71 protein-coding genes, 2 tRNA genes, 3 rRNA genes and 2 pseudogenes are annotated in these 96,895 nt (G+C 45.1%); 42 read left to right on the top strand and 36 right to left on the bottom strand.

What is annotated here, in order from left to right:
• Positions 1 to 187 precede the first annotated feature (187 nt).
• From E0E16_RS11150 to E0E16_RS11110, 9 genes and pseudogenes are all read left to right on the top strand, one after another.
• Positions 188 to 1,141 carry an IS30 family transposase gene (locus tag E0E16_RS11150; protein ID WP_130828553.1) on the top strand — a complete coding sequence of 318 codons (954 nt, stop codon included), beginning with the start codon at positions 188 to 190 and terminating at the stop codon, positions 1,139 to 1,141.
• Between the two features lie 114 nt (positions 1,142 to 1,255).
• The gene (locus E0E16_RS11145) at positions 1,256 to 2,791 is read left to right on the top strand and encodes a GH3 auxin-responsive promoter family protein (protein ID WP_130830353.1); all 1,536 of its coding nucleotides are present in this window, start codon (positions 1,256 to 1,258) and stop codon (positions 2,789 to 2,791) included.
• 170 nt (positions 2,792 to 2,961) lie between these two features.
• A complete protein-coding gene (locus tag E0E16_RS11140) occupies positions 2,962 to 4,881 on the top strand; it encodes an Ig-like domain-containing domain (RefSeq protein ID WP_130830647.1) in 1,920 nt (639 codons plus the stop codon).
• Positions 4,882 to 4,960: 79 nt separating this feature from the next.
• Positions 4,961 to 5,124, top strand: a pseudogene (locus E0E16_RS15035) (IS1380 family transposase); the annotation flags it as partial.
• Between the two features lie 552 nt (positions 5,125 to 5,676).
• A complete protein-coding gene (locus tag E0E16_RS11130) occupies positions 5,677 to 6,618 on the top strand; it encodes a GIN domain-containing protein (RefSeq protein ID WP_130830352.1) in 942 nt (313 codons plus the stop codon).
• Positions 6,619 to 7,122, top strand: coding sequence for a GFO_1088 family ECF-type sigma factor (locus E0E16_RS11125; protein ID WP_255418177.1), 504 nt, complete (start codon positions 6,619 to 6,621; stop codon positions 7,120 to 7,122).
• Positions 7,085 to 7,621, top strand: coding sequence for a PG0215 family putative anti-sigma factor (locus E0E16_RS11120; protein WP_130830351.1), 537 nt, complete (start codon positions 7,085 to 7,087; stop codon positions 7,619 to 7,621). Before E0E16_RS11125 ends, E0E16_RS11120 begins: the two co-directional genes overlap by 38 nt.
• A gap of 56 nt (positions 7,622 to 7,677) precedes the next feature.
• Positions 7,678 to 8,064 (top strand): DUF5024 domain-containing protein, encoded by a 387-nt coding sequence (locus E0E16_RS11115; RefSeq protein ID WP_130830350.1) that lies wholly within the window; start codon positions 7,678 to 7,680, stop codon positions 8,062 to 8,064.
• A gap of 271 nt (positions 8,065 to 8,335) precedes the next feature.
• Positions 8,336 to 10,627, top strand: a complete 2,292-nt coding sequence (locus E0E16_RS11110; RefSeq protein WP_309253789.1) for a TonB-dependent receptor domain-containing protein — start codon at positions 8,336 to 8,338, stop codon at positions 10,625 to 10,627.
• 464 nt (positions 10,628 to 11,091) lie between these two features.
• Here the strand turns inward: E0E16_RS11110 and rsxA are convergent, their stop codons facing one another.
• The 7 genes from rsxA to E0E16_RS11075 are packed head-to-tail and all read right to left on the bottom strand — an operon-like array spanning position 11,092 to position 16,615.
• A complete protein-coding gene (gene rsxA / locus E0E16_RS11105) occupies positions 11,092 to 11,694 on the bottom strand; it encodes an electron transport complex subunit RsxA (RefSeq protein ID WP_130830349.1) in 603 nt (200 codons plus the stop codon).
• Between the two features lie 6 nt (positions 11,695 to 11,700).
• Positions 11,701 to 12,285 (bottom strand): electron transport complex subunit RsxE, encoded by a 585-nt coding sequence (gene rsxE / locus E0E16_RS11100; RefSeq protein WP_130830348.1) that lies wholly within the window; start codon positions 12,283 to 12,285, stop codon positions 11,701 to 11,703.
• Positions 12,286 to 12,301: 16 nt separating this feature from the next.
• The gene (locus E0E16_RS11095) at positions 12,302 to 12,880 is read right to left on the bottom strand and encodes an RnfABCDGE type electron transport complex subunit G (protein ID WP_130830347.1); all 579 of its coding nucleotides are present in this window, start codon (positions 12,878 to 12,880) and stop codon (positions 12,302 to 12,304) included.
• Positions 12,877 to 13,872: an RnfABCDGE type electron transport complex subunit D gene (locus tag E0E16_RS11090; protein WP_130830346.1), complete on the bottom strand. Its 996-nt coding sequence runs from the start codon at positions 13,870 to 13,872 to the stop codon at positions 12,877 to 12,879. The genes E0E16_RS11095 and E0E16_RS11090 overlap by 4 nt, the downstream gene beginning before the upstream one ends.
• An 8-nt stretch (positions 13,873 to 13,880) precedes the next feature.
• A complete protein-coding gene (rsxC, locus tag E0E16_RS11085; protein ID WP_130830345.1) occupies positions 13,881 to 15,242 on the bottom strand; it encodes an electron transport complex subunit RsxC in 1,362 nt (453 codons plus the stop codon).
• Positions 15,239 to 16,147 carry a Fe-S cluster domain-containing protein gene (locus E0E16_RS11080; RefSeq protein WP_130830344.1) on the bottom strand — a complete coding sequence of 303 codons (909 nt, stop codon included), beginning with the start codon at positions 16,145 to 16,147 and terminating at the stop codon, positions 15,239 to 15,241. Before E0E16_RS11080 ends, rsxC begins: the two co-directional genes overlap by 4 nt.
• A gap of 27 nt (positions 16,148 to 16,174) precedes the next feature.
• Complete coding sequence (locus E0E16_RS11075; protein WP_130830343.1) at positions 16,175 to 16,615, bottom strand: SoxR reducing system RseC family protein; 441 nt, start codon at positions 16,613 to 16,615, stop codon at positions 16,175 to 16,177.
• Positions 16,616 to 17,518: 903 nt separating this feature from the next.
• Here E0E16_RS11075 and mutS point away from each other — a divergent pair.
• Positions 17,519 to 20,182: a DNA mismatch repair protein MutS gene (gene mutS, locus E0E16_RS11070; RefSeq protein WP_130830342.1), complete on the top strand. Its 2,664-nt coding sequence runs from the start codon at positions 17,519 to 17,521 to the stop codon at positions 20,180 to 20,182.
• Between the two features lie 402 nt (positions 20,183 to 20,584).
• Here the strand turns inward: mutS and lgt are convergent, their stop codons facing one another.
• Entirely contained in the window at positions 20,585 to 21,433 is an 849-nt protein-coding gene (lgt, locus tag E0E16_RS11065; protein WP_130830341.1) for a prolipoprotein diacylglyceryl transferase, read from the bottom strand.
• A gap of 20 nt (positions 21,434 to 21,453) precedes the next feature.
• A complete protein-coding gene (gene ychF, locus E0E16_RS11060; RefSeq protein WP_130830340.1) occupies positions 21,454 to 22,557 on the bottom strand; it encodes a redox-regulated ATPase YchF in 1,104 nt (367 codons plus the stop codon).
• Positions 22,558 to 22,766: 209 nt separating this feature from the next.
• Between ychF and E0E16_RS11055 the strand changes: the two genes are divergently transcribed.
• Positions 22,767 to 23,729, top strand: coding sequence for an acyltransferase family protein (locus tag E0E16_RS11055; RefSeq protein WP_130830339.1), 963 nt, complete (start codon positions 22,767 to 22,769; stop codon positions 23,727 to 23,729).
• Between the two features lie 25 nt (positions 23,730 to 23,754).
• Here the strand turns inward: E0E16_RS11055 and polA are convergent, their stop codons facing one another.
• The gene (gene polA, locus E0E16_RS11050; RefSeq protein ID WP_130830338.1) at positions 23,755 to 26,517 is read right to left on the bottom strand and encodes a DNA polymerase I; all 2,763 of its coding nucleotides are present in this window, start codon (positions 26,515 to 26,517) and stop codon (positions 23,755 to 23,757) included.
• An 86-nt stretch (positions 26,518 to 26,603) separates the two neighbouring features.
• Between polA and E0E16_RS11045 the strand changes: the two genes are divergently transcribed.
• On the top strand, positions 26,604 to 27,581 hold the full coding sequence (locus tag E0E16_RS11045; protein ID WP_130830337.1) for a polyprenyl synthetase family protein: 978 nt from the start codon (positions 26,604 to 26,606) through the stop codon (positions 27,579 to 27,581).
• A 201-nt stretch (positions 27,582 to 27,782) separates the two neighbouring features.
• Here the strand turns inward: E0E16_RS11045 and E0E16_RS11040 are convergent, their stop codons facing one another.
• The 8 genes from E0E16_RS11040 to mnmG form a co-directional block, all read right to left on the bottom strand.
• Positions 27,783 to 29,147 (bottom strand): WG repeat-containing protein, encoded by a 1,365-nt coding sequence (locus tag E0E16_RS11040; protein ID WP_165444227.1) that lies wholly within the window; start codon positions 29,145 to 29,147, stop codon positions 27,783 to 27,785.
• 96 nt (positions 29,148 to 29,243) lie between these two features.
• Positions 29,244 to 30,155, bottom strand: a complete 912-nt coding sequence (gene deoC, locus E0E16_RS11035; RefSeq protein WP_130830335.1) for a deoxyribose-phosphate aldolase — start codon at positions 30,153 to 30,155, stop codon at positions 29,244 to 29,246.
• 28 nt (positions 30,156 to 30,183) lie between these two features.
• Entirely contained in the window at positions 30,184 to 30,534 is a 351-nt protein-coding gene (locus E0E16_RS11030; protein ID WP_130830334.1) for a nucleotide pyrophosphohydrolase, read from the bottom strand.
• A gap of 28 nt (positions 30,535 to 30,562) precedes the next feature.
• Positions 30,563 to 30,802 carry a hypothetical protein gene (locus E0E16_RS11025; protein WP_130830333.1) on the bottom strand — a complete coding sequence of 80 codons (240 nt, stop codon included), beginning with the start codon at positions 30,800 to 30,802 and terminating at the stop codon, positions 30,563 to 30,565.
• Positions 30,803 to 30,932: 130 nt separating this feature from the next.
• Positions 30,933 to 31,385 (bottom strand): D-aminoacyl-tRNA deacylase, encoded by a 453-nt coding sequence (gene dtd / locus E0E16_RS11020; protein WP_130830332.1) that lies wholly within the window; start codon positions 31,383 to 31,385, stop codon positions 30,933 to 30,935.
• Positions 31,386 to 31,418: 33 nt separating this feature from the next.
• Entirely contained in the window at positions 31,419 to 33,272 is a 1,854-nt protein-coding gene (gene uvrC, locus E0E16_RS11015) for an excinuclease ABC subunit UvrC (RefSeq protein WP_130830331.1), read from the bottom strand.
• Between the two features lie 287 nt (positions 33,273 to 33,559).
• The gene (locus E0E16_RS11010) at positions 33,560 to 34,090 is read right to left on the bottom strand and encodes an adenine phosphoribosyltransferase (RefSeq protein WP_130830330.1); all 531 of its coding nucleotides are present in this window, start codon (positions 34,088 to 34,090) and stop codon (positions 33,560 to 33,562) included.
• Positions 34,091 to 34,148: 58 nt separating this feature from the next.
• On the bottom strand, positions 34,149 to 36,020 hold the full coding sequence (gene mnmG / locus E0E16_RS11005; protein WP_130830329.1) for a tRNA uridine-5-carboxymethylaminomethyl(34) synthesis enzyme MnmG: 1,872 nt from the start codon (positions 36,018 to 36,020) through the stop codon (positions 34,149 to 34,151).
• 778 nt (positions 36,021 to 36,798) lie between these two features.
• On the opposite strand from mnmG, the gene E0E16_RS11000 reads away from it, so the two are divergent.
• Genes E0E16_RS11000 through E0E16_RS10990 form a run of 3 tightly spaced genes read left to right on the top strand, consistent with a single transcriptional unit; the run spans position 36,799 to position 40,292 of the window.
• Positions 36,799 to 37,479 carry a succinate dehydrogenase/fumarate reductase cytochrome b subunit gene (locus E0E16_RS11000; RefSeq protein WP_130830328.1) on the top strand — a complete coding sequence of 227 codons (681 nt, stop codon included), beginning with the start codon at positions 36,799 to 36,801 and terminating at the stop codon, positions 37,477 to 37,479.
• A 28-nt stretch (positions 37,480 to 37,507) separates the two neighbouring features.
• The gene (locus E0E16_RS10995; protein ID WP_130830327.1) at positions 37,508 to 39,490 is read left to right on the top strand and encodes a fumarate reductase/succinate dehydrogenase flavoprotein subunit; all 1,983 of its coding nucleotides are present in this window, start codon (positions 37,508 to 37,510) and stop codon (positions 39,488 to 39,490) included.
• Between the two features lie 46 nt (positions 39,491 to 39,536).
• On the top strand, positions 39,537 to 40,292 hold the full coding sequence (locus tag E0E16_RS10990; RefSeq protein ID WP_130830326.1) for a succinate dehydrogenase/fumarate reductase iron-sulfur subunit: 756 nt from the start codon (positions 39,537 to 39,539) through the stop codon (positions 40,290 to 40,292).
• 478 nt (positions 40,293 to 40,770) lie between these two features.
• Here E0E16_RS10990 and E0E16_RS14470 read toward each other — a convergent pair whose 3' ends face one another.
• Entirely contained in the window at positions 40,771 to 40,902 is a 132-nt protein-coding gene (locus E0E16_RS14470) for a hypothetical protein (protein ID WP_255418176.1), read from the bottom strand.
• A 73-nt stretch (positions 40,903 to 40,975) separates the two neighbouring features.
• On the opposite strand from E0E16_RS14470, the gene ruvB reads away from it, so the two are divergent.
• From ruvB to ybeY, 8 genes are all read left to right on the top strand, one after another.
• A complete protein-coding gene (ruvB, locus tag E0E16_RS10985) occupies positions 40,976 to 42,010 on the top strand; it encodes a Holliday junction branch migration DNA helicase RuvB (protein ID WP_130830325.1) in 1,035 nt (344 codons plus the stop codon).
• A gap of 151 nt (positions 42,011 to 42,161) precedes the next feature.
• Positions 42,162 to 42,629, top strand: a complete 468-nt coding sequence (locus tag E0E16_RS10980) for a DUF4252 domain-containing protein (RefSeq protein WP_130830324.1) — start codon at positions 42,162 to 42,164, stop codon at positions 42,627 to 42,629.
• Between the two features lie 12 nt (positions 42,630 to 42,641).
• Complete coding sequence (locus tag E0E16_RS10975) at positions 42,642 to 43,148, top strand: DUF4252 domain-containing protein (RefSeq protein WP_130830323.1); 507 nt, start codon at positions 42,642 to 42,644, stop codon at positions 43,146 to 43,148.
• Between the two features lie 11 nt (positions 43,149 to 43,159).
• Positions 43,160 to 43,660 carry a GFO_1088 family ECF-type sigma factor gene (locus E0E16_RS10970; RefSeq protein WP_130830322.1) on the top strand — a complete coding sequence of 167 codons (501 nt, stop codon included), beginning with the start codon at positions 43,160 to 43,162 and terminating at the stop codon, positions 43,658 to 43,660.
• A complete protein-coding gene (locus E0E16_RS10965; protein ID WP_130830321.1) occupies positions 43,657 to 44,148 on the top strand; it encodes a PG0215 family putative anti-sigma factor in 492 nt (163 codons plus the stop codon). Before E0E16_RS10970 ends, E0E16_RS10965 begins: the two co-directional genes overlap by 4 nt.
• Positions 44,149 to 44,154: 6 nt before the next feature.
• The gene (locus tag E0E16_RS10960; protein ID WP_130830320.1) at positions 44,155 to 44,610 is read left to right on the top strand and encodes a DUF4252 domain-containing protein; all 456 of its coding nucleotides are present in this window, start codon (positions 44,155 to 44,157) and stop codon (positions 44,608 to 44,610) included.
• A gap of 94 nt (positions 44,611 to 44,704) precedes the next feature.
• Complete coding sequence (coaD, locus tag E0E16_RS10955; RefSeq protein ID WP_130830319.1) at positions 44,705 to 45,157, top strand: pantetheine-phosphate adenylyltransferase; 453 nt, start codon at positions 44,705 to 44,707, stop codon at positions 45,155 to 45,157.
• Between the two features lie 52 nt (positions 45,158 to 45,209).
• Positions 45,210 to 45,653, top strand: coding sequence for an rRNA maturation RNase YbeY (gene ybeY / locus E0E16_RS10950; RefSeq protein ID WP_130830318.1), 444 nt, complete (start codon positions 45,210 to 45,212; stop codon positions 45,651 to 45,653).
• An 894-nt stretch (positions 45,654 to 46,547) separates the two neighbouring features.
• Here ybeY and E0E16_RS10945 read toward each other — a convergent pair.
• The 6 genes from E0E16_RS10945 to E0E16_RS10920 all read right to left on the bottom strand — a co-directional run bounded on the left by E0E16_RS10945 (position 46,548) and on the right by E0E16_RS10920 (position 54,168).
• Entirely contained in the window at positions 46,548 to 48,134 is a 1,587-nt protein-coding gene (locus E0E16_RS10945; protein ID WP_130830317.1) for a S41 family peptidase, read from the bottom strand.
• 92 nt (positions 48,135 to 48,226) lie between these two features.
• Positions 48,227 to 50,191, bottom strand: a complete 1,965-nt coding sequence (locus tag E0E16_RS10940) for a DNA topoisomerase IV subunit B (protein ID WP_130830316.1) — start codon at positions 50,189 to 50,191, stop codon at positions 48,227 to 48,229.
• Between the two features lie 9 nt (positions 50,192 to 50,200).
• On the bottom strand, positions 50,201 to 51,388 hold the full coding sequence (locus E0E16_RS10935) for a GNAT family N-acetyltransferase (RefSeq protein WP_130830315.1): 1,188 nt from the start codon (positions 51,386 to 51,388) through the stop codon (positions 50,201 to 50,203).
• 124 nt (positions 51,389 to 51,512) lie between these two features.
• On the bottom strand, positions 51,513 to 52,808 hold the full coding sequence (locus E0E16_RS10930) for a THUMP-like domain-containing protein (RefSeq protein WP_255418175.1): 1,296 nt from the start codon (positions 52,806 to 52,808) through the stop codon (positions 51,513 to 51,515).
• 219 nt (positions 52,809 to 53,027) lie between these two features.
• On the bottom strand, positions 53,028 to 53,315 hold the full coding sequence (locus tag E0E16_RS10925) for a hypothetical protein (RefSeq protein ID WP_130830314.1): 288 nt from the start codon (positions 53,313 to 53,315) through the stop codon (positions 53,028 to 53,030).
• A 28-nt stretch (positions 53,316 to 53,343) separates the two neighbouring features.
• Positions 53,344 to 54,168 (bottom strand): alpha/beta hydrolase, encoded by an 825-nt coding sequence (locus tag E0E16_RS10920; RefSeq protein ID WP_130830313.1) that lies wholly within the window; start codon positions 54,166 to 54,168, stop codon positions 53,344 to 53,346.
• 589 nt (positions 54,169 to 54,757) lie between these two features.
• Between E0E16_RS10920 and E0E16_RS10915 the strand changes: the two genes are divergently transcribed.
• The 7 genes from E0E16_RS10915 (at position 54,758) to E0E16_RS10885 (ending at position 62,655) form a co-directional block, all read left to right on the top strand.
• Complete coding sequence (locus E0E16_RS10915) at positions 54,758 to 55,285, top strand: NUDIX hydrolase (protein WP_130830312.1); 528 nt, start codon at positions 54,758 to 54,760, stop codon at positions 55,283 to 55,285.
• Between the two features lie 85 nt (positions 55,286 to 55,370).
• On the top strand, positions 55,371 to 57,719 hold the full coding sequence (gene topA, locus E0E16_RS10910) for a type I DNA topoisomerase (protein ID WP_130830311.1): 2,349 nt from the start codon (positions 55,371 to 55,373) through the stop codon (positions 57,717 to 57,719).
• 71 nt (positions 57,720 to 57,790) lie between these two features.
• The gene (locus E0E16_RS10905; protein WP_130830643.1) at positions 57,791 to 58,318 is read left to right on the top strand and encodes a shikimate kinase; all 528 of its coding nucleotides are present in this window, start codon (positions 57,791 to 57,793) and stop codon (positions 58,316 to 58,318) included.
• Between the two features lie 240 nt (positions 58,319 to 58,558).
• Complete coding sequence (speA, locus tag E0E16_RS10900; protein ID WP_130830310.1) at positions 58,559 to 60,451, top strand: biosynthetic arginine decarboxylase; 1,893 nt, start codon at positions 58,559 to 58,561, stop codon at positions 60,449 to 60,451.
• 154 nt (positions 60,452 to 60,605) lie between these two features.
• Complete coding sequence (locus E0E16_RS10895) at positions 60,606 to 61,118, top strand: GFO_1088 family ECF-type sigma factor (protein ID WP_130830309.1); 513 nt, start codon at positions 60,606 to 60,608, stop codon at positions 61,116 to 61,118.
• On the top strand, positions 61,108 to 61,590 hold the full coding sequence (locus E0E16_RS10890) for a PG0215 family putative anti-sigma factor (RefSeq protein ID WP_130830308.1): 483 nt from the start codon (positions 61,108 to 61,110) through the stop codon (positions 61,588 to 61,590). The genes E0E16_RS10895 and E0E16_RS10890 overlap by 11 nt, the downstream gene beginning before the upstream one ends.
• 477 nt (positions 61,591 to 62,067) lie before the next feature.
• Positions 62,068 to 62,655 (top strand): hypothetical protein, encoded by a 588-nt coding sequence (locus E0E16_RS10885; RefSeq protein WP_240048137.1) that lies wholly within the window; start codon positions 62,068 to 62,070, stop codon positions 62,653 to 62,655.
• 113 nt (positions 62,656 to 62,768) lie between these two features.
• On the opposite strand, the gene E0E16_RS10880 is transcribed toward E0E16_RS10885, so the two are convergent.
• Together E0E16_RS10880 and E0E16_RS10875 are read right to left on the bottom strand one after the other, a co-directional pair.
• Positions 62,769 to 63,920, bottom strand: coding sequence for a TlpA disulfide reductase family protein (locus tag E0E16_RS10880; protein WP_130830307.1), 1,152 nt, complete (start codon positions 63,918 to 63,920; stop codon positions 62,769 to 62,771).
• A 139-nt stretch (positions 63,921 to 64,059) separates the two neighbouring features.
• Positions 64,060 to 65,001, bottom strand: coding sequence for an IS30 family transposase (locus tag E0E16_RS10875; protein WP_130828374.1), 942 nt, complete (start codon positions 64,999 to 65,001; stop codon positions 64,060 to 64,062).
• Positions 65,002 to 65,780: 779 nt separating this feature from the next.
• On the opposite strand from E0E16_RS10875, the gene phoB reads away from it, so the two are divergent.
• On the top strand, positions 65,781 to 66,479 hold the full coding sequence (phoB, locus tag E0E16_RS10870; RefSeq protein WP_130830306.1) for a two-component system response regulator PhoB: 699 nt from the start codon (positions 65,781 to 65,783) through the stop codon (positions 66,477 to 66,479).
• A gap of 88 nt (positions 66,480 to 66,567) precedes the next feature.
• Entirely contained in the window at positions 66,568 to 67,983 is a 1,416-nt protein-coding gene (locus E0E16_RS10865; protein ID WP_130830305.1) for a sensor histidine kinase, read from the top strand.
• Positions 67,984 to 68,266: 283 nt separating this feature from the next.
• On the opposite strand, the gene E0E16_RS10860 is transcribed toward E0E16_RS10865, so the two are convergent.
• Positions 68,267 to 70,513 (bottom strand): inorganic phosphate transporter, encoded by a 2,247-nt coding sequence (locus E0E16_RS10860; protein ID WP_130830304.1) that lies wholly within the window; start codon positions 70,511 to 70,513, stop codon positions 68,267 to 68,269.
• A gap of 375 nt (positions 70,514 to 70,888) precedes the next feature.
• Between E0E16_RS10860 and E0E16_RS10855 the strand changes: the two genes are divergently transcribed.
• Positions 70,889 to 71,518: an AlbA family DNA-binding domain-containing protein gene (locus tag E0E16_RS10855; protein ID WP_130830303.1), complete on the top strand. Its 630-nt coding sequence runs from the start codon at positions 70,889 to 70,891 to the stop codon at positions 71,516 to 71,518.
• A gap of 64 nt (positions 71,519 to 71,582) precedes the next feature.
• Here E0E16_RS10855 and E0E16_RS10850 read toward each other — a convergent pair whose 3' ends face one another.
• From E0E16_RS10850 to pnp, 3 genes are all read right to left on the bottom strand, one after another.
• Positions 71,583 to 72,443 (bottom strand): OmpA/MotB family protein, encoded by an 861-nt coding sequence (locus E0E16_RS10850; RefSeq protein WP_130830302.1) that lies wholly within the window; start codon positions 72,441 to 72,443, stop codon positions 71,583 to 71,585.
• Between the two features lie 146 nt (positions 72,444 to 72,589).
• A complete protein-coding gene (locus E0E16_RS10845) occupies positions 72,590 to 72,898 on the bottom strand; it encodes a hypothetical protein (protein ID WP_130830301.1) in 309 nt (102 codons plus the stop codon).
• Complete coding sequence (pnp, locus tag E0E16_RS10840; protein WP_130830300.1) at positions 72,873 to 75,110, bottom strand: polyribonucleotide nucleotidyltransferase; 2,238 nt, start codon at positions 75,108 to 75,110, stop codon at positions 72,873 to 72,875. Before pnp ends, E0E16_RS10845 begins: the two co-directional genes overlap by 26 nt.
• A 1,271-nt stretch (positions 75,111 to 76,381) precedes the next feature.
• On the opposite strand from pnp, the gene E0E16_RS10830 reads away from it, so the two are divergent.
• The 6 genes and pseudogenes from E0E16_RS10830 to E0E16_RS14465 all read left to right on the top strand — a co-directional run.
• Positions 76,382 to 77,912, top strand: a 16S ribosomal RNA gene (locus E0E16_RS10830).
• Between the two features lie 200 nt (positions 77,913 to 78,112).
• A tRNA-Ile gene (locus tag E0E16_RS10825) sits at positions 78,113 to 78,186 on the top strand.
• 133 nt (positions 78,187 to 78,319) lie between these two features.
• Positions 78,320 to 78,393: transfer RNA gene (locus E0E16_RS10820), tRNA-Ala, on the top strand.
• 252 nt (positions 78,394 to 78,645) lie between these two features.
• A 23S ribosomal RNA gene (locus E0E16_RS10815) occupies positions 78,646 to 81,552 on the top strand.
• Between the two features lie 97 nt (positions 81,553 to 81,649).
• Positions 81,650 to 81,762, top strand: a 5S ribosomal RNA gene (gene rrf, locus E0E16_RS10810).
• The 16S, 23S and 5S rRNA genes sit together here with 2 tRNA genes alongside, the layout of an rRNA operon.
• A 272-nt stretch (positions 81,763 to 82,034) precedes the next feature.
• Positions 82,035 to 82,211 (top strand): annotated as a pseudogene (locus tag E0E16_RS14465) (IS982 family transposase); the annotation flags it as partial.
• A gap of 255 nt (positions 82,212 to 82,466) precedes the next feature.
• Here E0E16_RS14465 and E0E16_RS10795 read toward each other — a convergent pair.
• Both E0E16_RS10795 and E0E16_RS10790 read right to left on the bottom strand, forming a co-directional pair.
• Positions 82,467 to 85,010 carry an InlB B-repeat-containing protein gene (locus E0E16_RS10795; protein WP_130830297.1) on the bottom strand — a complete coding sequence of 848 codons (2,544 nt, stop codon included), beginning with the start codon at positions 85,008 to 85,010 and terminating at the stop codon, positions 82,467 to 82,469.
• 14 nt (positions 85,011 to 85,024) lie between these two features.
• On the bottom strand, positions 85,025 to 87,847 hold the full coding sequence (locus E0E16_RS10790; RefSeq protein WP_130830296.1) for a leucine-rich repeat domain-containing protein: 2,823 nt from the start codon (positions 87,845 to 87,847) through the stop codon (positions 85,025 to 85,027).
• Positions 87,848 to 88,694: 847 nt separating this feature from the next.
• On the opposite strand from E0E16_RS10790, the gene E0E16_RS10785 reads away from it, so the two are divergent.
• Positions 88,695 to 89,810: a helix-turn-helix transcriptional regulator gene (locus E0E16_RS10785; protein WP_130830295.1), complete on the top strand. Its 1,116-nt coding sequence runs from the start codon at positions 88,695 to 88,697 to the stop codon at positions 89,808 to 89,810.
• Between the two features lie 100 nt (positions 89,811 to 89,910).
• Here E0E16_RS10785 and E0E16_RS10780 read toward each other — a convergent pair whose 3' ends face one another.
• On the bottom strand, positions 89,911 to 91,224 hold the full coding sequence (locus E0E16_RS10780; RefSeq protein ID WP_130830294.1) for a M64 family metallopeptidase: 1,314 nt from the start codon (positions 91,222 to 91,224) through the stop codon (positions 89,911 to 89,913).
• A 530-nt stretch (positions 91,225 to 91,754) separates the two neighbouring features.
• On the opposite strand from E0E16_RS10780, the gene nrdD reads away from it, so the two are divergent.
• Positions 91,755 to 93,896, top strand: coding sequence for an anaerobic ribonucleoside-triphosphate reductase (nrdD, locus tag E0E16_RS10775; RefSeq protein WP_130830641.1), 2,142 nt, complete (start codon positions 91,755 to 91,757; stop codon positions 93,894 to 93,896).
• Positions 93,880 to 94,362 carry an anaerobic ribonucleoside-triphosphate reductase activating protein gene (gene nrdG, locus E0E16_RS10770; protein WP_130830293.1) on the top strand — a complete coding sequence of 161 codons (483 nt, stop codon included), beginning with the start codon at positions 93,880 to 93,882 and terminating at the stop codon, positions 94,360 to 94,362. The genes nrdD and nrdG overlap by 17 nt, the downstream gene beginning before the upstream one ends.
• Positions 94,363 to 94,876: 514 nt before the next feature.
• Here nrdG and E0E16_RS10760 read toward each other — a convergent pair.
• Both E0E16_RS10760 and E0E16_RS10755 read right to left on the bottom strand, forming a co-directional pair.
• Positions 94,877 to 95,755, bottom strand: coding sequence for a DUF8758 domain-containing protein (locus E0E16_RS10760; RefSeq protein WP_231556652.1), 879 nt, complete (start codon positions 95,753 to 95,755; stop codon positions 94,877 to 94,879).
• Positions 95,756 to 95,757: 2 nt separating this feature from the next.
• On the bottom strand, positions 95,758 to 96,681 hold the full coding sequence (locus E0E16_RS10755) for a DUF488 domain-containing protein (RefSeq protein WP_130830292.1): 924 nt from the start codon (positions 96,679 to 96,681) through the stop codon (positions 95,758 to 95,760).
• Positions 96,682 to 96,895: the final 214 nt, after the last annotated feature.

Raw genomic sequence — 96,895 nt, 5'->3', positions numbered from 1 at the left:
TATGCTAATTCCAAATAGAAGTGCAAAATCTCTGTGGGTGCAATAACTATGAAAAACACCGCGGAGGTTTGCCTTGCGGCTGGGGGCGCGAAGCCCCCAAAGAGCATTGACGGATAACTTAAGCAATACAAAAAAAAGGAGAAAGACTTTCGTCCCTCTCCCTGAGATTAACTAATTTTGTATTGCAATGTATAAACAATTAACCTCGGAGCAAAGATACACAATAAGTGTGTTACTCCAAAAGAAATTCTCACTTAGTTTTATAGCCGAGACAATTGGCGTGTCTGTAAGTACCGTCTCTCGCGAAATTAATCGTAATTCAAATGAGAAGGGTATCTACAGCTGTCATTTGGCAATACTCAGAGCTCGCCGTCGCAAGTCGAACAACCCTGGCAACCGTTCTGTCAAGCCTTATGTCTGCAGCCGTGTGTTTGAACTTATCCGCCATGAGCAATGGTCCCCCGAGGAAGTTTCCGGCTGGCTTAGGAGAGAGGAAGGCATGAAGGTCTCCAAGTCTACTATCTATAATTGGATAGCAGCCAGTTCCCCGCACCATAAGGATAATATCCGGAAACACCTTCGCCATGGCGGGCACAAGGGCAGGACATCTAATATGTCGGGCAGCGCACTGATATCTAACAGAGTTTCGATTGACGAACGACCCGTCGAGGCAGACGGTCGTTCCATAGGCGATTGGGAAATGGACACCATCGTGGGAAAGAATGGAAAAGGTGCCATCGTAACGTTGGTGGACAGGAAGAGCTGTTATATGCTCATGGAGAAACTTGAAACGGGAAAACAGGCCGTACCTTTGGCGCATGCCGTGGTGCGGCTGCTTAGAGAGTCCCAATTGCCAGTCAGGACTATTACCACGGACAACGGAAGTGAGTTTGCAGCACATGAGATTATAGCAAGGAAACTAGGTACAACTGTTTATTTTGCGCATCCATACTCCTCATGGGAAAAGGGGGCAATTGAAAACATGAATGGACTCATCAGGCAATATATACCTAAGAAGACCAATTTCAAAGGTATATCCAAGGGAATGATAAAACATATAATAGAGAAATTAAACAACAGACCAAGAAAAAAGAATCAATTTCAAAAGCCAAAAGATATGATTAAACAAAGAATTGTGTAATTTTGCACTTGCTTATGGAATCCGCCTTTCTGCGTTCCTTTATTAAAATAAGTGAAAAAAAACTATATTCAGTAATTTTACATTACTTTTGTAGTTCAATCAACTGGACATTAAATGAATCTTACACGCATAGCAGATAAGCTGTATTTTCGCCCTCGTTGTCGCGAATTGGACAAATACGTGCATGAGGGTGAAGCCCTTCAAGCCGAAGTATTGAGCTATTTGTTGGAACAAGGCAAGGAAACCGAATATGGGCGAAATCATCTTTTCTCTACTATCAAGTCATACGAAGACTTTGCTCAAAGCGTTCCGGTAAATACCTATGAGGAACTTAAGACCGACATCGACCGTATGCGCCACGGTGAGCACGATGTGTTGTGGCCCGGGCTGGTAAGATGGTACGCGAAATCATCGGGAACGACCAACGACAAGAGTAAGTTCATTCCCATTTCTTCCGAAGGCTTGCAATCCATTCATTACCAAGGTGGAAAGGACGTTGTGGCATTATACTTGTCGAACCATCCCGAAAGTCGTGTCTTCGATGGTAAAAACCTCATCTTGGGTGGCAGTCATTCTCCCAATTACAATCTGCCCAATTCATTGGTGGGCGACCTCAGTGCCATTCTCATCGAGAATATCAATCCGCTTGCCAATCTTCGTCGCGTGCCTTCCAAGCAAGTGGCTCTCTTGAGCGACTTTGAGGTGAAGCGAAACCTCATAGCGGAGCAGACGATGAACAAGGATGTGCGCAGCATTTCGGGAGTGCCTTCGTGGATGCTCTCTGTTCTTGTGCGCGTTATGGAACTTACCGGCAAGAAACATCTGGAAGAGGTGTGGCCAAATCTTGAGGTGTTCTTTCACGGTGGCATAGCCTTCACCCCTTATCGAGAGCAATTCAAGCAGTTGATAACGAAGTCGGACATGAATTACATGGAGACTTACAATGCTTCAGAAGGCTTTTTCGGAATCCAGAGCGACCTCACCGATTGCAGTATGCTTCTTATGCTCGATTACGGTGTGTTCTATGAATTTCTGCCCATGGACGAGTTTGACAGCGAAAAGCCCAACATCGTTCCCTTGAGTGGCGTGGAAACAGGCAGAAACTATGCCATGCTCATTAGTACCGTTTGCGGATTATGGCGTTATGCGATTGGCGATACCGTGCAGTTCACGTCGGTCAATCCCTATAAGTTCATCATCACCGGCAGAACGAAATACTTCATCAATGCCTTTGGTGAGGAACTCATCATGGACAATGCCGAAAAGGGACTTGAAGCTGCTTGCAAACAAACGGGTGCACAAATCTCCGAATATACCGCTGCTCCCATTTACATGGATGCCCAAGCCAAATGCCGCCATCAGTGGCTCATAGAGTTTGCAAAAGCTCCAGAGAACATGGAGCAGTTTGCCGATATTCTTGATTCTAAGTTGCAGGAAATAAATTCCGACTATGAAGCCAAGCGTTCGCACGACATCACACTTCAGCGATTGGAAATCATCTCCGCACGCCACGACCTCTTTAACGACTGGTTGAAATCGAAGGGAAAACTCGGCGGTCAGCACAAGATACCGCGACTTTCCAACAGCAGAAAGAACATAGAAGAAATGTTGGCACTGAACAACACTCCCGAAGAGCAACAGCAAAGCTGACAGAACGCTTTTTATCAGTCGATGAACAATTCTTTCACGTAACAAAAAAATCAATGTTTTCAAGATTATTCCAAAACATAAAGGAACTTACCGAACGCCTGTCTGAAACGAAAGGTGCTTCGGGCGGTTTTACCTTTTTCCGAAATGGCTCTTTCAATGCAGCACTACCGATGGGTCTCTTGTCTTTTTTCCTTTTGGTTTCTTGCGCGAGAATGGGACAACCCGACGGCGGATGGTTTGACGAGACACCTCCAAAGATAGTGAGAACATTTCCGGCAGACCGCTCCACAGCAGTGAAAAGCAAGAAAATATCCATCGTCTTCGATGAGTTCATCAAGCTCGACAATCCTTCCGAAAAGGTGGTGGTATCGCCTCCACAGTTGGAAATTCCGGAGATTACCGCTTCCGGCAAACATATCTTGGTGCAACTGCAAGACTCCCTGAAAGCCAATACCACTTACACGATAGATTTCTCGGATGCCATCTCCGACAATAACGAGGGAAATCCGCTTGGAAACTATACCTATACTTTCTCCACCGGAGAGGATATCGACACAATGGAAGTGGCAGGCTATGTGCTCGAAGCAGAGAACTTGGAACCCATCAAGGGCATTCTCGTGGGACTATATGCCAACCAAGCCGACACGGCTTTTTTGCGCGAACCAATGCTTCGCGTATCTCGCACCAACGACCGCGGCTATTTTGTCATCAAGGGGGTGGCAAAACGCGATTACAGAATTTACGCCTTGCAGGACGCTGATGGAAACTATTTCTTCAATCAGCCTGCCGAGAAGATAGCTTTCACGCCGGAAGTCATCATGCCCTCTGCGATTTCGGATGTGCGTCAAGACACCATTTGGCAGGATTCGCTCCGCATCTCCGACATTAAACGTGACTCCTACACACATTTCTTGCCCGACGATGTGGTGCTGAAGGCGTTCACCGAATTGCAGACCAATCGCTACTTCATGAAGGCGGAACGACAGAATGCCGACCATTTCACGCTCTTCTTCAGTTACGGACATAAGAATCTGCCAAAACTCAGAGGACTGAATTTCAACGCCAACGACGCTTTCGAGGTGGAATCATCGGTCAATCAGGACACGATAACCTATTGGTTGCGCGACACACTCTTGATAAATCAAGACACGCTCAGGATGGAAATGCAATACGAGGGAAGCGATTCACTCAACAACCTTGTCTTGCAAACCGACACCTTGGAAGTATTGGCGAAAACTCCCTATGCCAAACGTGAGAAAAAACGGCAAGAAGAATACGACAAATGGCTGAAACAGCAAAACAAAAACAAGGAGCGGGGAAAGGATTACCAAAGCGAATTTCCGGCAGACCCTTACGGTGTGAAATATAACGTCGGTTCACTCATGGCTCCGGATGAGAACATCTCTTTCGATTTCCAATCGCCTCTCGCCGAGTTGGACACAACGAAGATACATCTCTATGAGAAAATAGACACCCTTTGGTACAGGACAAAATATCAATTGGGTGCCGATCCGAACGTCCCTCGTCGCTATAAGCTTGTGGGAGCGTGGAATGGCGGACACGAATACAGTCTGGAAATCGACTCAACGGCTTTCACCGATATCTACGGAAAGACATCCAATAAATACAAACAGGGCTTCAAGGTGAAAGCACTATCTGAGTTTGCCACGCTCATCATCACCGTAGAGGGAATGAAAGGCAAGAATTGCGTAGTGCAGTTGCTCAATGAGAGCGACAAACCGGTGAAGGAAGTGCCATTGAAAGAGAACGTAGCCACCTTCTACTATGTTAATCCGGGCACGTATTACATGAGGTTGTGGGTGGACGACAATGACAACGGACAGTGGGACACCGGACTTTACAGTGCGCAGCGACAAGCAGAGGCAGTTTATTATTATCCTCGCGAAATAGAATGTAAGGCAAATTGGGACGTGCGGGAGACATGGAATCCGAAAAACACGCCACTCTATTTGCAAAAACCAGGTAAGATAACACAGCAGAAATCGGAAAATCGCAAAAAAGTGAAAAGCAGAAATATTGAGCGAGCAAAGAGTTTGGGACTGGAGTATAATCCAAAGGTGGGTGTCTGACGCCTCTTGCTACCTTTGCGATTTACTCTTTGTCGGCTTCTTTTTGTTCCGTAAACATTCAGTTCATGGGCTTTTGCGAGGAAACTTTATAGTCATGTCGTATAACTTCATGTCGCTGTTTCGTCATGCACTAATCAACTCCAAGAAAAAGCAGTTTCTAAAAACCATACGCCATGAACTCATATCAACATCTGCACCTGTCCGGACAAGACAAAAGACAAGCCTATTCTTTATTTTTTTTGAGCATTGAAAACGTGAAAATCCTTCCCTGACGATATGGGAAAAGTTCAATAATGTCCTGAATTTTCTTCATTCATCTATCAAAAGCTTACCTTTCGCTTTCCAAAAGGTAAGCTTTTGCAATGCAAAAGGTCATGAATCGGAGTGCAAAAGCTAAGCTTTTAAATCTCAATTAATATCGTCCTGATTATCAATAGATTACGCAGAGTGTATCGAACACGGTTTTTGTAATATAATTTCATGGTGATTAGAATACCGTTGAGAAAAGATAAAGAATTTCTCACTGCCATACAACATCGAGAAATCCTAATGACCGATTTGAGATAAACGCTCTCTTTGCCGTCAGCAAATATACATACAACCGGAATTTTATTGCTGAAGAGGTGCGAAGAAAAATAAACGGAAGATAGATTGAGAAAGTAAGGAAATAGTATTATTTTTGTATATTAAACAATCCTGCAATCAAAAAAACTACAAACAAGTTGTCACAAAACCGGACTTCTTGCGTACTATTTGCAGAAACCCAAGATAAAAAATCAATAATAATAACAGCTTATGAAACGAATCCTCCTTTTAAGTTTCACCTTTCTTACCATTCTCGCTTCCGGCTGCAAAGGTAATTGCCAGATGATCGACACCTCTGTGAATGGTAGAATGTTGAATGAAAAACTGTCGAAAAAGTCTTTCAACCTGAAAAACTTCCATGGTGTGAGCATGAGCACAGTGGCAGACGTTGAGTATGTTCAAAGTACTAAATACAGCATTGTGGTAACGGCTTCTGAACGTTTCATGAAAGGTCTCGGAATAAAAGTAAACAATGGGATTTTAAAAATCTACGAGACAAGAAGATGGGGTGAAACCACTCACAAATCAAGCGAAAGAAAACCACGCATAAAGATTTGTTCTCCGTGTATGGACGATGTCGATTTGTCGGGTGTAGGCACTTTCCAATCGAACCGGATAAAGGCGGGAACGATGAAAATAAAAGTCAGTGGCGTATCGAAGCTGTCAATAGGTCAGATTAATTGCGATGACTTTCAATTGGAGTCGAGTGGTGTGGGCACTTACAGAATGAATATCCGCACACGGAAAGCCAAGTTGAATAATAACGGAAACTGTAAAGTGTTCGGAAATTTGGTTGCCGATGATTTCCGGATTACTAATAGCGGCTCGGCAACGTTCAACATGACGATAAACGGAAGTAACGGGCGAATAGACAACTTGGGAACGGGAAAGATGTCGCTCAAATTCTCTAACGTTGATTTGCTGAGAATTAAAAATCAGGGCGTGGGAAATATGAATATAGATTTTAGCGGAAAGAAACTCAATATACAAAATCAAGGCAATGGAAAAATAATGGCAAGACTGGATTGCGATAACATTTCCGCCTGCAATCCCGGAGTGGGGAAAATGGTTCTCTCGGGGAAGGCAGACAACGTGAACATACAATCCTCCGGTATTTCCAACATCGATACTTCCAAGCTGAATAATTATTAAGTGAAAGATGGCATGACCGACGCGGAGTTCCAACAAGAAGCCACACAATTGCGGGCGCGATTGATTTCCGTTGCCGTGCGCTACTTGAAAAGTGAAGAGCCGGCAGAAGACATTGTGCAAGACACGATGTTGCGTCTCTGGCAACTTCGCTTGGAGCTCCATCAGCCACTCATGCCCCTTGCATCGGTGCTGACACGCAATTTGTCGATCGACTATTTGCGAAGGCAACGTCCGTGCCAATCCTTGGCAGATGTGCAACTCGCGAGCGAGGAAGAGAAAGGGAGCGTAGAACGATACAATCGAATGATGTCGATTTTGGATAACTTGCCGGGACTTCAACAAACACTTCTTCGTCTGCGCCATATTGAGGGAATGGAATACGGCGATATTGCCCGGATTATGGGCAGTTCGGAAGTGGCAGTTCGACAAGCAATCAGCAGAGCTCGCCGGAAAATACTAAAGAAATATGAAGATGAAAATGGAAGAAATAAAAATATTGATTGAAAAGTTTCTTGATGGGGAGACAACACTTGCCGAGGAGACAACACTCTATCGTTTCTTCCAAAGCGGACAAGTGCCTTCAGAATTGCGACCTTACCGAATGATGTTCAACGACTATGCCGAACTTCCATCATGTAATACGAATCGGGATGTGAAACGCGAGCCAAGGCGCATTGACTATCGGCATCGAAACCATTGGCTGCGAATAGTCGTGGCAGCTTCACTGCTGTTGCTCATGGGAACTTTTGTGGGGTTCTATCTGCATCGCGAGCAAATGGTGGCGCAAACCTATGCCGGCAGCTACATGATTGTGGACGGAAAGCGGATTGACAACTGGCAAAAAATAAAGCCCAAGGTGAAGGCAACATTGAAAGAAGCTGACAAAATAGAGCGCAAGGTGGAGAGCGAGTACGTTATTAATGAAGCTGAGGGCGAGGTATTGGAAAACATTACCGACCCTCAGCAGCGTGCAGAGCTGGAAAATCTACTGAAAGGCGTGTAGAGGTGGTTGGCTTCATCGAGTGTATGGAATAAGGTTGATATAAAATAGAGGTTGTTATGAGAAGATATGTGATATTTATAATCGTCTGCCTGCTGACAACTGTCGGAGCACAGGCACAAAACAGCATTGATAAATTGGTGGAAAAATATTCCATTACGGGAGGTTCCGTCTTCATCACCGTGGTAAAGCGCAATCCGAGAACTCGCAAGGTGGAGAAGGTGGTCAAGACATTGGAAGTGGAATATGGACACGGAGCGCAATTCTATCGAGCATTCAAGGCGGAATCCGCTACTGGAACTTGGTCGGAAATGCTGAAAGACAACACGCGAACCACCCTACTTGTCATCGACAAGTCTGACCAAGTGCGCATCTATATGCTGAAAAAGAAGGAAAAAAAATATCCCGACAAATCGAAAGTAACCATCATTATCCAAACAAAATAATGATGAAAAGCTTACAACCCAAGAAATAATGAAGAACCATTCCGGAAGACTTATCCGAAGTCGATGATAAAAAAAAATCGGATGGAACGTAAAAAACAGTAAAACAGTAAAATATTTTCATGGATAATGAGTATCTTTGCATCATGGGGAGTTTCGGTTTGTTACCGTTTCATGCAGCATGGCGGTAACTAATCCCCCACCCTTCCTGTTTTTTAGATATTCGTCTGAAAATAAATTGCTTATAAGAGATAATTAAAAATGTTGGAACTGCGTGAGAATAAACAATGACATAGCGACACTTAAACTTATCGCCCCCATTCCGATGGGAAAGTTATTGTTTCTTCATGCCTTTACACAAAACAACCAATACAGAGAAAACATGAGAAAATCATCAAGAATCCTTTCCGTGATAGTGGGTTGCATCATTGCGATGGGCGCACAAGCACAAACACCGGCTGACTCTGATACCATTCGGGTGCAGCAAATCGACGAAGTGGTGGTTACCCATCAACGACAATTGGTGAAGAACGAAATCGACAAGCTCACCTACGACGTGCAACACGATGAGAGCGCGAAGAGCAAGACGATACTGGAAATTCTGAAGAAAGTGCCGTTGGTAACAGTGGACGGTCAGGACAACATCAAGGTACAAGGTTCTTCCTCGTTCAAAATCTATCGCAACGGGCATCCCGATCCAAGTCTTGCGGGTTCCAACGCCAAGGACATTCTGAAGTCTATTCCCGCTTCGAGCATCAAGAAGATAGAAGTCATCACCGATCCGGGAGCGAAATATGATGCAGAAGGCACCACTTCTATCCTCAACATCGTAACCCTTTCCGACAGTAGGTTGCAGGGAGTGGCAGGCTCGCTTCAAGCCAATGCCAATTCGCGTGGTTCCGTGGGTACGGGAGGTTTCATCACCACGCAAGTGGGAAAGCTCATTCTCACCGCGAACTACAACTATAGGTATCAGGCTGCGAAAGAAGTGGATGCCGAGACCGAAGTTTACAAAAAGTATTTGCAATCGGGAGAGTACTCCTATTCACGTGGGAAGAACAAACAACCCGCAAATATCCATTACGGAAATATAGACGGAAGTTACGACATTGATTCTCTCAACCTGCTCAGTTTCTCGTTCGGGGGGATGTATTACACGGTAAACCTCAACGGAATATCCTCTGAAGAGCGTTACGATGCCCACGACAACCTACTTTACAAGTACAAAGAGCTATTCACCATGCCGGGCTATTCGTTTTACAATCTAAACGGAAGAGCCGACTATCAGCACAAAACCAAGCGAGAGGGAGAGGTGTTCACGCTGTCCTATATGTTGGCAACTACGCGACGCCACGACACCACCCGGAGCGATTTTGCCGAGACACAGAACTTCCCCATCGATTACAAAGGCTACGAAAAGCAAAACCGTGAACGATTCGTGGAGCATACCCTGCAATTAGATTATGTCCGTCCGCTTGCCAAACTTCACACCATGGAGATGGGCTTGAAGTACATCAACCGCAGCAACAAAAGCGATTCGCGAATGGATTATTTTGGTAAGGAACAGAACATGATCAGCTTGTTCAATCACGACACGCAGGTTGCGGCAACCTATCTCTCTTATTTGTTCCACAGCGAGCGATGGTCGGCACGTGCCGGACTCCGCTATGAATACAGCTATCTGAAGGCATCCTATCCCAATGGCAGCGCGGAAGGCTTCCATCGGAATCTCAATGACTGGGTGCCCTCTGCGAGCGTGCAATATAAAATCACCGATTCGCAGTCGTTAAAACTAAGCTACGGCATGCAAATTCGACGTCCGGGCATCACCTATCTCAATCCCGCCGTATTCAAGACGCCTACCAGCATTTCCTATGGTAATGTTCACTTGAACAGTAGTAAAAGCCACAGCATATCGCTTACCTATAGTTTCATGAGTCCGAAAGTTACCTTCTCGTTCTATCCTTCTTATACTTTCGCCAACAACTGGATAACCACTTCGCGGTTTGTCAATGACGGAATCGTTACGTACACCTATGCCAACGATATGAAATACCGTGCCTTTAAGATTTCGGGCTATGTACAGTGGCAACCCTTTGCCGGAACGAATGTCAATCTGAATGGAAACATCACGAGCGAGAAGAAGTCCATCCCCGCCCCCAATCTCAGCCTGAGCGGATGGGGAGGTCAGGCTTTTCTTAGCTTGCAGCAGCAGTTGCCTTGGAAACTCACGATGGATGTCGATGGGGGTGGCGAGTTCGGGCGTAACATTGATAATGTTTATGGATACGGAGGTCGATGGTATTACTATTCTTTCTCGCTTACACGCTCTTTCCTGAAAGATAAGTTGAACGTTTCGGTCTTCACCTCGATGCCGTTTACGAACCATGACCACATGAAGAGTAGCATCGTGCAAGGCGATTACATCGGTTATGACAACTGGGAACAGAAGTCGCGTAACTTTGGAATCCGACTATCATGGAGGTTTGGAAAGCTAAAAGCTTCCGTGAAGAAAGCCGACAAGACGATACAGAACAATGATGTCGTGGGAGGCATCGGCAAATGACATACTGAAAGGAGAGAACGGAGCGGCAACCACAGCTGCTCCGTTTTTTTATGGTTATTGTGAAGCGTTATTCTTTCTTGTTGAATGATTGAAAACTCCTAATGGTTTTCTTTCTGCTTCACACCATGAAATTATATTACAAAAACTTTGTTGGGGCATGTTTTGTAATCTGTTGATAATCAGTATAATATTAATTGCGATTTAAAAGCTTAGCTTTTGCATTCCGATTCATGACCTTTTGCACTGCAAAAGGTAAGCTTTTGGAAAGTGAAAGCTAAGCTTTTGGTGGATGAATGAAGAAAATTTAGGACATTATTGTGCTTATTCTGCAAAAATGAGCCATACGCCACATTTTTGCAGAATAAGCTAAAATAATTTGAGGAGTGAAACTTAGGCTGATAAAATTCAAGAAGCACCCTGTCATGCTTCTTGAATTTCTGTTGGAAAAGTTGGGATGCGGAGGCTTAATTTAGTCCGAACAAGGCTTTCAATCCTCCGTCCACGCCCGAGAAACCCATGAAAGCAAGCGAAAGCAAACCAGCCGTTACAAGCACAATCGCCATGCCTTGCATGCCTTTTGGAACGCGTGTGTAAGCAAGTTGCTCGCGAATGCCTGCAAAGATGGTCAGAGCAAGTGCGAAACCCAATGCCGTGGAGAAGGCATATACCACGCTCTGCAACAGCGAGAAGTCTTTTTGTATGACGAGGATGGCAACTCCCAATACGGCGCAGTTGGTGGTGATGAGTGGCAGGAAGATGCCCAACGCCTGATACAAGGCGGGGGAAACCTTTTTGAGGATAATCTCAACCATCTGCACCAGCGCGGCTATCACGAGGATGAACGCCAAAGTTTGGAGATATTGTAGCCCGAAAGGATTGAGCACGTAGATTTGTACCAAATAGGTAACGATGGTTGCCAAGGTGAGCACGAACGCCACCGCCGCCCCCATTCCCAAGGCAGTATCTACCTTTCTGGAAACGCCGAGGAATGGGCAGATGCCAAGGAATTGTGAAAGAACGATGTTGTTGACAAAAATCGCCGAAATAAATATCAAGATATATTCCATAATGCTTTATCCTTTCTTAAATTTATTGACAATCGCGATGAGATAGCCGAGCGTGATAAATGCTCCCGGTGGTAATACGAAGAGTAGTGTGTTCGTTACTTCAGGCAGGAGTACGAAACCAAAGAGCGAACCGGCGCCGAGCAGTTCTCTTACCGCTCCCAACAAAGTAAGAGCAAACGTAAAACCAAGTCCTATGCCCAATCCGTCGAAGATGCTTGCCAGTGGTGTGTTCTTGCAGGCAAACGCCTCAGCGCGACCTAAAATGATACAATTGACCACAATCAGTGGAATGAAGATGCCCAACGATTTGTCCACGGCAGGCGCATAGGCTTTGATGAGCATTTGAAGAATGGTTACGAAAGAGGCTATCACTACCACGAAGACAGGGATGCGCACCTTGTCGGGGGTAACGCTCTTGATGCACGATATGGCAAGGTTGGAGCAGATGAGCACGAACAACGTTGCCAATCCCATAGACATGCCATTGAGGGCACTTGTCGTGGTGGCAAGTGTGGGACACATACCGAGGAGCAACACGAACGTAGGGTTCTCCTTGATTAGTCCATTGGTTAATATTTTCAGATGATTCATAGTTTTTCTTCCTTTCTTATTTCTTCATGTAAGCTTCGTAAGCGTGGTTGATGGCACTTAAAAAAGCTCTCGAGGTGATGGTGCTCGCGGTGATGGCATCAATCTCTCCACCGTCTTTGCGCACCGTCAGCGGCTTTTTGCTTGGATTCTTCCCTATTACGCAGCCTTTCCCATCCTTCTGGAACCATTTGTCGGCTTTCGCCCCAAGTCCCGGTGTTTCAGTGGAGGTAAGGACGGTGTAGCCCAAAATATTGCCTTCTGGGTCGAAACCCACCAGCACTTTCAAGTCGCCACCGAAGCCTTGCGTGATACTTTCCACGGCGGCACCCAACGATTTACCGGCATTGGCGACATGATGCACAACAAAGGCAGTCTCTTTGCCTTTTATCGTTTGTTTGACGGTGTCGGTCGATGTTACGTTGAGTTGTCCACCGCCCATCACCAAGGTAATTCCGTCAGTCAGGTTCTTCTCGGCTTGTGCCGCGATGGTATCTTTTGTCAGCTCGTTGATGTAGGCAAGCACGCCTCCCATTAGCAGGGCTGCGGCAACGAGCACAACCACCATGTTAGTTAAAGAGGACTCTAATTTCTTCATTTCTTTATTACCTCCCCGAATCTTTTAGGTTTGATGTATGCGTTGATAAGTGGTGTGAACGCGTTCATGATGAGAATGGCGAACGACATGCCCTCCGGATAGCTTCCCCAGTTGCGAAGAACAACCGTAAGCAGACCAATCGATATGCCATAGATGAGTTGTCCTTTCGGTGTCATGGGCGATGTAACATAATCTGTTGCCATGAAGATGGCTCCCAGCATCAGTCCTCCGCTGAACAAGACGGTAAGCGGGTCGGCGTAGATGGGATTTGCGAGATGCAAAAGTCCCGAGAATACGAAAACGGTAACAAGGATTGAAATGGGAATGTGCCACGTAATAATCTTCCGCCATAACATATATATCAATCCGCCGATGAGTGCTAAGGCACACACCTCGCCTATGGTGCCCATACCTCCGGAAGCATTGTTACCCAACAGCAGATGGAGCGAGTTGGGAAGATTGTCCAAGACGGAAGCATCGCCCATTCTGATGGCTCTCTTCATCATGCTTAACGGTGTCGCTCCGGTTGATGCATCGAGATATTTGCTCAACTGTCCCAATACCGGCCAGGAAGTCATTTGCGCCGGAAAGCTGACCAGCAGAAAGCATCTGCCTACCAAAGCCGGATTGAATGGGTTGCAACCCATTCCGCCGAAAGTCATCTTCCCTATGCCGATGGCTACCAAAGCTCCTATCAGCGTAATCCACATTGGTAGGTTGCTCGGCAGGTTAAAGGCCAACAACAGTCCGGTAACAATGGCTGAACCATCCATGAGCGTAGGCTCTTGCTTCAACATGTATTTCGTGATTGCCCACTCGAAAAACATACAGCCGGCAATACTTGTCAGACAAACAATCACCGAGCCGATGCCAAAGTACAGGAATGACACAATCAGAGCCGGAATAAGGGCGATGATGACACCGTACATATTCTTCTCCACCGTTTCCTTGCCATGTGCATGCGGTGATAACGAAACTATTAATTTTTGCATCTTACTCTTTATTTTTTAGCCGTTTGGCTGTTTCTACCACGAATAATCTTCATTACAGTTTGCTTCCCGTTGCGAATATTGTCAAGCAGTGGGCGATGGGAAGGACATGTGAACTGGCAGGAGCCGCACTCTATGCACGATGTTATGCACTCGTGCTCACATCGTTCCCAATCCTTGAAGTTGGAAGCGGTGGCAATGAAGTAAGGCTCCAGTCCCATCGGACACACGCTCACGCATTTCGCGCAGCGAATACAGGGCTGAACTTTTTTTCTGCGTGCATCGGAATCGGTGAGAATGGTAACACTATTTGTTCCTTTGCAGATGGGAACCTCTGTGCTTATCAAGGCTTTTCCCATCATCGGACCACCTGCCAATATCTTGTTGTCGCCTTCAGGCATTCCGCCACAAGCTTCTATCAAGTCGATCATGGGCGTTCCCATGCGAACAAGGAAGTTGCCGGGATGCGCCAGTTTCTTTCCCGTTACGGTCGTATAGCGTTCAAAGAGCGGTTTGTGCTTCATTACCGCCTGATACACTGCGTATGCGGTGCCTACATTCTGAACAATCGCCCCCACATGTACCGGAATGGCAGGAGGTGCCGGAACTTGCCGACCAATAACGGCATCCACCAATTGTTTCTCACCTCCTTGTGGATATTTTTGCGCCAAAGGAACAATGGTTATCTTCTGTTTGTTGGCGGCTTTCTTCGTAAGCAGTTCTATGGCTTCGGGCTTGTTTTCCTCAATTCCGATATAACCTTTCTCCACTTTGGCAGCCTTCATCAGCAGTTCCAAACCTATGAGTATTTCGTCGGCATGCTCCATCATCAACCGGAAGTCGGAAGTGATGTAAGGCTCACATTCAACGCCATTGATAATCACGCATTCTGCTTTTGTTCCCGGCGGTGGTGTTAGTTTGATGAAAGTGGGGAAACTTGCGCCTCCCATACCGGTTATACCCGCCTCCTTGATGCGTTGTGTTATTTCTTCCGGTGTCAGTTCCGGATGTTGGGCAAGTCTGACGATAGCGTCCGACCGGTCGATGCTTTCTTCCCATTCATCGCCTTCCACGTCGATGATGATTGCCGGAACGCGATAGCCGGTGGCATCGATGACATTATCAATCTTGAGCACCTTGCCGGAAACGGCAGAGAAAATCGGAGCCGAAACAAATCCTCCTGCTTCGGCAATCATTGTACCTACCTTCACGCTATCGCCTTTTTTCACCACTGCTTTCGCCGGTGCTCCAATGTGTTGTTGAAGCGGATAGATGGCACGTTTGGGCAAGGCGGCAACTTTTGTTTTAACGTTGCTTGTCAGTTTGTTTTCCTCCGGGTGCACGCCACCCTTTCTGAACGTATGTAGTCTCATTGTTTTTCCTCCTCTTTCTTCGAATCCTTGTTTTGTCGGCCGCTTTCTACTTTCTCGTTTGTCGCCGGAGCAGCTTTTCTTATTGGGAAATTAAGCGCGACAATGGCATGTGTCGGACAGGCGTCCACGCACTTGCGACACATCTTGCACTTGTTGTAATCAATGTATGAGAGGTTGTTATCAATGGTAATGGCATCAAACGCGCAAGCTTTCAGACATTTTCCACAACCAATGCAGGCAACTTTGCAGGCTTTCAACGCCACTGCGCCTTTGTCTTTGTTTACACATCGTACATAGATGCGGCGGTTCTTCGAACCTTTCTTCCTCAATTCAATAATATTTCTCGGACATGCTTTCACGCAGGCTCCGCAGGCGGTGCACTTGTCGTCATCTACTTCCGGTAAACCGGTATCCGGATTCATGTGAATGGCATCGAAACCGCATGCCTCCACGCAGTCGCCACATCCCAGACATCCGAAACCGCATGCTGTTTCACCGGCTCCGGTGGAGTGTATGGCGGCACAAGTGCGCATACCATTGTACTCGGCAACGCGCGGACGATTTTCGCACGTTCCGTGGCAACGAACCACAGCCACCATGGGGTCGGTCTTCGCAACCGCCATTCCTAAGATATCAGCAACTTGTTCCATTACTTCTTGTCCGCCTACAGGACAGAACAAGCCTTCGATTGAACCGGCATCAGCACCTTTCACCAAGGCATCCGCCATCCCTCCGCAGCCCGGGAAGCCGCATCCTCCGCAGTTGGCACCGGGCAATGCCTCGGTAACGGTTTCCAATCGCGGATCTTCATCAACAGCAAACTTCTTGGAGATGATGTACAGCACCACTGCCGCCACAAGTGCTATTGCTCCCAGTACTATTACTGCAATTAAAATAAAGTTCATATATGTTTTTGTATTATAAGTAGCAGATTATTTTTGTTCGCTCTTTCTCGTCGGATGCTCTATGCTGAAGTTGAGCGTGTTACGCAGTTTGTTCCTGAAGAGATACAAAATTGCGTAATAGGGAATCAGCGAAGCGAGACTTGCCAATGCCGCCACAGGTTCGTTGTCGGTTAGTAGAGCGCATAAAAACAATATCAAGATGACGAGCACGAAGGGAATTCCGAACCCTAACAGCACCGCTTTCATTCCCGTGGCGTGCGATTCTACGAGCATCACGCCGTCTCCCACCTTATATTTACTTTGTTCGGCATCGTTGTAAACATCGATTATCTTCTCTTTGCTTTCCGAAGCACTACAATGTCTGGATGCCCTGCAAGACTCACAAGCTGATGTTTGCGCAATCAGAACCCGAATGCGATTGGGTTCTATTGCCCGGATAACCCCAAAATGTCTTATCTTGCCTTTCATTTGTTTTCATTAAACGCTCATTTTGCAATGTAGAGTTTACAATTGCAAAATTAACATTATATTTTTATATAGCAAATAATTCCTTATGTTTTTTTCAAAATATTCAAAATCTAAATAAAAAATAAGGGAGTGTTTGGAATGTCATGGCGAAAGAACCTATTACAAGTGTCCTTCTTTCCGTCTTATCATTCCATTTGCAAAAATACAATAATAAAAAATCGATTGCAAGGAAACTTACATGTTTTTTCATCAGAATGAATAATTGGTTTTCTTTCAATGATATTGTTCTGCTTCATTGCAATAACGTCCTAAAATTTCTTCATTCGTTTATCCAAAGCTTAGCTTTCGCGTTCCAAAAGGTAAGCTTTTGCAATGCAAAAGGTCATGAATTGAAGTGCAAAAGCTAAGCTTTTAAATCGCAATTATTATCATTCTGATTATCAATGGATTACGAAGTGCGTATCGGATGCAGTTTTTGTAATATAATTTCGTAGTGCCGGTCGGGTCGAATGTTCACTGTCAAATGCCTGTTTACCATTACCTGAATACGATTTGGAGTCATGAGGAGGTATGTGTTATTCAACATTGGAACAAAATACATCAAGTCTCATGATTTGATGAAACTTTGCGTGGGGGCACAAAATTATTTAGGACACCATTGGCTTCATTGTGATTTTTTTCGGAATTATTTATAAATCTCAGATAAAATTTCGGTAAAAAAGGTGGAAAACCATTTTGTTTGACATTCAGTAATTCTTACTTTTATTGGGAACGACAATGAAAACGTGGCAGAAAGTCTGCTGCAAAGCTAAAGTTTCGACCATCGTTTGGGAAATCCGACTATTTTTTTGTATTTTTGCAACTCACACAATACGAATGATAAAAGAAAAAGGATACCGGTTTATGGCTAAAAACGACAAGGGACTTACTCCGATGATGCGACAGTTCTTCTCCATGAAAGCAAAACATCCGGACGCGCTGATGCTCTTTCGCTGTGGAGACTTCTACGAGACTTACTGCGATGATGCCATCGAAGCCGCGAAGATACTCGGCATTACGCTCACAAGACGCAACAATGGAGCATCGGTGGGCGACGAGATGGCCGGTTTTCCGCATCATGCCCTCGATACTTTTCTTCCGAAACTCATTCGTGCCGGGAAGCGTGTTGCCATCTGCGACCAATTGGAAGACCCGAAGAAAAAACGTGAGCAACTGAAAGGCAAGAAAGGACTCAGTGCAGAGGACAAAATGGTGAAACGAGGCATTACCGAACTTGTTACACCCGGTGTGGCAATGGGCGACAATGTGCTGAATTACAAGGAGAACAACTTCCTCGCCGCCGTGCATTTCGGTAAGAGTTCGTGTGGTGTCAGTTTCCTTGACATCTCCACCGGAGAATTCCTCACCGGCGAAGGGACATACGATTACGTGGAGAAACTGTTGGGAAACTTTTCCTCAAAGGAGGTTCTTTATGACCGGACACGGAAGAATGACTTTGAAAAGCACTTCGGAACGCGCCTCTGTACCTTTGCAATGGACGACTGGGTGTTTACGGAATCTACCGCTCGACAAAAACTACTGAAACATTTCGGAACGAAAAATCTCAAGGGCTTCGGTGTGGAGCATCTTCGCGATGGCGTGGTGGCTGCCGGTTCCATCATGCAGTACTTGGAACTTACGCAGCACACGAACATCAATCACATCACATCGTTGGCTCGTATCGAGGAAGAGAAATATGTGCGCCTCGACCGTTTCACCATTCGCTCGCTCGAGTTGATATCGCCGATGCAGGAAGACGGCTCATCGTTGCTCAACGTCATCGACCGTACCATCACGCCGATGGGCGGACGAATGTTGCGTCGCTGGCTCGTTTTTCCACTCAAGGAGGTGAAGCCCATCAACGAGCGATTGGACGTGGTGGAATATTACTTCCGTCATCCTGATTTCCGTCAATGTGCGGACGACCAGATGCATCGCATAGGCGACTTGGAACGTATCATCTCAAAGGTGGCTGTGGGACGCGTGTCGCCACGCGAGGTGGTGCAGCTGAAAAACGCGCTTAATGCCATCAAACCCCTGAAAACGGCTTGTTCCACTGCCGATGATGAGGGACTGAAACGCATCGGCGACCAATTGAACTTGTGTGAGTCGATTCGCGACAGGATAGAACGCGAGATAAAGAACGACCCTCCGCAGCTGTTGAACAAGGGTGGGGTAATCGTTTCGGGCTTTCATGCCGAGCTGGACGAGTTGCGCTCCATACGGGACAACGGAAAACAGTATCTTCTTGAAATTCAGGAGAAGGAGGCTGAACAGACGGGAATTAACTCATTGAAGATTGGTTTCAACAATGTTTTCGGCTATTATCTTGAGGTTCGCAACACATTCAAGGACAGAGTGCCAGAAGATTGGATAAGAAAGCAGACGCTGGCGCAGGCAGAACGTTACATCACGCCCGAGCTGAAGGAATATGAAGCAAAGATTTTGGGAGCCGACGAGAAAATCATCATGCTCGAAACGAAACTATTTTCCGAGCTGGTGCAGGACATGCAGGAGTATATTCCGCAAATACAGATTGATGCCAACCTCGTGGCGCATTTGGATTGTTTGCACGCTTTGGCAGAAGTCTCCGAGCAACAAAAGTACGTGCGCCCGATGGTGGACGATTCGCAGGTAATCGACATCAAGCAGGGGCGGCATCCGGTGATTGAAACGCAACTGCCCATCGGTGAGGAATACGTGCCCAACGATGTACTACTCGACAACGAGCGACAGCAAATCATGATGATAACCGGTCCGAATATGGCAGGTAAATCGGCTCTCTTGCGCCAAACTGCCCTAATCGTATTGCTGGCACAGGTGGGCTGTTTCGTGCCTGCGGAAGGTGCGAGAATAGGTCTGGTGGACAAGATATTCACTCGTGTGGGAGCTTCCGACAATATCTCGCTCGGCGAATCCACGTTTATGGTGGAGATGACGGAGGCGGCGAACATCCTCAACAACGTTACGCCACGTTCGTTGGTACTCTTCGATGAGTTGGGACGCGGAACGAGCACCTACGATGGCATCAGCATCGCGTGGGCAATCGTGGAGTATCTGCACGAACACCCGAAAGCAGCAGCTCGCACACTCTTTGCCACGCACTATCACGAGTTGAACGAGATGGAAAAGAACTTCAAGCGCATCAAGAATTACAACGTATCGGTGCAGGAGACCGATGGGCGGGTTATCTTCCTGCGCAAGTTGAAACGAGGTGGCAGCGAACACTCGTTTGGTATTCATGTGGCAGACATTGCCGGGATGCCACGCTCCATCGTGAAGCGTGCCGGAATTATCCTGAAGCAGTTGGAGACCGACAATGCGCAAGTGGGTGGAAAAGGAAAGCTCTCGGCAGAGAAATTGGAGCAGAGTAGGGAAGGGATGCAGCTGAGTTTCTTCCAATTGGATGACCCCGTGCTGACACAAATCCGTGATGAGATATTGGGCTTGGACATCAATAATCTCACCCCGATGGAAGCCTTGAACAAGCTCAACGATATCAAGAAAATCGTAAGTCCGAATGGGTAGTTTTCGAAAATGGCTCAGAACTTACACGCGATAAAAAGTTTTTTTAGTGAAGTAGGTGTTCAGAATTAAACGTACACATTTTTTCTTCGTTTTTTTTATTTTACTTCCTACAATCTTTCTGTCTTTTTTTCGTCATTTTTCCGTCTTCCATCGGTCGAGTAGCCCTCGACACTCCCTTTTCAATCCAAACGACTGACTGAAAAACAAACGAAAATATTGTGGCAATTAATTAGAATACCTACTTATCGTGACTCTTTATTCTCTATGAAATAAAAAAATTACCATGCAGTGGTAAACTGTTTACCACTACTTGGTAATTTTTTTACCGCTACTTGGTAATCTCTTTACCACTACTTGGTAATCCCTTTACCACTACTTGGTAATTTTATATCATCTTGTTGTTTATTTCTCTTCCGTGTATTCTTTGCCTCTTGATCGTAAGGCAGCCCATGCGCCCAAAACGATGAACGGCACGCTGAGCATCTGTCCCATGTTGAACGGCAGACCGGCTTCGAAATCCACTTGCATTTCCTTTGTGTATTCGATGAAGAAGCGGAAAGTGAAGATAAGTGCCAGACAAAGTCCGAAATAAAGTCCCGTGCCCACTTTCTTGGGGTGTTTGCGATAGATGGCAAGCAACAAGAAGAAGAAGCAGAGGTAAGCCAAGGCTTCGTAGAGCTGTCCGGGATGGCGCGGACTGGTATCCACGTTGTAGAAGATGAATGCCCATGGCACATCGGTTACTTTTCCGATAATCTCGGAGTTCATGAGGTTTCCCAATCGGATGAATGCGGAGGTGATACCCGAACAAAGTCCGAAGAAGTCGAGCACCACCCATGTATTCATCTTCGTTCGCTTGATATAGAGATAGAGTCCGATGAGCAATCCGATTACGCCACCATGCGAAGCGAGTCCCTGAAAGCCCACGTACTTCCACGAGCCATCGGGAAGATGTCGCATGGGCACGAAGATTTCGATGATGTGATCGGGCGCACTGAGAAAGTAATCCGGCTCATAGAAGAGGCAATGCCCTAATCGCGCGCCCACCAACACACCGATAAACACATAGAAGAAGAGGGGTTCGAACTTCTCGTTGGCGTACTTGTGGCGTTTGTAAAGCCATTGCATCATGAAATATCCGAGTGCCAACCCCATGACCCAGCACAGCCCATACCAGCGAATGCCTGTGGAACCGATACGCATCAGGTATTCGTCGGGTTGCCATGGGATGTAAAGTAATAAATTATTCATAAAATTTCTTTTGTTTTATTCTATACGTTGAATCGGAAGTGCATGATGTCGCCGTCCTGCACGACATAGTCTTTGCCTTCGATACCGAGTTTTCCGGCTTCTCGGATGGCAGCTTCCGAACCGTATTTCAGGTAGTCTTCGTACTTGATAACTTCGGCACGAATGAAGCCTTTCTCAAAGTCGGTGTGGATAACACCGGCACATTGTGGTGCTTTCCATCCCTTTTGGAATGTCCATGCCTTCACTTCCATCTCGCCGGCAGTGATGAATGTCTGGAGGTTGAGCAGGTGGTAAGCCTTCTTGATGAGTCGGTTGACGCCGCTTTCCTCCAATCCGAGTTCGTCGAGGAAGAGCTTTTTGTCTTCGTAGCTCTCCAACGATGCGATGTCCTCTTCGGTCTTCGCCGCGATAATCATGGCTTCCGCGCCCTCATTTGCAGCGATTTGCTCTATTTGCCGACTGTATTTGTTGCCTTCTTTCGCGCTGTTTTCGTCCACGTTGCAGACGTAAAGCACCGGTTTGGTGGTCAGAAGGAACAGGTTGTGTGCGGCTTGCTGCTCCTCTTTGTTCTCGAAAGTAACGCTGCGAGCATTCTTTCCTTGTTCCAAAACCTCTTTGAATGTTTCCAACACATTTACCAATATCTTAGCGTCTTTGTTTCCTGAAGCGGCTATTTTTTGGTTTTTTGTGAGTTGAGCTTCTATTGTCTCAAGATCTTTCAGTTGCAATTCCGTGTCGATAATCTCCTTGTCCTCAACGGGATTGACGGCGTTTCCACCCTCGCGCACGATGTTGTCGTCTTCAAAGCAACGCACCACGTGAATGATGGCGTCGCACTCTCGAATGTTGCCGAGAAACTTATTGCCCAAGCCTTCGCCCTTGCTTGCACCCTTGACAAGCCCCGCAATATCCACGATTTCGCAGGTGGCAGGCACGATACGTCCCGGATGGACAATTTCTGCCAGTTTTCCAAGTCGCTCATCGGGCACGGTGATGACGCCGAGATTGGGTTCTATTGTACAGAAAGGGAAATTGGCTGCCTGTGCTTTGGCACTGCTCAGGCAGTTGAAAAGGGTAGATTTGCCAACGTTTGGCAGACCCACTATACCACATTTTAATGCCATATCTTAAATAAACGTTTATTTTCTTTGTCTGCAAAAGTACATAATAAAATTGAAATAGGGGAGAAGATGGCACAGAATAATGGGGAAGGATGTGGGAGGGCGGTGAGTGAAGAATTTTCGGAGAAATGCAATTATCAGCGGATTGGATGTGGTTGAAATAGTTTTATTTTCGTAAATTTGTCGCGAAATCAAGTTGTTTGTAACGCGAAATGAAGCAATATCACGAAATAAACTTTGCCCGCGCCGTGCTTATCTGTATGGTTATTTTGGTGCATATTGTGAATTTTGGCACTCATTATCCGGCATTGAAAGAGGCAATACTGGCTTTTATGATGCCTTCTTTCTTGGTGATTACGGGCTATTTGGTGAATGTAAGAAAGTCGGCGAAAGAGTTTTCGTTCTACCTTCTCAGAATCTTCGTTCCTTATCTCATCATGGTGGTGAGCTTTTCGCTGGTGTCGCTCTATCTTCCGGTGAACGGAGGATTGAAAGAAGCTACGCTGTCTGCCCTGTTCGAGAAGGTTTTCCTTACTTCCATCGGTCCGTATTGGTTTCTTTACACGATGATGGGATGTGGCATTTGTTATTATCTGAGTTTCAGATTCTTGCCGGTACAATGGCATTTGGCGATAAAACTGCTGGCGTTTGCCGGACTGCTGTGTGTGGCTTCCCTGTTCTTGCCTGTCATGACGATAAAAAGCGTGATGTATTACTTCTTGGGTTCCGTTCTTCGACAGTTCGATGTGGATTTCAATAAGGCGTTTCGCCCAAAGTTCTACTTCTTTTTTATTTTTCTGTTCATCATCTGTCAGCCTGAGATAAGAGGTTGGTCTCATCCGCTCATCATCCTTGCCGTGTTCTCGTTCATCAGTTCTTCGGGATGGGTTTGTGGGCAATTGCCACCTAAGGTTCTTCGCTTTGCCGATTGGTTGGGAATGAACACGCTGCCCATCTATCTCTTCCATCCGATATTTACGATGGCAGGGAAGTTCTATCTTCGGTTTTTCGCATGGGAGGAAACGGGCTGGTTGCATGTTTTCGTTACGCTGTTGCTGAGTATTTCCGGTTCGCTTGCCATTGCTTATTTGCTGGATAAGACCCATGTGTCGCGTATTTTCGGTAGGGCGAAGTTCTTTCGTTCTGCGGCTGTCAATAAAAACGGAACCAACTGATGGACAATTGGTTCCGCGAAGGGGGTTAATGTGCTTCCAACCAGTTTTCGCCCCAACCGGCATCGGCGGTAAGCGGTACGCGGAGTGGGTAGGCGTTTTGCATCTCCTCCAATACAATGCGTTCCACTTGTTCTTTTTCTTCCGGATAAACGGAGAAGTTGAGTTCATCGTGTACCTGTAAAATCATTTGCGAACGGATGTTTTCGGCTTTGAAACGTTTCCAAATGCGAATCATTGCCACTTTGATGATGTCGGCTTCCGACCCTTGGATAGGGGCATTGATGGCGTTACGCTCTGCAAAACCTCTGACCGTGGCGTTTCGACTGTTGATATCGGGAAGATAACGGCGACGATGAAATATGGTTTCGGCATATCCTTTCTTTCGTGCTTCCTCTTTTGCTTTCTCCATATAGGCTTTCACTTTCGGGAAGGTGTTGAAGTATCCGTCAATGATTTCTTTTGCTTCTCCGTTTGAGATGTCCATGCGCTGTGCCAATCCGTAGGTGGTGATGCCGTAAATGATGCCGAAGTTGGCTTGTTTTGCTTTCTTTCGCTGTGCATCGGTTACGTCGTTGATGTCTTCATGCCATATCTTCGCGGCTGTAGCGCGGTGGATATCGAATCCTTCCCTGAAGGCTTCCATCATGTTCTCATCCTCAGAGAGGTGCGCCATGATGCGTAATTCTATCTGACTGTAATCCGCTGAAAAGAATTTACATCCCGGTTCGGGGATGAAACACTTTCTGATTTCTTTGCCATCATCGGTTCTCACCGGTATGTTTTGCAAGTTTGGATCACTGGATGATAGTCTGCCGGTTGCCGTGAGTGCTTGATTGAACGAGGTGTGGATATGTCCTGTTTGCTTCTTTATAAGTTTGGGGAGCGCGTCTATATAGGTTCCAAGTAGCTTCTTTATTCCCCTGTATTCCAATATTTTAGATATGATAGGATGTTTTGTTTTCAAACTCACCAAAACCTCTTCGCTCGTAACATATTGTCCTGTTTTTGTTTTCTTCGGTTTCTCCATGATTTGTAGTTTTCCGAAGATGACTTCGCCTACTTGTTTAGGGCTTGAGATGTTGAATTGTTCACCGGAAAGCTTGTAAATCTCTTGTTCAAGTTGCGTCATCCTATCGGTAAATATTCTTGACGTATCCTTCAGAGCTTCCGTATCGATTCTGACTCCATGCAACTCCATATCGGCGAGAACGCGAACAAGGGGCATTTCTATTTCATGGAAAAGTTGTTCGGCATTTGCCTCTTTGAGTTTAGGCTCGAGAGTGTTTTTCAGTTGCAACGTGATGTCGGCATCCTCGCACGCATATTCATAAATATCGGTGGGGGAGAGGTCGCGCATGTTTTTCTGGTGCTTACCTTTCGGTCCTATCAGTTCATCAATGTGGATGGTTTTATAGTTCAGCAGTGTTTCCGCCATGTAGTCCATGTTGTGTCGAAGTTCGGGTTGTATGAGGTAATGGGCAATCATCGTGTCGAACATCTTACCTTTCACATTCACTCCGTACTTGTTCAGCACCTCGTAGTCATACTTGATGTTTTGTCCTACTTTCAGGATTTTCTCGTTTTCATAGAGCGGTTTAAAAATATTCACGAATTTTAAGGCTTCTTCGCGTTCAGCAGGAATAGCGACGTAGAATGCCTTTCGTTCTTCCACTGAGAAGCTCAAACCCACCAATTCGGCATCGATTGCGTCGGTGGAAGTCGTTTCTGTGTCTAAACTGAGAATTTCTTTTGTCAATAAAAAATCACAAATGGATTGTGCTTCTTCCTCATTTTCAATGAGTTTATATTTATATTGTACTGTTTTTAGGCTCTCAAAATTCGTGTTTTCTGAAGTTTCTTTATCGTTGGTCGGATTTGTGGCAAACAAATCGAGTTGTAAATCTTCTTTTTTTTGTGTTTCTTGATTATTATTAACAAATCGTTTTAAAAATGATTTGAACTCCAATTCATTGAATATCCCGATTAGTTTTTCTGTATCGGGGGTCTCAAGTTTCATTTCCTCCCATGAAGTGTCAATGGGAACCTTGGTGCAGATGGTGGCAAGGAATCTCGACAGCCTGATATCGTTCACCGCAGCTTCCACCTTTTCTCTGAGTTTGCCTTTTATCTCTTCGGTATGTTCCAACATGTTGTCGATGGAGCCAAACTGATTGATGAGTTTCGCGGCGGTTTTCTCTCCCACACCCGGACAGCCCGGGAAGTTATCTGCTGCATCGCCCATGAGTGCCAGCAGGTCGATGACCTGTTCCGGTTTGTCGATGCCATATTTCTCCCGTATTCCTTCCACACCTACTTTCTCGTATCCGCCTCCGTGTCGGGGTCGATACATGAATACATTTTTGCCAATGAGCTGCCCATAGTCTTTGTCGGGTGTCAGCATGAGCGTTTTCATGCCTTCTTTTTCCGCGCGTTTCGCAATTGTCCCAATGACATCATCAGCTTCGTAGCCATCCTTTTGCAGAATGGTAATTTTCATAGCCTCGAGAATGGATTTGATGATGGGCACCGCTAATTTTATGTCTTCCGGAGTTTCCTCGCGTTGCGCTTTGTATTCGGGAAATTTATCATGGCGGAAAGTTTTCCCATGGTCGAAAGCCACTGCCACATGCGTGGGATTTTCTTTTGCCAAAACCTCATTTAGCGTGTTGCAAAACCCAAAAACCGCCGATGTGTTTTGTCCTTTGGAGTTGATTCTGGGACTCCTGATGAGTGCGTAGTAGGAGCGATAGATGAGTGCATAAGCATCAATGAGAATTAATTTATCCATAGTAATTCCAATTTTAGGGTAAAATTACTAAAAAAATGCCATATATACCGATAATATTCAGTATTTTTGTAACAAAATAATATCGAATGGATTATTTGTCAATCATAAAGCGTCCTATTTCCAATGAGTTGGAGGAGTTTATCTCCTTGTTCAATGAATCCCTTTCGCACGATGAAGGATTGCTTGCTTCCGTTTTGGAGCACATCAAGAGTAGGGGAGGGAAGCGCATGCGTCCCATGCTGATATTACTCATTGCCAAGAACTTCGGTGATGTTACTTATGTGGCTCAACGTGCTGCGGTGGGATTGGAACTGCTCCACACGGCCAGCCTTGTCCATGACGACGTGGTGGATGAGAGTGGCGAACGGCGAGGGCAGGCATCGGTGAATGCCACCTATAACAACAAGGTGGCGGTGCTCGTGGGCGACTACATCTTGTCAACCGCACTCTTGAACGTATCGCTCACAAAATCGGAATCCATCGTTCGCGACCTGGCCAATCTCGGTCGCACACTCTCCAATGGCGAAATACTGCAATTGACGAACATATCGAATCAGGAAATATCAGAAGATGTTTACTACCAGGTGATTAAACAAAAGACCGCAGCACTCTTTGAGGCCTGTGCCGTGATAGGGGCGAAAGCCGGAAATGCCACTTCGGAGGCGGTGGAGGCAGCCCGTTTGTTTGGTCAGAACATAGGAATTATCTTCCAAATCCGCGATGATATATTCGATTATTACGACTCAAAGGAAATCGGTAAGCCAACGGGCAATGACATGGCGGAAGGAAAGCTGACGCTACCGGTGATTCATGCTTTGCAATCGACTGGCAACCGGCCGATGATGAAGTTGGCAATGAAGGTGAAAGAGGGAACCGTTTCTGCAGATGAAATCGCCCATTTAGTCGCTTTTACGAAAGAAAACGGCGGTATTGAGTATGCTGAAAAGAAGATGTTGGAGTTTCACGACGCAGCCTTTTCGTTCGTTCGTCAATATGTTAAGTGCGATGCAATACGCCAGTCGCTTATTGCCTATCTTGATTTTGTCATCCAACGTAAGAGCTAAATGTAAGCGATTGTTGTAAAAAAAAATTAGAAGCGCAGTGCCAAAGGTGATGTTTTGTTGTTCAAAAGGTCAGCTTTCGCAATGTAAAAGGTCATCTTTTGGCATGCAAAAGATGACCTTTTATAATGCAATCTATATCTGTTTGGTAATCAGTGATTTACAAATGATACTAAGATGGTTCTGTTTGTAAATATTTTTGCTTTACTTTGCTGCCTCGATAACCTTTAAGTTGGCATCCAACTTTGTTTCTTCCCCTTTGGAATCTATGATGTGGAAAAAGTTTTCGTAGCCCACAATGCGTTTCTCCGTCATACCATACAGTAGCTCATTCTTTAGGTTGATGATACCATACTTGCCATCTTTGTAAACAACCACTTTGTCCTTGCAGACGATCCTGAGTGGTCTTTGGTATATAATGGGAACGATTAGATTGTCGTTGTCATCAATAATACCGTATAAATCGTTTTGTTGCACGCAGAAATACGGTTTGGACCATATACTGATAATGTCCTGATATTTATATGGGAACATCATTTTCTTAGTGTCATTGTTAATCACTGTTACCTTACCGTCCTTCTTAATGGAGGTGTATGTGCCGTTACCGAAGAAATAATCGTAGGTATAATCGGTGATAAACTTCTTTTCAACGTAGTCGTAGAAATGTTTTCCCGATTCCGTTTCTACGCTGAAGTAATCCTCAATGTTTGTTGAGCGGATGTCTTTATACTCAAATGGGAGGATAATATGGTTGTTTATATCGATAATTCCGTACTTTTTTCCATTGCAGGCAATAAGCCAAGAAGTTTTACCATATCGATAGCCTAAGTATCTGTTTATAAGTTTTGTGTATTGGGGGGTAATGACCATTTCGCCCTTTTCGTTGAGTAAGCCGAATAAGGAGTCTTTCTTAAATACGAAATAGTCCTTAGTTTGTATTCCATTGACAGGCACTGAGAATGCATCTTTGATAGTCTTGCAGTCGTAAACCAAGTATTTATAGTTCAAAAGGAAGTCGGATGTATTTCCTTTTACAAGTTCTAATTTATAGGAGTCTCCTTTTATCTTGCTGTATATAAGCTTGGTAATGGGTATTCCATGCTCGTTGCAGATACCATATTTCCCATCTTTGCCAACTTTCAGACACCCATTGTTGCCAAACCAGAAGCCTTTTTCTATGATTTCATCGTATATAGGACTGAGAACCTTGGTACCATTGCTGTTGTAAACACCTTTTTTCCCGTTCTTTTCTACACGGAACAAGTTATCGGTGATTTGTACAATGGCATCGTATTTTATGGGAATGCAACGCTCCTTGCTTTCGTTGTACAAGCCTTGTTTGCCTTTCTTCCATACATAATACCATCTGTTTTTCCTTAGTTTGATACTGTCGGCATTGCTGATAACCTTTTTATTCGGATATTTCCATAGAATATATTTTCCGTTTGGTGCCTTGGTTATATTATATTCGTGGACACCAATACAGTATTCAGGCTTTCCGTATTGTGCGAAAAGGTGGTTCGACACGGTAGGTATTAATAAAGCGAGTAGCAGTAAGTGTCTTTTCATTGTGGCTATGACCATATTTTGTGGTTGGAAAGTTAAAATTCAGATGGAAAATAAATACCCCTCCGCCGGAAAGGAGGAGGGGTATTTCCTATCGGGTTAGAAGAAATTGATTTCCTTGCCTTCGATTTCGCTCAACAAGAGGTTGGTGAGACGGCTTGTACCGAGGCGGAACCAATAGTTGTCGAGCCATTTCTCGCCTAAAATCTCCTTGTAGATGGTGTAGAAAATAACAGCGTCCATTACAGTGTTGATGCCACCTGCAGGTTTCAAACCAACCTGAATACCAGTCTTGTCGTAATACTCTTTTATGGCTTGGCACATCACGTAAACAGCTTCCGGTGTGGCACTTATTTTCTCTTTGCCCGTGCTGGTCTTGATGTAATCGGCACCGGCATACATTGAGAGCAGAGCGGCTTTCTTGATGTTCTGCGCGTTCTTCAGGTCGCCGGTCTCAAGAATTACTTTCATGGGGATGTCGCCACAGGTTTGCTTCAGTTCGTTGATGGTATCGCAAACACTTTCGTAATCCCCGGAGAGGAATTTACCTACGGGGAGCACGATGTCGATGTGTGTGGCACCATCTTTAATGGCAAGAGCGGTTTCCACTGTTTTTACTTCTAAGAACGTTTGTGAGGATGGGAAATTGCCCGTTACATTGGTGATATCCACGCCATCCACTTCCAAACTCTCGGCAATGAGTTTGGTAAAGCAAGGATAAGCACAAACGGCGGCAACATGAGGCAGGGTGGGGTATGCGTGTGCAAAACGGTTTACCTTCTCCACCATCGCCAATATCTCTTCTTCCGTGTCGGTTGTTCTCAGCGAGGTAAGCTCTACGCTGCCTAAGAGAAATTTCTTCACTTCGAGGTTGTCGTTCTCGGCTACTTTCTCGGTGATGATTTTCTTCACCGCTGATTTAACTTCCTCATCGCTGATTTTCAGATTGTACTGCTTCAGCATTTCATCGTATTTACTGATGTTTACGATTTTTCCATTGTCTTTTTCCATCTCTTTTTCTATTTTATTGTTTATGTTCTTATTTTTTCGTTGAAACTTTCGGTTTCATCGTTAGTTTCTTGTTTTCTTTGTGTCTGTTCTTATCTCTTTGTGTTTTCTTTTCAAAGCTTTTGAGCAACTCTTCCGTAAGATTCGTGCCGGTTTGGTTGGCAAGGCAGAGTAGAACCCACAGTACATCTGCCATCTCCTCTCCGATATTTTGTTTCTCTCCTGCCTTAAAGCTTTGGTCTCCATACGTGCGTGCAATAACTCTCGCCAGTTCACCCACTTCTTCCGTGAGGCACGCCATGTTGGTGAGTTCGCTGAAGTATCGCACACCATATTCGTGTATCCAGTTGTCCACCATCTTTTGCGCTTCTTCTATTGTCATCTGTAATCTGTTTTTTAGCCAAACCAAATTATAAATCCCACCACGATGAAGATAATCCAAATGCCATGTTCGAGATGTTATCGTATTTTGCGAGTTCCTTCCAAAAACACAGCGCAATAATTGTGGCGATAACGAAACCGATGAGTGCCAATCCGTAGGCAATCATGAAGATTTCATCGTGAGAAGGTTTGAGCTGATTGATGAAAACTGACAGCAGGTAGATGAAAGCGCAGATGTTTTGTGCACGTTTGATGTTCTTTATGTTCATGATGCTTTTGAGGCTCTTTTCTCATGCCTGTATCTTCGTTATTCACAACCTGTTGTTACTTTGTTATGTGCTTATCTTCCGAGGTTGGTTTCCCTTTTGTTCCTCTTCTTTTATCTTTGGTTTTGTTACTTTATTCCTTGTTTTTTGTGTCCATGCAGATGGTTACGGGGCCATCGTTCAGCAGTTCTACCTTCATATCGGCTCCGAACTCACCCTCACCCACTGGTTTGCCCAATGCCGCACTGAGGCTTTTGCAGAATGCGTGGTAAAGTGGTATGGACGTTTCATGACCGGCAGCGCGGATATAGCTTGGGCGATTGCCTTTTTTATAGCTTGCCATGAGCGTGAATTGTGAAACAACCAATATTTCACCGCCAATGTCCATGACGCTTTTGTTCATGACTCCTTCTTCATCGTCGAACACCCTCAAGCCAATGACTTTCCTGACCAGCCATTCTATGTCTTCGTTCGTGTCGGCATTGCCTATCCCTAAAAGGATGAGATACCCTTCATTAATGGCAGATTTTACTTTACCGTCTATCGTTACGGAAGCATGTTTCACCCTTTGAATTACGATTCTCATATCGCAAATTTAATGCTTTTATTTTAATTATTGCTACTTTCCTTCGTCTTCCTTTGTTTTTGCGTGAAAATAGTTGTAAATCAATTTACCTTTCGCTGCCCCCACAATCTCCGTAAGTGTCAGAATATCAGCCTCTTTTATATTTTTTACCGTTCTTAATCTCTTCAGAAGCTGTTCTTTTGATTTCATTCCGATTCCCTTGATGTCATCCAACTCGCTGTGTAACTGATGTTTGGAACGTTTATCCCTATGAAATGAAATGGCAAATCTGTGAACTTCGTCTTGTATTTGTGTCAGAATTTTGAAGAGTTCGGAGTTTGTTGGCAGTCCTATTGTCTGTGGTGGAAAGCCAAAGAGCAGTTCGTTTGTGCGGTGTCGGTTGTCCTTGGCAAGGCCGGCGATGGGGATTTGTAGTTGCAACTCGTCCTCAACGACCTCTCTGACCACCTCCATCTGTCCTTTTCCACCATCGGTAATGATGAGGTCGGGAAGTGGCTCGTTCGCCTCTGACATCCTTCTGTATCGCCTTCTCACAACTTCTTGCATGGAGGCATAATCGTCCGGACCCACAACTGTTTTGATGTTGTATTTCCGATAATCTTTTTTCGAGGGCTTTAAGCCTTTATATACCACGCAACCGGCTACAGCATCTGTTCCCGAAATGTTGGAATTATCGAAACATTCTATGTGATAGGGTAGTTTAGGGAGTTTGAGTTTCTCTTGCAATTCCTTCATCAATCGAGTCTGTTTCTGCTCTGGATTTAACTTCTCCGCACGCTTCAAACGGTCGAACTTATATTGTTTTGCGTTCATCTCGGAGAGCTCCAACAGATGTTTCTTGTCGCCTCTTTGAGGAATGAAGAACTCGGCGTTTTTTATCTTGAAATCTAATTCAAATGGAACGATAATCTCCTTTGCTGTGCTGTTGAAGCGGTTGCGTATTTCCGGTATAGCCTCGTTGAGCAATTCGGCATCGTTTTCGTCCAATTTTCGTTTGTACTCGAATGTAAAACTCTGATTGATTGCTCCATTTTTCACGTGAATATAGTTGATGAAAGCATTTTTTTTCAATTCATCGTTCACAAGTGTGAAGACATCAACATCGGTAATTGTGTAACTCACTATTTCGCTTTTGGCAGCAAAGTTCTCTAATGCAAGGTACTGTTGCTTGTAGTTTTCTGCTTCTTCAAATCTCAGATTGTCCGCACTTTCCTGCATCTTTGCTTGTAGAAACCTTTGCACTTCACGTGTGTTTCCTTTCAATATTTGACGAGCTTGCTCAATGTTTTGCAGATATTCTTCCCGATTTTGCTTTCCTACGCAGGGTGCCTTGCAGTTCCCTAAATGATAATCAAGACAAGGTCTGTACTTCTTCTGCATGATACCTGCTTCGGTAATGGGGAACTTGCAGGTACGAGGCTTGTATAATTTCTTGATGATATCCAATACGGCATACATGCTGCTGATGTGGCTGTAAGGACCATAGAAACTCCCGAAACGCTTGTTGATGTTGCGAGTATTGAAGATTCGTGGGAAAAACTCATTCGTTATGCAAATGCTTGGATAAGTCTTGCCGTCTTTCAATAATACATTGTAGCGAGGTTGGTATTGTTTTATAAGCTGATTTTCTATCAGCAAAGCGTCTTCTTCAGTCTTTACAACCGTGTAAGATATATTGTTAATCTTTGAAACGAGCACTTTTGTCTTGAATCTGTCCACTTCTTTATGGAAGTAAGATGAAACCCTGTTCTTTAAGCTCTTTGCCTTTCCAACGTAAATGATATTGTCTTGATGGTCGTAAAACTGATACGTACCGGGTTTATCCGGTAGAGTAGATACTATTTGCTTGAGTTTTTCCAATCGATTAATGTTTTTCTCTTTTGCCATCTTATAACCTCTTTACTGTGAGAGCTTAAACTTTGCTTCGTTTCACGTGAAACATTAAATACAGGTAATCATTCTTTATCTTTCACCTGTTGCTTCACTTGTTGTGGAAAAAGCTCGCTTTTCCATCCCATTAAGGGAAAGCCTATGGTATATTCTTTCCACTTACGTGTGATTGAGACTTTTCTCTCTGTTCGCTTTAGTTTATGAGAAATATGTTATCGATGAATTTTTTTATATCAATCGATAACATATTTTTTATGAAAAAGGGACAGATTGGATAAACATCCTTAAAATTTTAGCAATGAAGAAATCTCCACATCGTCATCGAAACTTTTCCTGCTGTTCGGAAATTCCTCATGCAATTCGATGATAAAGTTGCAATATACCTTTTTGGGATGGAACTTCTTGACCAGATTGCATGCAGCTTTCATTGTACCACCGGTTGCAAGCAGGTCGTCATGGAGTAGAATTATATCGTTTTCGCTAATTGCGTCTTTGTGAATTTCTATGGTATCCATTCCATATTCTTTGGCATAGCTCTCCTGAACTGTCTCGCATGGCAATTTTCCGGGCTTTCTACACAATATGATTCCTGCCCCTAAGCGCAATGCTAATGCAGAAGACATTACGAAGCCTCTGCTTTCAATTCCCACAATCTTCGTAATTCCCTTGTCTTTGTAAAGCTCATACATTTCTTCTGTGATTTCATGAAGTGCCTCAGGAGATTTGAATAGGGTAGTAACATCTCTAAAATTTACGCCTTTGATGGGCCAATCAGGAATACATCTTAAGTTGTCGAGCAAAATTTTATTATTCATATATTATTGATAATTTGATGATTACACTTTATATGTTTCACGTGAAACATCTTATTGTTTATCTCCCCATTAATACAAGGAGTACGTTTATATCGCTTGGGCTAACTCCGGGGATGCGACTTGCTTGTGCTAATGTTTCCGGTTGTATGCGTTGCAGTTTCTGTCTGCATTCTGTGGATAGGTCGTGTATCTTTTCATAGTTGAAATGACCTTTTATTTTAATATCTTCCAGCCGATGCATTTTCTCGGCAAAGTTTCTTTCCCTTTGGATATAACCTTTGTATTTGATTTTTATTTCTGCGGCTTCTGCAATTTCTTCTTTGCGATCCTGCGATGCTTCCAATGTTTCTTTCAAAGTTGGAAGTTGTTCGGATAATCCGTTGAAGTTAATTCCCGGACGTGCAATAAGGTCGATTATCTTGGCAGAAGCGTGGAGTGGCGAGTTTCCGATACTTTCCAAATAGCCGTTGATTTCGGTTGGTTTTACTGCTGTTGTCTCGCAAAATCCGATGATATCGTTCATTCTTTGCTTTTTCTTTTGCCAGTTGTCGTATCGTTCCCGTGTAGCTATTCCGAGTCTATATGCTTTCTCTGTAAGTCTGGCATCCGCATCATCTTGTCTTAATAGGATACGGTATTCGGCTCGAGATGTGAACATTCTGTAAGGTTCGTCCACGCCTTTTGTTGTCAAATCATCGATGAGTACGCCTATATAGCTTTCATCTCTTTTCATGATTAGTGGTTCCTTGTTACCGCAAAAAGCCACCGCATTGATGCCGGCTACCAAGCCTTGGCCGCCCGCTTCTTCGTAACCTGTGGTGCCATTCACCTGTCCGGCGAAGAACAAACCTTTGATAATCTTCGATTCCAACGAAGGTTTTAAGAGTGTCGGGTCGAAATAATCGTATTCAATTGCATAGCCCGGACGATAGATTTTGGCATTTCTAAGTGCCGGAATCTTATGAATGGCTTCCAATTGAATTTCCCATGGCATACTCGATGAAAAGCCATTCAGATACATTTCGTTGGTATCTATCCCTTCCGGTTCAAGGAAAAGCGGATGACTTGTTTTATCGGGGAAGATTTCGAGCTTTGTTTCTATGGACGGACAGTAGCGCGGTCCGGTGCTTTGTATTTGTCCGTTGAATAGTGGCGAGTCAGGTATTCCTTTTCTCAAGACTTCGTGCGCTTTCTCGTTGGTGTTGCATGTCCAGCAGGGTAGTTGCGGAAGTGGTCTGTGCTTGCCAATAAATGAAAACTGATGGAAATCTTTTTCTCCCGGTTGCTCTTCCATTTTATCGAAGTCCACCGATCTTTTATCTATTCTGACAGGTGTTCCGGTCTTCATTCTTGCCACGACAATTCCGTGCTTTGTTATACTTTCCGTAAATTTGTGTACTGCGGGTTCTGCGCATCTTCCGCCTTCCACCTGTCTGTGCCCGATGTGCATCAATCCGTTTAGAAATGTTCCTGCTGCCACGATGACCGCACCGGCATATATCTCCACTCCCCATATCGTTCTGATGCCCAGCACTCTGTTGTTCTTTACGAGCAATTCTTCCGCTTGGTCTTGGAAAATATCGAGTTTATCCGTATGGTCAAGCTTTCTTTTCCATTCCAATATGAATTTTTCTCGGTCGCATTGTGCGCGTGGACTCCATACCGCCGGTCCTTTCGAGCGGTTGAGCATGCGAAATTGTATTGCCGTCGCGTCGGTAACCAGTCCCATTTGTCCGCCCAATGCGTCAATTTCCCTTACGATTTGTCCTTTGGCAATTCCTCCGATGGCAGGGTTGCAACTCATTTGCGCAATTTTGTTCATGTCCATTGTCAGCAAACAAGTATTTGCTCCCATGTTCGCGGCTGCGGTTGCGGCTTCGCATCCGGCATGTCCGCCACCTATTATAAGGATGTCATATTTGAAATTCATTCTCTTTTCCTTATTTTTCTGCAAATGTAAGAATTTTAATTGAAAGAGAAAGTATAATCAGTTATTTTACATACTCATCATAGGCGGATGTCGTGCGTGCGTCTTTGTTCGTCCGTTTTTCCTCCTTATCCTCCCATATTGGTCGGTTTTGTCATGTTTTTTCAAACATTCCATTTCAATTGCTAAGCTTTTGCATTCTAAAAGCTTAGCTTTTGAAAGGCAAAAGCTAAGCTTTTACACCGCAATTGGTAAGCTTTTGAATTATAAAATATAACTTGCAGTTACACAGCCATTTACAATTTCATTATAAATCTCTTTTGTGTCGTGTTTTTTTACCTTTTCACACTCGACGAAATAATCATCTTTACTTCTCTATTCATCGTGCTTTCGTTTGTTTTTACATATTTTTTCTTCATCGGAAGCATATTTTTCGCTACCCCTTTCCATTCTTTTTTAAGTTGAATTTGCGACAGGCGTTCATACTTTTCTCATTCTTTTGTTTATCTTTGTTCGCCGAAGAGTTTTAACCGGTCATGGAGGTTGCTGTTTAGAAACTGTCAATATAGTTAGATCGCTAATGAAAATGCCCTGCTTTTTGCCAAAAAACTTTGTTTAATCATAATTAATGTGTTATTTTTGCAGCACAGAAAGACATTATGTTATAATATATGGCGTGATTATTCTTCGCAAGAGGTAGAAAAACTGCTTTAACCCGAAATTTTTTCACGTTGTGAAAATACTTAATTCTAATAGTTTAAATATTTAAAATCAAACATTTATGTGGTTAATCAACTCATCTATCGGTAGAAAGGTCGTGATGTCGGTTACCGGTATTGCGCTTATTCTATTCCTGACATTCCACATGTCGATGAATGTTGTGGCTTTGTTCTCAGGCGATGCTTACAACATGATTTGTGAATTCCTGGGTGCCAATTGGTATGCGGTGGTTGCTACCATCGCGCTTGCTGCGCTGACGGTGCTCCACATCGTTTATGCATTCATTCTTACGGCGCAGAATCGCCGGGCTCGTGGTCATGAACGTTATGACATAGCGGGGGCGACACCGAAAGTGGAATGGGCATCTAAGAACATGTTAGTGTTGGGACTCATTATCCTTTTGGGATTGTTGCTCCACTTATTCAACTTTTGGTATAACATGATGTTTGCCGAAATCTTCCATATTGCGGATCCATTGGGTGATCCCGCCAATGGTTTTGGTTACATCAAGGAGACCTTCTCCAATACCATCTATGTTGTTCTCTATGTGATTTGGCTTTGTGCCATTTGGTTCCACCTCTCGCACGGTTTTTGGAGTGCTATGCAAACTCTGGGAATCAATGGAAAGATTTGGTTCAACCGGTGGAGAAAAATCGGTATGGTTTATACCACCCTTCTCATGTTGGGCTTCTTGGTAGTTGTTTTGGCATTCGCATTTGGTTGCGCACCAAGTCTTGTTTAATTCATGACACAGTAAAGATATTAAGATTATGGTTAAAATATTAGATTCGAAAATTCCTGAAGGTCCGGTAGCAGAGAAGTGGACCAACTACAAGGCTCATCAGCGTTTGGTTAACCCGAAAAATAAATTGAAGCTCGATGTCATTGTCGTTGGAACGGGATTGGCGGGTGCCAGTGCCGCTGCTTCGCTTGGTGAGATGGGCTTTTCCGTATATAATTTCTGCATTCAGGACTCCCCTCGTCGTGCACACTCTATCGCCGCACAGGGTGGTATCAATGCAGCTAAGAATTATCAGAACGATGGCGACTCGGTTTATCGTTTGTTTTACGATACCGTGAAAGGTGGAGACTATCGTGCTCGCGAGGCCAATGTTTATCGTTTGGCTGAAGTATCCAACAGCATTATCGACCAATGTGTGGCTCAAGGAGTTCCTTTTGCTCGCGAATATGGTGGCATGTTGGCCAACCGTTCGTTTGGTGGTGCACAGGTATCGCGTACTTTCTACGCAAAAGGTCAGACCGGTCAGCAGCTATTGCTCGGTGCCTACTCTGCACTCAGCAAACAAGTGAACGATGGTCGTGTAAAACTCTATACTCGCTACGAGATGGAAGATGTGGTAATTGTTGACGGGCACGCTCGCGGTATCATTGCCAAGAACTTGGTAACCGGTAAGCTCGAACGTTTCTCCGCCAACGCAGTAGTCATTGCCACAGGTGGTTATGGCAATGCTTACTTCCTTTCCACCAACGCCATGGGGTGCAACTGTACAGCAGCTGTTCAGTGCTTCCGTAAAGGTGCTTATTTCGCAAATCCCTCATACGTACAGATTCACCCAACATGTATTCCGGTTCACGGCGACAAGCAGTCGAAACTGACGCTGATGTCCGAGTCGTTGCGTAACGACGGACGCATCTGGGTACCCAAGAAGTTAGAAGATGCCAAGGCACTTCAGGCTGGAACAAAGAAAGGTTCCGACATTCCGGAAGAAGATCGCGACTACTATTTGGAGCGTCGCTATCCCGCATTTGGCAACTTGGTGCCCCGCGATGTGGCTTCACGTGCCGCAAAGGAACGTTGCGATCACGGCTTTGGTGTGAACAATACAGGTTTGGCAGTGTTCCTCGATTTCTCCGAGAGCATCGAACGTCTTGGTTTGGATGTTATTCTTCAGCGTTACGGCAACCTCTTTGATATGTATGAAGAGATAACCGATGTTTATCCCGGTGAAATGGCAAATGAAATCAACGGCGTGAAATATTATAACCCGATGATGATTTATCCCGCCATCCACTATACGATGGGTGGTATCTGGGTAGATTATGAATTACAGACCACCATTAAGGGTCTATTTGCAATCGGAGAGTGTAACTTCTCTGATCATGGAGCCAACCGTTTGGGTGCTTCCGCGCTGATGCAAGGTTTGGCAGACGGTTACTTCGTATTGCCTTATACCATACAGAACTATTTGGCGGACCAAAGCATTTGGGCAAAAGTTTCTACCGATGCTCCCGAGTTTGACGAGGCGGAGAAAGGCGTTCAAGCAGAAATCGATCGTCTGATGGGCATTCAGGGCAAGCGTTCGGTTGATTCTTTCCATAAAGAGCTTGGACACATTCTTTGGGATCACGTTGGAATGGGTCGAACATTGGAAGGTTTGAAGGAAGGTCTTGAGAAGATGAAAGCCCTTCGCGACGAATTCAATACAAACCTCTTCATCCCGGGAAGCAAAGAAGGGCTGAACGTGGAGCTGGATAAAGCCATTCACCTTCGCGATTTCATCCTTATGGGCGAGTTGATAGCCTTCGATGCCATTTCGAGAAATGAGAGTTGTGGTGGTCACTTCCGCGAAGAATATCAGACAGAGGATGGCGAAGCTAAACGCGATGATGAGAACTATTTCTATGTAGGTTGCTGGGAGTATCAAGGCAACGACAAGGTTGCTCCGGAACTCATAAAGGAGCCGCTCGAATACGAGGCTATCAAGGTTCAGACACGTAACTACAAGAACTAATCAGGTCAAAGTTGCTTGCAACAAACATTAAAAGAAAAAATCAACAATGGAAAAAATCATAAGTTTCACACTTAAAGTTTGGCGTCAGAACGGACCTACTGCTGAAGGTCATTTTGATACATTCGAAATGAAGGATATCAGTGGTGATACTTCCTTCCTTGAGATGCTGGATATCCTCAACGAGCAGCTTATCGAAGCCGGTAAGGAACCTTTTGTCTTCGACCACGACTGTCGTGAAGGTATCTGTGGTATGTGTTCACTTTATATCAATGGGCATCCACATGGACCTGCCGAAGGAGCTACTACTTGTCAGCTCTACATGCGTCGTTTCAACGAGGGCGATGTGATTACCGTGGAGCCGTGGCGCTCGGCAGCATTTCCGGTTATCAAGGATTGCATGGTGGATCGTGGTGCGTTCGATAAGATTATTCAGGCAGGTGGTTACACCAGCGTTCGCACCGGTCAGCCACAGGATGCCAACGCTATCCTTATCCCGAAGGAAGCTGCCGATGAAGCAATGGACTGTGCCACTTGTATAGGTTGCGCGGCTTGCGTTGCAGCTTGCAAGAATGGTTCTGCCATGTTGTTTGTCTCTTCCAAGGTGAGCCAGCTGGCACTTTTGCCACAGGGTCGTCCCGAGGCTGCAAAGCGTGCCAAGCGTATGGTGATGAAGATGGAGGAGTTGGGCTTTGGCAACTGTACCAACACTCGCGCTTGCGAGGCAGAATGCCCCAAGAATGAGTCCATAGCTAATATCGCCCGTCTTAATCGCGAGTTTATAAAGGCAAAACTTGCCGATTAACTCGTGTACCTACGCAAAGATAACGATTAAATTTTTATATTTGCATTGAAATCCCACTGCTCGCCTTGAGTGGTGGGATTTTTTTGCAATTCTCTTTTTATTCATTCTGTGAATAAACGCTTGCTTACTCTGTACGGCGATAGTCAATTCCATTCGTTGATATTGCGAAGGTTGAAAGTTGGTGCGAGAGCTAATTTTCAATGATAAAACATGCCTTTTTGAGGAATTCCCCGGGTTGCTTTTTTCCGGCATTATCCTTGTGAGAAGTATGTTTTTCTAGCCTTTTCCAGTGCCCTTTTTCTTGCCTTTGTATTATGTTGATAATCAGGTGTTTACAAAACGTGTTTTAAAAGCTTAGCTTTTGCACTCCAATACCTTAGCTTTTGCCCGGTAAAAGCTTAGCTTTTGCAAACCATTTGCTGATGTATTGCAATTGCTTCCTGTTTTTTGTGGTTTCAAATGACATTGAGTCGTATTCTTACCGGGCGGTATCGCCATCGAAAAAGAAGAGATTTTCCTTGCACATCGTCCCCATATATTTTATTTTCATTCTGTCAATGGGTTTTCGGTAATCCTTCGTTTTTTCCTTGTTCTGTGAGATTTTATCCATCCAATTGCCTGCTTATCTGTCTTTTCTCAATTAAAATCGTTATCTTTGCGCTTGGTAAAAACAAGCAGACAGTATGGATGAAGATTTTGATATAAGAGAAGAAAGGTTTACTTCGGCCGAGAAAGACTTTGAAAACGCGCTACGCCCCCCCAAGTTCGATGACTTCAGCGGACAGCGAAAAGTGGTGGATAATTTGCGAGTCTTTGTCGAGGCTGCGAAATATCGTGGCGAACCTCTCGATCATACTTTGCTTCACGGACCTCCGGGTTTGGGAAAGACCACGTTGAGCAATATCATTGCCAACGAGTTGGGAGTGGGATTTAAGATTACTTCCGGTCCCGTTCTCGATAAGCCCGGCGATTTGGCAGGCATTCTCACGTCGCTCGAACCAAACGATGTGCTCTTCATAGACGAGATTCATCGGCTTTCTCCTGTTGTCGAGGAATATTTGTATTCGGCAATGGAGGATTACCGCATCGACATCATGATAGATAAAGGACCGTCTGCCCGCTCCATTCAAATCGACCTCAACCCCTTTACGCTTGTGGGAGCCACCACACGCAGCGGACTGCTTACCGCGCCCCTTCGAGCTCGCTTCGGTATCAATCTCCATCTTGAGTATTACGATCCGGAAACATTGCAAAAAATCATCAAACGCTCAGCCCGGCTTCTCCGCATCCCCATTAAGGACAATGCTGCGATAGAAATAGCGCGCCGTTCGCGGGGCACTCCTCGTATTTGTAACTCGCTTTTGCGCCGCGTTCGCGATTTCGCGCAAGTGAAAGGCAATGGAACCATCGACCATGAGATAGCTCGAAACTCGTTGCAGTCGCTTAATATCGACAGCTATGGTCTTGATGAAATCGACAATAAGATATTGCTTACCATCATAGACAAGTTTCGTGGCGGTCCGGTGGGTGTTTCCACTATTGCCACGGCTATCGGCGAGGATTCCGGAACGTTGGAAGAGGTTTACGAGCCCTATCTCATCATGGAGGGTTTCATTAAGCGAACACCGAGAGGACGCATGGCAACTCCGCTTGCTTACGAGCATTTGGAACGTGGCATGGCAGGTTCCAAAACCGCCGAACCATCATTTTTCGATTGATGGCTATTCTTCCTTGCGCGTGGCGTAAAGCCACGTTTCCGCGTTCCCGGAAGAAGAAAGTTGAGTTTTTATTTGTTTTTTTTGCTTTTCCTGTCACAAAATCCCAACAACTCACGTCTATGTAATTGTAAACCCTTTAAAATTAAAACGCATGAAAGTATTTATTATCGCAATTGCGCTACTCGCAACAAGTATGACCGGATGGGGACAAACGATAGACGATGTCTTCAATCGATTTCAAAACCAAGAAAACGTAACGTTTCTGAACCTGTCAAAGGACATGATTAGATTGGGAATGAGCAGTTCCGATGACCCTGAGTTGGTAAAATTATCGGAGCAGATTGATGGAATGAAAGTATTGGCGTTGGAAAACTCCAGTCCATCGTTAAAGAAAGAGTTGAGAGAGGCTTTCGGGAAATTAAATTTCGGAGAGTATCAGGAAGTAATTAAAGTGAATTCTGAAGGCGAGAAAGTGAAAATCCTAACCAAAGGAACGGAAAATGAAGTAAACAGTCTTATTATCTTCGTGTTGGATGATGAGGATTGCACTTTAGTGAAAATCGATGGACATGTCAATCCAAAGGAAATCGACAAGATAGTAGAAAGTCAAACCAAATAAAATTCATGGCTTATGAGGCGTTTGTTCTTATCTTTAATTCTCGTGTTTGGTGTCGGTATCGGCACGATAGACGCTCAAACCAACTCGGTAAACGTTTCCGATCTGTTCGGTGAGTTCAAAAAATGTGAACACGCGGACTATGTTCATATCCCGAAGCTGTTGATAAAGTTAGCCTCTGTTTTTGCGAAAGATGAGGATGAATCCGATCGGAAAGTGATGCGTGCCGTGTCTTCAGTGAGAATTTTGGATTTGAGCGACTGTTCTTCCGACGTGAAGCTCTCGCTTGCGGACAAGCTGAACCGACTGAAGACGAGCGGATACGAAAAACTTATTCAGCAGAAGTCGAAAGACGAGCAGTCGCTCATCCTGACCAAGATGAAAAAGAACTGCATCCGTGAGCTTGTCATTGTCAGTTCCGATGGCGACGACTGTACCCTGTTGCTGATAAAAGGTAAGATTCGCCCGAAAGATGTTCACGCGTTGATTAACGATAAGAACAGTCTTTTTTCTAAAAAATAAGATACAGGGACATGAACGCCTCCCAATTCAAATCACTCTTCCTGCCATGCCATCGCAAACTCTATGCTGTGGCATGGAGACTTACCGGTAACGGCAAATGGGCGGAGGACTTGGTGCAAGACACTTATCTGCGATTGTGGACGAAACGAGATACACTACACGGCATCGACAATGCGGAGGCTTACAGTGTTACGGTACTCAGGCGGGCGTTCTATGATGTTCAACGCGCCAAACACATCGAAACGGTGGGGAAAGACATCGCCGAAATGCAAATAAAAGAGCACGTGGACATGGCGCGACAGTTGGAAACCACCGACGAGTGTGAACGGATAAAGCAAATGATAACCCGGCTTCCCGACCCACAAGGGAAAATAATGTTGATGCGCGATGTAGAGGAAATGCCCTATAACGAAATCAGTCAAGCAACGGGACTTTCCGAAACAAATGTCCGTACCATACTGAGCAGGGCAAGAAAACAAATCAGAGAACAGATAAAGGAGATGAAAAGATGAACAATAAGGACGATATCAAGAATTTGATTGAAAAGTTTTATTCCGGAACAACCACCGATGCCGAAGAGAAGTTGTTGAAGTCATACTTCAGTGGCAACGACATCGCGGACGAATTGAAGTCGGAACAAAAGCTGTTCCTTGCCTTGTGCCCAAGTGAAGTCTCCATTCCTGATGACTTGCAAGAGCGTGTGGAACGAAGAATAGACCAATGGAACGTCATTGATACGACAGCGCGCCGGCGTGTTACCCGAATCGGACTAAGGTGGGTCATGGGCGTGGCTGCATCGTTGCTCCTGCTCTTCACTGCAGGCATTATGATTTATCACCATGAAAGTGAAGCGCAGACGAGTCAAATGGAAACTATCGACACTTATGAGAACCCGGAAGACGCATATGCGGAAACCAATCGCGCGCTGACGAAATTCTCAAGAAGCCTGAACAAGGGCTTAGAAAAAGTAGAAAACATAACCAACCATCAAATAGATTAAAGAACAATGAAAAGAATATGGCTTTTGCTCTTACTCGGCACTTTCAGTTGCCTGACGTTTGCTCAAAAGGCGCTATTCGATAAGTATGAAGACATGAACGGCGTTACCACCGTATATATCTCAACGGCGATGCTGCGCATGATAAAGAACGTACCGACAAGCAATAAGGATATCTCCAAAATCTCCGGAAAACTCGACCATCTTCAAGTACTTGAATGTGCGAGACCGACGTTGATACCGGAAATCAAGAAGACGGCAATCAACTATTTCCGAAAGATGAGGTACACATTGGTAATGCAAGTAAGGGATGGGGGAGAGCACGTTACCATTTACGAGAAGCGATACAAGAACGGAAAAAACGAGTTCGTGCTCCTGACCACCGAAAAAGATGATTTAAGCATCATCAATGTTTTCGGAAATGTAACCCTGCACGACATCCAATCCATTACGGCAGGCAAATAATCGGTAGTCATAATTTGGTAATATAGCAGAAATAGCGTACTTTTGCAGGGAGTTCACTTCATCGTGGCTCCCTTTATTTTTTAAGTACAAAACAATGACAACCGGATTATTCGCGGGCAGCTTCGACCCTTTCACCATCGGACACGACTCCATCGTGCGTCGCGCCTTGCCCTTATTCGATAAAATCATCATCGGTGTGGGTATCAACGAACGGAAACAATACATGCTCGATACCGAAGAAAGGGTCGGACGCATTCGTGCCATCTACGCCCGTGAACCTAAAATAATGGTTAAGGCTTATGATGACCTTACCGTTGATTTCGCCAAACGCGAGAACGTCCGGTTCTTCATCAAAGGAGTCAGAAGCGTAAAGGACTTTGAATATGAGCGGGAACAAGCCGATATCAATAGGGCAATCGGTGGTTTGGAAACCATTTTGCTTCTTGCCGAACCTCAATTTGCGAGCATCAGCTCCAGCCTCGTAAGAGAACTTGTCCACTTCGGGCGCGATGTCAGCGAGTTTCTGCCAAAAGCATCTCATGTCTGACTCCGCTTCAAGGTTTCTTTCTCCCAAGGCAACACGTAAAAAACAACAATAGATGATAACATATAACGCAGATGGAACAAAGCTTCCAAAGATAAAGAAACGCGCCACCACGGAATGGATTAAGGCAGTTGCGGAAAGCTACAAACGCAAAGTGGGCGAAATAGGCTATATGTTCGTGGACGATGACAAGATACTTGAAGTGAACAACGAATATCTCGGACATGATTATTACACCGACATCATCACTTTCGATTATTGTGAGGGAGACATTCTTAATGGAGACATCGTCATATCTTTGGACACCGTGCGCAGCAATGCCAAGAAATTCGGGAAAAGCTATGAAGAAGAGCTATATCGAGTCATCATCCATGGCATTCTACATCTCTGCGGAATCAACGACAAAGGTCCCGGTGAGCGGGAAATAATGGAAGCAAACGAGAACGCCGCATTGAGACTGTTGGACGAAATGCGAGTCGGAAACGAGCGTAAAGGATAGTCGATAGCGCACTCACAGTCTTATTCCAAGTCTTTTTCCCCCTCCTTTCCTTGTAATTCTTGCCACGCGTTGGCAGGCAGTATGGGTTTATATCAACACCTGCACCTATCCGGGCAAAACAAAAGACAAGCATGTTCTTTATTTTTTTGTAGGGCATTGGAAACGCGAAAACCTTCCCTCGCTATATGGGAAAGTTCAATAATGTCCTGAATTTTCTTCATTCATCTATCCAAAGCTTAGCTTTTGCTTTCCAAAAGGTAAGCTTTTGCAATGCAAAAGGTCATGTATTGGAGCGCAAAAGCTAAGCTTTTAAATCCCTATTAATATTGTCTTGATTATCAATAGATTACGAGGTGTGTCCCGAATGTTTTTTTGTAATATAATTTCATATTGATGGTCGGGACCGGATGTTCGCTATCAAGCGTCTGTTTGCCATCATCTGAATACGAGGTGAAGACATAAGGAGATTGGTGTTATTCAACATTGGAACAAAACACATAAAGTCTCATGATTTGCTGAACCTTGCGTGGGCACAAAATAATTTAAGATACCATTGGAAAAAAATAAAGGATTTCTCAATGCCATGCAACATCAAGAAATCCTAATGACCGATGTGGGTTTATGAATGTCAGGAAAATAACAACCATCGTGTCCCCTGTCTTGACAATATCGCTGAATGAACGACAACAGCCTTCGGCATTCAGTCTGTTATTCGAATAAGAACATAGTTGCTTTTTACAACCGGTCGATAGGTTGATGAGAAGTGTTGATAATAAGTTGTTTGCGAATTTCACTTTAAGGCTTGGGCTTTGCGCGATAAAACTTACTTTCGGAACGAGTTGAAGTGTCCGATAGCCGTTCTCCCCATGGCATTTCATGCGTGAAAGACAATTATCAGGTAGCAACTCCTCCCATGACTTCCAATGCTTTCTTCACGATGTCGTTTTGTTCGTTCCACACTCTGAAATATTCGTTCATGTCCCAAAGGTCGCGCGCTACGAGAGCTTTTAATTGCAGTTCCATGTAGATAATGGAGTTTTTCAACTCTTCCTCATCCTTAGGCTCAATCTTTTGTCGTTTGGCTTCATTCACAATCTCATCCATCAAGTTGTTTGGCACCTTGTATCTCCTTACGAAGTAATCGAACGATTTATAGCGCGATTTGAGCATTTGCCTGTTGTTGTCCATATACCTCAGGTAAGCGTTCATTAGAATGTTCTTAATGGTAATTTGTCTGTGGAATCGAGTGAACTTTATGGTGTCCAGCGGAACGAAATAGTCAGGCATGATTCCGCCACCACTATATACCGGGCGATGCTTTCGCACCGTGTAATATTTCAATGAGTTGTCGAAATGAATGCTGTCTGCATTGGTGAGTTCTCCATGCTTCAGCCGTTTCTCCAAATCCATTTCGTAATCCTCCTGATTTCCTTTTTTGTAAGGTTTCTGAATACATCTTCCGCTCGGTATGTAATAATGCGCCACGGTGAGCCTAATCATGCTGCCGTCGGGAAGAGGGAACGGACGCTGTACGAGTCCTTTTCCGAAGGTTCTTCTCCCTATGACCATCGCCCGGTCGTTATCCATCAATGCTCCTGTAACGATTTCGGCGGCAGAGGCTGAAAATTCGTTTACCAATACATAAACGTCCATGTCGCGCAATTTACCATTGCCACGTGCTTTGAAACTTTGTCGTGCAACGCGTCGTCCTTCGGTATATACAATCATGTCGTTGTTCTGCAGGAATTCGTTGGCAATCTGCACTGCTGCCTCGAGATATCCACCCCCATTCTCCTGTAAGTCGAGAATGAGTCGCTTCATGCCTTGTTGCTTCAGCGAATCAATGGCAGTCATAAATTCTTCGTGGGTCTTTGCACCGAAGCTCTCTAATCTGATATAGCCTATTCCCGGGCGAATCATGTAAGAAGCATAGATGGTATGTACCGGAATTTTCGCACGTGTAACGATAAAAGTGAGTTTGTTTTTCACCCCACGTCTTACAATTTCGAGTTTCACCTTTGTGCCCTTCTTTCCCCGAAGTCGTTTCATTATTTCCGTGCGATTCATCTTTACGCCGGCAATGAGTGTGTCGTCCACTGTAACAATGCGGTCTCCTGCCACGATACCCACTTTCTCCGATGGTCCATTCACTACAGGTTGTATCACGACAAGTGTATCGGCAATCATGTTGAACTGCACTCCGATTCCCTCGAAATCGCCTTGCAGTGGCTCGTTCAAATCTTTTGTCTCTTTGGCGTTGGTGTAAGTGGAATGAGGGTCGAGCTCTTTGAGCATTCCTCTGATGGCATCTTCGGTTAGTTTGTCCTCATCCACCTTGTCCACGTAGAAATTTGATACGGCTATCTGTGCCATTTGCAATTTCCTGAGTGGTGAGTTTTCTCCAAAATTTATATTTATCTGTGCTGTCGCCCATACCGGAAGAAGCATGAGAAGTACGGCTGCGAATAGATTTTTTTTCATTTATTTTTGGTGTTATGTTTATGGCGGATGTTGATATAGGTTGCCTTCCATAAGCTAACGGCATCATCCACCTTCCTTGAAGTGGCATTGCTTTATTTGGAAACTTGCTGCTCCCCCTCAGTGATTTCCTCCGAATCGTTTGCGAGATCTTCCTCGATTACGAGATTATCAATAATGAAGTTCTGTCGTTCCATTGAGTTTTTGCCCATGTAGTATTCCAATAGTTTCTGCACTTGATCGTTCTTGTGAAGCGTTACTTGCTCCAATCTCATGTCAGGACCGATGAAATGTGCAAATTCATCTGGGGAAATCTCTCCCAAACCTTTGAATCGAGTGATTTCCGGGTCAGGTCCGAGATTGCGAATGGCGTTCTGCCGTTCCTCTTCGCTGTAACAATATAATGTAACGAAGTCGTTTTTCTTCTCACCTTTCGCCCGTTTCGCGTCAATCTCCTCAATGATTTTTTTGCATTTTACCTTCGTTCTTCTGTTTCTCACTCTGAAGAGTGGTGTCTGAAGCACATAAACGTGTCCTTTCTTGATAAGCTCCGGGAAGAATTGCAGGAAGAATGTAATGATGAGAAGTCGAATGTGCATGCCATCAACATCGGCATCTGTCGCTACGATTACCTTGTTATAGCGTAGCGTTTCCAGTCCTTCTTCAATGTCGAGTGCCGCTTGCAGCAAGTTGAACTCTTCGTTTTCATACACCACCTTCTTAGTCAGTCCGTAGCAGTTCAGTGGCTTTCCTCTCAAAGAGAAGACGGCCTGCGTGTTCACGTCTCTGCTCTTGGTGATGCTTCCACTGGCAGAGTCTCCCTCTGTTATGAAAATGCAACTTTCTTCCTTTCTGTCGTTTTTGGAATCGCTGAGGTGTACGCGACAGTCGCGCAGCTTTTTGTTGTGTAAGCTGGCTTTCTTTGCGCGTTCGCGTGCCAATTTCGTTACTCCCGCCATGGCTTTGCGTTCGCGTTCCGTTTCTTTTATTTTGTTTTCGAGAATATCCGTGAAGTCTTCCTTGTGGATATGCAGGAAATTGTCCACGTTTGTCTTGATGAAATCGCCTACGAATTTGTTGATGGTCTCGCCTTCCGGTGCCATAATTGTGGAGCCCAGTTTTATTTTTGTTTGCGATTCGAAAACCGGTTCTTCCACATTCACCGCTATTGCTGCTACCATTCCGTTTCGTATGTCTCCATACTCGTATTTCCCAAAGAACTCTTTTATGGTTCTTGCGATATGTTCTTTGAATGCCGACTGATGTGTTCCGCCCTGTGTGGTGTGCTGTCCGTTCACGAACGAGTAATATTCCTCACCATATTGATTGGTGTGTGTGAACGCTATTTCTATATCCTCGCCTTTCATGTGTACGATGGGATAAAGCGAGTCCACGGTCATGTTGTCCGTCAGCAAGTCTTCCAGTCCGTGTCTGCTGGCTATGCGCTGTCCGTTGTACATGATTGTCAGTCCGGTGTTTAGGTAGGTGTAGTTGCGGAGCATGGTTTCCACAATGTCATCGTGGAAGCTGTAGTTCTTAAAGAGCGTGTTGTCGGGTTCAAAGAAGATGTAAGTTCCGCTTTCGTCTTTTGTCTTCTGTGTTCGGTCTCCCTTCAGTTCTCCTTTCTCGAACATCAGTTCTCTTACTTTTCCTTCTCGAAAGCTCTTCACCTCGAAGTGTTTGCTGAGTGCGTTTACTGCTTTCACACCCACTCCGTTCAGTCCCACGCTTTTCTTGAATGCCTTAGAGTCGTACTTTCCTCCGGTGTTTAGGACTGATACCGCTTCGATCAGTTTTCCTTGTGGTATGCCTCGCCCATAGTCGCGTACCGATACGCGCAAATTGTCATCTATATCGATTTCTATGCGTGTGCCGGCATTCATCTTAAATTCGTCGATGGAGTTGTCCAAGACCTCTTTCAGGAGTACATAGATGCCGTCCTCGGGTAGTTTTCCGTCGCCCAATCGTCCGATATACATTCCCGGACGCGTGCGAACGTGCTCCATGTCCGACAAGTGTCGGATATTATCATCGGTGTATGTTACTGGGTTGTTGTTCATATTCTCGTTTTAGACAGCTTTTCCTTTTTGTTCCGAGTGGCTCGATGTTGTGGAAAGTGTTTTTCTGTAGCATCTTCTCTTTTTGTGGTTTTCCGTATCGAACATGCTCCATTGGCTTTGTACGCCTGAGTTGCTTTCCATTTCCACTTGGCTTTCTCCCCATTTAAATCCTCGTTCCACATAGCGTGGGATAAGGTCGTTGAACAAGAGTGCGTTGGCACCTTTCGTTCTGTATTCCGGTAGGAAGCCCAGCAGCAACAGATCCACGCCTTCCGTCTTGCTGTATTTGATGGCTCTCAGGATGTGCCACCATCCGAAGGGCAGCAATCTGCCTCTTCTGCACTTTTGCAGCGCGCGACTCAACGAAGGGATGGTAATGCCCATGCCTGCGATGGCGTTGTTCTTGTTCCCATCTTCGATAACTGTTATCAAGTCTAAGTCGGCAAATGGGAAATACATGTTGATGTATTGGTCTATCTGTCGGTCGCTCAGTTCCGAGAAGCCGTAGATGTTTTTATAGGTATCGTTGATGAGTTTGAACAGCCGTTTTCCGTAACCATCTTGAAAGATGTCTTTTTTCGTGAGTTTTTTCACGTGCAGGTTGTATCGTTTTTCAATCATTTCCGACAGCTTTGTGAGCTTCTCCGGTACTCTGTCGGGCACTTTGATGAGGTATTCCACGTAGTCGTTATCTTTCTCCCATCCTCCGAGTTTCTCCATGTGTTGAGGATAGTAAGGATAGTTGTAGATGGTAGCCATCGTTCCCAATCGGTCGAAGCCCCATGTCAGCATGCCTTCCGGGTCCATATCGGTAAACCCCAAGGGTCCCACGATGTGTTCCATGCCTTTTTCTTTTCCGTAGTCTTCCACGGCTTTTAGCAATGCCGTCGATACTTCCAAGTCGTCTATGAAGTCGATCCATCCAAACCGCACGTCTTTTTGTTTCCACGTGTCGTTTGCCTTGTGATTAATGATGGCTGCCACTCTCCCTGCCACCTTCCCATCTTTGAGCGCGAGAAAGTATTCCGCCTCGCAGAAGTCGAACGCTGCGTTTCGTTTTTTCGACAGAGTGTTGAAGTCATCGCTATATAAATTGGGAACATCGTATGGGTTTCCCTCGTAAAGGTCGTAATGAAACTCTATGAAAGTCTTCAAATCCTTAGCTGTCTCGACTTTCTTTATTTGTACTGACGACATGTCTCTTTAAGTTGTTTTTATCATTCAAATATGCAAAAGTACAAACTTTTCGGTCTTTTTCCAAATCTAATGCTTCTTTTTGAGATTATTTGTTATTTTCCCACGCTTTTTAGTTTTCACCTCTTCATTTGCTTTTCTCGCAAATCAGCAACAGGTGTCTGCCGTCATTGTCGGTGGTGGCAAAGACGTAGTTGTTCCCTCCATCCTTTAATTTTAGTTTTTTGCGCAGTTCAGTGGCACTGATGGGGAAATTGCGAGTGGCAATGTTGGCAGCGGAAATTCCGTTGAGAGCACTTCTTAATTCCTTCTTGTTGAATGTGCTCACTCTTTTTATGACGAAGCCACGTCCCGGAAAGTCATTGATTTCGACATCGGAAACGAACAAATGCGAGTTTCGGCTTATCGCCTCCCCACCATATCGCACCGTCAATTCTCCGAAACCTCCCGCTTTCATGATGGACGCGTTAGGCTCGTAAAGGTAATTCCCCGTTTCCGGCTTTCTCTCCCTGATGATTTCCCGATGTGCGACGGCGACTGTTGCTTCCATTGTGAAATTCTCGTTGTCGTTGATGCAAAATATCTTGAGTGGGTTGGTGCCCTCTCTCAGCACGAAGAGCAATTCCTTGCATTCGTTTCTCACCGACAAGATGTGTATCTCCCTCACAATGTCGGCTGTGGCGTTGAGCTGTGCGTGTGCCTGATGCCAATCAAGCATCGGCGAGAGCTTCACGATGGCGTAACCACTCTTCCTGATTAGTTCGTCTTTCAATTCCAAAAGGTTCGGCGTGCAGTCATTAATCGCCACCGTTTTTCCTCCATGGTCGTCCCTTCTTGCCGGGTCGAGATAAGTAATCGTAGAAAAGTCCATCTCATGGAGGAACTCCGCTCCGTCGCCCTTCACCACCTTTGTTTTCTCCAATCCCAATACTGCGAAATTGTGGGCAGCGATGGTGCAAAGTTGCGACTGTCGTTCCACGTAAGTTGCCTTGCGACCTTGCGCCATGAACGAGAAGTCCACACCCAGTCCACCTGTCAAATCGGTAAGGAAGACCGGTTCATGGTCCCCAACAGTTTGCTCTGCTTTTTCTTCGTCATATTCTGAGGCGAGCCGTCGCACCAATCTTGCCTTGTAACGTGCCGTTTGCTCCGATGAACATTGCTCCATGGCGAGATGTGGCGGATACACGATGTCCTCCTTCTCCGCCCATGAAGGCAGTTTCTTGCGAGCGGTTTGCCACCCCGCAATCTGGTCAAGTGCGAACGGCATGTCGATGTCGGGATATCGTGTCGCGCGCAACGCCAACTCTGTAGGGGAAGAAAGCCTGTGAGCGAGGACAAATTGCTTTACTTCCCGGCTTATTTCCATAGCGTGTGTGCGAGGATTTTCTTTTTCGGATGTGTGGTCGCTACTTTGTTTCATGTCATTTGCAAAGTTAATGAAAAAATATTTTTATCCTTTTCCTTCCCCGATGAAATTGCGAGAAATATGAAATGGAACTATGGCATTGTAAAGATTTATGGTTGAAAAACCAACTTTCCGAAAAGTTGCTTTTAGAAATAAAAATGTTTCTGTTGCAGGTTCATGTGGGCTTTATCGAGCCGAAAAAACGAGGTCTTTGAGCGATTCTGCTTCAATTGCTTACCTTTTGCGATGCAATACCTTACCTTTTGTGTCGCCATTGTTTAGCTTTTGCCACCCAAAAGGTATATCCATTGCCATAGAAAACGACGGATGAGCTTGTGGCTGTTGGTCGTCTTCTTTTTGCATAATCTGTATTCCGTTGTAACACAGTGAGATATGAAAATCCGAATGAATGGCGTATTTGAACTCAAAGTCAAGGCATCTTGAAAAAAGAGACTTCATTTGAAAGCTTGTGTAAAGAAAAATCGCAATCGAAGCCTTAGCCTTGATTGCGATTTTTCCCATTTCGGATGTTCCGTTATTCGTTGTTCCCTTAGAAGCTGCGGAGCCATGCTTTTAGGTCCATCATCAATTCCTCGTGGTATCGGAAGCCTATTTTGCTGCCCCATCCGTGTCCTCCATCCGGATAGACGTGAAGCGAAGCGCGCACATCGTTGCGATACAGCTCCATGTAATAATTCACGCCGTTTGCCGGTGGAACACTGTCGTCGTCATCGCAGAGCGCGATGAAAGCGGGTGGCGTTACCCGGCTCACGTTCATGTCGGCACTGTATTTCCGTTGGTCGTGCTTGCTTGGGTTTCTGCCTAAAAAATTATGAAAACTCTTTCTGTGTCCGTATCCCTCCATCATGGAAACGACCGGATAGAAAAGAATTTGGAAGTTGGGTTTTGCCTCCCCTCTGCCTTGAGTTGCCACGGTCGCTGCGAGATGTCCTCCTGCGGAAAAACCCATGATGCCGACTTTGTTGCGGCTGATTCTCCATGCCGAGGCGTTCAGGCGTGCCAATCGTATGGCTTGTTGTGCATCGGCGATGGGAACTTCCGGCTTTCCGTTCGGCAAACGGTATTTCAAGACGATGGCAGCGATGCCCTGATTTTGGAAAAATTCTCCCCAGTCGTAGCCTTCGGTGTCCATGGACAGACTTTCGTAGCTCCCTCCGGGGCAGATGACGATGGCTCTTCCGGTGGCTTCGCGTTCGAGTGGCAAGTAAACGCGCACCTTTGCGGTGTCGCGCTTGTCCCCATTGTTGTAAGGAGCTCTGCCGTTATAGAGATTTACGTCGAAAGTTCGTTGTGCCATTACCGTCATTGATGCGGCAAAGAGTCCCGTTATCACAAAAAGTTTCCTGAAATTCATGCTCTTATGTTGATTTTATTCTTTTGTTTCTCAGTTCAAAAAACCGGCTGTTTGCGGTTCATCGTTCGAATGTACTCACCTTCTGACAAGATGGCGCAAAGGATTGCGCGGTGAGTGTCGGGAGGCGATGTGGCACAAAGTTAGCAAAAAAGCGCAAAAAAACGGCTTGAGGATTTAGGGTTTTTAGGATATTGGCAGTAATGAGGCAGTTTTCAAACGGAGATAAATTATTTTTGAGTTAATTTAACACATAGACTTCCGAACCGTAATGCGATGAAGGCGGTTGTGTTGCCTCTCGGTCTTACGCCAAATAACCCACCCATTTGGTAATCATATTTTAGTTTTCACAAGCAGATGTTTCATTGTGAGTTGCTTCTCATGTTTTTCACGTGCGCTTTATGGATGACAGAGGCGTTTTTGATTTTCTGCGCTTGATATTTGGTAAAAAACAAGAAAAAGTGGAAATAATATGGCGATGTTCGTGCGTTCCTACTTATTTTTATGTAAATTTGCAACGACCCAAAGTAAAAAAGGCGTTACCGGACGAGCTTTCCGGTCTCTGAACAGGTAACATACAATGAACCAAATCATGCACATATTAGAAAAATTCAGGTACTGTCCCATATGTGGCAGCGAGCATTTTGAACCGCAAAACGATAAAAGCAAAAAATGCGAGAATTGCGGATTTGAGTATTATCTTAATCCGAGTGCCGCTGTCGCGGCTTTTATTCATAACGCACAAGGGGAATTGTTGGTGGTAAGGCGAAAGAAAGCACCCGGAAAAGGTACGCTCGACCTGCCCGGAGGATTTGCCGACATAGGCGAGACCATTGAGGAAGCCTTGAGAAGAGAGGTGAAAGAAGAAACCAATCTGAACGTAACCACAATGAGCTATTTCGCTTCGCTGCCCAATAAATACACTTACAGTGGTTTCGACGTGCCCACACTCGATTCATTCTATGTTTGTACGGTGGATGATACCTCCTGTTTGGCAACCGATGATGATGCGGAAGAGGCACTGTGGCTGCCGTTGGAAGAAGTTCACACCGAGGAGTTTGGAATGCGTTCCATCCGGCGCGCACTGATAAAATATCTTGAAATGAAGCGCAATGCTTAAAAAAGTAGAAATTTTACGCGCTATATATAAGGTGTATGAAAAAGATTGCTTACTTTTGCGCTCTTGAAAAATATATGATGCCGATATGCAAGATAATTTAGTGATAGTAGAGAGCCCTGCCAAGGCTAAAACGATTGAGAAATTTCTGGGCGATGATTTTAAGGTGATGTCGTCGTATGGTCATATTCGCGACCTGAAAAAGAAAGAACTGAGTATCGACTTGAATTCTCTGGAACCCGATTACGAGATCCCGGATGAGAAAAAGAAGATTGTCAGCGAACTGAAAAAGAATGCCAAGGCCGCTAAAAAAGTATGGTTGGCATCCGATGAGGACCGCGAAGGAGAGGCCATCAGCTGGCATCTTTGCGAAGTGTTGGGACTTGATGAAGAGAAGACCAGCAGAATAGTCTTCCACGAGATTACCAAACCGGCAATACTCGCTGCCATTGAGAACCCGAGACAACTGGATATGAACCTGGTAAACGCCCAACAGGCGCGCAGGGTGCTTGACCGATTGGTAGGCTTTCGCCTGTCGCCCGTGTTGTGGAGAAAGGTGAAACCGGCTTTAAGCGCGGGACGCGTGCAGAGCGTTGCCGTAAGACTCATTGTTGAACGTGAACGAGAAATAGCCAATTTCAAGTCGGAACCCTATTATCGGGTTAATGCCGTCTTTGCCGTTACGGGCGAAGACGGAACAAAGAATGAAGTGAGGGCGGAATTGAACAAACGATTCAAGACCCACGATGAGGCTTTGGCGTTCATGGAGTTATGCAAGACCTCCAAATTCTTAGTATCTGCCATCGCAAAGAAACCCTTAAAGCGCACGCCCGCTCCACCATTCACCACATCCACTTTGCAACAGGAAGCGGCACGTAAACTCGGATTTACCGTAAGTCAAACCATGATGGTGGCGCAGCGTCTCTATGAGGCGGGACGCATCACTTACATGCGTACAGACAGTGTGAACTTATCCTCGTTGGCTATAAATACGGCAAAAGAAGAAATTGAAAAACTGTATGGAAATGAATACGGAAAGATAAGGAAGTTCCATACTAACAGCAAGGGAGCACAGGAAGCACACGAGGCAATCCGACCTACCTATATGAATAAAACCTCCATTGAAGGAACGAATCAGGAAAAACGACTCTACGACTTGATATGGAAACGCACCATTGCCTCACAGATGGCAGACGCAAAGATTGATAAGACAACCGTGAACATTGCCATTGAGGATGCGGAAGGAAAGACTAAAGAACATCTTTTGTTCGTGGCAACCGGTGAGGTGATAGCTTTCGACGGATTCTTGAAAGTTTATCGGGAATCGACCGATGACGAAAACGATGCCGATGACTTCTCGCACGCACTACCGACAATGAGACAAGGCGATGAGCTGGAACGCAGAGACATCATATCCACAGAGCGTTATTCCATGGGACCAAGCAGATACACGGAAGCAAGCTTGGTACATAAACTTGAGGAGTTGGGAATAGGACGCCCATCCACCTACGCCCCCACCATATCAACCATCCAACAGCGCGAATATGTGCAGAAAGGAGATAGGAAAGGGGAAGAACGGAAATATGTCGTTGATGTATTGCAAGGTTTGAAGATAAGTTCCAAAAACAAAAAGGAGATGGTGGGCGCCGACAAAGGTAAACTCATTCCTACTGATATCGGCATCGTTGTCAATGACTTCTTAATGGAAAACTTCCCGGAAGTGATGGATTACAATTTCACGGCAAAAGTAGAACAGGAGTTTGATAAGATTTCGGAAGGCAAAGCGACATGGAATGCGGAAATGAAGAAATTCTATAAGAACTTTGAACCTGAGGTCGAGGCGGTGATGAACGCGCGATCGGAGCATAAAGCCGGAGAACGCGAACTCGGAATCGACCCAAAATCGGGCAGACCGGTGTTCGTAAAGATTGGTCGTTTCGGACCCGTGGTGCAGATTGGGACAGCCGATGATTCGGAAAAACCAAGGTTTGCGCAATTGCCGGCTGAGAAAAGCATGGGCAATCTGACGCTCGATGAGGCTCTGGAGTTGTTCAAACTTCCGAGAACAGTAGGAAAATTCGAGGACTCCGATGTGGTAATCGGTGCCGGACGCTTCGGACCTTATGTCATGCACGCCAAGAAATATGTCTCTCTGCCCAAGGAAGAAAATCCACTAACGGTAACATTGGAAACCGCCATTGAACTGATAAAGAAGAAACGATTGGCGGATGCACGCCGACATCTCAAGACTTTCCCGGAGGACGATAAGATGGAGGTTATGAACGGTAGGTACGGACCTTACATCGCCTACGACGGAAAGAACTATCGCATGCCGAAAGCATTGCATGCCAAGGCTGCCGAGCTAACGTATGCCGAGTGTCAGGAAATCATTAAGAACGCCCCCGAACCTAAATCAGGACGTGGCAGAAAGAAATAACCCCCATTTCGTCTCCTTATTATTGCGAAAGGAGAACGTAATTCATGATGAATGAAGAAAACAAAGCAAAGGTGAGAAGAATCATCCTTTTAGGTTATATGGGTGCCGGCAAGACAACGATAGGCAAGATGCTGGCAAAAGAGGCGAATATGCCGTTTTACGATTTGGATTGGTACATCGAAAACAGAATGAGAAAAACGGTAAAACAACTCTTCGATGAGCGGGGGGAAGACGGTTTCAGAAAGATAGAGCGAAATCTCTTGCACGAAGTAGCCGAATTCGAGGATGTAATTATCTCGTGTGGCGGAGGAACGCCATGCTTTTTTGACAACATGGACTATATGAACGCTCAGGGGGAAACAATCTATCTGCAAGCCAAGCCGGATGTCTTGTATGGGCATATCCGCATGGGGAAGACCGTTCGCCCACTGTTGCTTAATAAAACGGAGGAGGAGGTGCTGACTTTCATGAGAGAACAGTTGAAGCTCCGCGAACCTTTCTACCTTAAAGCTAAGCACATCCTTGACATTAATCTGTTGGATAGTTACGATAAAATAAAACATTCGGTGGACAAAGTGCGTGAAATGCTAAATGTTTAGCTATTCTTCTCACAGCTTTCATCCTCGATGACAGAAGAAATATCCGAGACACGATACTAACAATATTGCGAAAACATAAAATCAAGAGGTTGCACGACCGTTTGCCTGCCGTTGAAAGCAAAATGAGCAGTTCTCATCAACGAGGAAAATACCCTCACTAATAAAATGAACAATTCTCACTACGAGATAAATGGCTTATATTAACGAAGCAAGCAACTCTCATCACGGTACTGAAAAGTTATGAAAAAATGGACAATTGAAGACGCGAAGGAACTCTATAACATCAATGGATGGGGTACTTCCTATTTCGGAGTAAACGAGAAAGGCGATGTTTATGTAACTCCCTGCAAAGACAACACACAAGTTGATTTGCGGGACATTATGGATGAATTGCTCCTGCGCGATGTTACGCCTCCTGTTTTGCTTCGTTTTCCGGATATTTTGGATAATCGTATTGAGAAAACGTCTTCTTGTTTCAACATCGCCAAAAAGGAATACGATTTCAAAGGCGAAAATTTCATCATCTACCCCATCAAGGTCAATCAGATGCAACCTGTGGTAGGCGAGATTATCTCGCACGGTAAGAAATTCAATCTCGGATTGGAAGCCGGTTCCAAGCCGGAACTTCACGCCGTCATCGCAGTGCAATGTCAGAGCGATTCGCCCATTATCTGCAACGGCTACAAAGATCAGAGTTACATTGAGTTGGCTATGCTGGCGCAAAAGATGGGCAAACGCATCTTTATCGTTGTGGAAAAGCTCAATGAGATTGACATAATAGCCAAGGTTGCTAAGAAGTTGAACGTCAGACCTAATCTCGGTATTCGCATTAAATTGGCTTCCACCGGCTCCGGCAAATGGTCTGACAGCGGTGGCGATGCTTCCAAGTTCGGACTGACCGCCTCTGAACTGCTCAAAGCCTTGGAATTGCTTGATAAGAACGGACTGCATGATTCCTTGCGTTTGATACACTTTCACATTGGTTCGCAAATCACGAAGATACGGCGCATCCAAACCGCACTCACCGAGGCTGCACAGTACTATGTTAATCTAAGAAAGATGGGCTACAATGTAGATTTCGTTGATTGTGGCGGTGGACTTGGCGTGGATTACGACGGCACTCGCTCATCAAGTAGCGAGAGTTCGGTGAACTACACCATTCAGGAATATGTCAACGACTGTGTTTATACTTTCGTTGATGCGGCGAACAAAAGCGAAATCCCTCATCCGAACATCATCACGGAGAGTGGTAGAAGTCTGGCAGCTCATCACTCCGTGCTCGTCATTGATGTCTTGGAGACCGCTTCTTTACCTGAAATGCCTGAAGAATTTGAGGCAAACGACACCCATCATCAGTTAGTGCGTGAGTTGTATGCCATTTGGGATAATCTTGACTCCCGAAACATGTTGGAAGACTGGCATGATGCCGAGCAGATACGCGAGGAGTCGCTTGAGCTTTTCTCACATGGTATGGTGGATTTGAATACTCGTGCCGCCATAGAAGCCATGTATTGGAGCGTCTGCCATGAAATAAACATATTGGCAAAGAGCATGAAACACGCTCCGGACGAACTTCGCAATCTTGACAAACTATTGGCAGACAAATACTTCTGCAACTTCTCGCTCTTTCAATCGCTGCCCGACAGCTGGGCCATCGACCAGCTTTTTCCCGTCATGCCCATCCAACGGCTCAACGAACGCCCCACGCGCAAAGCCACGTTGCAAGACATTACCTGCGATAGCGATGGAAAGATTGCCAATTTCGTAACCGAAGGGCGCACCGGACACGTGCTTCCCGTTCACGCCTTAAAACGTAACGAACCTTATTACATCGGTGTTTTCCTCGTGGGAGCTTATCAGGAAATCCTCGGCGACTTGCATAATCTTTTCGGAGATACCAATGCCGTGCACCTCTCAGTGAAGAACGGCACTTATCACATTGATCAAATCATTGATGGTGAAACCGTGGAAGAGGTGCTGGAGTATGTGCAATACAATCCGAAAAAATTGGTTCGACAACTCGAAATTTGGGTTACCAAGAGCGTGAAGCAAGGAAAAATATCGTTGGAAGAAGGCAAAGAGTTCCTGAGCAACTACAGAAGTGGGCTTTACGGCTATACTTATTTGGAATAATCTCTCGGGGGGAGGGAGCGGTGAAGCCCCTATCAGAGTTTCGAACCGCCTCTCTTCGAATCTATGTTATTTCGCTAATGAATGTTAAATATTAGCGAAATTCACATGAAAGTGTAACTTTCGACCTAATTTAATCGTCAATCAAACAGAGAGGATGAAGAAAATCAGTTTCCGCAATGATGTGTTGCCTTTGAAGAACGAACTCTTCCGGCTCGCTTTGCGCATCACGCTCAATCGGGCAGAGGCAGAAGACATTGTTCAGGATACGCTGATAAAGGTTTGGAACAAACGTTTCGATTGGGATTCGATAGACTCCATCGAGGCTTTCAGCCTGAAAATTTGCCGCAACCTCTCATTGGACAGGATAAAGAAAAAAGGCAACAACAACGAATCGCTGGAAACAACTAACGAAGTTCAGCCGCAGTCTTTGTCCAATCCCCAAGACGAGATGATTCGTCAAGACCACATCCGCTTGGTGAGAGATATCGTAAACTCACTTCCCGAAAAGCAAAAGAGCTGTATGCAGCTGAGAGATTTTGAGGGAAAAGCTTATAAGGAAATAGCCGAGATATTGGAAATAACCGAAGAACAGGTCAAGGTGAACATCTTTAGGGCGCGTCAGGCGGTGAAACAAAAATACAAAAAAATAGATGAATATGGATTATAAGTACATAGAACAGTTAATGGAGCGTTATTGGCGTTGCGAGACGACGTTGCATGAGGAGGATATTCTCCGCACGTTTTTTTCGCAAGAGGACGTTCCGGCTGAATTCTTGCCTTATAAAGACTTGTTCGTTTATGGGCGTGAACAAAAGGAAAGCGATGCGTTGGATGATGAGTTCGACCGCAAGGTACTTGGAATGATTCGGGAAGACGAACCCGTGAAAGCACGCACCATAACGATGCGTCAGCGGTTAATCCCCTTATTCAAGGCAGCAGCTGTCGTTGCGATAGTGCTTACCCTCGGAAATGCCATTCAAACTGCCATTCAGCCGAAAGATGCACAGCTCCAACAAACGGAGGTGGCAAACACGAACCAAACGCGAGAAGGACTTTCCGTTGCCAAGGCAGACTCAACTCACTCCGATTCGTTGCAAAGCACCACCTCGCAGCCCCAACAACAGGTCATCATTAAGTAAGATAATTTCAATGCTTTCTCTATAAAATAATCAGATTTAGTAAAACAAGCGAAACTGTGAAGTTTCAATTCTCTAATTTTTTCAATGTGTAAAAACAATAGATGGCCAATATCCCGGCAAGGGATGTTGGCTTTTCTTTTTGTGTTTGTTCTATTTCCTATGTGGAAGCTTTGGCGATATATTTCCATTGAATTATTCTTCTTCTCTTTTTTTTTATTATCTTTGCGCTCGTTATGAAAGAATAAGAATATATTTTGAGTAACTATTCAAAATTAATTGCCACAATATTTTCGTTTGTTTTTTCATTCAGTCTTTTGATTTAAAAAGGGAGTGTAGCGAGCTGCCCGACCGATGAAAGACGAGAAAATGATGAAAAAGAGATGGAAAGATTGTAGGAAAGTAAAATTAAAGAAACCAAGAAAGATATATACGTTTAATTTTTGAACACCATCTTACCACTATTCATACCCTATAAACATGAAAAAGAAGAATATTCTCACGTCAATCCTGCTGTGTCATTTGCTGTTTTCCATTTCCACCACGGCTTATGCTCAAAACGACACCATTCGCTCCCGAAGTGTTTTCCTTGAGTTTGGAGGTGGCTCCAATGGCGTTGGCATCAATTACGATGCGCGTTTCAAGGAAGATTCCAAATGGGGCTATCGCGTTGGGTTTGCTTTTGGTTATTCTAAGGCAAACTATTTTTTCGCAGCGGGTACTTCGACTCGGGTTTACAGTATTCCGCTTGAAGTAAATTATCTGCTTGGAAAAGGCAAAAACCGCCTCGAAATGGGATTGGGTGTTAATACCGGATATTACAACGACCACATCGCAGTGGCTGAACATTTTAAGTTTGAAGCAGAGCAATGGAGAATTGCCTATAAAAACATATCCGAAAACAACATCTCCTCCTTCGCTTATTTGAATATCGGGTATCGTTATACCCACAAACGTGGATTTCAGTTCCGTATTGGCATCACTCCCGCTTGCATGATTACCAATAACCGGTATTGTGGCAGAGAGGCACTTTTGGGTTTATACATTAGTTTTGGTAAGGCGTTCTAAACGCTATTTGTTGTCGGTTATCGAACAAAGCCTCTTCGCACCGGACTGTGTGAGGAGGCTTTGTTCGATTTATGGTTTGCGAAAGAGCGCGTTGGAACGCCGGTCGGCAAGATTTATAGCAATGCTTGTATCTCCGCTTCGAGATTTTTTATCTGTCCCGGATTTCTTACGATGTTATTTCCCCGGTCAATGAGGTAAATAATTGGCGTGGCAGTGGCTGCCTCCGTGTAAGCCCGGCTTATGCCCGTGTTGTCGAAGACGTTAATCCATGGCAGGTTTGCCACCTGTTCTTTCCAAAAATGCTCATTGTCATCGAGCGATACCATGAAGATTTCCAAACCTTTTGAATGATACTTCTCATAGAGTTCGCGCATCCGCATGATGTATTCCGTGGAGCCTTTCATTCCGAAGATGTGAAAATCCAAAAGCACCACCTGACCTTTCAAGTCGGTCAGATGCCGTTCGTTGCCCACGTTGTCGCGCAGTGGCAGGTCGATGACTCCTGTTTCCTCCGCATTCACTTCCACCTGTTTTCCACGTGCTTTTACGATGCGTTCATCCTGCATTCCCTTGATGGCGATGTTGTGCAGGTTCTCGCCTCGTTCCGACCCCGGATAAAACGTGTCCCAGCTTGTTGCCACGGCACCGAACACCTTGTTGTCCGCCGCATCGCGTGCCGGATTGAATATCAGGCGTGCCCGGTTGTTCACCACGATGTATTGAAACAGGGCGAAATAGCTGTAAGCTCTCATCGGCTCCTTGAAGATATAGTTATTGCTGACATCGTGTTTGTAGCCGGCAAGCAGGTTGTCGATGAGCGAATCTGCCACCTCCGGATGTTGCGTGGCGATGGCTTGGCATTGTGCTTGCAGGTTGATTTGTTTCAGCGCCAGCTCCTTTATCTTCTCATTCTCGTACGAGCCTTTCACCTCGTAGCTCGCTGCCATTCCGGGATAGGCGGCAGTAACGTTCACCGTCTCCGTTGAATCGATGCCGATATTGATAATTTGGTCGGCGATGCGCAAACGATAGAACTCAGGATTGTCTGCCTTGTCGCCTGAAAAAGCGAAACTGCCGTCGTCGGCGAGTTTCACCGAGTCGAGTTTGTGGAAGCCCGTCAGACTGTTGTGCTCGAAATAAAGCACGGAATCCTTTGCGTTGGTGATGTTTCCCGTTACGTGAAACTGCTCGCCTGAGCAGCCTGTCAGCATTGCCGTTCCCGAAAGAAGGCAACTCGCGAGTATGGTTTTCAAGTTGTTTTTCATTCTTGTTGCTGATGATGTGTTTCTTTTTCTTACTCTGCAAAGATAACGTTATTTTGACAAAACATCGAAACAATGCCGGAAAAATCTTCCCTTATCAGTCTTTTGCGAGTGGTCGCAGAGTCAACCAGCAAGTGCAAAATTATAAAACGTATTTGAAGAATTCACACTTTGGAGTAGAAAAGTTTAATTTTTCTCTCGGTCTTTCGTTCAATTTCTTTTGTATCGACATAATTCTCTTGTCTGTGTAATGTTCAAACGAATCCTTTTTCGGTATATATTGTCTGATTAGTTTATTTGTATTCTCAATAGCTCCCTTTTGCCAAGAACAATATGGATCAGCGAAGTATACGGGCACGCCCAAGAACTTGGTAATATCCTTATGTGCCGCAAATTCAGGTCCGTTGTCTGTTGTAATGGTCTTCAGAATGTCCTTGTATGGTAGCAGCAGTTTTCTAACTACCTTTGCCAGAGGCTTTGCCTGCTTCCCAAATGGCAGTTTCTGCATAAGCAGCATATTGGTGGATTTCTCTACCAGTGTGAGTATGGCATGCTGGTCAGGGTCTACGATCAAGTCCATCTCAAAATCTCCAAATCTCTTCCCGTCAACTTCCTTACTTCTTTCATGGATACTCAACCTGTCTTTAATTGGAAAATGCCTGCCCTTGGGACGATGCCTGTATTTCATCTTATGCCTTGTGTGTTTGGCAAGTTCCCCTGTTGTATCATTATGAATGATATTATAAATGGATTGGTGGGACACCTTTATTCCCTCATTCTTGCGCAGATAACCTGATATTTGTCGTGGAGACCACTGGTCATTGGTGATATATTCCTTAATTCTCCAGACTAATTCGTTAGAGAGCCTGGCGTTCTTTACCGTTCTCTTTCTGCGCTGCATAGCCATATCGTGCGCCTTTGTCCAGATATACTTTTCTGATGGCGTGCTGTTGCGTTTGATTTCACGTGATAGTGTTGACTGACTGATGCCGACGATTGTGGCAATCTCTTTTCTCCCTGTTTTCTTTTGGAGTAAGGCGAAAATTTGCGACCTTTGCTCCGAGGTTAATTGATGATATTTCACAATACAAAGTTAATTAATCTTGGGGAGACAGAGGTCTCCCTTTTTTATTTGTATTGCTGGTTGTTTTTTTCCTCGCCGAGAGATGCAGACAACCTCTCGCTACGCTTCGAGAACGTCTGCATCTCTCGGCGAGGGCTACTCTTTTATTGCACTTCGTTTTGGAACTTGCAGGTTCCCCGACTTGGAAAAAGACGAATTTAAGGTTGAAACTACGGATTATCGTAGTTGAAATATATTTACATATACCTCAAAATGCTGCCCTTAAAAGCAAAAACATTCATCCTTGTTCGTAAATACGCAAATTATCTTAATTTTCACAATTAGTTGATAAACAGATAAATACGTGATACAGCACTCGGAGAGCAAATAAAAACATTAATTTTCCTCGTGGTTTTTCACTACAAAAGCTTACCTTTTGCAGTGCAAAAGCTCATGTATCGCAACGCAAAACATAAGCTAATGCATGACAAAAGGTAAGCTTTTGTGAGAATACATGGTTTTTCGGAGAAATATCGCTTGATTTTTGTTGGGAAAACGTCAATTTCCCTCCTGTCGTTTTCCCGGATTGCGATTTTATATATGCGGTTTTTTGGTAAGAATAGTTTACAAACAGAAGTCGCCTGATGACGAGATGAGCACCTCTTCGTAACATCGTAACTCTTGATTTTCCACATCACAAAGACAAAACAAAGGTTGTTTTTTCATAAGATTTTAACATAAGAAAAAAAACTATTACGGAAAAATTTTATAAATTTGCAGAAAATCAAACTTATAAGAAGATGGGCGATATCAAACACTGCATTTTAGTTGTTGATGATGAAGAGGACATTTGCGAGATATTAAAGTTTAACCTTGAAACCGAAGGATACATTGTGGAGACGGCTCATTCCGCAGAGGAAGCTCTCGGCATGGAGATTTCAAGATATAATCTCATTCTTCTTGATGTCATGATGGGCGAAATTTCCGGTTTTGCCATGGCTAAAAAACTAAAAGACAATCCTCTGACGAAGAAAATCCCCATCATCTTCCTCACTGCCCGCGATTCCGAGAACGACACGGTTACCGGTTTTAACTTGGGGGCAGACGACTACATTTCAAAACCATTTTCCATCCGTGAGGTTATTCTGCGTGTCAGAGCCGTTCTAAATCGCACGGAGACGGCAACAGTGATTGAGCCGGAGCAGCACAGAACACTTTCATTCGAAGGATTGGAAATGGATTTAGAGAAGAAGACCGTTAATATTGACGGAGAAGAGGTTCCATTTACAAAAACGGAATTTGAATTGCTGCATCTGTTACTGGAGGAAAGAGGTCGAGTCTTCTCTCGCCAAGAACTCATTGAGCGTATTTGGCCAAAAGACGTGTTGGTGCTTGACCGAACGGTGGATGTATATATCACAAGGGTTAGAAAGAAGATAGGACGTTTCTCCAAATGTATTGCCACCCGATTGGGGTTTGGCTATTACTTTAACATGTAAGTCGTGCGGAGGGAAGAGACATCGTGCGGTTCGCCGAAGCCTCAACGCTTCCCAACAAAACAAGTTGTCGGACTTTAGCAAATGAATCATGAAAAAAATAAGCATCGGTCATAAGCTCTACCTGAGTATTATGGCCGTTTTCCTTGTATTCTCAATCGCATTTATTGTTTTCCAACAAAACCGTGAAAAGCAATATAAAGTGAAGACACTCGAATTGCAATTGCAGATGTTCAACAAACACATGGCAGAAGAGTTGGAAAAGAGTGGATACGAAGAAAAGAGTATCACGAGCTATCTCGCTTCCCACAGCCGAAAGGATATGCGCGTTACACTCATCCGCCGCGATGGAGGGGTGATTTTCGATAATGAGAAAAAAGACTACCTGCACATTTCCAACCATCGAAACCGAGAGGAGGTAATCAAGGCATTGGCTACCGGTTGGGGATCCACTGTGGAAAGAAGAAGCAAGACATTGAAGCAGGATTATTATTATTCAGCCACCTATTTTCCCAAAGATGGCATCATTATTCGCACGGCGTTGCCTTACAATGACGACTTGGCAAAATCGTTAAAGTCGGACCAACATTATATATGGTTCGCGCTGTTGGCGTTGGCACTACTTACGTTTGTCATCTACAGATTTGTAAACAGTCTTGACAAGAATATCACCAAACTAAAGATATTCGCATCGCGGGCAGACAACAATGAGAGTCTTGAGACAGAAGACCTTGCCGACTTCCCCGATGACGAATTGGGCGAGATTGCCGAACGCATCATTAAGATTTATAAACGACTGGAATCTACCCGGCAAGAGCAAGACATATTGAAACGCCAGCTGACACAGAATATCGCCCACGAGCTGAAGACCCCCATAGCATCCATTCAAGGCTACTTGGAAACCATTTTGGATAATCCGTGCATCACGGAAGAGAATAAGAAACAGTTCCTCGCTCGCTGTTACACCCAGACAGAGAGGCTGACATCGCTGCTGAGAGATATTTCAACCCTCAACAGGATTGATGATGGAGCGAAAATGATGGACATTGAATCAATCGATATCTGCACTTTGGTCGCGAATATTCAAAGAGAAACGGCATTGGAACTAAACGAGCGCGACATGACATTCCGCAACAATCTGCCCGATCACATTATGGTGAAAGGGGTAAAAAACTTGTTATACAGCGTTTTCCGCAATCTTACCGACAACGCCATCGCTTATGCAGGCGAAGGAACCACCATCACGCTGAATGCTTACGAGAATAATGGCTATTGGAACTTCTGCTTCACCGATAATGGCACGGGTGTAAATAAGGAACATCTGCCGAGACTCTTTGAACGTTTTTACAGGATTGACAAAGGCAGAAGCAGGAAACTCGGTGGAACGGGTCTTGGGCTTGCCATCGTGAAGAATGCGGTACTCATTCATGGTGGCAGCATAGAGGTTGTGAATAACAGTCCAAGTGGGTTGCGCTTCGATTTCCGCATAAAAGCCAATAGAAATTAATCGAGAAGCAAACTGAAGAATGTCACGACAAGACAAATCCGTTGACATTCTGCGCACTCAAACATTGAAATTCCGGAAGAGATGAAATCGACTTTCAAAGGATTGCCCACCAGACGTTTTCTTACTATGTTCCTGATTCTCAACGCTTGCAAATCACAAGTCGCAATCCACGGAAAGAAGGAATTTTGAAAATAATAAAGGCGTCATATTCATCGAACATGACGCCTGCTTTGTAGCTTTTTTTATTTCATTTTCTCGTATCGGGAAAAGCCAACCATCAGGTTTATTCGCAGAACTTCTTCGCAGCCCTTAACTGATGACGCATGGCACTTATGAATTGCTGGGTTTCCTGCAACATGTTCAGATAGACCACAGATACTTGAAATTCGGCATTACCCTGTGCTTTTTGCATCCTATCCAAATGCTTTTTACGCAAGACTGACAGTTCATCTTTTACTTGATCCGCATCGGTCAGCATTTCCCTGTAATTCTCAAACCTGCGAGTGGAAATAAGATTCTCACTGATTTTCAACAAGTCGTTAATTTTCTGTTGGATGGGTTCGAACTCGGCGATAAACTCTTCGGGAACAGGATTAAAGCTATTGCCAATATGCTCGCGAATAGGCTCAAGCATTCTTCTTAAAGAATAGATAAGCTGTTGGTTACTATTTGCACCCAAATGAAACCAAGTGTTGCGCTCAATAGCCAATTCAGGCGGGCAACGTTTCAGTCCGAGCATCTCTTGCCTACGATATTTCTTCAAATCCTCCGTTTCGTGCTGTAAATTCCTATCGGTATGGCGCAACTCCTTTATGCGCTCTTCATGAAATCCATCTACAATTGCGTTGAATTGAACCAAGGCGAATTTACAAACGTATGCCTGTGTGCGTGCCACTTGTCGTTGCAACATATCCCAAACCAATTCCGGGTCGCGAGTGCGCATCATCAAACGGAATACGCTTCCGCTCTCTTCTTTTGCCATCTTCTTTTTGTAATTACGTTCCGAACGAATCAAAAGGAAGACCACAAGCAACATGAAAGCTACCTTCATGAAAATTCCTCCGAAATACATAATCATGCAAACGATGGAACAAGATATAAATGCAGCACCGGCAGTGATGAACCAACCACCTATCACCGATAAGACTCCCGTTACGCGGAACACAGCACTTTCGCGACTCCACGCACGGTCGGCAAGACTGGAACCCATTGCCACCATGAACGTAACGTATGTGGTGGAAAGTGGTAGTTTTAAGTTTGTTCCAATGGTGATTAACATGGAAGCCAACACAAGGTTCACTGCTGCCCGAACCACATCGAATGCTACATTGACATCCGCTTCATCTCCGCTTTTTTCTTTGAAACGCGAGTCTATCCAACTGCTAACGCGCGAGGGAATTGCAGTACTAACGTTGCCGGAGATATTTTGCGAAAACCTCACAATGGCACGTGCCGCACTGGAGCTACCGAACATCTCATCGCCCTCATCCTGACGGCTCAAGTCCACGCTCGTCTTAATAACATTCTGTGCTTTCTTGGAAGTAGCCATCGCAACTATCATGACAACGCCCGCTCCCAACAACCAACTTGGTGTGGTTTTCGCGCTTTCCATCAGTGATGTCATCATAAACGCCGTATCGCTTGCTCCATCTGCATTTGCCATGAAATCCTGATAAGAGTCCAATCCCGCGAGCGGCACACCAATAAAGTTCACCAAGTCGTTGCCGGCGAATGCCATTGCCAAAGCGAAAGTACCCATAAGTACTACGAACTTAAAGATGTTTACTCGAAGAAGATGGAGAATTTCCATCAATATGGTAGAGGCAATGAAAGTTATCAAAAGGAGAAAGTTAATGTTCGCTTCTATATATTCCTTAATGTTGCCCGGAAGATAAGGGCTTTTGCCAAGTCCTTTCATGAAGATGAAATAGGATAGAGCCGTAAAGGCGATGCCACCAAACAGAGCGATGGAATAGCGCGAATATCGCTTGTAATTAAACGTGAACACAACTCTGGAAATCCACATCACGATGGTACCGCAGACAAAGGCGATGGCTACCGAGACGAAGATGGCAATGATTACTTTCAGTGCCTGTTCCGTGTTCATCAGGTTTGAAAAGCTCAGATTGCCATCACCTGCCATTTTGATACAAGCAATGATAAACGTTCCTCCCAACAACTCGAACACGAGCGAAACAGTAGTAGAGGTTGGCATTCCGAGCGTATTGAAGACATCGAGAACGATGATGTCCGTAACCATCACAGCCAAGAAGATTGTCATTACTTCACTAAAGGAATACTGACTTGGCGTCATGATGCCATGCCTTGCCACATCCATCATGCCCGAAGACAACACGGCTCCCAATACCACACCAACGGATGCAATAATGAGAATGGTGCGAAATCCGGCAACGCGCGCACCCACTGCCGATTGCAAGAAGTTTACGGCATCGTTGCTAACCCCCACAAACAAGTCGAATACTGCCAAACAAAGCAGAAATACGACAATACAAAGATACATTGTTTCCATCTCGTAACTTTAAACCTTATATATTTCTTTTGGGCGCAAAGGTACATTGCTAATGTTACAAGCAAATTAAACGTGTGTTACAATTCCGTTAAGACACACTCATCCGTCTCAATCAAATGAAAACAAGACTTCGCTGATGTCCCATTGTTATGGCTCACCCGGACTTTCTCCCGTGAACCCAAATCTCTTTATTTATTGCAATTCATATTGCAAACTTAGAGATTTGGGATGAAACAATGCTCATGCGACTATTCTTTCTCGGCACTACCAAATAACATAGATAGGAGATACCATGTGGAAAACAATCATAAAAGTTTCTCCCATTTTCTTTTTAAGAACTAAAAATCGCTACCTTTGCGACAAACTTCTCAACAGATGACTCAACAGCAATATCTTCAGATGCTCATCGCCCAAGGAGAGCATCGGCAACAAGATTTCAAATACAAAGTGCAGAATGCCATAAAGCTCGCCAAGTCGGTTTCGGCATTTGCCAACAGCGAAGGAGGCAGACTTTTAATAGGAGTAAGGGACGATGGACACATTTCCGGAGTGAGGTCAGAAGAGGAAATTTACATGATGCACGCCGCAGCATACAAATATTGCTTACCTGAAAGTGATATCTCGTTTTCCACCTTTCATGTTGAGGGACGCAACGTAGTCATCGCAACCATCCCACCCGCTGCACAAAAACCCATTTTCGCCATTGATGAGAAAAATAATAAGCACGCGTACATAAGAATAAAAGACGAAAATATTATCGCATCGCCCATACACTTGGAGATGTGGAAACAGGAACAACAACCTCGCAGCATGATGGAATACACCGAGAAGACAAAGCATCTTCTGGCACTCATCGATGAAAAGCCTAACCTCACACTGAACAAAATCGTCAGACTTTCCAAGATAAATCGCTACACGGTCATCTCCACTTTGGCACGACTTATACGCTACAACGTATTGGAATATAAGTATGTCGGCGAACAATTCACTTTCACGATAAAATAAGAACGACCGCAACCCTCCTTTTGCGGATGATTGCGGTCGTATTGTTTATATCAAGAAGCTCACTTTATTTCGCTTCTTCCGTTTCGGGTGCCTCACCAATCAAGTCCATAAACTGGTCGAGCTTGGGAGTAATGATAATCTGTGTGCGACGATTGCGCTGCTTGCCTACCTCCGTATCATTGGTAGTGAGCGGGTTATATTCGCCACGTCCGCCTGCAGTGAGACGTTTTGGATTTACTCCGAAGTGGTCTTGCAGATACTGAACCACCGAAGATGCGCGAAGAGCCGAGAGATCCCAGTTGTTGCGGATATTCTTCATCTTCTCGCTTTGGTTATTCACGGGAACGTTATCCGTATTTCCCTCAATGAGCACGTCATAATCCTTGTAATCCATGATAATCTTGGCAATCTTACGCAACGTTTGTTCAGCGCGGTCGTTGATTTCATACGAGCCACTCTTGTAAAGCATGTTATCAGCCAAAGAGATATATACGACACCCTTCAACACCTGAACGTCCACCTCTTTCAGTTCTTCCTTGCTCAGGCTGCGTGTAAGATTGTTCGTCAGAACCACATTCAGCGAGTCGCTCTTGCTCTTCACCTCTACCAAGTGGCGAATGTACTGGTTGCTCTCGTTGATTTGGTCCACCAACTTGGAAATATTCACGTTGTTCGAATTTGCGTTGTTCAGACTCTTGTCCAAACTACCCTGCAGAGCTGCCGCACTTGCCTTAGCTTGTGCCAACTGGTCTTCAAGACTCTTGATGCGTGCGTTGTTGGCAGCAATGGTTTCTTTTGCACTTTGGTATTCTCCGGAGAGTCGTTGATTCTCCGTCTGACAGTTCTGCAAGTCTTTCTTGCTTGCGCACCCGGTAATCAGAAATGCTCCGAGCACGAATGTTAAAGCCAATAGATTCTTTTTCATAGTTCTATTCTCCTTTTATTATTCATTATTCTGTTTTTCGACAGTTATATATGTATGATAATTTTACGCCTGATGATTCTCAACTCCCCATGTTCGGAAACGAGTTGGCAAAGGGATGTTCACAGATTCATTGTTTGCAAAGTTATCTAATTGACGATAAAAACCAAGAAAAGATTAGTTCCTTTATGTATTTTTAACCACAAATCAGACTTTCCTGCTTGTTTTTCTTTCATTCCCTCTTTGTTTCCCGGATAAAAAAAGTCTATAGGAATGTTATTACAGAAATATCGGTCAGACAATTGATAAAAAACGTTATCCGTTTGCGGCTGATATAGATACTTACGTGGTTTTTCTTTCCTTGTTGCCCAAGCACAAAAAACTCTCGCATTGTTTGCGAGAGTTTTTTGATGTGCATTTGTCAGTTCTTCTTTATTCTTCGTTGGTGTTCGCATCATGATTGTTGCGACGCCTATCATTGTCTCGACGCGGACGACGCTCACCGCGCGGACGACGCTGTGGCTCAACGTAGCCTTCCGGTTTTTCGAGCAAGCAACGGTGCGACAATTTATATTTACCGGTTTTCGGGTCAATATCAAGGAGCTTCACCTTAATTTTGTCCCCTTCTTTTATTCCGGCTTCCTCTACCGTCTCAAGGCGTTTCCAATCTATCTCTGATATATGGAGCAGTCCATCCTTGCCCGGCAATATCTCCACGAAGCATCCATAAGGCATGATGGAACGAACGGTTCCCTCGTACACTTCGCCCACTTCCGGGACAGCCGCAATCGCTTTTATCTTGCCTACCGCAGCATCGATACTCTCCTTGTTTGGAGCGGAAACCTGAATCTTGCCCACACCATCTGTTTCTTCAATGGTAATGGTGGCTCCGGTCTCTTCCTGCATCTGCTGAATGATTTTTCCACCGGGGCCGATAATCGCACCGATAAATTCCTTTGGAACCTCGAAAGCCACGATACGCGGAACTTGTGGTTTTAGTTCCTTGCGTGGTTCTTCAATGGTATGAGTCAGTTTTCCGAGGATATACTCTCTTCCGGCTTTTGCTTGCATCAATGCTTTTTCCAATATTTCAAAGGAAAGACCATCGCATTTGATATCCATCTGCGTGGCAGTGATACCGTCTTTTGTTCCGGTGGTCTTGAAGTCCATGTCGCCCAAGTGGTCTTCATCGCCGAGGATATCGCTCAAAATAGCATATTTGTCCTCGCCCGGGTTCTTAATCAATCCCATCGCTATTCCCGACACCGGTTTTTTCATGGGCACACCGGCATCCATCAATGCTAACGTTCCGGCGCAAACAGTAGCCATGGAAGAAGAACCGTTCGATTCAAGTATCTGACTTACCAGTCGTACCGTGTAAGGGAAATCTTCCGGGATCTGACCTTTCAATCCGCGCCATGCCAAATGACCATGCCCTATCTCGCGACGTCCCACACCGCGTTGCGCCTTTGCCTCGCCCGTACAGAACGGTGGGAAGTTGTAATGCAGCAAGAATCGCTGATAGCTCTTGTCCAAGACATTGTCGATCATCTTCTCGTCGAGTTTCGTACCGAGCGTGCAGGTGGAGAGTGAAAGCGTCTCGCCACGCTGGAAGTAAGCACTTCCGTGGGGCATTGGCAACGCGTCCACTTCGCACCAAATGGGACGTATCTCGTCTGTGGCGCGACCATCCATTCGCTTGCCCGTATCGAGCACGCTGCGACGCATGGAGTCGCGTTGCACATCGGCAAAATATCGTTCTATCTCGGCGTGTTTTTCCTCGAGGTCGTCTTCCGATAAGTCGGTGTGTGCGGCATCGTAGGCTTCCACGAAATCCGCTTTTATCTTGTCGTATGTCTCTTCGCGATGTTTCTTGTCGTTATCACCACTCTGTGCCTCGGCATAGCAAGCGTCATAGGTTTCCTTTCTCACCAGCTCGCGAAGTTCTTCGTCGTTTGTCTCGTCGTTGTATTCGCGTTTTACGTCGGTTCCCAGTTCTTTTGCAAGTTCTTCCTGCAACTCGCACATGGGTTTGATTGCTTCGTGAGCCACCTTCAGCGCGCCGATGAGATCTTGCTCTGACACTTCATCCATCTCACCTTCCACCATCATGATGTTGTCCTTTGTGGCACCTACCATGATATCCATGTCGGCAGACTTCATCTGTTCGAAAGTCGGGTTGATGACATACTCGCCATTCACGCGAGCCACACGCACTTCGGAGATGGGGAATTCGATAGGAATATCGGAGCACTGCATGGCTGCCGATGCAGCAAATCCCGCAAGTGCGTCAGGCTGATCAACGCCATCGGCGGAGAGAAGCATTACGGTAACGAATACTTCTGTGTGATAATCTGATGGGAATAAAGGACGAAGCACGCGGTCAACCAATCGTGACGTCAGGATTTCTTCGTCGTTCGCTTTGCCTTCGCGTTTTGTAAATCCACCGGGGAAACGACCTGCGGCAGCGTACTGCTCGCGATAATCCACTTGCAAAGGCATAAAGTCTGTACCCGGAACTGCCTCTTTGGCTGCGCAAACTGTGGCGAGAAGCACGGTGTTGCCCATTCTGAGTACAGCGGCTCCGTCGGCTTGCTTCGCAACCTTTCCGGTTTCAATTGTGATGGTTCTTCCATCAGCCAATTGAAGAGTTTTCGTAATTACGTTCATCTAAAATTTAAAAAATACTTATTGTTTTGACCTACATCATAAGGGAAAATGTAAATGGTAAAAAGGTAAAAAAGTAAGTGCTATTCTACCTTGTGGACCGAATTACGGTTTCCGCATAAAATAAAATCGTACAAATGTAGGAAGAATTTGTCTAAATGACAAATAAAACCCGATTTATTTTCATTTTATCATACGAAAAGCGTGTTTTCAACCAATAATGTCCTAAAATATGGGTCTCCCGGAATTTCGAGTGATGGTCTTTAGCTTTTGAAAATCATCAAGTTATACAATTAGTCCTATTCATAAACCCTTTATATACGGAGGTTTATACTCAAGAAGTGATAATTTGTGATGCAATAATGCCTATGACTTCTATATGCATTTCATTAAGCTTAAACCCATTGTTAATGAGAAGTTTTTCGAGAAAACCGTGTTGTGAACTTTTAAGTTTCACTCCTACTTCATCACTCCAAATGTCGGACGCCCCAAAATAGGGGGCTATGTTGATTTGTGTGGATAACGGAAGCATTCGCCTCCATGTTCTATAAGCATTCCGGCAACTGACGGAACGTGTCCAAGGAGCATGAACCACCTCTATCGAAGAAACTTGGGATGATCCCAAAAATCAACAAGAGAAAATGTGTGGTGCATGATGATTTCCGAGCTTCCCTCTCAGGTGAGTTTCTTTCATTTTTTTTCTTAATAGAACAGCTGTAAGCAAAACTAAGATATTTTTCCTATTCGTGTCTTTTTTATAATTGAAACAGATACGAGAACATGCTTTCCGAATGTTTATAATATAAGGTGTATCTTCTTTCATCTCTTGATTTATATCAATTCTTTATTTCATTTTACTTATTTCTAAAATTTTTCCTTGAAAATATTTGGTGGTTGTGAATTATTGCATTATCTTTGCACTCGCTTTCAAGAAATACGCCACGAGGCGTTTTTGCGATGGCATCAAAATCGTTCTTTGAAAAGATTTACATAGACAGAGAAGTAGTACAAGAAGAAGCGTCCGCCGCCGATATTTTTTTTATTGGTCGGTGGATGGGTAAAGAAACGAACCGTTCAATTTTTTTTATCTTCTGCCCTTTTGGTTTCATCCAAATCCTGGTGGTTGATATTACATATATAGAAAGGTGTTTAAACTTGATACTTTGAATGAAGGATAATCATTCTGACTCGGAGACATACTTTTATGCCTTTTTTCGATGTGTATATATATTTATTATATATATGTATTGTTTTAATGGCATTTACATTATTTTACAATGGAGAGTTTGATCCTGGCTCAGGATGAACGCTAGCTATAGGCTTAACACATGCAAGTCGAGGGGAAACGGCATTAAGTGCTTGCACTTTTTGGACGTCGACCGGCGCACGGGTGAGTATCGCGTATCCAACCTGCCCATTACTTGGGGATAACCCGTTGAAAGACGGACTAATACCCGATGCAGTCCATTGAAGACATCTGAAGCGGACGAAAGATTTTATCGGTATTGGATGGGGATGCGTCCGATTAGCTTGTTGGCGGGGTAACGGCCCACCAAGGCATCGATCGGTAGGGGTTCTGAGAGGAAGGTCCCCCACATAGGAACTGAGACACGGTCCTAACTCCTACGGGAGGCAGCAGTGAGGAATATTGGTCAATGGGCGGTAGCCTGAACCAGCCAAGTAGCGTGCAGGATGACGGCCCTATGGGTTGTAAACTGCTTTTATGCGGGGATAAAGTCACTCACGTGTGAGTGTTTGCAGTTACCGCATGAATAAGGACCGGCTAATTCCGTGCCAGCAGCCGCGGTAATACGGAAGGTCCCGGCGTTATCCGGATTTATTGGGTTTAAAGGGAGTGTAGGCTGTTTGATAAGCGTGTTGTGAAATGTAGATGCTCAACATCTGAATTGCAGCGCGAACTGTCAGACTTGAGTACACGCAACGTGGGCGGAATTCATGGTGTAGCGGTGAAATGCTTAGATATCATGAGGAACTCCAATTGCGAAGGCAGCTCACGGGAGTGTTACTGACGCTTAAGCTCGAAGGTGCGGGTATCAAACAGGATTAGATACCCTGGTAGTCCGCACGGTAAACGATGGATGCCCGCTGTTGGCAATTTTGTCAGCGGCTAAGCGAAAGCGTTAAGCATCCCACCTGGGGAGTACGCCGGCAACGGTGAAACTCAAAGGAATTGACGGGGGCCCGCACAAGCGGAGGAACATGTGGTTTAATTCGATGATACGCGAGGAACCTTACCCGGGCTTGAATTGCCGGTGCACGATACAGAGATGTTGAGGTCCTTCGGGACGCCGGTGAAGGTGCTGCATGGTTGTCGTCAGCTCGTGCCGTGAGGTGTCGGCTTAAGTGCCATAACGAGCGCAACCCTTTTCCTCAGTTGCCATCGGGTCATGCCGGGCACTCTGTGGATACTGCCACCGTAAGGTGTGAGGAAGGTGGGGATGACGTCAAATCAGCACGGCCCTTACGTCCGGGGCTACACACGTGTTACAATGGCCGGTACAGTTTGTTGGTGTAATGCAAATTGCATCTAATCTTGAAATCCGGTCTCAGTTCGGACTGGGGTCTGCAACCCGACCCCACGAAGCTGGATTCGCTAGTAATCGCGCATCAGCCATGGCGCGGTGAATACGTTCCCGGGCCTTGTACACACCGCCCGTCAAGCCATGAAAGCCGGGGGTGCCTGAAGTTCGTAACCGCAAGGAGCGACCTAGGGCAAAACTGGTGATTGGGGCTAAGTCGTAACAAGGTAGCCGTACCGGAAGGTGCGGCTGGAACACCTCCTTTCTGGAGTGGATGATTACTTTTGTTCATGGGTTTTGCAAGTTATTTGTGGACACTCTTTCTTCCTCTCGTTTTTCCTTTCTTTGGAAAGCCGCGAGGAAATTGGAAGCGTTCGTTTCCCACTTCTTGTAACTACACTTTGTTTATCCTAATATGAGAGAATCAGGGAAGCCGGGTAGAAGCCGTACGACTTTATCCAACTCAGTCCTATAGCTCAGTTGGTTAGAGCGCCACACTGATAATGTGGAGGTCGGCAGTTCAAGTCTGCCTGGGACTACACATCGTCGCAAGACAATGTGTTCCAAGGCTCAAGTCCTCTTGGGACTACACATCGTCGCAAGGCAATGTGCGCCAAGGCTCAAGTCTTTCGGCAATAAGATGACACCTTTTCCTTGATACCTTTCTCCTTCGGGGGATTAGCTCAGCTGGCTAGAGCACCTGCTTTGCAAGCAGGGGGTCAACGGTTCGAATCCGTTATTCTCCACATTTTGTCTCGGTCGGGATGTTACATGCCATTGCTCATGGCTCTTTGTTTCTTCCGACCTTTGACATTCGATCTTTGACATATTGACACAAGCATAACAGTAAAGTAAAACTGAAAGTTCAGACTTTTGCTTGATTTTTTTCAGGCATTAGTCATTAAAAATGAAGATTTCACAATACAGCTGAAAGTATGAGCTACATTATCTTTTTTCATGACAAGCTTCGTTCTTGTCAGAAGATCGATAAAGGCGAATAGAAAGTAGGAAAGGGCGTATGGCGGATGCCTAGGCTCACGGAGGCGATGAAGGACGTGATAAGCTGCGATAAGTTTCGGGTAGGTGCAAATAACCTTTGATCCGGAAATTTCCGAATGGGACAACCCGTCATCCTGAAGGGATGACATTACCATATTTTTTTGGTAAGGCAAACGCAGGGAACTGAAACATCTTAGTACCTGCAGGAGAAGAAAATAATCAAATGATTCCCCCAGTAGTGGCGAGCGACCGGGGAACAGCCCAAACCCCTGACGTGGCAACGCGTCAGAGGTGTAGTAGGACCGCGCTGTCGTACTTAGATTGTGAGGAGAAGCCTTTGGAAAGAGGCATCTTAGAGGGTGATAATCCCGTATCCGAAGCATGACGAGACGTAGCGGTATCCTGAGTAACGCGGAACACGTGAAATTCTGCGCGAATCCGCCGGGACCATCCGGCAAGGCTAAATACTCCCGTGAGACCGATAGTGTACGAGTACCGTGAGGGAAAGGTGAAAAGCACCCCGATGAGGGGAGTGAAATAGTTCCTGAAACCATGCGCCTACAAGCGGTCGGAGCTGTTAATTCAGTGACGGCGTGCCTTTTGCATAATGAACCTACGAGTTACCATGTCCGGCAAGGTTAAGGATTTAATATTCCGAGCCGTAGTGAAAGCGAGCCTTAACAGGGCGTTTAAGTCGGATGGGGTAGACGCGAAACCAAGTGATCTACACTTGCCCAGGTTGAAGTTCCGGTAACACGGAATGGAGGACCGCACCAATAAGCGTTGAAAAGCTTCTGGATGAGGTGAGTGTAGGAGTGAAAGGCCAATCAAACTTGGAGATAGCTCGTACTCCCCGAAAGGCATTTAGGTGCCGCGTGCAGTGTTTTCCATGAGAGGTAGAGCGACCGATAGGTCAAGAGGGCTTCACCGCCTATCGCGACCTGACGAACTCCGAATGCTCATGGACAGTAGCTGTGCAGTAAGGGGGCGGGTGCTAAGGTCCGTCCCCGAGAGGAGAAGAATCCTGACCGCCGTCTAAGGTCCCGAAATTCCGTGCTGAGTTAGTCTAACGAAGTCTGGTCCCCGTGACAGCTAGGATGTTGGCTTGGAAGCAGCCATTCATTCAAAGAGTGCGTAACAGCTCACTAGTCGAGGGTCCGGGCGTGGATAATAATCGGGTATAAGCCGGATACCGAAGGCGCGGGATAGCATTGTATATAAAAAGTATCGGTAGGGGAGCATTCCATTTACGCAGAATGGTGATATTGATTGATCCTGGAGTTTATGGAAAAGCAAATGTAGGTATAAGTAACGATTAGGGTGGTGAGAATCCCCCCCGCCGCAAGACCGAGGTTTCCCGGGCGATGCCAATCAGCCCGGGGTCAGTCGGGTCCTAAGTCTCAGCCGAACGGCGAAGGCGATGGCAGACACGGTTAATATTCCGTGACTTGCGTGTTCAGCGATGTGGAGACGGAGCAGTGACACTGTCGCGTCCTGACGGACATGGACGTATAAGACTTTAGGTGTTGATACGGGCAGGCAAATCCACCCGTAGAGCTGATGGTCGATATTACGGTTTTCTCTTCTGAGGAATCCGACAGCACAGGTAATCATACTCCCTAGAAAATCCGCTAAGCTCATGTTCACGCAACCCGTACCGCAAACGGACACACGTGGTCGGGTAGAACATACCAAGGCGTTGAGAGATTCATGGTTAAGGAACTAGGCAAATTGACCCCGTAACTTCGGGAAAAGGGGTCCTCATAGTAATATGAGGCGCAGAGAATCGGTCCAGGCAACTGTTTACCAAAAACACAGGGCTGTGCAAACTCTAACGATGATGTATACAGCCTGACACCTGCCCGGTGCCGGAAGGTTAAGAGGAGAGCTTAGGAGTAATCCGACGGTTTGAATTGAAGCCCCGGTAAACGGCGGCCGTAACTATAACGGTCCTAAGGTAGCGAAATTCCTTGTCGGGTAAGTTCCGACCTGCACGAATGGTGTAATGATCTGGACGCTGTCTCAATCATGATCTCAGTGAAATTGTAGTATCGGTGAAGATGCCGATTACCCGCGATGGGACGAAAAGACCCCGTGAACCTTTACTACAGCTTAGCATTGACCTTGGTCATCCGATGTGTAGGATAGGCCGGAGGCTTTGAAGTTGTCGCGCCAGCGATGATGGAGTCATCCTTGAAATACGGCCCTTTGGCTGTCCGAGGTCTAACCCGTTTTTATCGGGGACACTGTTTGGTGGGTAGTTTGACTGGGGTGGTCGCCTCCAAAAGCGTAACGGAGGCTTCCAAAGGTACCCTCAGGTCGATTGGTAACCGACCCTATAGAGTGTAATGGCACAAGGGTGCTTGACTGTGAGGCAGACATGCCGATCAGGCAGGAAACTGGGGCATAGTGATCCGGTGCAAGTGTATGGAAACTGCATCGCTCAAAGGATAAAAGGTACTCCGGGGATAACAGGCTGATCCCCCCCAAGAGCTCATATCGACGGGGTGGTTTGGCACCTCGATGTCGGCTCGTCACATCCTGGGGCTGGAGAAGGTCCCAAGGGTTGGGCTGTTCGCCCATTAAAGTGGCACGCGAGCTGGGTTCAGAACGTCGTGAGACAGTTCGGTCTCTATCTATCGTGGGCGCAGGAGTTTTGCGTGGTTCCGTCACTAGTACGAGAGGACCGTGATGGACAGACCTCCGGTTTACCGGTTGTGCCGCCAGGTGCACCGCCGGGTATCTGAGTCTGGTATGGATAAGCGCTGAAAGCATCTAAGCGCGAAGCCTTCCGCAAGATAAGAACTCCTCACAAGGGTCGTCACAGACGATGACGTTGATAGGGTGCAGGTGTAAAGACAGCGATGTCAAAGCCGAGCACTACTAATTGCCCGAAACTTTCATTCCTTTGCTCACACTTTGAGTTGTACTGTAAATAACCTCTTCATTGTTTTCAGCAATTCTTTACTTATGCTTGTTGATATGTGTTTTATTTAACGATATTCAGGTGGTTATTGCGCCGGGGTTCCACCTCTTCCCATCCCGAACAGAGAAGTTAAGCCCGGTTGCGCCGATGGTACTGCAATGCAATGTGGGAGAGTAGGTAGCTGCCTTTTTTTAGCGAAGCCTCACGGAGAAATCCGTGAGGCTTTTTCGTTGTACGCTTGGCATGAAGATTATCCAACGAGTGCAAGTCCCGAGCAAGCCCTGATAGTAGGAATTACAGGCTTTTCCCAATAAATATGCGAGCTTATTTAAAAACGATAGTACTTTTTCGATAAAACGATAGTACTTTTTGTGCAAAACGATAGTACTTTTTTGATAAAACGATAGTACTTTTTTGATAAAACGATAGTACTTTTTGAAGGGTTTATCTTCCGGACAATGGGAATGTATCAATGAGTTGCTCAAGAACAAGACTAATCTTGTACATTCACGGCATCGATCAATACATAATTTCATCATGAACTTGTGTTCTGCTCTTACGGCCTGTTGTTTCTTTGAGAATAAGCCGGAAGCACTGCCGGTACACGTAGAGAAATCAAGGCTATTGAAACTTTTCTAAAGATTTTCTTATCCCGAATTCGCGTAGTTCTTGAGGGACGACTAAGTAAAAGGGCTGAATTCCATGCGAGGAATCCAGCCCTAATTTTTTATGCTCAAAAAAGTTTTAGCGGACAGAAATAAAAATGTTTAATCCTATAATGACCAATTTGGGATTATATTGTCTGTTTTCCTCTACTTTGATTCAAAGAGAGTCATTTACTTTCACTTCATCATTGCTAAAGCATATCATGGAAAAATCCCGATGTTCTTCGCGTTATTTGCAAATCACTTTCCGTCCCCCCTTGATATAGATGCCGGGGCGTGTGGGATAGCACTTTCTTCCTTGCAAATCGTAGATAGTTTGATCTTCTTTGTCTATAAAGATAGGCACGATGCCATTAGGTACTTCGTCCCAACTTATGTTCAAGTCTGTACCATCCACGACAGGCAGATCCGCGATATAAGCACGACCGGGATGTATTATGGTTGAGGTTCCGGAAGCCAAACGCAAGTGAGGGTCTCCATTTGTTTGTACCTCCAAGAGGAATGAAGTGGCTTGAGCCATGGTTTCTTTGAACACACCTGTCAATATGCCGTACGTTACGGGATTTTGCGAATTAAGTCGCCCGCTAAACAGGAGGTTTGTCATCTCATCGGAATACACCAATACCGGCGTGTTGGCAGGGATGGTATTGTTGAGCTTTTGTGCATAGGCGGTCTTTCCGTCCTGATTGGTCAAGACATAAGCCTTTACTCCCTGAGGTATGGGTACATCAAAAGGAGCCACAAATGTGCTAAAGTGCGATTCATCGATGACCATATCTGCATCGTAAGGAGAGGGGATAAAGTCTTTTACTTGCACCTTGCATGGCAAAGCCACCGGGTGATCGTAATCAAGTCGTTGCAGAATCAATACCACGTTGCGAAGTTCAATAGTTGCTGTTCCCAACGGCAATCGACTGTCGGTGCAGTAGTGCATTCTGAGCAGCTCGCCCTCAAAGCCCGTGATGAAGCGTTCCACCGATGAGGGGTAAAGTTGTATGCGTGTCCAACCATCTTTCAAAGGCGTGGCTATCTGCTTGAAGTTGTCAGTTTCCTCGCCGGTGCGTAGCGTGTTTCGTTCCAAAGGATTTTGGTCGGGCATTTCCATATCGAGCGTCATACCCTCCGGCAGGAACACATCAAACTGTACGCCCCACACATCCACTTCGTTGGTAAGGCAGACCTCAATACTTTCCATACACCTGTGCGTGACATTCTGCGAAGTCTCGAATGCAGACATTGACAAACTGTTGGCTGAAGCTTTCGCCTCTATATCTATAACGCTGCTCTGCGATAGAGTGATAAGGTGTTCTAAGTCGATTTCATCCACGATACCATCTTTGTTATAATCAGCGGCCTCGCGTATGAATCCGTCAGACGGCTCTACCAATCCCTTGATAAAGAGCATTACGGCATGAACGTCCGCAAGATCAATGCTGTTATCGCCATTCACGTCGCCATGTTTGTACACCCCTATATGGCTGTTTCGCGCGTTGGCTGTCGTGCTTGTCTCAGCCCCTACTTCAGTAAACGAGATTTGCGCCATGCGCACCGGGTAGCGTTTGCCTGTGGGGAGTTCATTTGGCACTTTGATTTTAAAGGTTACCAACGCGCCGTTGCCTGCCCGAAGCGTATCCCCGGCAAAGGTGAATTTCAGTGTTGTGTCATCCGATTTCACACAAGTCTTCGTAGGATATTTCTCCAGTCTCTCAGAATAGGTTACACCTTCCTCTATCGATGGCATGAGTTGCGCAGGAAATGACAGTTGAAATGTCATATCGCCGATGTCATTGAGTGAAGAGAGAAACACCGACAGGTTCATTTCTTCCCCTTGGAAGCCGTTGGTGCGCTCAATATAGAACACCTGTTTCTTCGCAGAACTTGGGAAGTTAGGCTCGTCTGGTGCGGCAGGGTTGAATTGGAAGCGAGCTTCAAAGCTTACATCGGTTTCTCCCATTGTATAAGAGAAGCTGGGATTGTTGTTGTATGGCTGCCCATCCTTAAACCACCCCAAGAAAACATAGCCCACATTACAGCTGCTACTGATGGTAACAGTCTTCCCCTCAGCTATGTATTGATCCGCTGACACGATTCCCCCCTCAGTGGCAATAGTGAAGATGTGATGTTTAGGCGTAAGATCCGGAGCATCGGGCTCATTGGGCGATGCCGGGACGAACTTGAAATGAGCCACCAGTGTGTCGCGTTGATTTCTTACGGTGTAGGTGAAACTTGCCGTCTCGGAGAGCCGTTCCACATCCTGACTGCTCCAATGGCTGAACACATAGTTGGTTGAAGGCGAAGCGTTCACCGTTACTTTCTTGCCGGGCAAATACTTGCCACCTCCACTCACGTAGCCACCCTCGCTCGCAATGACTGTCAGGGGTATGGTGAGTGTCAGCCATGGGTCGTCGGGTTCCCCGGGACTGCCCGGCTGGTAGATATAATGGGCTGTGAACGTCTCCGGAGTTTCTTTCTTAGTGATGTTGAACGACGATTTCTCTGAAACCACAACACCATCCTCATTGGTCCACTTCGTGAATTTATATCCCATAGCGGGATTAGCCCTCAGGTTTACGATAGCACCTTGGACGTATTTTCCCGTTGGCGAAGGATTGCCTCCTTGCACCGGCTCCGCCAATACGGTAAGCCGATGGGGCAAATTAGGTGCATCGGGCTCTCCGGGGTTCGGTGGATTGAATCCACCTTTCCCTTGTCCGAATGCGGTGATGCAGCCTATCAGCCACATCCCCATCATTAAATATCTTTTTCTTCTCATAGGGCAGTCTTTACTTATTTTACATAAATTTTTCTGCCGTTCACGATATAAATGCCTCGCTTCAGTCCTTGAATAGAGTTACCTACCAATCGACCTGTGAGGTCGTAAACAGCTCTTGTCTTGATTTCGGTGTTTGAAATGGTTTCAATGCCGGTTGGTTTACCTTCAATCTTCAGTGCGAAGCGTTCGTTATCAGTGCCCTTGACAGCTTGGAAGCTATAGTTGCCGGAAGTCAGATCGGTTTGTGTGCCGGTTTCCATATCTACCAATACCACGCGGCTGGCTTCGTTGCGGGTCAGCGCAAAAGTGTATTCTCCATCGGCAGGTATGATGATACCCACAGTTACCATGCCTTCACCCAACGGGCGTTCGTTGATGGCATAACAAGAGCCATCGTTTCCGATGGTATAGATTTGAAGCCCCTCACCAAAGAATTTACCGGCATCGCAAGACATTTCATAGTCGATAGAGGCTTTCTCATTCACCACCACGCGTGTACGGTCGTTCTGATCGTCCTTGCTGATGGTCAAGTCGAGCAATTGTCGGCTGCTTGTTGCTTCCATCTGTATGGGTTTCGCGCCTGCGGTGTGGACGGTATTATCGGTTTGCTTGCCTGCCAATGCGAAAGTTATGCTCTCTATACCTTCCGGTCGTTGTACGAAGAAAGCTTCGTTTGGACGAAGAATATAGTTGTCATCAGTCAGCGAATAAGCATTGTATTGGAAGCCACCATAATACGGAGTGAACACGGTGATGGGTGAATTGAATTCCATTTGCTTGGCATCGTAGTAGCATTGGTAGGGATTGCCAACCAAATTCCAGCTCTGATTGGCAGGAGCTTCAGCTGCGTAGGTCGCAAGTGTGGTTGTATGCGCGTTGGGGCTCATGATTTGGTTTCCGCCGGTGCCATGAGATGGGAAATGACTCCATACGCCATCCTTGCTGGCCTGATAGATGAATCCTGTTCCCGCAGGGATGACAGCACCCGATTCAAAATCTTTCCAGCTGCCAGTCGCGCCATTAGTAGCGCGGTTGGCTCCATCATAGTATCTCACGGCAAAATCGCCCTCTGTGGGCTTGATGTCGTCCACGCACACATCGTAGGGCAGACAGAGTGCATACCATGCATAAGCGTGCGAATAGTTGTGATCATTGCACGTGTATTGGCATATATCCGCTGTGGTGATATCCACATTGGGACAGGTACTGATGATCTGTGTGTAACTTTCATTCTCACGGTCGGCATGTATTTGGAATTTGCCAAACTGTTGGGCAGTTTCACCTCCTATCTTGAATATAAGACCGTTGTTTATATAGATGTTGGGGCGTCCTTCCATGCGTTGACGTGCCCCGAAAGTGAGGTTTTCTTGTATATGCAACCAATCAGCGGTTTCGGTGCTAAAGCCTTCTATGTGTCCCATCTTCAACCAGTTCCCATCGGCTTTGTAGGTATTTACAAGGTAGTTGGGAACTTGCAGCGTCATGTTGGCTAAATACTCATTGGTAAACACACTATAATAATGGCACATCGTGGGACTATTCACTTTGAAGGTGGTGAGCTTTGGACATGCCACGAAATTACCATAGCTATATTTATCAAATTTGAAAAATCGTTCTCCGAGTTCCGCGCTTTTAAGTTCTGAACATGCGTAGAAGACATTGTTGCTCATATCTGTTACATTGTCGAGTTTAATGGCGGTTACAGCCGTTTTCATCATACTATATTTGCCAAATTTTTTAACATGAGACAAACTGCCAAAGTCGTTGTTCCAGCAGTCTGAACATCCATTTTCCCACACTTCTTCCACATTATCGGGTAATGTAAAGTTCTGAAGCGAGACGCAGTTCTGAAGGAAAGATGATCCGAGGATTTTCACATTGGAGCCGATACTGAGTTCTTTCAGCATATATGCATTCATGAACACTCCATTCCCGGAAGTGGCGTCAGCACTGCAATAGCTGTCGGGCAGCATGGCACTCTCGATATTACTATCTCTGAAAGCGTCGTATCCAATGGTCTTAAGTCCATTGGGGAAGTTTATCCGGGTGATGTGAGACTTATAGAAAGCCGCATCTCCGATATCGGTAAGACCTGCCGGGAGCACTACCTTGTTTAGATACTGCCAATCATTGCCCACACATTTGAATCTACTTGCAGGTATGGTGGTATTGGTGATACCTGAAAGGTCAATCTCCCAAAGGGTGCCACTCATATTGCCAATAGTGGTCCAATCGGCTTCATTGAGTGTTCCGGTTACCTTGAGCCGTCGCACGTCAGCCAATTGTTCCACATTGTAGAGAACTTCCTGTCCCAGACTGCCAGGCTCTGTAACTTCAGCGGTTACGATGTCGTTGGTTTTCATCAAACCGTAGAAGCCCAGCCGAAGGTCGTGTTTTCCACCATCAGGTCGGTCGTTGGTTACCGTGAAAGTGATGGTGTGGCTACCGGCATCAAGGTCGATAAAAAAGCGTGGGCTCCGCCTATACAGCACGGTGCTGCTCACCGTTCTCCAAGTTGTTCCGTCCACCTTTACCTCCAGTTTGGTGCGCAACTCATCTTGTTTGTCGGTTTCTGCACCCTGATAAGCGTCAAAGCAGAAAGTGGATCTTACCGTCGGTTTGAGATTTACCGTGAGTGTGGTAATCTCTCCCGGAGCTATTGCCTGCGAATACACAAAGGCATTGTCGTTGGTGGTCCAAGGTTTGGCATCATCGTTAAGGATTTTTATGGGATCTGACCATGTCTGAAGTTTCACTTTTTCGGTGATGTCTGTTGTTTGCGCCCAACCATATATAATGGTAAGCAACATTACTGAAAGTAGTTGAATGCGTTTCATAAGCTTGCGTTTTTATTGATTATTAAAATTTTTCGTAAATATAAAACAAAAAGTGATTGGGGGTACTTGCAAATTCGGAAAAACAGTATTGCAAATTCGGAAAAAGTGCTTTTTGTGTCGATTATTTGCGATTCTGAAATGTCAAGACGTGAATAACGAATGGGATAAAGATGATTTGTCATTAACCATAATTTATGCCATCCGGCTCAATAGTGTCCTAAATATTTCTTATTCTATCCATCAAAGCTTACCTTTTGCGTTGTAAAAGCTTAGCTTTTGCAATGCAAAAGGTCATGAATCGGAGTGCAAAAGGTAAGCTTTTAAATAGCAATTAATATCATCCTGATTATCAACAGATTACAAAGGGCACTTTCTTCTCTGTTTTTGTCATGTTATTTCATAACGATGACAAGGCGAATGTTCGGTATCAAGAGTCTGTTTGCCATCACCTGAATACGAATTGGAGACACAAGGAGATATACGCCATATATGTGGTTAGAGAGAAACATGTCGGGACGTATGGTTTGATGTGATGTTTCGTGAGTTTTCTCAAAAATATTTAGAACACTATTGCATTCCAATAGGAATATCCTCTGCCTTAAGATAAAAATAACGACGTATGTTTTGGAAATTTAAATAAAAAGTATTATTTTTGTTTCGCAATCAAGTGTTCATTCATAAATGAGCACGTTAAAGTAATGTGGTTTGACGATTGTCATCCATCAAGTTTCCTCTGTTGATTGGTAATACATTTGTTTAGGGTACGAGGACGACAGATAGAAATTGTCCACATGCAAAAGGTGATTAAATATCCGCCCAAGAAATTTTAATAATAGTCTGACAACGTATGATTCAAGCATTGATAACCATAACCCCCATGTTGGTGTGCATGTTCTGGGTAGTGATGTTGCTGTTAGAGTTGCACGAGCACGGCAATCGGGCAGCACATGGTGAATTGTTATTGTGGGCCATTACCGCAACCTTATTATATTCCGGGCACTGTGTCTTCTTTAACTATGAGTATCAAGTGCTGCCCTTTGTCGATTCGATGTATATTACCTGCAATTTGGCTATCTTTCCTCTCTATCTGCGTTACATCACGAAACTGACCCAAGGACGCGTATCAACAAGGTTGAACGCCTTGGTATTATTCCCGCCATTGGTATTTGGCATAACCGCATTGATTATCTACCTACTCATGACCCCTGAGGAAATTGCTCACTTCTTTGATATTCACCTCTATCACAATCAATTCGATGAACTAACCCCTTTGAGCTATCTACAGACCATATTGCATCAAGCGCGCAAGGTGTTATTCGCAATCAGTGTGGTGCTTACAGCATGGTTGGGCTTCCGCAAGATAAAGAGTTATAACCGTTTGGTGGATTCCATCTATGCTTCTACCGATGACAAGCGGCTGCGCGGCATTACCCCCATCTTGCTGCTCCTGCTGGTTACGGGCGTGATTTCCATTGTGGCTAACGCTATCGGGCGATGCACCTTTACCGGTCAGACATTGACGCTGTTCATTCCCTCTACGGTGTTCAGCATATTGCTCTTTGCCATAGGATATTTTGGCTATCGCCAGCAATTCTCCTTTGTCGATATAGATAAGGAAGAAGAGCAATCGGGAGAATGTTCATGCGTGGGCAATTTCTCAACAGAGCAGCTAAAATATGTAGTTATTGACGAACAACTATTCCTGCAACCAAATCTCAAAGTAGATGATGTGGCGCGTCACATGGGCACCAATCGTCGCTACGTACAGCAATTGCTCAATGTAGAGATGGGCATGAGCTTCAACGAATACATCAACCGTTTGCGCACCGATTATGCTGAACAGCTTTTCAAGAATCGAAAAGACTTATCGGTGGAAACTGTACTGGGGCTATCGGGTTATTTGTCGGCTAGCACGTTTTACCGCAACTTCAAGAAATACAAGGGTTATACGCCCCGCACATAGAGAAACCTTTTTTCATTATCAGCCTTTATTAATAATAGGTGTATGAGATTTTTTATCTTTTCTCAACCAATAGATGTGTGCATAACATCAGTGGCAGCGATTATTGTTTCTTTTCCGGTGTCGTGTAGAAATCAATCATTCTGCGGATGGCACGTTGGCAGACCGGACAAAATTCCGGATTGGCATTGGTGCGCATCCGGCAATCGGGGTAGGCTCTGTAAACTCCATGTTGAGAATAGCCTGCCGGTTCGTAAGCTCCTATCTTCCAATTCTTTTTCTTGCTGTCCGGTCGGTCCAAATCTTTGGGTTGTGGAGTGGGAACTGCCGTCTTAGCGTTCACCATGTCAGCCCATTTTTCTTGAAAATCCACCAAAGTAGTAAGGTTTTGTTCCCACGGCTCTACATCGCGCGGATACATGGGTATTTGTTCGTTGCCATAAGCATATTCATCGCCCAGTCCGGCAAAGGAATGCCCGAACTCATGAACCACGACCGGTTTGAATGCCGGATGATGTGTCATGGAAAGATTGTAGGAATTGAGAATTCCGCCCCCACCATAGTTTGCCGTATTTACCAATACGATAATGTGTTCGTAAGGCGTGCCTGCCAAGAGATTGTGCAAATCTTTCAAGTGCAGTGTGGTCAGATATCTGTCGCTATAGAAGGTGTTGAAATGCGAGTGCAGTGCGGTGTTTTTCCATATGCCTTTGCCCGGTTCCGATGTCCCACTCTCCTCCGAAGCAGCTTTCACTGCCACGATGTTGAACCTGTCGCGCATAGAACGGAACGGCTCATGCGCGAAGAGTGCCTCTATCGCCGTGTTACAATCCTGAATGAAAATGGGCATCTCGGCTTCCGTATAGCCTTCCGAGATATAAGCGATGTGAATACATTGTGAGGTGTCCGCAGCCTGTTGCAACGTGATGTAAGGCGTTACGTTCTTTTCGCCTATCTTCCGAATAAGGATATCCGTCGGCACCACCATATGTGTCAGTTTTGCCATGGTTTCTCTTCTGTTGTTTTTCAGTTCCACCGTAACGTCCACCGTATCCTTCGGGAAAGGCACGAGAAAGACGTTTTGGAAGGTGCGGCTCGCGGTCTTCGCCTCATCATACGACAGCCATTCCTGAAAGAGCGTTGAGAACGAGTTGCGATAAATAACCCTTTGTGAGCGATGGTCGCGCACGATAACTTGTCCGTTTCCCTGCACCGGCAGTTCCGCCAATCTCTCGCGTTTACCATACCATCCCGGAACTTCGCAGAGTTCATCAAGCGCGATGTTCTGATGTTCGGCGTTTCCTGCGAAAGCATAGTCTATGCGCAGCGTGGCATTTTTGAAATACTGTTGGAACTCTTGCGCCGCCACTGTCAGTGAGACGAGTGCGAACAGGAAAAGGGATAGAATTTTCTTCATCGTAAATTATGATTTTTCAGGTTATGCAATCTGTTTCGATTACAAAGGAAAACAATTTCCGCTAATTTGCCAAATTATTTCACCACGTATTTCATCCGATTTACATCTTTCTTGATTACATTCAGTCATGGAAAAGATGAAGTAGAATAATTAAATAATCATATACTTAAAAACTAAATAGTAGAAAAAGATAATCATTGTTTTCCAAAAAGAAAATCAACGAACGATCCATCGACTTACAAAAGTAGAGCAAGTAAAGAAACAAGAAGAGATAAGTAAAGGCATATAAATAGCTAACATACAATTACTTATATTATTATATTTGAACGAAATGAAAAAATATATAATATTTTCTGCAACATTTTCTTTGTCATAATAAAACTTTTTGCATACCTTTGTAAGCAGAAAAGTTATCCAAAAAAGAAAACTAAAACAAAATAAAAACAACCAAAGTTTCCCAAAACATACAACCAATGCGTTGCAAGAATTGGTAAACCGACAATAAAAATTTATCATCCCAAACAATGGAAATGAAGAATTTCAGCATCACCAAACGCGATGGAACGAAAGAACGTTTCTCGCTTGACAAAATCATGAATGCCATCGCCAAGGCATTCGAGAGTGTGAACGAACCCACCGACTTAGGCACTGTGTCGCGCGTGCTCGCCAATCTTGACATTCACAACAACATCAAGGTAGAAGACATCCAAAACCAAGTGGAGGAAGCCTTGATGAAAGAAGGACATTACAAGGTGGCGAAAAGTTTCATTGTCTATCGACAGCAACACACCGAAGACCGCGAGGTGCTGGAGAAGATGCACTTCCTCACCGATTATTGCAAAGCGGAGAACGCTGCCACCGGTTCCAAGTTCGATGCCAACGCCAACGTGGAGCATAAGAACATCGCCACTCTCATTGGCGAACTGCCCAAACAGGGTTTCATTCGTCTGAACCGCAGACTACTCACCGACCGCATTAAGAAGATGTATGGCAAAGACCTCGCCAACGAGTACCTCGACTTACTCAATCACCACTTCATCTACAAGAACGACGAGACCAACCTTGCCAATTATTGCGCCTCCATCACCATGTATCCGTGGCTCATCGGTGGTACGACCTCCATCGGTGGCAACTCCACCGCTCCCACCAATCTCAAGAGCTTCTGTGGCGGGTTCATCAACATGGTCTTTATGGTATCAAGTATGCTGGCAGGGGCTTGTGCCACTCCGGAATTTCTCATGTACATGAACTACTTCATACAAAAAGAATATGGTAAAGACTATTGGCAGCACCCTGAAAGCCCTGCCGACCTCAGCCTGAAGAAACGCACCATAGACAAAGTTATCACCGATTATTTCGAGCAAATTGTCTATTCGCTCAATCAGCCCACCGGCGCGCGCAACTATCAGGCAGTGTTTTGGAACATATCCTATTACGACCGCTTCTACTTTGAGTCGCTCTTCGGTAATTTCTTCTTCCCTGACGGCACGCAACCCGACTGGGACGCCGTGTCATGGCTGCAAAAACGATTCATGAAATGGTTTAACGCAGAGCGCACCAAGACTGTGCTCACTTTCCCCGTGGAAACCATGGCATTGTTATCTGAGAACGGCGAGTGCCGCGATGAGGAATGGGCAGACTTTGCCTCTGAGATGTATGCGGAGGGACACAGCTTCTTTACCTATATGAGCGACAACGCCGACTCGCTCAGTTCTTGCTGTCGTCTGCGCAACGAGATACAAGACAACGGCTTCTCCTACACTCTCGGCGCGGGAGGCGTCTCCACTGGGTCGAAAAGCGTGCTCACCATCAACCTCAACCGATGCATACAATACGCCGTTAACAACAAGCAAGATTACAAGGCATACCTATCCCACATCATAGACCTCTGCCACAAGGTGCAGCTCGCCTACAACGAGAATCTCAAAGATCTGCTCCGCAACCACATGTTGCCTCTCTTTGATGCCGGCTACATCAACATCGACCGGCAATACCTCACCATCGGCATCAACGGACTTGTGGAAGCTGCGGAGTTCATGGGGCTTGACATCACTCCAAACGATGCCTACAAGGAATTTGTGCAAGGTGTGCTCGGGCTCATAGAAAAATACAACAAAGCCTACAGAAGCAAGGAAGCCATGTTCAACTGCGAGATGATACCGGCGGAGAACGTAGGAGTGAAACACGCCAAATGGGATAAAGCCGATGGCTACTTCGTTCCGCGCGACTGCTACAACAGCTATTTCTATCGTGTGGAAGACAACTCGCTCACCATCATTGATAAGTTTAGGTTGCACGGTGCACCCTATATAGAGCATCTTACCGGCGGATCGGCATTGCACATGAATCTTGACGAACACCTCTCGCAACCTCAATATCGACAACTCTTCAGGGTGGCAGCAAAAGAAGGATGCAACTACTTCACCTTCAACATTCCCAACACCATCTGCAATGACTGCGGACACATTGACAAGCGCAACCTGAAGGAATGTCCGCACTGCCATTCCACAAATGTGGACTATCTAACGCGCATCATCGGATACATGAAACGCGTCAGCAACTTCTCGGTTGCCCGACAGCAGGAAGCCTCCCGACGCTACTACGCCACATCTGATAAATACAACGCGGAGGAAAAACCGGAAGAATGTCTCGCGAATGCTGAAGTACGTTAATACCGACATTGTCTTTCAGGAGTTCCCCGACGAGGTAACGCTCGCCATCAACCTCTCCAACTGTCCCTGTCATTGTCCGGGCTGCCACAGCGCGTACTTATGGCAGGACATCGGACAACCACTGACGATTCATCGACTTGAGGAGCTTCTGAGCGAAGAGGCAATTCCCGATCTCACCTGTGTGGGACTGATGGGTGGCGATGCCGAACCAAAAAGCGTGAGCGAACTGGCACGCTATCTGCGCCAAGCACATCCCGAGCTGAAGATTGGTTGGTACACCGGACGCACCACCATAGCCTCCGACATCGATCGCCGCTGTTTCGACTACATCAAGGTGGGACCTTATCTGCGGCATCTCGGAGGCTTAGATAGCCCACGCACCAATCAACGCATGTTCCACCTTTGTGCCGGACCCACTGCCGAACCTGTTATGAACGATATCACCGCCCGTTTCCGGAAAGGATAATCCGAGTGGTGCCATTCTCACATTCCTCTTGTCCGATTATTCCGTGCGAACAAAGAATTTTTCAAATATTGATTCACGCGCGACAAGGGGCAATTTATCGGACTGGCAAGCATATTGACGGAAAGAAATGTATCAGCAAGAAAGAGCGTTGATAATCAGACGCTTACGAAACGCGTTTCAAAAGCTGAGCTTTTGCAGCATTAAACAATTCTCAAAATACAACTAACTGAAAATAAGTAAGTTACCTCGTTTTTGAAACTGAATAGGTAACGATTTAGAAACGAGCAAGCTACTTGGCTTCGCTGTTTTCTGCCTAACAAAGAACGCTTGTTATTCTGTTTGCAAAGATAATACTTTGTTACCGAATAACAAGCGTTTTTTGGTGCGAAAAGATATAAAAGAATGAATGCCTTACAAGTTTATGCTGTCTTGCGGTATGTGCGAGATGGCTTGTTAGTCTTTTAGTCCAATAACTGTTGTCTTAATGATGGTACATGCAGTTGCTAACTTTTTCTTAAACAGGGAATAGGTCTAAGTCCAATTGTCTGTTTTTGGGAGGGGCAAAGACTCCGATAATTAAATAAGGATCAGGAGCTTTTCTTTTATGCCACTCGTATGAAGTACCTAAAAACAGATAAATATCTTTTTTCGCCATGTCCTCATATTTCCTGATAACTTTCTGGACAGCGGTTTCTTCACTTTTATCTTTTCGAATGCAGTTTCTATATAAAGCTCCAATTTCCCAATCTTCAATCATGAGGGTACGCGTTATTCCATCTTCAGTTACGAATTCATAACTGAATTTATAAGGAATCTTCTCTGCAAATTGAAAAGAATCCTTCATGTCCTGTTTATCTTCAAAGATGTTCAATTGGCGCAACTTTGCTTGATACTTCGCTTTGAGTTTTGACAATTTATCAGCAAATTTTTCCATGCTCTTGCCATCGTCTTTCTTCCTCAGATCACAACATACCACTCGGTTCACATGTGTAGGTTTTAATACGGCTAAAGAAATTTTGTTCTGTGTCGTCAAGGCAAGAAGTTCACTCATATTTGTGAAAACCATCTTGTTTTTCAGAACCCATTGAAGCCTTAAATTCCAATCTGTCCCTTTGCCATTTTTACCAAGGATATTCGGATCGATTTTAAGCGTATCAATATTATAGATATGGTAACTTTCTGGCCTACTGTCCTGAGTCCTTTTCTCCACATCTACCTCTATCCATTGCCATTTGTGATACCGAGGCACATCGTTATCCGCATAAATCACCCGATAGGGGATTGGGAAAATCCTTATCCAAGAGCCATCCTCACGAAACCCTGCTGTGCATACCGTTTCAAGGTGTTTTTCCGATAGAGAAGGATAAGTCATTACAGATACTAATATCCGCATAATTATAACAAAATTTCTTGAAAATCATAGGTTACATTCGGCAATTCCATCAAGGCTCCTGCCACTCGTGTACGGTGACATTGCCTTGGATCTTTCTCAAAGCAAGTGAGACAGACTCTTTTTTCCTCGTCTAAAACAGAACGCACATATAATAACGCATCCCAATTCTGTTTTAATGAGGTTTGCTCATATTCCTCAAACAGACGGTCGTAGTCCTCTTGAGTATTTAGTGCTTTTCTGTTTTCAGATTCTATGCCTAACGCAGGTACATGTATGTATTTGATCCCTACGCCCTCACAGGCTTTTTGTAGAATACCCTTGGAAAAACCATATTTCATGCTGAACGCATTTTTCCTAACATCGCATAACACTCTAATATCATTGCATATCAGTTGCTTCAGATACTTTTCAAGGGTAAATCCTTCATAGCCAATGGTCATCAGCACCGAAGAGGTGAATTTGTACCGTTCCCTGTATTTCCTGACTTTATCCATTTCTTCTTGCGTCAGCAAGTACTGGGCAATTGTACTATTGATTGCTGTAAATGGGTTTGTTCTATATGTATAGGCAATTAACTCATTTTGAGACATGTTACCGTATAATTTGCAAACTTCACGAATAGCCTGAGTATCAAACAAATCCAAATCCCTGATAAAATGAGTTTCATGCAAGGAATGATAAAGGCTGTCTTTTCTTTCTGTTTTCTCTATATCCAAATATCCTTGCTTGGATAAAACCACTAAATCCTGATTGGCCTGAAAAGAGAAACAGCCGTATTTATAAGGAACAAAATCAAAGGCTTTCTCACCAACCTGCCTACGCGTAAAAAGGAATAGATACTTCTGCAAACTCTTTGCAGAAACATCTTTCCCAAGCGCTTCGAGCAACGCCAAAATAATTTTCCTTCTATAATACAAAACTTGCATATTCTTGGGCAAAGTTACAAATTATCTTTAATAAAGCCAACAATCTTGGCAATTTTAATGTATATCTAAAATAGCATTTAACAGTACGCAGAGTCAACCAGCAAGTGCAAAATTATAAAACGTATTTGAAGAATTCACACTTTGGAGTAGAAAAGTTTAATTTTTCTCTCGGTCTTTCGTTCAATTTCTTTTGTATCGACATAATTCTCTTGTC

The organism is Prevotella rectalis (genome assembly GCF_900607215.1).
Taxonomy (GTDB): Bacteria; Bacteroidota; Bacteroidia; order Bacteroidales; family Bacteroidaceae; genus Prevotella; species Prevotella brunnea.
The sequence above is the reverse complement of the archived record's forward strand: the minus strand, read 5'-3'. Positions and strand labels throughout refer to the sequence as shown.

Bases quoted from the DNA above. Each gene is read 5' to 3' on its own strand.
- E0E16_RS11150 (WP_130828553.1), top strand. From the start codon at position 188: ATGTATAAACAATTAACCTCGGAGCAAAGATACACAATAAGTGTGTTA.
- E0E16_RS11145 (WP_130830353.1), top strand. From the start codon at position 1,256: ATGAATCTTACACGCATAGCAGATAAGCTGTATTTTCGCCCTCGTTGT.
- E0E16_RS11140 (WP_130830647.1), top strand. From the start codon at position 2,962: ATGGGTCTCTTGTCTTTTTTCCTTTTGGTTTCTTGCGCGAGAATGGGA.
- E0E16_RS11130 (WP_130830352.1), top strand. From the start codon at position 5,677: ATGAAACGAATCCTCCTTTTAAGTTTCACCTTTCTTACCATTCTCGCT.
- E0E16_RS11120 (WP_130830351.1), top strand. From the start codon at position 7,085: ATGAAGATGAAAATGGAAGAAATAAAAATATTGATTGAAAAGTTTCTT.
- E0E16_RS11115 (WP_130830350.1), top strand. From the start codon at position 7,678: ATGAGAAGATATGTGATATTTATAATCGTCTGCCTGCTGACAACTGTC.
- rsxA (WP_130830349.1), bottom strand. From the start codon at position 11,694: ATGGAATATATCTTGATATTTATTTCGGCGATTTTTGTCAACAACATC.
- rsxE (WP_130830348.1), bottom strand. From the start codon at position 12,285: ATGAATCATCTGAAAATATTAACCAATGGACTAATCAAGGAGAACCCT.
- E0E16_RS11095 (WP_130830347.1), bottom strand. From the start codon at position 12,880: ATGAAGAAATTAGAGTCCTCTTTAACTAACATGGTGGTTGTGCTCGTT.
- E0E16_RS11090 (WP_130830346.1), bottom strand. From the start codon at position 13,872: ATGCAAAAATTAATAGTTTCGTTATCACCGCATGCACATGGCAAGGAA.
- rsxC (WP_130830345.1), bottom strand. From the start codon at position 15,242: ATGAGACTACATACGTTCAGAAAGGGTGGCGTGCACCCGGAGGAAAAC.
- E0E16_RS11080 (WP_130830344.1), bottom strand. From the start codon at position 16,147: ATGAACTTTATTTTAATTGCAGTAATAGTACTGGGAGCAATAGCACTT.
- E0E16_RS11075 (WP_130830343.1), bottom strand. From the start codon at position 16,615: ATGAAAGGCAAGATAAGACATTTTGGGGTTATCCGGGCAATAGAACCC.
- mutS (WP_130830342.1), top strand. From the start codon at position 17,519: ATGGCTAAAAACGACAAGGGACTTACTCCGATGATGCGACAGTTCTTC.
- lgt (WP_130830341.1), bottom strand. From the start codon at position 21,433: ATGAATAATTTATTACTTTACATCCCATGGCAACCCGACGAATACCTG.
- ychF (WP_130830340.1), bottom strand. From the start codon at position 22,557: ATGGCATTAAAATGTGGTATAGTGGGTCTGCCAAACGTTGGCAAATCT.
- E0E16_RS11055 (WP_130830339.1), top strand. From the start codon at position 22,767: ATGAAGCAATATCACGAAATAAACTTTGCCCGCGCCGTGCTTATCTGT.
- polA (WP_130830338.1), bottom strand. From the start codon at position 26,517: ATGGATAAATTAATTCTCATTGATGCTTATGCACTCATCTATCGCTCC.
- E0E16_RS11045 (WP_130830337.1), top strand. From the start codon at position 26,604: ATGGATTATTTGTCAATCATAAAGCGTCCTATTTCCAATGAGTTGGAG.
- E0E16_RS11040 (WP_165444227.1), bottom strand. From the start codon at position 29,147: ATGAAAAGACACTTACTGCTACTCGCTTTATTAATACCTACCGTGTCG.
- deoC (WP_130830335.1), bottom strand. From the start codon at position 30,155: ATGGAAAAAGACAATGGAAAAATCGTAAACATCAGTAAATACGATGAA.
- E0E16_RS11030 (WP_130830334.1), bottom strand. From the start codon at position 30,534: ATGACAATAGAAGAAGCGCAAAAGATGGTGGACAACTGGATACACGAA.
- E0E16_RS11025 (WP_130830333.1), bottom strand. From the start codon at position 30,802: ATGAACATAAAGAACATCAAACGTGCACAAAACATCTGCGCTTTCATC.
- dtd (WP_130830332.1), bottom strand. From the start codon at position 31,385: ATGAGAATCGTAATTCAAAGGGTGAAACATGCTTCCGTAACGATAGAC.
- uvrC (WP_130830331.1), bottom strand. From the start codon at position 33,272: ATGGCAAAAGAGAAAAACATTAATCGATTGGAAAAACTCAAGCAAATA.
- E0E16_RS11010 (WP_130830330.1), bottom strand. From the start codon at position 34,090: ATGAATAATAAAATTTTGCTCGACAACTTAAGATGTATTCCTGATTGG.
- mnmG (WP_130830329.1), bottom strand. From the start codon at position 36,020: ATGAATTTCAAATATGACATCCTTATAATAGGTGGCGGACATGCCGGA.
- E0E16_RS11000 (WP_130830328.1), top strand. From the start codon at position 36,799: ATGTGGTTAATCAACTCATCTATCGGTAGAAAGGTCGTGATGTCGGTT.
- E0E16_RS10995 (WP_130830327.1), top strand. From the start codon at position 37,508: ATGGTTAAAATATTAGATTCGAAAATTCCTGAAGGTCCGGTAGCAGAG.
- E0E16_RS10990 (WP_130830326.1), top strand. From the start codon at position 39,537: ATGGAAAAAATCATAAGTTTCACACTTAAAGTTTGGCGTCAGAACGGA.
- E0E16_RS14470 (WP_255418176.1), bottom strand. From the start codon at position 40,902: ATGGATAAAATCTCACAGAACAAGGAAAAAACGAAGGATTACCGAAAA.
- ruvB (WP_130830325.1), top strand. From the start codon at position 40,976: ATGGATGAAGATTTTGATATAAGAGAAGAAAGGTTTACTTCGGCCGAG.
- E0E16_RS10980 (WP_130830324.1), top strand. From the start codon at position 42,162: ATGAAAGTATTTATTATCGCAATTGCGCTACTCGCAACAAGTATGACC.
- E0E16_RS10975 (WP_130830323.1), top strand. From the start codon at position 42,642: ATGAGGCGTTTGTTCTTATCTTTAATTCTCGTGTTTGGTGTCGGTATC.
- E0E16_RS10970 (WP_130830322.1), top strand. From the start codon at position 43,160: ATGAACGCCTCCCAATTCAAATCACTCTTCCTGCCATGCCATCGCAAA.
- E0E16_RS10965 (WP_130830321.1), top strand. From the start codon at position 43,657: ATGAACAATAAGGACGATATCAAGAATTTGATTGAAAAGTTTTATTCC.
- E0E16_RS10960 (WP_130830320.1), top strand. From the start codon at position 44,155: ATGAAAAGAATATGGCTTTTGCTCTTACTCGGCACTTTCAGTTGCCTG.
- coaD (WP_130830319.1), top strand. From the start codon at position 44,705: ATGACAACCGGATTATTCGCGGGCAGCTTCGACCCTTTCACCATCGGA.
- ybeY (WP_130830318.1), top strand. From the start codon at position 45,210: ATGATAACATATAACGCAGATGGAACAAAGCTTCCAAAGATAAAGAAA.
- E0E16_RS10945 (WP_130830317.1), bottom strand. From the start codon at position 48,134: ATGAAAAAAAATCTATTCGCAGCCGTACTTCTCATGCTTCTTCCGGTA.
- E0E16_RS10940 (WP_130830316.1), bottom strand. From the start codon at position 50,191: ATGAACAACAACCCAGTAACATACACCGATGATAATATCCGACACTTG.
- E0E16_RS10935 (WP_130830315.1), bottom strand. From the start codon at position 51,388: ATGTCGTCAGTACAAATAAAGAAAGTCGAGACAGCTAAGGATTTGAAG.
- E0E16_RS10930 (WP_255418175.1), bottom strand. From the start codon at position 52,808: ATGAAACAAAGTAGCGACCACACATCCGAAAAAGAAAATCCTCGCACA.
- E0E16_RS10925 (WP_130830314.1), bottom strand. From the start codon at position 53,315: ATGGGAAAAATCGCAATCAAGGCTAAGGCTTCGATTGCGATTTTTCTT.
- E0E16_RS10920 (WP_130830313.1), bottom strand. From the start codon at position 54,168: ATGAATTTCAGGAAACTTTTTGTGATAACGGGACTCTTTGCCGCATCA.
- E0E16_RS10915 (WP_130830312.1), top strand. From the start codon at position 54,758: ATGCACATATTAGAAAAATTCAGGTACTGTCCCATATGTGGCAGCGAG.
- topA (WP_130830311.1), top strand. From the start codon at position 55,371: ATGCAAGATAATTTAGTGATAGTAGAGAGCCCTGCCAAGGCTAAAACG.
- speA (WP_130830310.1), top strand. From the start codon at position 58,559: ATGAAAAAATGGACAATTGAAGACGCGAAGGAACTCTATAACATCAAT.
- E0E16_RS10895 (WP_130830309.1), top strand. From the start codon at position 60,606: ATGAAGAAAATCAGTTTCCGCAATGATGTGTTGCCTTTGAAGAACGAA.
- E0E16_RS10890 (WP_130830308.1), top strand. From the start codon at position 61,108: ATGGATTATAAGTACATAGAACAGTTAATGGAGCGTTATTGGCGTTGC.
- E0E16_RS10885 (WP_240048137.1), top strand. From the start codon at position 62,068: ATGAAAAAGAAGAATATTCTCACGTCAATCCTGCTGTGTCATTTGCTG.
- E0E16_RS10880 (WP_130830307.1), bottom strand. From the start codon at position 63,920: ATGAAAAACAACTTGAAAACCATACTCGCGAGTTGCCTTCTTTCGGGA.
- phoB (WP_130830306.1), top strand. From the start codon at position 65,781: ATGGGCGATATCAAACACTGCATTTTAGTTGTTGATGATGAAGAGGAC.
- E0E16_RS10865 (WP_130830305.1), top strand. From the start codon at position 66,568: ATGAAAAAAATAAGCATCGGTCATAAGCTCTACCTGAGTATTATGGCC.
- E0E16_RS10860 (WP_130830304.1), bottom strand. From the start codon at position 70,513: ATGGAAACAATGTATCTTTGTATTGTCGTATTTCTGCTTTGTTTGGCA.
- E0E16_RS10855 (WP_130830303.1), top strand. From the start codon at position 70,889: ATGACTCAACAGCAATATCTTCAGATGCTCATCGCCCAAGGAGAGCAT.
- E0E16_RS10850 (WP_130830302.1), bottom strand. From the start codon at position 72,443: ATGAAAAAGAATCTATTGGCTTTAACATTCGTGCTCGGAGCATTTCTG.
- E0E16_RS10845 (WP_130830301.1), bottom strand. From the start codon at position 72,898: ATGATGCGAACACCAACGAAGAATAAAGAAGAACTGACAAATGCACAT.
- pnp (WP_130830300.1), bottom strand. From the start codon at position 75,110: ATGAACGTAATTACGAAAACTCTTCAATTGGCTGATGGAAGAACCATC.
- E0E16_RS10795 (WP_130830297.1), bottom strand. From the start codon at position 85,010: ATGAGAAGAAAAAGATATTTAATGATGGGGATGTGGCTGATAGGCTGC.
- E0E16_RS10790 (WP_130830296.1), bottom strand. From the start codon at position 87,847: ATGAAACGCATTCAACTACTTTCAGTAATGTTGCTTACCATTATATAT.
- E0E16_RS10785 (WP_130830295.1), top strand. From the start codon at position 88,695: ATGATTCAAGCATTGATAACCATAACCCCCATGTTGGTGTGCATGTTC.
- E0E16_RS10780 (WP_130830294.1), bottom strand. From the start codon at position 91,224: ATGAAGAAAATTCTATCCCTTTTCCTGTTCGCACTCGTCTCACTGACA.
- nrdD (WP_130830641.1), top strand. From the start codon at position 91,755: ATGAAGAATTTCAGCATCACCAAACGCGATGGAACGAAAGAACGTTTC.
- nrdG (WP_130830293.1), top strand. From the start codon at position 93,880: ATGCTGAAGTACGTTAATACCGACATTGTCTTTCAGGAGTTCCCCGAC.
- E0E16_RS10760 (WP_231556652.1), bottom strand. From the start codon at position 95,755: ATGCGGATATTAGTATCTGTAATGACTTATCCTTCTCTATCGGAAAAA.
- E0E16_RS10755 (WP_130830292.1), bottom strand. From the start codon at position 96,681: ATGCAAGTTTTGTATTATAGAAGGAAAATTATTTTGGCGTTGCTCGAA.